Annotated in this window: 99 protein-coding genes (2 of these 99 only partly in view); 47 read left to right on the top strand and 52 right to left on the bottom strand. The window is 66.0% G+C overall.

All coding sequences use genetic code 11. The annotated features are described in order from the left end of the window. On the bottom strand, window positions 1–97 hold the start of the coding sequence (locus ACQR0Z_RS19280) for a hypothetical protein (RefSeq protein ID WP_434919670.1). The gene continues 362 nt to the left of window position 1, outside the view; only the first 97 of its 459 coding nucleotides appear in the window; the start codon lies at window positions 95–97; the stop codon falls past the left edge of the window. A gap of 181 nt (window positions 98–278) precedes the next feature. Here ACQR0Z_RS19280 and ACQR0Z_RS19275 point away from each other — a divergent pair, with 181 nt between their 5' ends. The 6 genes from ACQR0Z_RS19275 (at window position 279) to ACQR0Z_RS19250 (ending at window position 5443) form a co-directional block, all read left to right on the top strand. Beyond that, window positions 279–1130 (top strand): 3-hydroxybutyryl-CoA dehydrogenase, encoded by an 852-nt coding sequence (locus ACQR0Z_RS19275; protein WP_434875860.1) that lies wholly within the window; start codon window positions 279–281, stop codon window positions 1128–1130. A gap of 833 nt (window positions 1131–1963) precedes the next feature. Continuing rightward, window positions 1964–2263: a copper-binding protein gene (locus ACQR0Z_RS19270; protein WP_434861340.1), complete on the top strand. Its 300-nt coding sequence runs from the start codon at window positions 1964–1966 to the stop codon at window positions 2261–2263. A 16-nt stretch (window positions 2264–2279) separates the two neighbouring features. Continuing rightward, window positions 2280–3107 (top strand): DUF2066 domain-containing protein, encoded by an 828-nt coding sequence (locus ACQR0Z_RS19265; protein WP_434919811.1) that lies wholly within the window; start codon window positions 2280–2282, stop codon window positions 3105–3107. A 60-nt stretch (window positions 3108–3167) separates the two neighbouring features. Continuing rightward, entirely contained in the window at window positions 3168–4049 is an 882-nt protein-coding gene (locus tag ACQR0Z_RS19260; RefSeq protein ID WP_434919669.1) for an SH3 domain-containing protein, read from the top strand. Between the two features lie 142 nt (window positions 4050–4191). Next, entirely contained in the window at window positions 4192–4914 is a 723-nt protein-coding gene (locus ACQR0Z_RS19255; protein ID WP_434861356.1) for a DUF3750 domain-containing protein, read from the top strand. 97 nt (window positions 4915–5011) lie between these two features. Continuing rightward, a complete protein-coding gene (locus tag ACQR0Z_RS19250; RefSeq protein ID WP_434919668.1) occupies window positions 5012–5443 on the top strand; it encodes a Rieske (2Fe-2S) protein in 432 nt (143 codons plus the stop codon). 24 nt (window positions 5444–5467) lie between these two features. Here the strand turns inward: ACQR0Z_RS19250 and ACQR0Z_RS19245 are convergent, their stop codons facing one another. Together ACQR0Z_RS19245 and ACQR0Z_RS19240 are read right to left on the bottom strand one after the other, a co-directional pair. Beyond that, on the bottom strand, window positions 5468–5698 hold the full coding sequence (locus ACQR0Z_RS19245; RefSeq protein ID WP_434861343.1) for an FmdB family zinc ribbon protein: 231 nt from the start codon (window positions 5696–5698) through the stop codon (window positions 5468–5470). Between the two features lie 283 nt (window positions 5699–5981). Then, a complete protein-coding gene (locus ACQR0Z_RS19240) occupies window positions 5982–6197 on the bottom strand; it encodes a hypothetical protein (RefSeq protein WP_434861344.1) in 216 nt (71 codons plus the stop codon). Between the two features lie 480 nt (window positions 6198–6677). Between ACQR0Z_RS19240 and ACQR0Z_RS19235 the strand changes: the two genes are divergently transcribed. Continuing rightward, entirely contained in the window at window positions 6678–7646 is a 969-nt protein-coding gene (locus ACQR0Z_RS19235; RefSeq protein WP_434919810.1) for a VOC family protein, read from the top strand. 5 nt (window positions 7647–7651) lie between these two features. On the opposite strand, the gene ACQR0Z_RS19230 is transcribed toward ACQR0Z_RS19235, so the two are convergent. The 4 genes from ACQR0Z_RS19230 to ACQR0Z_RS19215 form a co-directional block, all read right to left on the bottom strand. Continuing rightward, window positions 7652–7843 carry a hypothetical protein gene (locus ACQR0Z_RS19230; protein ID WP_434861346.1) on the bottom strand — a complete coding sequence of 64 codons (192 nt, stop codon included), beginning with the start codon at window positions 7841–7843 and terminating at the stop codon, window positions 7652–7654. Between the two features lie 59 nt (window positions 7844–7902). Beyond that, a complete protein-coding gene (locus ACQR0Z_RS19225) occupies window positions 7903–8247 on the bottom strand; it encodes a zinc ribbon domain-containing protein YjdM (protein WP_434861347.1) in 345 nt (114 codons plus the stop codon). Between the two features lie 130 nt (window positions 8248–8377). Then, window positions 8378–8659, bottom strand: a complete 282-nt coding sequence (locus ACQR0Z_RS19220; protein WP_434861348.1) for a DUF2312 domain-containing protein — start codon at window positions 8657–8659, stop codon at window positions 8378–8380. 140 nt (window positions 8660–8799) lie between these two features. After that, window positions 8800–9531 carry a transglycosylase SLT domain-containing protein gene (locus ACQR0Z_RS19215; RefSeq protein WP_434919667.1) on the bottom strand — a complete coding sequence of 244 codons (732 nt, stop codon included), beginning with the start codon at window positions 9529–9531 and terminating at the stop codon, window positions 8800–8802. Window positions 9532–9741: 210 nt separating this feature from the next. Here ACQR0Z_RS19215 and ACQR0Z_RS19210 point away from each other — a divergent pair, with 210 nt between their 5' ends. Together ACQR0Z_RS19210 and ACQR0Z_RS19205 are read left to right on the top strand one after the other, a co-directional pair. Beyond that, window positions 9742–11811 (top strand): methyl-accepting chemotaxis protein, encoded by a 2070-nt coding sequence (locus tag ACQR0Z_RS19210; RefSeq protein WP_434919666.1) that lies wholly within the window; start codon window positions 9742–9744, stop codon window positions 11809–11811. Window positions 11812–12573: 762 nt separating this feature from the next. Continuing rightward, window positions 12574–12807 carry a DUF2171 domain-containing protein gene (locus ACQR0Z_RS19205; protein WP_434862409.1) on the top strand — a complete coding sequence of 78 codons (234 nt, stop codon included), beginning with the start codon at window positions 12574–12576 and terminating at the stop codon, window positions 12805–12807. 267 nt (window positions 12808–13074) lie between these two features. Here ACQR0Z_RS19205 and ACQR0Z_RS19200 read toward each other — a convergent pair whose 3' ends face one another. Continuing rightward, complete coding sequence (locus ACQR0Z_RS19200) at window positions 13075–13386, bottom strand: ArsR/SmtB family transcription factor (protein ID WP_434862410.1); 312 nt, start codon at window positions 13384–13386, stop codon at window positions 13075–13077. A gap of 92 nt (window positions 13387–13478) precedes the next feature. On the opposite strand from ACQR0Z_RS19200, the gene ACQR0Z_RS19195 reads away from it, so the two are divergent. Then, window positions 13479–14228, top strand: a complete 750-nt coding sequence (locus tag ACQR0Z_RS19195; RefSeq protein WP_434919665.1) for an SDR family NAD(P)-dependent oxidoreductase — start codon at window positions 13479–13481, stop codon at window positions 14226–14228. A gap of 281 nt (window positions 14229–14509) precedes the next feature. Here the strand turns inward: ACQR0Z_RS19195 and ACQR0Z_RS19190 are convergent, their stop codons facing one another. Further along, window positions 14510–15667 (bottom strand): cytochrome P450, encoded by a 1158-nt coding sequence (locus tag ACQR0Z_RS19190; protein WP_434919664.1) that lies wholly within the window; start codon window positions 15665–15667, stop codon window positions 14510–14512. Window positions 15668–16137: 470 nt separating this feature from the next. Between ACQR0Z_RS19190 and ACQR0Z_RS19185 the strand changes: the two genes are divergently transcribed. Next, entirely contained in the window at window positions 16138–17685 is a 1548-nt protein-coding gene (locus ACQR0Z_RS19185) for a hypothetical protein (protein ID WP_434919663.1), read from the top strand. Window positions 17686–18255: 570 nt separating this feature from the next. Here ACQR0Z_RS19185 and ACQR0Z_RS19180 read toward each other — a convergent pair. Together ACQR0Z_RS19180 and ACQR0Z_RS19175 are read right to left on the bottom strand one after the other, a co-directional pair. Continuing rightward, window positions 18256–18603 (bottom strand): hypothetical protein, encoded by a 348-nt coding sequence (locus ACQR0Z_RS19180; protein WP_434919662.1) that lies wholly within the window; start codon window positions 18601–18603, stop codon window positions 18256–18258. Window positions 18604–18965: 362 nt separating this feature from the next. Then, the gene (locus ACQR0Z_RS19175; protein ID WP_434919661.1) at window positions 18966–19733 is read right to left on the bottom strand and encodes a metallophosphoesterase; all 768 of its coding nucleotides are present in this window, start codon (window positions 19731–19733) and stop codon (window positions 18966–18968) included. Window positions 19734–20158: 425 nt separating this feature from the next. Between ACQR0Z_RS19175 and ACQR0Z_RS19170 the strand changes: the two genes are divergently transcribed. Beyond that, window positions 20159–20401 carry a hypothetical protein gene (locus ACQR0Z_RS19170; protein WP_434919660.1) on the top strand — a complete coding sequence of 81 codons (243 nt, stop codon included), beginning with the start codon at window positions 20159–20161 and terminating at the stop codon, window positions 20399–20401. A gap of 15 nt (window positions 20402–20416) precedes the next feature. On the opposite strand, the gene ACQR0Z_RS19165 is transcribed toward ACQR0Z_RS19170, so the two are convergent. The 3 genes from ACQR0Z_RS19165 to ACQR0Z_RS19155 form a co-directional block, all read right to left on the bottom strand. Continuing rightward, complete coding sequence (locus tag ACQR0Z_RS19165) at window positions 20417–20740, bottom strand: hypothetical protein (protein WP_434919659.1); 324 nt, start codon at window positions 20738–20740, stop codon at window positions 20417–20419. A gap of 431 nt (window positions 20741–21171) precedes the next feature. After that, the gene (locus tag ACQR0Z_RS19160) at window positions 21172–21378 is read right to left on the bottom strand and encodes a DUF2188 domain-containing protein (RefSeq protein ID WP_434919658.1); all 207 of its coding nucleotides are present in this window, start codon (window positions 21376–21378) and stop codon (window positions 21172–21174) included. A 76-nt stretch (window positions 21379–21454) separates the two neighbouring features. Further along, a complete protein-coding gene (locus ACQR0Z_RS19155) occupies window positions 21455–25231 on the bottom strand; it encodes a vitamin B12-dependent ribonucleotide reductase (RefSeq protein ID WP_434919657.1) in 3777 nt (1258 codons plus the stop codon). A gap of 714 nt (window positions 25232–25945) precedes the next feature. Here ACQR0Z_RS19155 and ACQR0Z_RS19150 point away from each other — a divergent pair. Further along, a complete protein-coding gene (locus tag ACQR0Z_RS19150) occupies window positions 25946–26839 on the top strand; it encodes a DMT family transporter (RefSeq protein WP_434919656.1) in 894 nt (297 codons plus the stop codon). Here ACQR0Z_RS19150 and ACQR0Z_RS19145 read toward each other — a convergent pair. From ACQR0Z_RS19145 to ACQR0Z_RS19135, 3 genes are all read right to left on the bottom strand, one after another. After that, on the bottom strand, window positions 26802–29087 hold the full coding sequence (locus ACQR0Z_RS19145) for a CHASE3 domain-containing protein (protein ID WP_434875874.1): 2286 nt from the start codon (window positions 29085–29087) through the stop codon (window positions 26802–26804). The genes ACQR0Z_RS19150 and ACQR0Z_RS19145 overlap by 38 nt on opposite strands. Before the next feature lie 218 nt (window positions 29088–29305). Further along, window positions 29306–31585, bottom strand: coding sequence for a CHASE3 domain-containing protein (locus ACQR0Z_RS19140; RefSeq protein ID WP_434876026.1), 2280 nt, complete (start codon window positions 31583–31585; stop codon window positions 29306–29308). 448 nt (window positions 31586–32033) lie between these two features. Then, the gene (locus ACQR0Z_RS19135; protein ID WP_434875875.1) at window positions 32034–32729 is read right to left on the bottom strand and encodes a BA14K family protein; all 696 of its coding nucleotides are present in this window, start codon (window positions 32727–32729) and stop codon (window positions 32034–32036) included. A gap of 156 nt (window positions 32730–32885) precedes the next feature. On the opposite strand from ACQR0Z_RS19135, the gene ACQR0Z_RS19130 reads away from it, so the two are divergent. Further along, a complete protein-coding gene (locus ACQR0Z_RS19130; protein ID WP_434862426.1) occupies window positions 32886–33296 on the top strand; it encodes an NADH:ubiquinone oxidoreductase subunit NDUFA12 in 411 nt (136 codons plus the stop codon). A gap of 383 nt (window positions 33297–33679) precedes the next feature. Here the strand turns inward: ACQR0Z_RS19130 and ACQR0Z_RS19125 are convergent, their stop codons facing one another. Next, entirely contained in the window at window positions 33680–34411 is a 732-nt protein-coding gene (locus ACQR0Z_RS19125) for a DJ-1/PfpI family protein (protein ID WP_434919655.1), read from the bottom strand. A 126-nt stretch (window positions 34412–34537) separates the two neighbouring features. On the opposite strand from ACQR0Z_RS19125, the gene ACQR0Z_RS19120 reads away from it, so the two are divergent. From ACQR0Z_RS19120 to ACQR0Z_RS19100, 5 genes are all read left to right on the top strand, one after another. Further along, window positions 34538–35476: a GlxA family transcriptional regulator gene (locus ACQR0Z_RS19120; RefSeq protein WP_434862304.1), complete on the top strand. Its 939-nt coding sequence runs from the start codon at window positions 34538–34540 to the stop codon at window positions 35474–35476. A gap of 40 nt (window positions 35477–35516) precedes the next feature. Beyond that, window positions 35517–35789, top strand: coding sequence for a hypothetical protein (locus ACQR0Z_RS19115; RefSeq protein ID WP_434919654.1), 273 nt, complete (start codon window positions 35517–35519; stop codon window positions 35787–35789). Window positions 35790–35948: 159 nt separating this feature from the next. Beyond that, the gene (locus ACQR0Z_RS19110; protein WP_434919653.1) at window positions 35949–36707 is read left to right on the top strand and encodes an SDR family NAD(P)-dependent oxidoreductase; all 759 of its coding nucleotides are present in this window, start codon (window positions 35949–35951) and stop codon (window positions 36705–36707) included. Between the two features lie 15 nt (window positions 36708–36722). Next, a complete protein-coding gene (locus ACQR0Z_RS19105) occupies window positions 36723–37973 on the top strand; it encodes an NAD(P)/FAD-dependent oxidoreductase (RefSeq protein ID WP_434919809.1) in 1251 nt (416 codons plus the stop codon). Between the two features lie 31 nt (window positions 37974–38004). Next, window positions 38005–38673, top strand: a complete 669-nt coding sequence (locus tag ACQR0Z_RS19100) for an amino acid ABC transporter permease (RefSeq protein ID WP_434919652.1) — start codon at window positions 38005–38007, stop codon at window positions 38671–38673. A 123-nt stretch (window positions 38674–38796) separates the two neighbouring features. Here ACQR0Z_RS19100 and ACQR0Z_RS19095 read toward each other — a convergent pair whose 3' ends face one another. The 8 genes from ACQR0Z_RS19095 to ACQR0Z_RS19060 form a co-directional block, all read right to left on the bottom strand. Further along, on the bottom strand, window positions 38797–39678 hold the full coding sequence (locus tag ACQR0Z_RS19095; RefSeq protein ID WP_434862299.1) for a transporter substrate-binding domain-containing protein: 882 nt from the start codon (window positions 39676–39678) through the stop codon (window positions 38797–38799). Between the two features lie 116 nt (window positions 39679–39794). Then, window positions 39795–40808 (bottom strand): Na+-dependent transporter, encoded by a 1014-nt coding sequence (locus tag ACQR0Z_RS19090; protein ID WP_434919651.1) that lies wholly within the window; start codon window positions 40806–40808, stop codon window positions 39795–39797. Window positions 40809–40909: 101 nt separating this feature from the next. Then, complete coding sequence (locus tag ACQR0Z_RS19085; protein WP_434919650.1) at window positions 40910–41974, bottom strand: ketopantoate reductase family protein; 1065 nt, start codon at window positions 41972–41974, stop codon at window positions 40910–40912. Between the two features lie 196 nt (window positions 41975–42170). Continuing rightward, window positions 42171–42794 carry a YitT family protein gene (locus tag ACQR0Z_RS19080; RefSeq protein ID WP_434862296.1) on the bottom strand — a complete coding sequence of 208 codons (624 nt, stop codon included), beginning with the start codon at window positions 42792–42794 and terminating at the stop codon, window positions 42171–42173. Window positions 42795–42811: 17 nt separating this feature from the next. Beyond that, window positions 42812–43978: an amino acid aminotransferase gene (locus ACQR0Z_RS19075; protein WP_434919649.1), complete on the bottom strand. Its 1167-nt coding sequence runs from the start codon at window positions 43976–43978 to the stop codon at window positions 42812–42814. Between the two features lie 162 nt (window positions 43979–44140). Continuing rightward, window positions 44141–44497: a cupin domain-containing protein gene (locus tag ACQR0Z_RS19070; RefSeq protein WP_434862294.1), complete on the bottom strand. Its 357-nt coding sequence runs from the start codon at window positions 44495–44497 to the stop codon at window positions 44141–44143. 177 nt (window positions 44498–44674) lie between these two features. Further along, the gene (locus tag ACQR0Z_RS19065) at window positions 44675–45637 is read right to left on the bottom strand and encodes an alpha/beta hydrolase (protein WP_434919648.1); all 963 of its coding nucleotides are present in this window, start codon (window positions 45635–45637) and stop codon (window positions 44675–44677) included. A 40-nt stretch (window positions 45638–45677) separates the two neighbouring features. Beyond that, window positions 45678–46451: an SDR family NAD(P)-dependent oxidoreductase gene (locus ACQR0Z_RS19060; RefSeq protein WP_434919647.1), complete on the bottom strand. Its 774-nt coding sequence runs from the start codon at window positions 46449–46451 to the stop codon at window positions 45678–45680. Window positions 46452–46695: 244 nt separating this feature from the next. On the opposite strand from ACQR0Z_RS19060, the gene ACQR0Z_RS19055 reads away from it, so the two are divergent. Further along, entirely contained in the window at window positions 46696–47679 is a 984-nt protein-coding gene (locus tag ACQR0Z_RS19055; RefSeq protein WP_434862291.1) for a DUF2155 domain-containing protein, read from the top strand. A gap of 6 nt (window positions 47680–47685) precedes the next feature. Here the strand turns inward: ACQR0Z_RS19055 and aat are convergent, their stop codons facing one another. The 10 genes from aat to tcuA form a co-directional block, all read right to left on the bottom strand. Continuing rightward, window positions 47686–48366, bottom strand: coding sequence for a leucyl/phenylalanyl-tRNA--protein transferase (gene aat, locus ACQR0Z_RS19050; protein WP_434875886.1), 681 nt, complete (start codon window positions 48364–48366; stop codon window positions 47686–47688). 49 nt (window positions 48367–48415) lie between these two features. Further along, the gene (locus ACQR0Z_RS19045; RefSeq protein ID WP_434862289.1) at window positions 48416–49504 is read right to left on the bottom strand and encodes a sensor histidine kinase; all 1089 of its coding nucleotides are present in this window, start codon (window positions 49502–49504) and stop codon (window positions 48416–48418) included. Continuing rightward, entirely contained in the window at window positions 49501–49938 is a 438-nt protein-coding gene (locus ACQR0Z_RS19040; RefSeq protein ID WP_434862288.1) for a response regulator, read from the bottom strand. The genes ACQR0Z_RS19045 and ACQR0Z_RS19040 overlap by 4 nt, the downstream gene beginning before the upstream one ends. Beyond that, window positions 49935–51455, bottom strand: a complete 1521-nt coding sequence (locus tag ACQR0Z_RS19035; RefSeq protein WP_434862287.1) for a sensor histidine kinase — start codon at window positions 51453–51455, stop codon at window positions 49935–49937. Before ACQR0Z_RS19035 ends, ACQR0Z_RS19040 begins: the two co-directional genes overlap by 4 nt. 115 nt (window positions 51456–51570) lie before the next feature. Next, the gene (gene accC, locus ACQR0Z_RS19030; RefSeq protein WP_434862286.1) at window positions 51571–52920 is read right to left on the bottom strand and encodes an acetyl-CoA carboxylase biotin carboxylase subunit; all 1350 of its coding nucleotides are present in this window, start codon (window positions 52918–52920) and stop codon (window positions 51571–51573) included. Window positions 52921–52995: 75 nt separating this feature from the next. Next, window positions 52996–53481 carry an acetyl-CoA carboxylase biotin carboxyl carrier protein gene (gene accB / locus ACQR0Z_RS19025; protein WP_172109440.1) on the bottom strand — a complete coding sequence of 162 codons (486 nt, stop codon included), beginning with the start codon at window positions 53479–53481 and terminating at the stop codon, window positions 52996–52998. 51 nt (window positions 53482–53532) lie between these two features. Beyond that, window positions 53533–54024 carry a type II 3-dehydroquinate dehydratase gene (locus ACQR0Z_RS19020; protein ID WP_434919808.1) on the bottom strand — a complete coding sequence of 164 codons (492 nt, stop codon included), beginning with the start codon at window positions 54022–54024 and terminating at the stop codon, window positions 53533–53535. Between the two features lie 263 nt (window positions 54025–54287). Then, window positions 54288–55040 (bottom strand): DUF1236 domain-containing protein, encoded by a 753-nt coding sequence (locus ACQR0Z_RS19015; RefSeq protein ID WP_434862284.1) that lies wholly within the window; start codon window positions 55038–55040, stop codon window positions 54288–54290. 186 nt (window positions 55041–55226) lie between these two features. Beyond that, window positions 55227–56345: a tricarballylate utilization 4Fe-4S protein TcuB gene (gene tcuB / locus ACQR0Z_RS19010; RefSeq protein WP_434919646.1), complete on the bottom strand. Its 1119-nt coding sequence runs from the start codon at window positions 56343–56345 to the stop codon at window positions 55227–55229. Continuing rightward, the gene (tcuA, locus tag ACQR0Z_RS19005; RefSeq protein WP_434919645.1) at window positions 56332–57747 is read right to left on the bottom strand and encodes an FAD-dependent tricarballylate dehydrogenase TcuA; all 1416 of its coding nucleotides are present in this window, start codon (window positions 57745–57747) and stop codon (window positions 56332–56334) included. The genes tcuB and tcuA overlap by 14 nt, the downstream gene beginning before the upstream one ends. Before the next feature lie 133 nt (window positions 57748–57880). Between tcuA and ACQR0Z_RS19000 the strand changes: the two genes are divergently transcribed. Continuing rightward, window positions 57881–58552 (top strand): GntR family transcriptional regulator, encoded by a 672-nt coding sequence (locus tag ACQR0Z_RS19000; RefSeq protein WP_434862281.1) that lies wholly within the window; start codon window positions 57881–57883, stop codon window positions 58550–58552. A gap of 108 nt (window positions 58553–58660) precedes the next feature. Here ACQR0Z_RS19000 and ACQR0Z_RS18995 read toward each other — a convergent pair whose 3' ends face one another. Continuing rightward, entirely contained in the window at window positions 58661–59425 is a 765-nt protein-coding gene (locus ACQR0Z_RS18995) for a DsbA family protein (protein WP_434862280.1), read from the bottom strand. 129 nt (window positions 59426–59554) lie between these two features. Beyond that, the gene (locus ACQR0Z_RS18990; RefSeq protein WP_434862279.1) at window positions 59555–60949 is read right to left on the bottom strand and encodes a M48 family metalloprotease; all 1395 of its coding nucleotides are present in this window, start codon (window positions 60947–60949) and stop codon (window positions 59555–59557) included. Between the two features lie 153 nt (window positions 60950–61102). Here ACQR0Z_RS18990 and ACQR0Z_RS18985 point away from each other — a divergent pair, with 153 nt between their 5' ends. Together ACQR0Z_RS18985 and dctA are read left to right on the top strand one after the other, a co-directional pair. Next, window positions 61103–62302, top strand: a complete 1200-nt coding sequence (locus ACQR0Z_RS18985; protein WP_434862278.1) for a pyridoxal phosphate-dependent aminotransferase — start codon at window positions 61103–61105, stop codon at window positions 62300–62302. A gap of 129 nt (window positions 62303–62431) precedes the next feature. Continuing rightward, window positions 62432–63769 carry a C4-dicarboxylate transporter DctA gene (gene dctA / locus ACQR0Z_RS18980; protein ID WP_434919644.1) on the top strand — a complete coding sequence of 446 codons (1338 nt, stop codon included), beginning with the start codon at window positions 62432–62434 and terminating at the stop codon, window positions 63767–63769. Window positions 63770–63862: 93 nt separating this feature from the next. Here dctA and ACQR0Z_RS18975 read toward each other — a convergent pair whose 3' ends face one another. Next, window positions 63863–67075 carry an Rne/Rng family ribonuclease gene (locus tag ACQR0Z_RS18975; protein ID WP_434919643.1) on the bottom strand — a complete coding sequence of 1071 codons (3213 nt, stop codon included), beginning with the start codon at window positions 67073–67075 and terminating at the stop codon, window positions 63863–63865. An 802-nt stretch (window positions 67076–67877) separates the two neighbouring features. Here ACQR0Z_RS18975 and ACQR0Z_RS18970 point away from each other — a divergent pair. The 5 genes from ACQR0Z_RS18970 to ACQR0Z_RS18950 all read left to right on the top strand — a co-directional run bounded on the left by ACQR0Z_RS18970 (window position 67878) and on the right by ACQR0Z_RS18950 (window position 75091). Then, window positions 67878–69212, top strand: coding sequence for an N-acetylmuramoyl-L-alanine amidase (locus ACQR0Z_RS18970; protein ID WP_434919642.1), 1335 nt, complete (start codon window positions 67878–67880; stop codon window positions 69210–69212). Window positions 69213–69442: 230 nt separating this feature from the next. After that, complete coding sequence (locus ACQR0Z_RS18965) at window positions 69443–71950, top strand: penicillin-binding protein 1A (RefSeq protein WP_434862274.1); 2508 nt, start codon at window positions 69443–69445, stop codon at window positions 71948–71950. Window positions 71951–72069: 119 nt separating this feature from the next. Then, window positions 72070–73204 (top strand): peptide chain release factor 2 gene (gene prfB / locus ACQR0Z_RS18960; RefSeq protein WP_434862273.1). Its coding sequence is split into 2 segments (ribosomal slippage): window positions 72070–72138 and window positions 72140–73204, totalling 1134 coding nucleotides; the frame shifts between segments, so codons are not numbered across the junction. A 3-nt stretch (window positions 73205–73207) separates the two neighbouring features. Continuing rightward, the gene (locus ACQR0Z_RS18955) at window positions 73208–74083 is read left to right on the top strand and encodes an NAD(P)-dependent oxidoreductase (protein WP_434875898.1); all 876 of its coding nucleotides are present in this window, start codon (window positions 73208–73210) and stop codon (window positions 74081–74083) included. Window positions 74084–74179: 96 nt separating this feature from the next. Next, window positions 74180–75091, top strand: a complete 912-nt coding sequence (locus ACQR0Z_RS18950; RefSeq protein WP_434875899.1) for a DMT family transporter — start codon at window positions 74180–74182, stop codon at window positions 75089–75091. 46 nt (window positions 75092–75137) lie between these two features. Here the strand turns inward: ACQR0Z_RS18950 and upp are convergent, their stop codons facing one another. Beyond that, window positions 75138–75773, bottom strand: a complete 636-nt coding sequence (gene upp / locus ACQR0Z_RS18945) for a uracil phosphoribosyltransferase (protein ID WP_434862270.1) — start codon at window positions 75771–75773, stop codon at window positions 75138–75140. Between the two features lie 59 nt (window positions 75774–75832). Then, on the bottom strand, window positions 75833–77563 hold the full coding sequence (locus tag ACQR0Z_RS18940) for a cation:proton antiporter (RefSeq protein ID WP_434919641.1): 1731 nt from the start codon (window positions 77561–77563) through the stop codon (window positions 75833–75835). A 25-nt stretch (window positions 77564–77588) separates the two neighbouring features. Between ACQR0Z_RS18940 and ACQR0Z_RS18935 the strand changes: the two genes are divergently transcribed. Next, window positions 77589–78149: a DUF3124 domain-containing protein gene (locus tag ACQR0Z_RS18935; RefSeq protein ID WP_434919640.1), complete on the top strand. Its 561-nt coding sequence runs from the start codon at window positions 77589–77591 to the stop codon at window positions 78147–78149. Window positions 78150–78776: 627 nt separating this feature from the next. On the opposite strand, the gene ACQR0Z_RS18930 is transcribed toward ACQR0Z_RS18935, so the two are convergent. Both ACQR0Z_RS18930 and ACQR0Z_RS18925 read right to left on the bottom strand, forming a co-directional pair. After that, complete coding sequence (locus ACQR0Z_RS18930; protein WP_434919807.1) at window positions 78777–79661, bottom strand: PLP-dependent aminotransferase family protein; 885 nt, start codon at window positions 79659–79661, stop codon at window positions 78777–78779. 162 nt (window positions 79662–79823) lie between these two features. Next, a complete protein-coding gene (locus ACQR0Z_RS18925; RefSeq protein WP_434919639.1) occupies window positions 79824–80210 on the bottom strand; it encodes a GntR family transcriptional regulator in 387 nt (128 codons plus the stop codon). Window positions 80211–80321: 111 nt separating this feature from the next. Between ACQR0Z_RS18925 and ACQR0Z_RS18920 the strand changes: the two genes are divergently transcribed. From ACQR0Z_RS18920 to ACQR0Z_RS18905, 4 genes are all read left to right on the top strand, one after another. Then, the gene (locus ACQR0Z_RS18920; protein WP_434919638.1) at window positions 80322–81470 is read left to right on the top strand and encodes a pyridoxal phosphate-dependent aminotransferase; all 1149 of its coding nucleotides are present in this window, start codon (window positions 80322–80324) and stop codon (window positions 81468–81470) included. Between the two features lie 271 nt (window positions 81471–81741). Beyond that, window positions 81742–83406 (top strand): methyl-accepting chemotaxis protein, encoded by a 1665-nt coding sequence (locus ACQR0Z_RS18915; protein ID WP_434919637.1) that lies wholly within the window; start codon window positions 81742–81744, stop codon window positions 83404–83406. A 142-nt stretch (window positions 83407–83548) separates the two neighbouring features. After that, window positions 83549–84730 carry a cystathionine beta-lyase gene (gene metC, locus ACQR0Z_RS18910; RefSeq protein ID WP_434919636.1) on the top strand — a complete coding sequence of 394 codons (1182 nt, stop codon included), beginning with the start codon at window positions 83549–83551 and terminating at the stop codon, window positions 84728–84730. A gap of 149 nt (window positions 84731–84879) precedes the next feature. Further along, entirely contained in the window at window positions 84880–86127 is a 1248-nt protein-coding gene (locus ACQR0Z_RS18905) for a LysM peptidoglycan-binding domain-containing protein (protein WP_434919635.1), read from the top strand. A 42-nt stretch (window positions 86128–86169) separates the two neighbouring features. On the opposite strand, the gene ACQR0Z_RS18900 is transcribed toward ACQR0Z_RS18905, so the two are convergent. From ACQR0Z_RS18900 to ACQR0Z_RS18885, 4 genes are all read right to left on the bottom strand, one after another. Next, window positions 86170–88446: a TonB-dependent receptor gene (locus ACQR0Z_RS18900; protein WP_434919634.1), complete on the bottom strand. Its 2277-nt coding sequence runs from the start codon at window positions 88444–88446 to the stop codon at window positions 86170–86172. A 175-nt stretch (window positions 88447–88621) separates the two neighbouring features. Continuing rightward, the gene (locus ACQR0Z_RS18895) at window positions 88622–89020 is read right to left on the bottom strand and encodes a hypothetical protein (protein ID WP_434919633.1); all 399 of its coding nucleotides are present in this window, start codon (window positions 89018–89020) and stop codon (window positions 88622–88624) included. 108 nt (window positions 89021–89128) lie between these two features. Then, entirely contained in the window at window positions 89129–90490 is a 1362-nt protein-coding gene (locus tag ACQR0Z_RS18890) for a peptidoglycan DD-metalloendopeptidase family protein (protein ID WP_434919632.1), read from the bottom strand. Window positions 90491–90595: 105 nt separating this feature from the next. After that, window positions 90596–91327, bottom strand: a complete 732-nt coding sequence (locus tag ACQR0Z_RS18885) for a peroxiredoxin (protein ID WP_434919631.1) — start codon at window positions 91325–91327, stop codon at window positions 90596–90598. Window positions 91328–91861: 534 nt separating this feature from the next. Here ACQR0Z_RS18885 and ACQR0Z_RS18880 point away from each other — a divergent pair. Both ACQR0Z_RS18880 and ACQR0Z_RS18875 read left to right on the top strand, forming a co-directional pair. Beyond that, window positions 91862–95587, top strand: coding sequence for a YhdP family protein (locus tag ACQR0Z_RS18880; RefSeq protein ID WP_434919630.1), 3726 nt, complete (start codon window positions 91862–91864; stop codon window positions 95585–95587). Window positions 95588–96081: 494 nt separating this feature from the next. Then, a complete protein-coding gene (locus ACQR0Z_RS18875; RefSeq protein ID WP_434919629.1) occupies window positions 96082–96564 on the top strand; it encodes an SH3 domain-containing protein in 483 nt (160 codons plus the stop codon). Between the two features lie 102 nt (window positions 96565–96666). Here the strand turns inward: ACQR0Z_RS18875 and ACQR0Z_RS18870 are convergent, their stop codons facing one another. Beyond that, window positions 96667–97929 (bottom strand): MFS transporter, encoded by a 1263-nt coding sequence (locus tag ACQR0Z_RS18870; RefSeq protein ID WP_434919628.1) that lies wholly within the window; start codon window positions 97927–97929, stop codon window positions 96667–96669. A gap of 56 nt (window positions 97930–97985) precedes the next feature. Further along, a complete protein-coding gene (tyrS, locus tag ACQR0Z_RS18865) occupies window positions 97986–99239 on the bottom strand; it encodes a tyrosine--tRNA ligase (protein ID WP_434860898.1) in 1254 nt (417 codons plus the stop codon). A 197-nt stretch (window positions 99240–99436) separates the two neighbouring features. Between tyrS and ACQR0Z_RS18860 the strand changes: the two genes are divergently transcribed. The 3 genes from ACQR0Z_RS18860 (at window position 99437) to ACQR0Z_RS18850 (ending at window position 101628) form a co-directional block, all read left to right on the top strand. Continuing rightward, a complete protein-coding gene (locus ACQR0Z_RS18860; RefSeq protein ID WP_434919627.1) occupies window positions 99437–100540 on the top strand; it encodes an anhydro-N-acetylmuramic acid kinase in 1104 nt (367 codons plus the stop codon). Between the two features lie 81 nt (window positions 100541–100621). Further along, window positions 100622–101299: a glutathione S-transferase family protein gene (locus tag ACQR0Z_RS18855; RefSeq protein WP_434919626.1), complete on the top strand. Its 678-nt coding sequence runs from the start codon at window positions 100622–100624 to the stop codon at window positions 101297–101299. After that, entirely contained in the window at window positions 101299–101628 is a 330-nt protein-coding gene (locus ACQR0Z_RS18850; RefSeq protein ID WP_434860895.1) for a DMT family transporter, read from the top strand. Before ACQR0Z_RS18855 ends, ACQR0Z_RS18850 begins: the two co-directional genes overlap by 1 nt. 43 nt (window positions 101629–101671) lie before the next feature. Here the strand turns inward: ACQR0Z_RS18850 and ACQR0Z_RS18845 are convergent, their stop codons facing one another. Together ACQR0Z_RS18845 and ACQR0Z_RS18840 are read right to left on the bottom strand one after the other, a co-directional pair. Continuing rightward, window positions 101672–102319 (bottom strand): alpha/beta hydrolase, encoded by a 648-nt coding sequence (locus ACQR0Z_RS18845; protein WP_006614822.1) that lies wholly within the window; start codon window positions 102317–102319, stop codon window positions 101672–101674. Between the two features lie 280 nt (window positions 102320–102599). Next, window positions 102600–103478 (bottom strand): LytTR family DNA-binding domain-containing protein, encoded by an 879-nt coding sequence (locus ACQR0Z_RS18840; RefSeq protein ID WP_434919625.1) that lies wholly within the window; start codon window positions 103476–103478, stop codon window positions 102600–102602. Between the two features lie 133 nt (window positions 103479–103611). On the opposite strand from ACQR0Z_RS18840, the gene ACQR0Z_RS18835 reads away from it, so the two are divergent. The 9 genes from ACQR0Z_RS18835 (at window position 103612) to ACQR0Z_RS18795 (ending at window position 111423) form a co-directional block, all read left to right on the top strand. Further along, window positions 103612–104775 carry a cysteine desulfurase family protein gene (locus ACQR0Z_RS18835; RefSeq protein ID WP_434919624.1) on the top strand — a complete coding sequence of 388 codons (1164 nt, stop codon included), beginning with the start codon at window positions 103612–103614 and terminating at the stop codon, window positions 104773–104775. Between the two features lie 83 nt (window positions 104776–104858). After that, the gene (gene sufB, locus ACQR0Z_RS18830) at window positions 104859–106355 is read left to right on the top strand and encodes a Fe-S cluster assembly protein SufB (protein WP_434919623.1); all 1497 of its coding nucleotides are present in this window, start codon (window positions 104859–104861) and stop codon (window positions 106353–106355) included. After that, window positions 106355–106585 (top strand): hypothetical protein, encoded by a 231-nt coding sequence (locus tag ACQR0Z_RS18825; protein ID WP_434875921.1) that lies wholly within the window; start codon window positions 106355–106357, stop codon window positions 106583–106585. The genes sufB and ACQR0Z_RS18825 overlap by 1 nt, the downstream gene beginning before the upstream one ends. A gap of 3 nt (window positions 106586–106588) precedes the next feature. Beyond that, window positions 106589–107341, top strand: a complete 753-nt coding sequence (gene sufC / locus ACQR0Z_RS18820) for a Fe-S cluster assembly ATPase SufC (protein WP_434860891.1) — start codon at window positions 106589–106591, stop codon at window positions 107339–107341. A gap of 19 nt (window positions 107342–107360) precedes the next feature. Further along, a complete protein-coding gene (gene sufD, locus ACQR0Z_RS18815) occupies window positions 107361–108683 on the top strand; it encodes a Fe-S cluster assembly protein SufD (protein ID WP_434919622.1) in 1323 nt (440 codons plus the stop codon). After that, window positions 108680–109927 (top strand): cysteine desulfurase, encoded by a 1248-nt coding sequence (locus tag ACQR0Z_RS18810; protein ID WP_434919621.1) that lies wholly within the window; start codon window positions 108680–108682, stop codon window positions 109925–109927. The genes sufD and ACQR0Z_RS18810 overlap by 4 nt, the downstream gene beginning before the upstream one ends. Continuing rightward, a complete protein-coding gene (locus ACQR0Z_RS18805) occupies window positions 109924–110295 on the top strand; it encodes an SUF system Fe-S cluster assembly protein (protein ID WP_434875924.1) in 372 nt (123 codons plus the stop codon). The genes ACQR0Z_RS18810 and ACQR0Z_RS18805 overlap by 4 nt, the downstream gene beginning before the upstream one ends. A 61-nt stretch (window positions 110296–110356) precedes the next feature. Continuing rightward, window positions 110357–110746: a HesB/IscA family protein gene (locus tag ACQR0Z_RS18800; protein ID WP_434860915.1), complete on the top strand. Its 390-nt coding sequence runs from the start codon at window positions 110357–110359 to the stop codon at window positions 110744–110746. 116 nt (window positions 110747–110862) lie between these two features. Continuing rightward, window positions 110863–111423 carry a TfoX/Sxy family protein gene (locus ACQR0Z_RS18795; protein ID WP_434919620.1) on the top strand — a complete coding sequence of 187 codons (561 nt, stop codon included), beginning with the start codon at window positions 110863–110865 and terminating at the stop codon, window positions 111421–111423. An 11-nt stretch (window positions 111424–111434) separates the two neighbouring features. Here ACQR0Z_RS18795 and ACQR0Z_RS18790 read toward each other — a convergent pair whose 3' ends face one another. Next, window positions 111435–112276, bottom strand: partial view of a GGDEF domain-containing protein gene (locus ACQR0Z_RS18790; RefSeq protein ID WP_434919619.1) — the 3' portion only. The gene runs 220 nt beyond the window's last position; only the last 842 of its 1062 coding nucleotides appear in the window; the start codon falls outside the window, past its right edge; it ends in the stop codon at window positions 111435–111437.

The following is a 112276-nucleotide window of genomic DNA, read 5'->3' as shown; positions in this document are numbered from 1 at the left end:
GCAGGCGCCCCGACCGTGTCGCCGCATAAGCGAGGATCAGGCCGAGGATGACGATGCCGATTCCCCAGCCCCAGAATGTCGCTGCTCCGCCGTCCATGTCCGCCTCCGCGCTGCTGCGCCCGGCGCGTCCATTGGGCCGAGCCAACGACCAACGGAAGCTGCTCGCATCCGTTCCTGTGCCGCCGGCCTGGGGTCTACCCGGCCGCGCGATAGCCTGTTAAGCACGGGCGCAGAGCGGGGCAGGGTCCCCTCGGACAAGCGACGGAGAGGCAGCAGCAATGATTCAGACGGTCGGCATCATCGGGGCAGGCACCATGGGCAACGGTATCGCGCAGGTCTGCGCGGCGGCCGGCGTACCGGTCGTCATGGTCGACATCTCCGAGCAGGCGGTGGCGCGTGGGCTGGCGACGGTGGGCTCCAGTCTCGATCGCCTGGTCAAGAAGGACAAGATGGCCGCCGCCGACAAGGACAAGGCGCTTTCGCTCATCACGGGAACGACCGACAAGGGCAAGCTGTCGAGCTGCGATCTCGTGATCGAAGCTGCGACTGAGAACGAGGAGTTGAAGCTCAAGATCCTGAAGGATCTCTGTGCGGCCCTGAAGCCCGAAGCGCTGATCGCGACCAACACCTCGTCGATCTCCATCACCAAGCTCGCCACGGCCACCGACCGGCCCGACCGCTTCATCGGCATGCACTTCTTCAATCCGGTGCCGATGATGGCGCTGCTCGAACTGATCCGCGGCCTGCAGACCTCGGATGCCACGCATGCGGCGGCCGCCGATTTCGCCAAGCGCATCGGCAAGGTCGCGATCACCGCCAAGAACAGCCCGGGCTTTGCTGTGAACCGCATCCTGTGCCCGATGATCAACGAGGCAATCTTCGCGTATTCGGAAGGCATCGCGACGGCCGCCGATATCGACGAAGGCATGAAGCTCGGCTGCAATCATCCGATCGGGCCGCTCGCGCTGGCCGATCTCATCGGTCTAGACACGATGCTGTCGGTGATGGAGGTGTTCTACAACGGCTTCAACGATCCGAAGTATCGTCCGGCGCCGCTGCTGAAGGAGATGGTGGCCGCGGGCCAACTTGGACGGAAGACGGGCAAGGGCTTCTACGACTACAGCAAGTAACAATGACGCATGGGTCGTGCGCGATGGCTGCGGCCATCGCGCCACTCCGTTCTGGCAAAGAGCGTTGACGCCCGGATGCACGAAGGGGGCCGGACATCCGGCGCGCCAGATTTCGGCTCGCGACGATCGTTGAAACGATCGCCTGGGCTGGATAGCTGGATAATGGACAGCTAACGCGATTGGGCTGACGAGGGGTGACTGACGAGAGGTGACTGCCGAGAGTTGACTGCCGAGAGTTGACGCCGCGCGTCGAAGGACGGACGGCACAGCGCCGGGTGGGCAAGGGGCCATGCCTCGCTGATGTAGCCCGCTAAGCCGGGCCCGGCGTGCCGTTCGCGATGGGCGCTCTGCGATGGTCCGAAACGATAACCGTCGCGATCAGCGCGCTTGGTACTGAGGTGGAGTCATCGAGCCTCCTTGTCATCGGTTCGTTTTGTCATCGGTTCGTCCGTTGCACTTCGGACATCGCTCCCGCCATCATCGACGGCAGCGAACCAACCGACGCGCACAGCACGGTCCTCCTGCCGGCGGAGCATGTCAAGCTGCATCGTGACACGATGATGAATTCGGCGTTACATCCGCGTCGTTGCTGCCGTGCAACGCTTCCGGAAAATCCCGGATTTCACCCGATGACATCTGACCTGAGACGATTACATGCTGTCGACCGCGAGCCTGCGTGGATCGTTGCTGGCGAGGATGAGCGTCTTCGCTCGAACGGATGATGATCACTGGCGCGGCAAAGGGCCGCGTTGAGCTTCATGTGAAGTTCAGGTTCCGGGAACCAAAGAATTCGTGGTGTTTTGTTTGCCGCGAAGCGAAGCAGGAGAACAGCGATGAAGGCAGTTGGGATCACTCTGGCGACGATGTCGATTCTCGCGTCCGGTCTGCCCGCGCTTGCCGCAGAGCAGGGTACGGCGGGGATGGTGACCAGCATCAATCGTCTGAACGGCACCATTGCGATCAAACGCGTTCAGAATGGAACCGTCGGCGCGAATGCGGCTGGCGCGGCTGAAGAGTTCAAGGTCAAGGAGAGCGCGATGATTGAGAACATCCATGCCGGCGACCGCGTGACGTTCACGACCTCCGACAGCGGAGCGACGAAGACGATCACCAAGCTCGACCGGCAGAAGTAGTTCGCGATTGACGGCGATGACCCGGCTCGGCGTTCCGCGCTGGTGGATGTCGTGGTGTCTCGGGCTCTGGCTTGCGGTCGGAGCCTTCAGCATCGCGGACGCGGAGACCGACAGTCTCTATCAGGCGCAGACCGTCGTGACCGGGCAGGGCGCGGACAATCGCCAGGTCGGTTTCGCAGCATGCCTGGAAGACGTGCTGATCAAGGTCTCCGGCGCCTTTCAGCTGAGCGGCGATCCGCGGCTTGCTCCGCTGAAGGCGCGCGCGGCTGAGTTCGTGACGCGCTTCGACTATCACGATCAGATGTCGGGCAAGCCGAAGCGCGATGAGCAGGGCACGCGCGACCGGCCATACGATCTCACGGTGATGTTCGACCGCCCGAAGATCGACGATCTGCTAGTTGGCCTCCACGTCAAGCCGTGGCTGGCACGGCGTCCGACGATGGCGGCGATGATCGTGATGACGCCGGGCGGTCGTAGCTATGCCGTCGTCTCGGATGGCCGCCAATCCGATCTGCAGCGCGACGCGCTCTATGCCGCAGCCGGCAAGCGTGGTCTCGACGTCGTTCTGCCGAACTCTAGCGCGGTGGCGAATGTGGGCTTCGACGGCATCGATCTCATTCAGGCCACGCCGGCGGCCCTCACGGCTCACATGCCCGCGGCCGACGTTCAATTGTTCGGCCATCTTACGTGGGACGATGCCGAGCTGGCCTGGTCCACTCAATGGCGCCTCGAAAACGCCGGCAAGTCGCACCGGTGGCAATTTCGCGGCGTAACGTTCGACGAGGCGTTCCGCCGCGCGCTCGGCGGCGCCGCGCAGATTCTATCGGACAACGGATCGCCGTGAGGTTGCCGCGATAGGCTGTAACCATCCCTCCCGCCGCATGCTCGAGCTCGCACAGCCACGATGACGTCCATCGTGGCTGTGGTGGCTCCGGACAACCATCAGGAGGATGCCGTGGTGAAGCTCAGGACATATCTCGTTGCAGCGCTGCTGATCGCGGCGCCGGCCTCCACCGCTCTGGCCGCCGCTCCAGGGCTGCTCCGCACCGCCGCCACGATGCGCGCCGGTCCGGGCCCCGGCTTTCCGGCCGTCGAACGCATTCCGGCCGGCGCGCGCGTCACGGTTCATGGCTGCATCGACGGCGGCGCGTGGTGCGATGTCAGCTCTGCCCGCGAGCGCGGCTGGGTGGCGGCGAGGACGCTGGCCTATCTCTATGGCGAACGCTACGTCTATGTGCCCGACTACGTCGAGGTGGTGCCCGTCGTCCCGTTCACGCTGACGACCTACTGGAGCAGTTTCTACATCGGACGTCCCTGGTTCCACCGGCACGCGTTCTGGCACCGCTACTGGCAGCGGCATCCGCCGGTCGTTGCGCATCATTCACCGCGGCCCGGTATGATTGGCGGAGCGCCCGGCGGCGTTGCTCACGGTGTTGGCGGCGGCGGGATGGCAGGTGGCCCGGTAATGCCCCCGCGCATGGCGACTGGGGCAACACCGGCGCCGGTGGCGGGGCCCGCCGGGCCTCGCATGCCGACAACACCAGCCCCCGTGGCCGCAGCTCCTGCCCGGGCTCCTGCGCAAGTCATGCCTGCGCGGACCGTTGGGCTGGTCGGGGTGCCGCAGAGCGCTCGCGCCCAGATGGGCGGAATGCGGGTGACCGCCGGAAGCTCGGCGCCGCTCGGGATGGCCCATTTCGGCGGCGGTCCCGCGATGGGGGGATCGCGCATGGCCGTCGGCTCTCCGCGCGGCGGAGGTGGTCGCGTCGGCGGTTTCCGGCGGCACTGACGCCGGCGCCGCGCGCGGTGTCCGGATTGTGAATGTCGCGCACCGGTAGGGTCGATCGCTAGCGCTGGCGGCAGCGGCCGTGATGACTACATGGGTCGTATTGCCGTTCGATCCATTGTCATCACCCGCCGTGAAGAAACTCGTGCTCGTCTTCCTGCTGCTCATCATCGCCCCCATCTCGATCTCGGCCGCCGCGTATCTGCGCGGCGACCACCGCGGCAGCTGGCAGACCGCGGACCGGTCCAGCGCCGGGCTGTTGCCGCCGCCTTCGCAGCATGCGGATGCGGTCATCCGCGTGTTCGCTGCGCGCACCGTGCGCTGGCGCGGCATCTTCGCGGTCCATAGCTGGATCGTGGTCAAGGAGAAGGGTGCTCAGCGCTACACCCGCTACGACTACACGGCCTGGGGCGAGCCGATCCGCGTGGACGGTTTTGCTCCCGACGGCCGCTGGTTCGGGGCCTTGCCCGAGACCGTGCTGGCCGTCGATGGCGAAGCGGCCGAGCGCGTCATTCCAAAGATCCGCGGCGTGATCGAGAGCTATCGTTTCCGGGCCTATGGCGACTACAATGCCTGGCCGGGACCGAACTCGAATACCTTTGTGCAGGCGGCGCTGAATGCGGTCCCCGAGCTGAACGCAGTGCTGCCGCCGACGGCGATCGGCAAGGACTTTCCTTACGATGGCTGGTGGGGCCGGACGGCCTCCCGAACGGGCGTGTTCGTGTCGCTCGGCGGCTATCTCGGCCTCACCATCGGCTGGATCGAAGGGGTCGAGCTGAACTTCTTCGGCGGGGTGCTCGGGATCGACATGAGGCGGCCGGCGCTGAAGTTTCCGGGGATCGGCCGCGTCGGGATGTCCTTGGTCTGAGCGGAGTGTTTGACTCCAGGCTGGCATGCGGCTTGCTGCACGCGACCTTCAGGCGATCATTGTCGCGAATGCGCCAGAAGCGCCGGAGGAGCAGGTGATGAGTACGCTGTTTGCGATCTGCGCGACCTACGAGGTGGACGACGGCACGGCGCGGGGCTTCATTCTTCAGCGCCGCGAGCCGGACGGCAGCGCCAAGCCCTGGCCCATCCTGGTCACGCGCAAAGGCAACAATTTCTACGGTTTCGAGAATGCCTGTCCGCATCAGGGGGCCCGGCTCGACAAGAGCCCGGGTGAATTCATGGACGAGGAGGGCAATTTCCTCGTCTGCGGCCAGCATGGCGCTCAGTTCGATCTGGATACCGGCCAGTGCTTCATCGGCCCATGCCAGGGCAAGGCCCTCACCGCTATCGAGCTGATCATCGATGACGGCGACATTTGCCTGTCAGGCATCGATCTCGACGAGGAGGACGGGCTCGACATCGACGATCCCGAGGACAACGTGCCCGAGGTGCAGATCACCTCGGATTAGCACCGGCGAATCGCCGTCCGGAGGTCAGCGTTTCTTCCGTTCGGCTCGGCTGAAATTGCTGAGATGCCCCTCGCGGGCCGCCTGGGCGCGCGCTGCTCGGATCAGGCCGGGGCTGCGCGCCGGCGGCGCCGGGAGCGAGGGCAGTCGCGTGAGCTTGCGGCCGCCACAACTCGGACAGACCGGCTTCTCGGACATTCCGATCAGCAGCTCGATGTCTTCCGCACAGGTGGCGCAATGAAAACTGTAGAACGGCATGGCGCAATCCCTCCTTGGCCGAGGGAGCATTGCACGAAGCGGGCCAGCGCCGCGAGGGCCGGAGTCGCCAAGAAAACTGCGTCGGATGCAGCTCGTTTGCATGCGAACGGCTTGTCCGCAGGACTAACCGTGTTCTGAACGCGACGCGGCTCGCGTCGAACATGGGACATCCCTGGAGCCTTGCGCGGGGGCCGGATCCGGACACCCGGAACCGGCCCGCCGCGACGGGCCGTCAGACGCTGGTTCAGCCGTTGGTCTCAGGCGTTGGTCTCACACGTTGGTCTCACACGTTGGTCTTGGGGACGTACTTGCCGGCGACGCACTTGTAACTCTGCAGATGCCACTCGTGATAGGGACCCTTGGACATCCAGTCGGCGATGCCGATCTGCGCATTGACGGCACAGGACGCCATCGTGATGCCGGACATCTCGCTGTTGGTGACGACCTTCTCCATGCAGAGCTGGCCGTTGCAAAGTAGTGCGACGAGAGTGACGAGCACGTTGAAGCTGCCTCCGATGAGTGTGACCCGGTGAGGATCGGGAAAGCAGAGTTCATGCCAAGTTATGAATCCAGGCCGTGCTGCTACGGAAGGGAGTGGTACGGGTGTTACTTCGCAGCGACAGAAGCGTGACGAGTTGGTTGCCGAGATCACGCAAGATTCAGCATCTTCAGATCGTGCGCTGCTGATGAAGAGGTTGGATCATCGTGGCTGCAGCGTTCGGTCATGTCACTCCGCCGAGGCCTCGTCGTACGACATCAAACAACAGGCAAAACAACAGGCAGCTTCTGTGCAGTCCCGCGGCGCCTGAACGAGATGTTCCATGCTCCAATACCTTTCGTCGTGAGTGAACTCCGAATGTGCGCGGCGTGAACGTCAACTCCACCGAGTGTCACGGGCTCGTGACGGCGCAGGCCCGCGCCGGTCTTGCGCGAGCGGCAGGCAGTTCCGTAGGAAGACGGGGCATTTCTGGGGGATATGATGACAATCGACGTCACGCGCCGCATGTTGCTCGAGCTCGCCGGCGCTTCATCGCTGATGATGGCAGCTATCGGCGCCGCTCGCGCCGAAGGTGGCGAGGGCGCAGCGGCCGGCCCGACCTTCGCGAGCCGTACGCCGATCCGGATCGGCATGGTCACGCTTCGCGTCAACGATCCCGACAAGGTGGCGGCGTTTTACCGCGACGTGATCGGTCTCACCGTCCTCCAACGCAGCGAGGCTGCGGTCCGTCTCGGGGCTGGCGGAGTGGCCCTGATCGAGCTCGAGCCAAAGTCCGAGGCCGCGCGCGAGTCGCCGCGGTCGGCCGGCCTGTTTCACACCGCCTTCCTGATGCCGACGCGCAAGGATCTCGCGCGGTGGCTGGTGCATGTCGCGCGCAATCGCACGCCGTTGACCGGCTTTGCCGACCACAATGTCAGCGAGGCCGTGTATCTCGACGATCCCGAGGGCAACGGCGTCGAGGTCTATGCCGACCGTGCGCCGGAGCTCTGGCAATGGCGCGATGGCTCCGTTCGAATGGGCACCGAGCAGCTCGACGTCGACGATCTCGTCAGTTTAACCGATACCCGCACCAGCAACTACGCCGCGGCCCCGGACGGCTTGCGCATCGGTCATGTGCATCTGAAAGTCGGGGATCTCAGTCAGGCGAGCGAGTTCTACACCGGGTTGATCGGCCTCAATCCCACCCGCAGCATCGATCGCGCCGCCTTCCTCTCGTCGGGGCGCTATCATCACCACATCGGCGCCAATACCTGGCGCAGCGCGGGTGCCGGCCGTCGCGATGACCGGACGACGGGCTTGTCGTGGTTCTCGTTCGAGGTGCGCGGCGAAGCGTTGCTGGCGGCGCAGGAAGAACGGTTGCGCAAGGCGGGGGCTGCCCTCACGACGTCATCCGATGGACTCGAGACGGCTGATCCCTGGGGCACCAGGGTCAAGCTGATTCGGATCTAGGCAGCTCAGGATTCGTTGAGGCCGGCACCGCGATCGGTCAAGACCTTCTGGCCTTTCGACGTCAGCTCGAAGACGTCACCATCCTTGGTGACGTATCCTTCGCGAATCAGGCCGTCGAGTTCGTCCTGTCGATCAGGTGAGAAGGCGATCGCCTGGCCGATATCTGAGAGCGTCGCGATCTGGTCGTCCGTCAACATGGCCATTCTCCCGTTGTCCATGCGAACGCCGCGGCGGTTCGAATGTTCCGGGACTTGGCCTAGGCCTTGCGGACGAACTCCGACTTCAGATTCATCTGGCCGATGCCGTCGATCTTGCACGCGATGTTGTGGCCGTCGGTCGCGTCCTGCAGGCGGATGTTGCGCACCTTGGTGCCGCCTTTCACGACCGAGGACGAGCCTTTGACCTTGAGGTCCTTGATGACGATGACGCTGTCGCCGTCGGCCAGAACGTTGCCATTGGCGTCGCGGATGCTCGTATCGTCCGCCGCGGCAGTGGCCGCTTCGCCGCTCCATTCGTGACCGCACTCCGGACACACCCACAGCGCACCGTCCTGATAGGCGTGCTCGGAACGGCATTGCGGGCAGGTCATCGCGTCGGTCATCTCGTCCTCGGGACTGCTGGAATTGGGTGCAGCGTTAGAGGCTCGGATGGAACCCGGCAAGGGAAATCCGGGAGGCGGGGCGCGCGCAGCGAAGCAGGCCGCGCGCAACCATTGTCGATCAGGGCGGACTTTACGCCGCCTTCTTCTCTGGCACCTTGGTCTGCTCGGTCTCGGCCGCCTCGATGGCGCGCAGATAGGTGTCGAGCAGCGTCTCGTGCTCGTCGCGCTCGTCCTGGTCCTGCTTCCTGAGCTTGATGATCTCCTTCAGGATCTTGACGTCGAAGCCCTCACCCTTGGCCTCGGCGAACACTTCCTTCTTCTGCTCGTTCAGCTCCGCCAATTCGGTATCGAGGTGCTCGATCCGCTCGATGAAGGACCGCAGCCGCGCGCCGGGAACGCCGATCTCTGACATGGTGACTCCTGTACTAATGGGAGCCTGAAAATGCGCGGCACTTCGTTGCCAATGTGTTAACGCGCGCGCTTTGCCCACACCTGCACAGCCGACGTGCTTAACGCCGATACGACCGGGCTGCCGATGTTGCCGGGCGCGTGTCATCCTCGCTCCGCAGCGCGCTTCTGGAACTGCTTCTTCATCGCATTGACCTTGCTGAGATAGAGCGCAACGGAATGATCGCCGCAGCGCTCGCCATCCTCCGGCTTGAAGCCGCGGCGCACGAAGCCGGCCGCGGGCCCGGCGCCGCAGAGATGGATCAAGGCTGCGAGATCCTGCTTCTGCTGCGCGCTTGCCTTGGCGGCAGGCTGCCGCGCCAGCACGGCCGCGACCTGGCGGTCGAGCGAGATCACGGTCAGCGCCACCGCGTGCGCCGGCCAGGCGCGGACGTAGAGGCTCGGCGAGCCGCAGCCGTCGCCGACCACCTCGTGATCCCGGATGCAGAACCGCGCCGCGTCGGCGAAGTTGCCGTCGGTCATTTGGAACAGGCCGACGGCGCTGGAAGCCGGTTGGTACAGCGCGAACGGATTCCAGGCGAAGCGCCAGCGCCAATAGGTGCGCGCGACCGGATTGCCCGAGCTCTCGGTCTGCGCCAGCGCCGCGAGCAGCTCCGGCGTGATCGTGCGCGTCGCGTGGTCGCGGAACAGCGCGCCATATTGCCGCCAGGTCTCGTCCGGCGCCTTGTCGAGCGAATGCCCGGTCACGGCGAACAGCTCGGTCGGCTTGCGCACGACGTGATAGGCCAGATTGACGAGTGCGAAGGCTCCGAGGGCCGCCGCCACGCCGGCCGCGACCTTCAGCCATCGCGGCGCCGCGCCCGCCAGCCGCAGCATCCACCGCCCGCCGCGCTGCGCGATTTGTCTGGCATTGCGCCGCCACGCGCGCCAGCGAGACGTACGGCGCGGCTTACGCACTTTCTGTTGCGGTGGAGGAGGGCTGTTCGGCAACTGATTACCTCGGGGCTCCCGTGTGGCGGGTCATGGTTAAGGAAGAATTTGTGCAATTGCTCCATTCTGCCACTTTGTGGTGTGGGGAATTGCGTGATGAAGAAGTCGGTCAGTACGCTTTTGATGGTGCTGTTGTCGGTGCTCGCGGCGGGCATCCTGGTGTCGACGGCGATCCTGATGAGCGGCGCGGCCGGCCGCTATCGCGAGAGTGTCGCGACGGAGCAGCTGACCGCGGCCGACAAGGCGATCTTCCAGAACGTCCTCGTCATGCGCGCCCATCGCGGCGACATCCAGAGTGTCCTGCTGAGCGAGGAGGATCCGCGCGCCAAGCTTACCGAATACCAGGGCATCGAGGCCAAGGGCTATGACGGCATCGTCACAGCGCTCGCCGGCGTCGACATGCCCGAGCGCGACGACCTCACGGCCCGGCTGAAATCGAGCTGGGAGGCCACGGTGCCGCAGTTCAAGCTGCTGTTCGACGAGGCGGCCAAGCCGAAGGCCGAGCGCGTGCTGGCGCGCACGCAAGCCTGGTACGACGCGATGACCAAGACGCTGGATGCCGCCAACGCCGCCTCGCTTGCCGTGTCCAACCGCGCCTGGATGACCGATCCGGCGATCGCCAAGATGGTGCAGGCGCGGCGGCTGGCCTGGCAGGTGCGCGACCGCTATGGCCTGCAATGTTCGGCCTTGCGGCCCAACATCAACGCCTCCAAGCCGCTCGAGGAGGCGCAGAAGGCCTCGGTCGCGCAGTGGCGCGGCACCATCGGCGCCGGCTGGTCTGGGCTCGACGACCTGCTGGCCGGCGCCGGCAGCGCCGAGCTTGCCTCCGTCGTGAAAACCTCGCGCGGCGAGGTCGAGGCGGCGCATCAGCGCATGGACCAGCTCGTCAAGGGCTTTGACGGCAGCGGCAAGCCGGCGATGCCCGCGCCGGAGTGGAACGCATTCTGCCAGGGCCCGTTCGCCGGCATCATCGCCGTCGGCATCAAGGCGCTCGACGCCTCGATCGCGCGCGCCGAGGCGATCAGGACGGCGGCGCTGACCAGCCTCATGCTGCAGTCGATCGCCTTCGTCACCGCGCTCCTCGTCGCGGGCGCCGCGCTGCGTGCCGTCCGCGTGCGCCTGGTGCGCCCGGTGGCGGCGCTGATGCAGGCCATCCACCGCATCGGCCAGCGCGACTACCAGACGCCAGTGCCGCAATTCGCCCATGCCGACGAGTTCGGCGCCATGGCCGCCGCCCTCGAGGGCCTGCGCGAGAGCGCCGCCACCGCCGACCAGCTGTCGCGCGAGCGCGAGCTCGACCAGGACAAGCGGCTGGAGCGCTCGCAGGCGATCGACAGCGCCTGCCGCAGCTTCGACGACACCGTGCAGGCGGTCATCGTCAGCATGAGCAACTCCACCGGCCAGCTCGATCACAGCGCCTCCGACGTGCGCAAGCTCGTCGACGACTCCACCGAGCAGACCGCGGCGGTGGCCAGCGCCGCGGAGACCGCGACCACCAATCTCGAGACCATCGCCGCCGCCACCGAGGAGCTGACTGCCTCCGTCTCGGAGATCGCGGCCCAGGTGCAGGCCTCCGCGGCGGAAGCGCGCCAGGCCGTCGAGCGCGCGGCGCAGACCAACGCCACCGTCGAGATGCTCGACCGCGCCGCCAACCGCATCGGCGAGGTGGTCAAGATGATCACCGCGATCGCCAGCCAGACCAACCTGCTGGCGCTCAACGCCACCATCGAGGCGGCGCGCGCCGGCGAGGCCGGCCGCGGCTTCGCGGTGGTCGCCGGCGAGGTCAAGAACCTCGCGTCGCAGACGGCGAGCGCCACCGACGACATTACCCGCCAGATCGCCGAGATCCAGGCCGCCACCGGCGAGTCGGTCGAGGCGATCCGCGCCATCAGCCACAACATCTCGGGGATCGACGAGAAGATGACGGCGATCGCGGCCGCGGTCGAGGAGCAGCGCGCCGCCACCACCGAGATCTCGCGCAACTTCCAGCAGGCCGCCCAGGGCACCCGCGCCGTCACCGACACGATCGGCGCGGTCGCGGCGCTCAACCGCCAGACCGGCAATGCCGGCGCCGCGATGGTCGAGTCCGTGCGCAAGATGTCGGGCGATGCCGATCGCTTCCGCGTCGCGGTGGAAGGCTTCCTCGGCACGGTACGCCGCGCGTAGACCGCAGCGCCGCGCAACAGACGCATCATCACGTTGTCAAACAGCGACGTGGTCGGCCGAGCGCGCAAGGGTGCGCGAACACGTTCCCGCGGCGCGATGCGCCCGAGTGCTGCCGGTCGTTCGCCCTCGATCAATTGAGAGGGCGCGGGGAATGCCGGGCGCTGGCCGCACCCATGGCCCGCCTGCAACAAGGAAAGCAGGCGGCAGTCACCACAGGTTCAGCCGAGTCATCCCGGCATTCCCCGCGCGATGGTTTTCACGCTTATGTCGCGATCTCCCCGGGGACCGGCTTGTTGACCCCGTCGCCAGCGGATCATCACCACCGGCTTGGCCTCGGCACCGGGAGGCCAGAACCACGCGTCTTCACGTCCGCAAACGGCTGTTCGTCGGCAGGCATCACACCCGCTGCAGCACGCCCACGGCCACCGCATCACCGGCCCCACGTCTCGTGACGATCGCGAAGCGCCCCTCTCGTGGACCGGGATGGCGAGAGATAATCACGAATTCCGAAAAATCGCAAGACAATTATTGTTGTCGGAAGACTTGCCGAAAAGCCGGCCAATGATGCGCAGGGACTGTGCCCCGCGTCATTGCGAGCGCAGCGAAGCAATCCAGGGTCCCGCCCACCATCCTGGATTGCTTCGCTGCACTCGCAATGACGGCAGGCAGAGTCAGCGGCTCGTCCTCGAAGGCCCGTGTCAGTCGGAACCCTTGTCCCGACCGTCGGTTTAAACAGCCTCACACCAGCCACGGAGTAGCTTCATGCAGGACATCAAGGAACACATGGAAGTCATCGGCGCCGACGGCGTGCATGTCGGCACCGTCGATCGCGTCGAGGGCAATCGCATCAAGCTGACCAAGAAGGACAGCGGCGAGGGCAGCCACAAGGGCCATCATCACTTCATCGACAAGGGCCTCGTCGCCGATGTCGAAGGCGACAAGGTGCGTCTGTCGGCGGTCGGCTCCGTCGCGGTGACGATGGAGGAGGAGAAGTAGTCACGGCTCTCCGTCATTGCGAGCCACCCGGTCCGCGCGTAGCGCGGCCGGATGACAGGCTCCGCGAAGCAATCCAGGGCCCAGCAAGGATTCTGGATTGCTTCGCTGCGCTCGCAATGACGCGCCGTGAATCGTAGGGTGGGCAAAGCGGCGCCGTCAGCGGCGCGTGCCCACCATCGGTGGTGGTTTGGACGGTGGGCACGGCGCGCGCAAGAGCGCGGCTCACAATCACGTCAGCGGCGCGCCTTTGCCCACCCTACATCCGCGCTATTCCGCTGACGCCAGGATCGTCTTCAACAGCTTCGGGAACCGGGCGTTCAGATCGGCCTCGCGCACGACGTTGCGATGCTCGACGCCCTTTTTCGTGGTCTGGATCAGGCCGGCCTCGCGCAGGATGCGAAAATGGTTCGACAGGGTCGATTTGGGAATGTCGGGGCAGGGCGCGGCGGCGGTGCAGGACATGCAGTCGTTCTGCTCCATCAGGCCCTTGACGATGCGCAGCCGCATCGGGTCGGCGAGGGCTGAAAGCACGCCGGCCAGGGTAATGTCGTCCCGTGACGGGTGAAACAACTGCGCCATGAAAAAAGATATAGCGATGGCCTTGCGCCGGTTCAATAGTTCACTAGTTCTGAACTATTGAAGCAGGCGCCGCTGGCGCAGGGGAGATCGAGATGAGCAGACTGGCAGGCAAGGTGGCGCTGGTGACCGGCGCCTCGAAGGGGATCGGCGCTGCGATCGCGGCGCGGCTGGCGGCGGAGGGGGCGGCGGTCGCGGTCAATTACAGCGCCAGCAAAGAGGGGGCCGAGCGCGTCGTCGCCGCGATCACCGCCAAGGGCGGCAAGGCGGTCGCGGTCGGCGGCAATCTGACCGACCCGGCGCAGGTGACATCCGCCGTCGCCGACACCGTCAAGGCGCTTGGCCCGATCGACATCCTCGTCAACAATGCCGGCGTCTACGAATTCGCGCCGCTCGACGCGATCACGCCGGAGCACTTCCACAAGCAGTTCGATCTCAACGTGCTCGGCCTGCTGCTGGTGTCGCAGGAGGCGGCGCGGCACTTCAATCCGGCCGGCGGCAGCATCGTCAACATCTCCTCGGGCGTGTCGACGATCGCGCCGCCGAACGGCGCCGTCTACACCGCCACCAAGGCCGCCGTCGATGCCATCTCCTCGGTGCTGTCCAAGGAACTCGCGCCGCGCAAGATCCGGGTCAATACGATCAATCCCGGCATGGTCGTGACCGAAGGCGTCGTCGCCGCAGGCTTCCACGAGGGCGACATGCGCCAATGGATCGAGTCCGTCACGCCGCTGGCCCGCGTCGGCAAGGCCGAGGAGATCGCCGCGGCTGTGGCGTTCTTCGCCTCGGACGATGCGTCCTATGTCACCGGCGAGACGCTGCATGTGACGGGCGGGTTGCGGTGAGGGATGACGACCGCTGGTCTTAGTGTGCCGTGAATCTTAGGGTGGGCACGGCGCGCGAGCGAGCCCGGATCCCATCAAGGCCGGTGGCGCGCCTTTGCCCACCCTACGCATTCAGCGATTGCCCTCGCTCTATCAGCGTCATTGCGAGCCACCCGGTCCGCGCGTAGCGCGGCCGGATGACAGGCTCCGCGAAGCAATCCAGAGTCGTTAGCTCGGTCCTGGATTGCTTCGCTGCGCTCGCAATGACGGTCGTGAGTCGAGAGGGCGAGGGCAATCGCACCTCACTCCACCACGATCACCGCGTCCCGCAACTCATAGCCGCTGCTCACCGGGTTGATCGTCTTGGTCGGCCGCCGCTCCAGCCTCACGCCTGGCACGCGCATGAGTTCGGCCAGGAAGATCGCGGCCTCGTGCAGCGCGACCGAAGCGCCGGGGCAGCGGTGCGGGCCGTCGCCGAAGCTCATCAGGCTGGCGCTGCCCTTGGCCGGGCGGGCGCGGTCGGGATCGAGTTGATGCGGGCAGGCGCCGGCGGCGGCTTCGTCGCGGTTGGCGGCGCCGATATCGATCTCCACCAGGCTGTGGTCCGGGATCGTCATCGTGCCCGCATCGCTTTCGATCGTCACCGCGCAGGCGGTGCGCCGCTTCAGCGTCGACACCACGGGCTCGAGCCGCAGCACCTCTTCCAAAATGGTCATGCGCTCCGGCTCGCCGGCGGCGAGGAAGCGTGCGCGCAGCGCGTCGTCCTCGAACAGACGCAGGGCGGCCATCACGATGAATTCGCGCGTCGTCGCCATGCCCGCGGCGCCATAGGTCAGGCATTCGGTCAGGATCTCGCGGTTGGAATAGCCCTCGGCGATCAGATGCGAGATGACGTCCTCGCGCGGCCGAGCGCGGCGGGCGCGAATGGCCGGGCGCACGTCGCACCAATGGAAGGCGAGGGTGCGGAGCTGGCCGAACACGGCGTTGCGCAATGTCGCGAGCGAGCCATGGCCCGTCGGCGCGGTGAAGAAGCGGTTCAGCCGCGCCGCCATCGCATCGCGCGGACTGTTGGTCAGCCCGATGATGTCGGCGGCCACGGCGACGGCGAGCGTCAGGCTCAGATCATCCAGCCGGGCCCGCCGCGCGGCGCGGAACTGCGCCACCAGCTCGCGGCTGGTCGCCTCCATCAGCGTGCAATAGCGCGTCGCGACGACGCGCGGCGTGAAGAACCGCGCGGTGGCGCTGCGCTGCTTCTGATGCGGCTCGCCGTCCTGGTACAGCACCGGCGCATGGCGCGGGCCGATGAAGCGATGCACCAACTCGGCGTTGAAGCCGGCCTGCCGCATGGCGTCCGAGCGCAGCACCGCGCGCGCGGCGGCGAAGCTGTCGATGCGGATGGCGGGCGATGGTTCGCTTCGCTGCGCGTCGGTCGATCCGCCGGATGAGGCTGGTGCGGTCATGCTGAAGCTCACGTCGGTTTGGAACTCGTGATCGCCCTTAAGCGTGGCGGCTCGTGACCTGAGTTAGGGCGGTCGTGCGCCGGATCAATTGCTGCTCGCGGGATGATGATTGGCCTGCGAAAGATGGAACGAAATGGGCGGCGCGTGTTGAAGGTCGCGCGCGCGGGATGGCGTTTGCGATCACCCGTCGCACTCTCCACGTCATTGCGAGCGCAGCGAAGCAATCCAGAGTCCCGCCCACCACCCTGGATTGCTTCGCTGCGCTCGCAATGACGGGAGCAAGTTCAAGGTGCAGAGGTAAAACAACTTTAGGTTGATTAATCGTTGGAGATCGGTTCAAATCCGTCCTGCCGAGTCCACTCTGCCATCACGCGTTTACGAAGACGTTTCGACCTTTCATGTCGCGGACAGGGCCGTTGTCCATGCGCCAGTTCGCTTCGATCTGATTTCACATCACCAAGGAGTTTTTCATGCGCACCGGCTTTGCCGTCTCGACCCTCTCCATCGTCATCGGATCAGCCGTTCTCGGCTTGACTCTCACCACGCCGCGCCCGGCGCAGGCGTTCCTGGAGGACATCTGCATCCCGCGCGTCAGGGACGGGCTGAAGAACTGCATCGCGCCGGCCAGCGCCTGCAAGGATCCGGCGGAGGCGCTCAACCGGAGCTGCCTGCTCGAGGCGGCGCAGTTCGCGGCGATCCCGCCCGGCCGCAGCATGATCCACGCGGATTCCACCTATTTCATCGCCCAGGCGCTCGGCTATCGTGCCGACGTGGCCTATTGGATCGCGGCGTACAATGAGAACTCGGACTACGGGCAGTATCTGCCGATCGATCAGTGCGGCGGGCAGGCGACGTCGACCAATTCCGGCGCCAGCTACATCACGGCTGCGTTCAACGGATTCAAGCGCACCAACAACACCACCGACGGGCCGCTGTATCATTACCTCCTGAACTTCTCGCCGAACGGGCAAGGCACCGACGTGCACGGCGCCAGCGGCGTCCAGGCGGTGTATCCGTTCCACTACCCGCCGCCGGGCTATCCCATCACCATCGACAGCGTCTACCAGGGCACGCTGTATGATCTCCGGCAATGGGCGATGAAGGGCGACGAGGCGCCGGGCCTGTTGTGCACGGCCGGCTACACGGTGCCGAACGGCTCCTCGAATTTCAGCGGTCCCAAATGTCTGGCGAACGTGCCGCTGAGCGGCAATGTGCCGCTGCTCGAGAACTACGCGATCGGGCCGGCGATCAACGTGATGTCGGGGCCGAAGATTCTCGACAACAGCGACACCAGCAATGTCGTCGACTACACCAGGCTGAAATCCTGGCTCGACGACAAGAGCCGGACCACCGGCGTGCTGTTCGACGACCCCAAAAAGCCGCCGGTGCCGGTGCAGATCGCCCGCATCGGGCTCTATCTGCACAGCCTGCAGGATGCCTCCTCGCACGGCACCTTCTGCGGCGACGACGCGCCGTCGCCGCCGGGCGGCTCGGACGTCGGCAGCTACATGTTCATGAGCTCGGGCAGCATCAAGCTGGTGTTCGGCACCTATTGCGCGACGGGACCGCATCTGGCGAGCCACGTCCAGGAGACCGGCACCGGCGACACCAGCCTGCCGCTGCGCGACTACGTCGCGCTGAACAACACGGTCGACGAGCTGATCCTGTTCGGCAACACTATCGCCAAGCCGCGCGGCTGGATCGTCAATCCCAGCCTGCTGCCGCCGAACGTGGTCGGTGGCAAGAGCGCCGCCGGCGACAGCGCCGCCGACCTGAAATCCCGCCTCGTCGGCCGCATCGTGCAGGGCGTGCAATGGTCGCGTGCGGAGGTGTATGCATCAGGCGTCATCACCGCGCCGCTCCAGCGCACCGACGCCCAGGACCGCCTGAACACGATGAACGCCGCGCTGGGGGCCTATTCGAAGCGGCTGACGAATGCCAACCCCAAGCTGACACCGCTGCGGCCGATGCCGGGCAATTCGTTCGACTCAAATGATAAGTCGGTGTGTTTCAAGTAGCGCCGCGGCCCGAGTCGGCAGAAGGGTTCGCGCTCTCTCCCCACGTCATTCCGGGGCGCGCGCAGCGCGAGCCCGGAATCCATAACCACGATCGGGTATGAGTTGCGAGATGCAGGCCGCGATCATGCGCGTCCACCATAGCAGCCGGTGAGTATGGATTCCGGGCTCGCGCTTTCGCGCGCCCCGGAATGACGGAGGAGAGAGCCTGCCCAGCCACGTGCGGGGTGCAGCGATGCGTCGCGTGCACCTCTTTGCCGACCGACGTCACGGCAGACCACACTCAACGCGTTAACCCTCTGGAGTCCAGGGTTGTGCCGCTCCGGTCAAGCGGCGGATTACGCTCCGCTAATCCGCCCTACGCGTGCTGTCCGCATCGCTCGGGATGAGCGCAGCGACAGCCGGGATCGTCGCTCTGCTCGGGATGAACCCGGATGTCGCTGCGCTCATGCGGGCTACACGACATCACCCGACAGCCTTCAAGCCAGCGGAGCGGGAGAGCGGGTCCGAGCCTCGTGGGTCAGAATGGAAGCGCGGGCATGATGACACGCCACCGCCCCGGCAGATCGAACATCACTCGCTGCGGCCGAACTCGCATCCCGCATGCGCGTAGGACGCGCGGCGAATGCCGTACTCGTCGTGCCGATACACCGGCTTGCAATAAGCCTCCCACTTCGCCGCCTCGGCATCCCTGGCTTCTTCTTCCTGGCGCGCGGCCGGCGAGGGGGTGAAGGACACGTCGCGAGCGGCGGGCGGCAGCTCGGTGTGCGTATAGGTGCAGCGGGAGTAGCCGTAGAACCGGGACCCCTGGCAGACGCTCCTGTCGACCCATGACCTCGCCTGCACTGGCGAGACGGACAGCGCGAGCAGCGCGGGAATGAGGATGTTCTTGACGGCCATTGTCCTGAACGCGTGTGCCATTTGCAATCTTGTGTCCCGTATTGGGACGATCTTACACCGGAATCCGGCGATGTAAGGCATGATTTGCAAGGCACGGACCGGACGGGATCGTGGCCGTTTCGGCGCCGCAGTGGAGCTGGACGCGTGGTCGAGCGGCCGAAGCAAGGGTCACGGGTGACGTCCCAACTCTCTCCACTCGTCATTCCGGGGCGCGCGAAAGCGCGAGCCCGGAATCCATACTCACAGGCGGTCGTGGTGGAGACACATCGTCGCGGCCAGCATCTTGCGACCTCATGACCGATCGTGGCTATGGATTCCGGGCTCGCGCTTCGCGCGCCCCGGAATGACGGCGGAGAGAGACGTCCCAGCGACGCCGAGGGGGACTACGCGACCTCCACCACCAGCGTCGGATCGAAATCCGGGTTCTCGCGGCCATAGCCGTGCGGGTTGCAGATCACGCGGGTGGCGCCGAGCAAATAGTCCGATTGCGTGTGGATGTGGCCGTGGATCCAGAGCGAAGGCCTCGTCGCCAGGATCAGCGCCGAAAGGTCCGAGGCGTAGGCGGCGGTGACGCGGTCGTTCTGATACTTCTCGGCGACCGAGCCCCAGCCGGGGGCGTGGTGGGTGACGACGATGGTCGGGCCGTCGAACGGCGTCTCCAGGAGGCCCGTGAGCCAGGTGCGCGATGTCCGGTGCAGGCCGAGCGCCTCCTGCGGCCGGAAGCGCAGCCAGGGCTGTTTGCGCCAGGTGATGCGGCGATGGTCGTTCATGCGGTCGCGGCAGACCGCCATGGTGTGGACCTCGGAGCCGGGGCCGAAGATCGCATAGTCGGTCCACAGCGTGCAGCCGGCAAAGCGCACGCCCGCGAGCACGACCGCCTCGTTCTCCAGGAGATGCACCCCGAACCGCGCCGCCTCGGCGCGCGCCTGCTTCAGCTCCTCGGGAAAAGTGCGGTGATAGAATTCATGATTGCCCATCACCATGACGATCGGCACGTCCTCAGCCACGATCTCGCGCAGCCGCGCAAACCCGTTCACCGCCCCCTCGCACACATCGCCGGCGACCACGACGACATCGACCCCAGGCAGGGCGTCGATCGGCTTGATGTCAGCCATGTCGGCGTGGAGATCGGAGAAGATGTGGAGGTGCATCGATATCTAAAGATGCCCGATTACCGCGAGCTACGTCTCTTGAAGCTGGTCAGCGAGAATAAGCCAGCCGGATCAATGATGTCTAAGGATCACAATCCTGTCAGCGGTGTTCCATAATGAGGCAAAAAACTTACGCCGTGCAAAGTCAGTAGGGTGTCTTCGTCCGTTTTTATCCATCAATTCAATGGGGTGCTCTCAAACTCGCTTGGGGAGCAAGTCCGCGCTAAACTATTGTTTGTCCATACGCCAGCATTCTGTGAAAGAATCGAATATAAATCTTGGCTGTGGATCACTTCGGGGACATCTCTGTTGAACGCTGGAGTGACGGTCCTACCAATCCCTACAGTTGCAGCCAAAGCTCGGCAAAAAAGCTAACCAGAGAACAGCTGATCTTGGGGGCAAGATATCTGAATGGGAATACAATTATGACGGTCAAATCGGAACATATGCTGCACATCTTAGAGCAGACCGTCGACGATCCGGTGGCGGGTTTTACGTTCAAGTTTTTACTGGCGGAAGGTGCAGAAAATCCATCTCGGCTGCTCTTTAAAAAGAGCGCAGATACAGTGTGGCGAGAATATTCCTTCGACACAGACGGCGAGTTCGCGGGCGCGACGAGTCGGATCAGCGCAGCTAATCAGCCCTCATCGCTTCGTCTGGTGAAGTAGCCGCGACAGATTAACTCACCCCATTCGTCTCCGAGGAATGCGGCCATGCGCCCTAGTGTATTGCCGAACGAGTTCAGCCTCTCGGGTTAGGGGAGCATTGTTAATCTCCCACCCAATGAAGGTGGCACCGCAAGTTACGCCTCCTTCATAGCCCATCCAGTGGCTACGAAAGATCTTACGCAGGGACTTTGTTGCCGAGCCAAGAAGTAGTAGCTCGCCATCATCGGCGAAAAACGCATAAACGCCCGCAGCTTCTGGCGTGAGCTCAATTGCGTCCGGCGTGAAACGCCAGACAATCTGCATGTTCAGGTCATTGGTCGAAGCGCTCTTGATTTTCATCCGAGATATTACCCTCTCTTTTGGTTGGCGATTGTCTGTCCGTCTGATTTGTCTTGTTCATACTACTTCCCCCTTTGATGTAGAGATTTGGCGCACATTGGAGTGGTCCCGTTATGTTCTCTCAGCATCAGCCGCTGAAAAAACTAACGCAATAACCTTGTCTGCGACCAGCTAGGTTGCGTTGGACCTAACTGTCCGGATCGCAAATCACTCTGCCCTCAAGATATTCCTCTTCCCGAACAACAGCACAACAAGCAGCTTTTTTCCACAGGAACTTAGCTCGGTAGGGCGGTGCGACTTGCTATTCAGATTGGTGCCGAACATTGGTAATAATTGCCAGCTACTAAGCGACTACGAAAATTTCCGTTATTTAAGGCCGTCGCATCCTGGTTTAGTTGTTAGTGGAAGCGGTGTTTGGCTCCCGCAATCCTTCAGGGTCTCCGCCATTTGTCGGGTGACCCACGTGACGTGTTTCTAACTCGCTCGACGTGAGGTTGGGCGTCAGGATTTAGCTCCTTGGCACGTTGAATTGCCTCCCGCTGAGTGGGCAAAACGTCGCTTGCTCGCTCCGAACCGGGCCGTCGAACAGCGTAGTCGCCTTCGGGACGGCGTTCGACGTAGATACGCTTATCTTTCATCTGCGCTCTCCAGAGACTGAGCCCTCTCGGAAAGGAATGCCTGAGTATGTTACGCAGGCATTCCTAATTCTTCTCGTTACGAACACCCCGTCGTGCTTCCGCACGTATCACACTTCATACAAGTCCCGTTCCGGACCAGCGTGAAGTTGCCGCACTCCGAGCACATCTCGCCTTCGTAGCCCTTGGCCTTGGCTTCGGCGCGGCGTTCGGCCTTGGAGGCGACCTGGGTCGCGGCCGTGCCGGCCTTGCTCCATTGCAGGGCCTCGAGCTTCTCGGTGGGCGAGAGGTCGTGCTGCGCCTCCTGCTTCAGGGCGACGGCGCCTTCGATGGCGTCGCCGGCGCGAGCAGAGGAGAGGGCGGAAAGAGTCACCCCACCCCGATCGGAAGCGGTGCTTCCGATCGACCCTCCCCCTCCAGGGGAGGGTGACGACGAGCCGCCGCGCATCACGACGAGGTTGTCGGTGCGGGAGCGGGTCAGGCCGCGGGAGACGTATTTCGCGGCCTGCTGGCTGGGGCCGTCCTCCGACGGCTTGCCTTCGTCGACGCCGCGGCCGAGCGCATCGAAATTGCTCTCGGACGGGTCGACATGGGCGAGGTCGAAGCGCGACATGTAGCTGACGGCGAGCTCGCGGAACACGTAGTCGAGGATCGACGTCGCATATTTGATCGAGTCGTTGCCCTGCACCGGGCCGGCCGGCTCGAAGCGGGTGAAGGTGAAGGCGTCGACATACTCCTCCAGCGGCACGCCGTACTGCAGACCCAGCGACACCGCGATGGCGAAGTTGTTGATGAAGGAGCGCAGCGCCGCGCCCTCCTTGTGCATGTCGATGAAGATCTCGCCGAGGCGGCCGTCATCATACTCGCCGGTGCGCAAATACACCTTGTGGCCGCCGACGACTGCCTTCTGGGTGTAGCCCTTGCGGCGATCCGGCATCTTCTCGCGCTCGCGCATCACCACGATGCGCTCGACCAGCTTCTCGACGATCTTCTCCGAGACCTGGGTGGCACGCGCGGCCATCGGCTTCTCGTAGAAGGACTCGACCGCATCGTCCTCGTCCTCATCGTCCGAGATGAGCTGCGAGTTGAGCGGCTGCGACAGCTTCGAGCCGTCGCGGTAGAGCGCGTTGGCCTTCAGCGCGAGCTTCCAGGACAGCAGATACGCCGCCTTGCAGTCCTCGACCGTGGCGTCGTTCGGCATGTTGATGGTCTTCGAGATCGCGCCCGAGATGAACGGCTGCGCCGCCGCCATCATGCGGATGTGGCTCTCGACCGAGAGATAGCGTTTGCCGATCTTGCCGCAGGGATTGGCGCAATCGAACACCGCGTAATGCTCGGCCTTCAGGTGCGGGGCACCCTCGACCGTCATCGCGCCGCAGATGTGCACGTTGGCGGCCTCGATCTCGCGCTTGGTGAAGCCGATGGCGGCGAGCAGCTCGAAGGTCGGGGAGGCCAGCGCGTCCGCCGAGACGCCGAGCTGCTTGGTGATGAAGTCCTCGCCGAGCGTCCACTTGTTGAACACGAACTTGATGTCGAACGCGGTCGGCAGCGCCTTCTCGACCTTGGCGATGGCTTCGTCCGTAAAACCCTTGGCCTTCAGGGTCGAGGCGTTGATGCCGGGCGCGTTGGACAGCGAGCCGTGACCGACGGCATAGGCCTCGATCTCGGCAATCTCGCTCTCGCGATAGCCGAGCGCGCGCAGCGCCTCCGGGACGGCGCGGTTGATGATCTTGAAGTAGCCGCCGCCGGCCAGCTTCTTGAATTTCACCAGCGCGAAGTCGGGCTCGATGCCGGTGGTGTCGCAATCCATCACGAGACCGATGGTGCCGGTGGGGGCGACCACGGTGACCTGGGCATTGCGATAGCCGTTGGTCTCGCCGAGCGCGAGCGCGTCGTCCCAGGCCTGGATGGCGTGGCTGACGAGCGAGACCTGCGGGCAGTGGGCGTGGTCGAGCGGCACCGGGTTGACCGACAGCGCCTCATAGCCGGTGGCTTCGCCCTTCGCGGCGCGGCGATGGTTCTTGATGACGCGCAGCATGTGCGCGGCGTTCTTCTTGTAGCCGGGGAACGGGCCGAGCTCGCCGGCCATCTCGGCCGAGGTCTTGTAGGCGATGCCGGTCATGATCGCCGACAGCGCACCGCACAGCGCGCGGCCTTCCTTGCTGTCGTAGGACAGGCCCATGGTCATCAAGAGGCCGCCGATATTGGCATAGCCCAGGCCGAGCGTGCGGAACTCGTAGGACAGCTCGGCGATCGCCTTGGACGGGAACTGCGCCATCAGCACGGAGATTTCGAGCACGATGGTCCAGAGCCGGCAGAGATGCTCGTAGGCGCCGACGTCGAAGTGCTTGGTCTGCGTATTGTAGAATGTCAGCAGGTTGGCCGAGGCCAGGTTGCAGGCGGTGTCGTCCAGGAACATGTATTCCGAGCACGGATTGGACGCGCGGATGTCGCCGGACGCCTTGCAGGTGTGCCAGTCGTTCATCGTGGTGTTGAAGTGCAGGCCGGGATCGGCCGAGGCCCAGGCGGCGTGGCCGATCTTTTCCCAGAGGTCGCGCGCCTTCAGCGTCTTCACGACCTTCTTGTTGGTGCGGCCGACGAGATTCCAATCGCTGTCGGTCTCGACCGCGCGCAGGAAGTCGTCCTTCAGCGACACCGAATTGTTGGAGTTCTGGCCGGAGACGGTGAGATAGGCCTCCGAATCCCAATCCGTGTCGTAGATCGGGAAGTCGATGTCCTTGTAGCCCTGCTTGGCGAACTGGATGACCCGCTTGATGTAGTTGTCGGGCACCAGCGCGCGGCGCGCGAGCTTGATCTCGCGGCGCAGCGCCGGGTTCTTCTCGGGATCGAAGCAGTCGTCGCCGGAGCCCTCGCAATTGACGCAGGCCTTCATCACGGCCTTCAAATGCTTCTGGTTGATCTTGGAGCCGGTGACGAGAGCTGCGACCTTCTGCTCCTCCTTCACCTTCCAGTCGATATAGGCCTCGATATCCGGATGGTCGGCGTCGACCACGACCATCTTGGCGGCGCGGCGGGTGGTGCCGCCCGACTTGATCGCGCCCGCGGCGCGGTCGCCGATCTTGAGGAAGCTCATCAGGCCGGACGAGCGGCCGCCGCCCGACAGCTTCTCGCCTTCGCCGCGCAGCCGCGAGAAGTTGGAGCCGGTGCCGGAGCCGTATTTGAACAGGCGCGCCTCGCGCACCCACAGGTCCATGATGCCGCCGTCATTGACGAGGTCGTCCTCGACGCCCTGGATGAAGCAGGCGTGCGGCTGCGGGTGCTCGTAGGACGATTTCGACTTGGTCAGCTTGCCGGTCTTGTAGTCGACGTAATAATGGCCCTGGCCGGGGCCGTCGATGCCATAGGCCCAGTGCAGACCGGTGTTGAACCATTGCGGCGAGTTCGGCGCGACCATCTGCTTGGCGAGCATGAAGCGCAGCTCGTCGTAGAACGCGACGGCGTCTTCCTCGGAGGAGAAATAGTTGCCCTTCCAGCCCCAATAGGTCCAGCAGCCGGCCAGGCGGTCGAACACCTGCTTGGCGGAGCGCTCGCTGCCGTAGCGCTCGGATTCGGGCAGGGCGGCCAGCGCGTCGGTGTCGGGCACCGAGCGCCACAGCCAGGACGGCACGCTCTCTTCCTCGACCTTCTTCAGGCGCGCGGCGACGCCAGCTTTCCGGAAATACTTCTGCGCCAGCACGTCGGAGGCGACCTGCGACCAGAACTCGGGCACTTCGACATTCTCGAGCCGGAACACCACCGAGCCGTCCGGATTCCTGATCTCGGACGTGGTCAGGCGGAAGTCGATCCCTTGATAGGCCGACTGCCCTTCGGTGGTGTTGCGCCGTTCAATCCGCATCGCGAGCCCCAATTGTTCTTGCCGGACCGCGTTTGGCGGCCGGGATCATTGCATCCAAAGGCGGTGGCGAGCGAGTCCCATCCCCGAGATCTCGTGTGCCGCCGCAGTTCAACCGGTCGCCCGGTCCCGTCTCTCTTCAACGCCTCACGCGTGCCGTCCGGCTCCATCGCCGCTGCAAGACAGCCCCCACATCTAGTGGGGGCCACTGCTGCCCCGTCATCGCGACCACCCCGCCGCGGGACAGACGACGAGCCGCACGCCGGGCCTGTTGGCCTTCTGGCGCGGTCATCCTCAAAACCCTTCTGGGAGCGGCCGGCGAAACGAGACACACGATGAAGCGCCGAACCGGGCCGGAAGCTAGGACGACTCCGCTTCCCCCGTCAAGGACTAGTGGGGGTTCCCTAACCAAACACTAAATATGGGGGAAAGTGCGGGATAACCAGGGCGCGTGCCGGTATCGTGATGGCCGTAACTATCGACGAGTCCACACGGATTCGAAACCAAAAAAATTTGCTTCGGGTGCTGTCCACAGGGCTTCGTCCCGCTGTTCACAGGGACAAATTTATTCGCGGCACGCGGGTGTGTTTTGCTTGCATCGGCGGGACTCACGGCGGCTTACGGGCAGGGCGCGGGGCAGGCATGCCCCACAATCCCTGGTGTGGTCAGGAAAACGCCGGCAAGCTGATGGTCCCACAGACGGCGCCGGTTGATTCCATGACAGACAAGCCAACGGCCAGCGGGCGGATCACGCCCGCCGGGCTGATGTTCCTCGCCATCACCTCGCTCGGCTGGGGCTTCAACTGGCCGGTGACCAAGCACCTCGTCGGCGTGCTGCCGCCGCTGACCTTGCGCGGCACCACCGGCGTGGTCGGCGCGCTGCTGCTGGCGCTGCTCGCGGTCATCCGAAGCCAGAGCCTTGCCGTGCCGCGCGAAATCTGGCCGCGGCTGATCCTGGCGGGGATGCTCAACGTCACCGCCTGGATGGTGCTGATGGGGCTGGCGCTGTTGTGGCTGCCGGCCAGCGAGGCGGCGCTGATCGCCTACACAATGCCGGTGTGGGCCTCGTTGCTGGCCTGGCCGATCCTCGGCGAGCGGCCGACTGCGTTGCGCGTGCTGGCGCTGGTGCTGGCCTTTGCCGGGCTCGCTTCGATCATGGGCGCCAACGGGCTGAACGCCAGCCGCGACAAGCTGCCGGGCATCCTGATGGTGCTGGGCGGCGCGTTCGGCTTCGCGCTCGGCACGGTCATGGCCAAGAAGCTGCCGATCAAGCTGCCGCCTTTGTCGGCCGCGGCCTGGCAGATCGGCATCGGCTGCGTGCCGATCGTGATCGCAGGCTTCGCGCTCGAGCATTCCGACTGGACGAAGCTCGACCAGCTCGACTGGGCGCTGATGTTCTACTCCACCGTGATCCAGTTCTGCGTCGCCTATGTCGCCTGGTTCGCGGCGCTGTCGCGGCTGCCGGCCTCGGTGGCGGCGATCGGCACCATGGCGGTGCCTGTGATCGGCGTCGTGGCGTCGGCGATCGCGCTGCGCGAACCGCTCGGGGCCGGGCAGATCGCCGCGCTCGCCTTCACGCTGGGGGCGGTGGCGCTGGCGACGCGGGGCTAGCGCCAGCGGCCGGTGCCTCGTCGAGGGCGCGGCGGACCATCTGGGCGAGTTCGGCGCGGCGGTAAGGCTTGGTCAGCAGCAGCGCATCGGGCACGAGCAGCCGGTTCTCGATGATCGCATTGTCGGTGTAGCCGGAGGTGTAGAGCACGCGCAGCCCGGGCCGCGTCGCCCGGATGGTCTCCGCGAGCTGCTGCCCGCTGATGCCGCCGGGCATGATGACGTCGGTGAACAGCAGGTCGAATGGCTCGGCCTCGGCGATGCTCAGGGCCTCCGCGGCGTGCGCGGCGGCGAGGAGGGTGTAGCCCAATCCGCGCAACTGCCCGAGCACGAAGTCGCGCACCAGCGGATCGTCCTCGACCACGAGAATGGTCTCGTGGCCATTCGGCAGCGTGTGTTCGAGCTCCGGCTCCGACGGCTGCTGGACCCTGGATGCCGGCAGATACAGCCGGATGGTGGTGCCGCTGCGCTCCTCGCTGTACAGGCTGATATGGCCGCCCGACTGCTTGACGAAGCCATAGACCATGCTGAGCCCGAGGCCCGAGCCCTTGCCGGCCTCCTTGGTGGTGAAGAACGGCTCGAAGGCGCGGTTCTTGACCTCGGGCGGCATGCCGGCGCCGGTGTCGCTGACCGCGACCAGGACATAGCGGCCGGGCGCGACGCCCGGATTGGCCGCGGCATAGGCCTCGTCGAGCGAGGTGCTCATCGTCTCCAGCAGCAGCTTGCCGCCGTCCGGCATCGCATCGCGCGCGTTGATCGCCATGTTCACGATGGCATTTGCCAACTGCGCGGAATCGACGTGAGCCACGAGCTCCTCGTCGGCGAGACTGGTCCTGATCTCGACCTGCTCGCCAAGCGTCGGCCGCAGCAGCTTGGCGATGTCCTGCACGGTGGCATTGACGTCGATGTCGCGCGGCCGCAGCGGCTGCTTGCGCGCAAACGCCAGCAGATGACGGATCAGCTCGGTGCAGCGATCGGTAGCTCTGCTGATCAGTGCGGCGAGCTCGGCCGCCGCCGGCCGGTCGCGGACGATGTCGATCAGCATCTCGATCGAGCCGGTGATGATCGTCAGCATGTTGTTGAAGTCGTGCGCGACGCCGCCGGTGAGCTTGCCGATCGCGTCGAGCTTCTGCGCCTGCTGCAGCAGTCGCTCGATCTCGCGGACATCGGTCACGTCGTGATACACGAGCGCAGCGCCGTTGATCGCGCCGTCGGAGCCGCGCAATGGCCGGCCGCTCACCATCAGGCGGAAGTGCGGCCGGCCATCGGTGGGCTTGACCACGACCTCGCGGCGATCGAAGGACAGCCCAAGCAGAGCGCGCGCGATCGGCAGCTCGTCATTCGGGATCTGCGTGACGCCGTCGCTCTCGTAGAACAGATTTTCGACGACCATCTCGGCGAAAGTCTTGCCGACGTCGGTTCCGAGAAATTGTCCCACAGCCTGGTTGGACAGGAGGATCGTGCCCCCGGGATCGATCACCAGCACGCCCTCCGCCATGCTGTTGAAGGTGCTCTCGAGAATGGCCGAGGAGCGGCGCAGCTCATCATAGGCGGCGGCGAGATCGCCGCGCTGCTGCAGGGCCTGAGCCTCCAGCGAGGTCGCGACAGCTTGGGACCGGGAGAGGGATGAGCGTAGCGCCCGGTCGGACAGATAGGCACGGCGCACGAGATAGGCTGCGATCAGGAGCAGAAGGCCGATACCGGCGAGGTCGATCGTCAGCAGCCACGCTCCCGTTCGGCGCGAGATCGCGGCCCGTTCCGCAAGCAGCCGGCGCTCCTCCTCGGTGAACGCGTTGAGCGTCTGGTTGATCGTCGTCATCGCTGTGAGTCCGGCCGAACTCGCAGCCAACGCCTGCAATCCGTCGCGATCATGTGCGGCATGACGGCGAATGAGTTCACCGGCCAGCGCGATCCGCCGCTGCACGACATCGGCGACCTGTCCGAGCCGTTCGGCTTGGCCGGGATTGTCGCGCACCAGTTGCCGGAGATCTGTCCAGGCGGACGGAAGCAGGTCTCTCGTCGCCTGAAACTCGGAAATGAAGTGCTCGTCGCTCGTCAACGCAAACCCGCGCGAGGCGGCCTCGGCCTGCCGGAGCAGGACGCGCAATTCGGAGGCTTTCTCAAGGACCTCCATCGTGTGCTCGACCCAGGCGTTTTCCTTGCGGGCCTTGATGTCAAGCGCGGTTGACGCGGCTCCGATCGCCAGCAGCGTACCAAGGCCGAGCCCGATCGCCACGCGCCGGCGAATCATCGGCAAGCTCCAAGGGCGCGCAATGCGCTCGCTGCGTCGAGCATCATCGTGATGATGAGGTACCTATCGTGAATGGCGAATGTTTCGGTTGGCAAATGTCATGAGTTGTAATCAACGGCAGGCGTCCTGCCAAACTCATTTTTGAGTTCCAACTAATTCCATCGCTCTGGCTTCATGCAGCGACGGATGCCCTTCGTAGTTCCAATTCCGCGACGCGGTCAGGCGGAGTGTGCCTGCTGCTGGGTTGGCGAGACGTCCGCAGAACCGTTCAGCGCAAGGCGGACCATTTGAGCGAGCTCCGACTTGCGATAGGGCTTGGTGAGAAGCAAAGCGGTCTGATCGATACGGCCGTGCTCGATCATGGCATTGTCAGTATAGCCCGACGTATACAGAACCTTGGTGCCGGGCCGCTGCCGGAGCGCTTCCTCGGCGAGTTCCTTGCCATTGACCCCGCCGGGCATGATGACGTCGGTGAACAGCAGATCGAACGACTGGCCGGCTTCGATCTTGGCCAGCGCCTCGACGCCCGTCGACGCCGTGACGGTCTTGTAGCCGAGACTCTGAAGCTGCGACACGACGAAGTCCTGCACCAGAAGATCGTCTTCCACGATGAAGATCGTCTCCTCGCCACGCGGCGGCGGCAGCTCGGGTGCAGCCGGCGTCACGACCTGCTCGGGAGGAGCGGGGATGTAGAGGCGGATGGTGGTGCCCCGGCCTTCCTCGCTATAGATCTTGATATGACCGCCGGACTGCTTGACGAAGCCGTAGACCATGCTGAGGCCGAGCCCCGAGCCTTTGCCGGCCCCCTTGGTCGTAAAGAACGGCTCGAAGGCGCGGTCGCGCACTTCGGGCGACATGCCGGTGCCGGTGTCGCTCACGGCCACCATGATGTAGGAGCCCGGCGCCACCCCGGCATTGGCGGCGGCATAGGCCTCGTCGAGCACGACACGGCGGGATTCCAGCAACAGCTTGCCGCCATTGGGCATCGCATCGCGCGCGTTGATCGCCATGTTGACCAGCGAATTGGCGAGCTGCGCGGAGTCGATATGGGCGATCAGCGTCTCCTCTTCGAGGATCGAGTTGATCTCGATCTGCTCGCCGAGTGTCGGGCGCAGCAGCTTGGAGATATCGAGGATCGTGCTGTTGACGTCGCTGTTGCGCGGATGCAGCGGCTGCTTGCGGGCGAACGCGAGCAGATGCCGGATCAACTCGGTGCAGCGGTCGGCCGCCTGGCCGATGAGCGCCGCGGTGGCGGCGGCGGCCGGCCTGTCCCTGACCTCGTCGGCCAGCGTCTCGATCGTGCCGGTGATGATCGTCAGCATGTTGTTGAAGTCGTGCGCGACGCCGCCGGTCAGCTTGCCGATGGCGTCGAGCTTCTGCGCCTGATGCAACAGCCGCTCGGTCTCATGAGCCGTGGTGATGTCGTGATAGACCATGGCCGCGCCGGTGATGTTGCCGGCCGTATCGCGCAGCGGACGGCCGCTGATCATGAGCCGCAGCGTCTCGTCGCGCTCGGGCAGATGGACGATCAGCTCGCGGCGGTCGAACGACTCGCCCCGCAGCGCGCGCGGGGTCGGCAGGTCCTGGGGCGCAATCGGCGTCATGCCGTCGCTCTCGTAGACGCGGAGCTTGGACCGGACCTCCGTGAGATTGCTGCCGGGGTGGTAGCCGAGCAGGCGCTCGACGGCGGGGTTGGAGAACACGACGGTGTCGGCGGCATCGATCACGAGCACGCCTTCGGCCATGCTGTTGAAGGTGCTCTGCAGGATTTCCGCGGAATGACGCAGCTTCTCATGCGCCTCGACGAGGTCGAGGTGCTGCTGCTCCGCCTTCTCGGCCAGCGACATGGCTTCTGCCTCGGACCGCACCAATGATGCGCGAAGCGCCCGGTCGTGGAGATAGGCCCGGCGAATGAGATAGCCGGCGAGCAGCAGCAGCAGGGCGAGGCCGGAGAGATCGATTCCGAGCAGCAGCGAACCGGTGGTTCTCGATGTCGCCGATCGCTCCGCCAGCAGTTTTCTCTGGTCGGTGACAAAGCGGTCGAGATTGGCGGTGATCGCGCTCATGGTGGCCGGACCCTCGCCGCTGCGCCGGAGCGCCGCAAGGCCCTCACTGTCCGACGCCGCGCGCAAGCGAACAAGTTCGGCGGCGAGCTCCACCCTGCGCGCGATGAGGGCCTGGGTTTCGGAGAGAAGCTTTTGCGGATTGGGATTGTCGCCGACCTCGCGCTGCAGATCGGCGACCGCGACCGGTATCTTGCTGACGACCTCGGCGAACTCGGTCTTGAATTGATCCTCCCCGACGAGCGCATAGCCACGCGACGTGGCCTCGGCCTCGCGCAGCAGCAGACGGAGATCGGAGGTCTTCTGCAGGATGTTCAGCGACGAGTTCACCCAGGCCGAGTCGTGGCGCGACTTGATGTCGAGCGCTGTCGACGCGGCGCCGATCGCGAGCAGCGTTCCAAGACCAAGACCCAAGACCGGGCGCTGACGGATCATCCGCATGTTGCCTTCGTCGACCTGAACCGGCTGCGCTCGGGCGCGCGACGGGCCGACCGGTGAAAGGCTCGGGGCCCGGAGCGTCGGAGGTCATGAAGATATGTCTGCAAGGCGCGCCTCCTTGTTCGAAGTTCCCGGCGCGTTCGAGGGCAACAGTCCAGCCCGCGGGGAAGCGGTACTGCGCTGCGCGGATCTCGCGGAACTCAAGTGGTCTCTACGGAAAGCAAAAACTCAGGTGACATCGCCCACGAACAGAATCACGAGCTCAATGATATTGGACCGGAACGCCGTGTTCCTCTGCACGTCGGGTAGCACAAATTCGAAATTTCGGCAAAAATCCGGTGGTAACGTGGCGTGACGGACACACGACGAACAAGCATCGGACACAAAATGAAAGCGGCGAGGGGAGGCCTCGCCGCTTTCGCTGTTTCAAACGTCGATGTCGGCGTTACGGGCAGGGATGGCGGTTGCCGTCATAGCCCAGATAGGTCCCCGACGCCGGATCGTAGGAGCGGTAGCGGCGTGCGCAGTAGCTCGCATCGCGACCCTCGGTGCCGACGACTGCGACGGGCTCGGAGTCATCGTAGTACGAGTAGTCGGAGTAATAGCTCGGGCCGTAATAATACGGATCATTGTAGTAGGCGTAGCTGCTGCCAAGACCGATGCCGACGCCGACACCGACACCCGGCCAGAAGCCGCCGCCACGATGATGCCAGCCGTGGCCACCGCGCCAGCCGCCGCCTTGCCAGTTGCCTCCGCCGCCATGCCAGTTGCCGCCGCGGTTCCAGCCGCCGCCGCCGACATTGGCGGCAACGCTGCCCGCGCCCGGTCCGCCGCCGCCACGACCTGCGAATGCCCCTCCGCTGATTCCCGGACTACGGCCGGCAAAGCCGCCGCCCATGCTTGGGCTTGGTGCCGCCGACAGTCCGCCACGTCCGCCACCGCCCATGGCTGCGCCGCCACCGCCGCCGACGGCTGCACCTCCGCCACCCATCGCTGCGCCGCCACCGCCACCGATGGCCGCGCCACCGCCGCCGCGCGCACCGCCAGGGCCGCCACCTTGTGCAAAGCTCGTCGTCGCCGTCGCGAGCGGCAGCATCAGCGCCATCGCCGCCACGGCGCTCAATGTCTTAAGCTTGGTCATCGATCTGACTCCATCAGGGAAAGTGATCCAACCGCCGGCGGGGGATGTCGTTCCCCGGGCAAAGCGGTGCAGGACCGCGGCCAATCGCCCGCAACACTGGACAAGTCGCAAGCGGGGTGGCATCAGAGCCCATCCTCACAGAACCGGCCTCGGCGCATGAAACAGTTCTTTCTCAAGCTCTTCACGTGGTGGAACGGCCAGACTTTCGGCACCCAGCTGTGGACCTGGCGTTTCGGCGAGCTCGTGGGGCAGGATGCGCAGGGCAACCGCTATTATCGGACCGCCGGCGGCAAGATCGATCCGGTGCTGCATTTCGAGCGCCGCTGGGTGATCTACAACGGCTTGGCCGAGGCCAGCCGCATTCCGCCGGAATGGCACGCCTGGATGCATCATACGGTCGACGTGCCGCCGACTCAGGACGGCTACAAGCCGCGCGAGTGGGAGAAGCCGCATCAGCCCAACCTGACGGGCACCGCGCTGGCCTATCGTCCGGCCGGCTCGACCTTGGCCAGCGGCCGCCGTCCCAAGGCGACCGGCGATTATCAGCCCTGGACTCCCGGCAGCTGATTCGAAATTGCTGTGGATGATCGGCAACAGGCCGTCCGGCTCGCGGGCGGCCTTTTTGTTGCGCCGCGACCATTCCGACGAAGCGCTCCCGTTGCTGTGAGTGAATAGCCAGCGGCCGACGGTCACGATGGCAACGCGCCGCGTCTCGGTCTCACCCTCCCCTGGAGGGGGAGGGTCGATCGCGCGCGGAGCGGGCGATCGGGGTGGGGTGAAGCCATGGAAATCGGTGCGAGTGGAAAGATCACCCCACCCCGGCTCACACGCGCTTCGCGCCTATGAGCCGACCCTCCCCCTCCAGGGGAGGGTGGCAGCGGGGCTGACCTCGAAGCTGCACGCTGCGGAAGCGTTCGCGAGGCGGGCAGACGCGATTCCCTGGAAACACATCATGTTGAGGGGACGGCTGCCTTCAAGGATGTTGAGGGGACGGCGGTGTTCAAGGCGGCCGCGGCGCGCTCCGCCGCTTCGACACGCCGCGTCCGGAAGGGCGCGATCCGCTCCAGCATGCGTGACAGCACCTCAGGTGGCGCCGTGTCCGGCGAGCCCGCGGTGAAGGGCGGCTCGGGGTTGTATTCGAGCCTGAGCTGAATCGCTTCGGCCGTCGGCCGGTCGACGAGCTGCGCCACGACGGTCAGCGCGAAATCGATGCCCGCGGTGACGCCGCCGCCCGTGATGCGGTTGCGGTCGATGCAGACCCGCTCCTTGCTCACGGTTGCGCCGAACAGCGGCAGGCACTCGCGCGCGCTCCAATGCGTCGCGGCGCGATAACCGTCGAGCAGACCGGCCGCGCCGAGCGCCAGCGAGCCCGTGCATACCGAGGTGATGTATTTGGCTCCCTCGGCCTGGCAGCGGATGAAGCCGATCACCTCGGCATCCCCGAGGATGGCGTCGACACCGAACCCGCCGGGAATGCAGATCACATCGGCTTGCGGGCAATCGGCGAAGGTCGTCGTCGGCATCAAGGTGAGCACGGAGTCCGTCGGAATCGGCTCGATTCGCTTCCAGACGAGATGCAGCGTGGCCCCGGGCACGCTCGAGAACACCTGGACCGGGCCGGTGAGGTCGAGCTGGGTCAGGTTGGGAAACAGGACGAGGGCGATGGACAGCGGTTCGGCCATGACGGCGCTCCCTGACGTTACGGGTTGACGGGAAACACCCTGCATGATCCGCTGCTTGTCTTATATGGCGAAGTTCCCTCGATTTCAGCCAAGCCATTCAGTCAGTCCCTTGGTGGAGCGACCCGCATGATCGGCGTGCTCATCTTTCCCGACTTCCAGCTGCTCGATGCCGCCGGGCCCATCTCGGTGTTCGAGATCGCGGCCCGCTACACGGGCGCCGCGCCTGCGATCAGGGTGGTCGCCGCGACGCCGGGGCCGGTGCGGTCGTCATCGGGCGCCGAGATGCTGGCGCGCAAGTTTGGTCGGGTGTCGGGACTGAAGACCCTGCTGATCGCCGGCGGCGAGGGCGTGGAGGCGGCTAGCCGCAATGCCTGCACGCTCAATTTCGTGCGCAAGGTCGCCCAGCGCGGCACCCGCATCGCCAGCATCTGCTCCGGCGCCTTCGTGCTGGCCGAAGCCGGCCTGCTCGACGGACGGCGGGCAACGACGCATTGGCAGCGCACCCGTCAATTCCTGCGCATGTATCCGAACGTCAAACTGGAGCCGGACAGCATCTATGTCCGTGACGGCCAGGTGTGGAGCTCGGCGGGCATCACCGCGGGCATCGATCTCGCGCTCGCCATGGTGGCGGACGACCACGGCGAGGAGATCGCGCAGAAGACGGCGCGACAGCTCGTGCTGTATCACCGGCGCAGCGGCGGCCAGTCGCAATTCTCCTCGCTGCTCGAGTTGAAGGCGCCGAGCGGGCGTTTCGCCGAGCTCTTGACCTGGGCGCGCGAGCATCTCGACGAACCGCTGACGGTTGATGATCTCGCGGATCGCGCCGGCATGAGCACGCGCCACTTCACCCGTGCTTTCGTCGCCGAGACCGGCACCACGCCGTCGAAGGCGATCGAGCGGCTCAGGCTCGAGGTCGCGCGCGATCACGTCCAGGCCTCGCATCAGCCGATCGAGCTGGTGGCGGAGACGACCGGTTTTCGCGATCCCGAGCGGATGCGCCGCGCCTTCATCCGCGCCTTCGGCCAGCCGCCTCAGGCCTTGCGGCGTGCGGCGCGGGCCGGATAGGCTCAGCCCGAGGTCCGTAAGAGATCGCGGAGGTCGCGCGATGGCCGGCACTTCGATGGGCTTGGGGATCATCGTCCCGTCGCCCTATGTGATCGAATTCTCCAAGCTGCGGCAGCAGCTGGAGGAGGCGCATCTCGCCTGGGCGCTCGAATGGAAGCGGCAGCAGCAGGACTTCGTGATCGAGAACATCCGCTTCGCGCATGACCCGCACTGGAAGCAGCGCGTGTTCAGCGTGCAGGCGGCGCGCGACGGTAACAATTGGGTCTGGCGCGCGACGCGCGTCATTCTCACGTGCAGCGGATTGTCGGTCTGAGCGGAGCGGCGTGGTCTCACCAGATGAAACTCGCAGCCGCAGAAGGTCCGCTGCAGGGCCGGCGTGCTTTGTAGATGTTCAGGCATGTCGGCGCGTGGTTTGCATCCGGCGATGCCGGACCTATAGTCCGCGGCTTGAAGATATCAGCAGATCGGGGTCATGCGCGTTTCCATCATCACCGGTAGCGGAGCCGGCATCGGCGCTGCCGTCGCGCGCCGTCTCGCAGGGCCGGGGCAGGGCCTGATGCTTCACGGCCAGGGCGCTGATGAAGCTGGGCTTGCGAGGTTGCATAAGGTCGCCGAGAGCTGCCGTGAGGCCGGGGCCGAGGTGGCCATGCATCGCGGCGATCTCGCTACTGCGGGCGCTGCATCTGATCTCGTCGGGGCTGCGCGTACCAAGTTCGGCCGTATCGATGCGCTGGTCCATGCGGCGGGCTTCGCCGATCGCCGCGGCTTTCGCGACCTGCCGCGCGAGGGGCTGGAGCGCTCGCTCCAGGTGATGCCGGCGGCCTTCCATGAGCTTGCGAGCGCGGCGCTGCCGGAGCTGTTGCAGAGCGCGCAGGCGCGGGTGGTCGCGATCTCCAGCTTCGTGGCGCATCGCTTCGTGCCCGGCGGCACGTTTCCGGCCTCCGCGGCCGCCAAGGCGGCTCTGGAGGCGCTGGTGAAATGCCTCGCGGTCGAATTGGCCGCGACCGGCGGCTCCGCGAACGTCGTGATGCCCGGCTATACGCGCAAGGACGAGGGCCGGCTCGGCTCGCTCGATCCGGCGGCGTGGCAGAAGGCGGCGGCGGCAAACCCGCAAGCTCGCCTGGCTGAGCCCGACGATATCGCGGCCGCCGTGACCTTCCTGCTGTCGCCCGACGCCGGCCACATCACCGGCGCGGTGCTGCCGGTCGATGGCGGCCTGACCCTGATGTAGATGGATCGATTGATGATGCAGAATGGACTTGAGACCGCCGACATGGTCGTGCTCGGCGCCGGAATCGTCGGCGTCTCCACCGCTTTCGCCAACCGCGAGCGCGGGCTGTCGGTGGTGCTGGTGGACCGTAAGCTGCCGGGCGAGGAGACCTCCTACGGCAATGCCGGCATTCTGTCCTCGGGCTCGATCCTGCCGCTCAACAAGCCCTCGCTGTTCAAGGCGCTGCCGTCCTATCTCGGCAATCAGAACGCGGCGCTGCGCTGGAATCCGTCCTGGACGTTGCGCAACCTCGACTGGGTGCTGCGGTTTCTTGCGAATGCGGTGGAGTCCCGCGTCAAGCCGCGCGCGATTGCGCTGCACGGGCTGATCGGCGCCTCGCTCAAGCTGCATCGCGACTGGATCGTCCGCGCCGGCGAACCGCAGCGCATCCGCGAGACCGGCTGGCTCAAGGCGTGGCGCAGCGATGCGCTGGCTGCCGCCAAGGCCGAGCAGGCGTTCCTGGCCGAATACGGCATCAAGAGCGAGGTGCTCGATCGGCAGGGCATCTCGGCGCTCGAGCCTAACATCGTGCCGGTCTACAAGGTCGGACTGCAGCACAGCCAGACGGCGTCGGTGGACTCGCCCGGCAATGTGACGAAAGCCTATGCGCGGATGTTCGAAGGGGCGGGCGGTGTGTTGCGCCAGTCCGAGATCCGGGCGCTGCTGCCCGACGGCGACGGCTGGCGCGTGCTGCTCGGCGACGGCGAGATCCGCGCGCGCAACGTCGTCGTCGCGCTCGGGCCGTGGTCGCCGGATCTTTTGCGGCCGCTCGGCTACAAGGTGCCGATGGCGTTCGAGCGCGGCTATCACCAGGAGTTCACGCCGAACCCGAACCGCACGCTGTTGCGGCCGATCAACGATGCCGAGGGCAGCTTCCTGATGACGCCGATGGAGAACGGCGTGCGCGTCACCTCCGGCGTCGATCTGACCGATCGCGACGCGCCGTCGAACTTCTCCCAGCTCGAACAGGTGGTGCCGCAGGCGCGCGGCGTGATCGAGTTCGGCGACGCGGTGGCGCAGCCCTGGCGCGGCGCTCGGCCGACCTTGCCGGACTCGCTGCCCATGATCGGGCGGGCGCCGCGGCATTCCGGCCTGTGGCTTGCATTCGGCAACCAGCACATCGGCTTCACCACGGGGCCGGCCACCGGTGCTGCGATCGCCGCGATGATCGCGGGCGAGGCGCCGTCCTTTGACGCCTCCGCCTTCGCGCCAAGCCGGTATCTCTGATGAGCCGCGACCGCGTCATGCCGGAGCTGCGATGAACTACACCTGGGACTTTGCCATCCTCACCAAGTACAGCCATCTGTTCTGGGTGGGGCTGGGCTGGACCATGGCCTATACGCTCGGCACGATCCTGCTCGGCAGCATCATCGGGCTGCTGGTCGGCATCGTCAGGCTGCGCCGGCTCGTCGTGATCGACTGGCTCCTGATCGGCTATATCGAGCTGTTCCGCTGCACGCCGCTGCTGGTGCAGATCATCTGGTTCTACTACGCATTCCCGGTGGTGATCGGCGTCAACATCCCGGCGCATGTCGCGGCCGTCACGGTGCTGTCGCTGTATGCCGGGGCATTCTATGCCGAGATCGTGCGCGGCAGCATCGAGAGCGTGCCGCGCGGGCAATGGGACGCGGCCCGGGCGCTGGGATTGCGTCCCTGGCGGATGATGCGGCTGGTGATCCTGCCGCAGGCGCTGAAGCCGATGCTCGCGCCTTACGTCAACCAGTCGGTGACGCAGCTGAAGAACACCTCGCTGGTGTCGGTGATCGCGGTGCCGGATCTCGTCTACAACGCGACCCTGATCAATGCTGATACCTACCGACCGCTCGAGGTCTACACCATCATCGCGATCATCTATTTCGCGATCCTGTTCCCGGCGACGTTGTTGAGCCGCCGGTTCGAACGGGGGATGAGCTACGACAAGGCGTGAGTTCGTTGCATTGGCCCCGCCGTCATTGCGAGGAGCGAAGCGACGAAGCAATCCAGAGTCGCGCGCGCGGTCCTGGATTGCTTCGCTTCGCTCGCAATGACGGCGGAGAGAGCGCAGCTTCCGTCAGATATTCACTTCCACAGGCACGTCCTCGGCCTTGACGCCGGCGAGGCCGAGGCCCTTGACGAACCATTCGCGCATCTGGCCGATGCCGCGGTTATAGTCGACCCACACCGCGAGGAAGTCGCGCCAGCGCTTGTCCTGTTCGCGGCGGACGCCCATGCTGGAGGGGATCGCGACCGACGGCGATTGCAGGATCTTGTAGGTGCCGAGATTGGGGTTCTTGGCGATCGCCGTCAGCCCCAGGATCAGCGCGTTGACGACGACGTCGACGCGGCCCGAGGCCATCTCCAGCATCACCTCGTCGCGCGACTTCAGCGACTTGATCGTGGCGTTCGGCGCGAACCGCCGTGCCACGGCCTCGTTGGCGGAGCCGACGTCGACGGCGATCTTGACCTCGGGCTTGTTGATGTCGGCCCAGGTCTTCGCTTCCATGCCCTTCTTCAGCATGGCGCCGAACGGATGCGGGAACACCGTGCCGCAGAAGTCGATGACGAGCGCGCGCTGCGGCGTCGGGTTGAGCGCGAAGCCGAGATCGATCTTGCCGGCCTGCAGGTCGAGCACCGAATTGCCGTAGGTCGATTCGACATATTCGAGCTTCACGTCGAGCAGCTTGGCGATATCGTTGGCCATCTCGATCGAGAAGCCCGACCAGGTGCCGGACGCGAGGTCCTTGTTGAAATAGGGCAGCTCGCCCGGCAGCACGGCGATGCGTAGCACCTTGTTGGCGCGGACGCGGTCCAGCGTGTTGTCTCCGGCCGCCTGCGCCGAGGCGGGCGTCGTCGTCATCGCCGACGCGAGCGCCGCGCCGGAGCCGATCGCGAGCGCGTAACGCAGCGCCTCGCGGCGGTCCTCGGAAATCTTCTGATCGTCTGATGTGGTCACATCAACCTCCTGCACCAATGGCGCGGAGCGTAGCGTCGGCGCCGCACGCCAGCAACAAGCATCTCGGTGCTGATAGCTGTCCTACGCACGACACGCAGCCGTGATGCTGCGCTGCCTCATTCGCGTGCAGGGCTGATCGCACCGTGATCAGTCCCGCCGGATGGAAGTGATGAGGATCGCAAGCGGTCGACGACAGGTCGCAACAATTGCGGCGCGAGGTGAATGGGAAACTGGCTCATCGCAAAGTAGAGCCACGTCATGCCGGGAATTGCGCCGTCGGTCGCCGCGAGCATCAGCCCCATGTTGCGAAGCGACACCATCACGCCCAGCGCCATCGCCCGCTCGCGGCCAAAGCGGCGAAACAGCAGCATCGTGATACCCAGAAGCAGGAAGAACACCGCGAAGGCGAGCACGGCCAGTCCCAGCATGCGGAACGGGCTCGCGACCAGGTCGATCAGGAAATGCGCCATGATGGCGGAGGCGAACACGAACAGGATGAGGATATTGAAGCCGTCGATCGGCGCGCGGTAGCGGCGGATACGGTCGCTGCCGAAGGCGAGGCGGATCACGGCGGCGACCGCCAGCGCGGCTGCGAGGATGCCGGCGAGCTTCAGCCCCAGCGCGGCCGGCGACAGCGCCAGTGTCTCTCCGAGAAAGACATAGGCGAACAGCGGCGCCGTGAAGGGCACCAGCGCGGTCGATGTCACCAGCGTGATCAGCACGAGCGTCGCATCCAGCCCCATCAGCGCCGCGAGCGCGGGCGATGCCATCATCGGCGAGGCCGAGGCCTGCAGCATCAGCGCGAGATAGAGATCCGGCGCGGCGGCATCGGCGCCCGTGATGTGCCCGATGCTACCGACCAGGGCAGGGACCGCGATCGTGGTCCAGGCGGTCGCCAGGAGCACCAGCCGCGGCCGGCGCAGATGCGCCGACAGCATCGCGATGTCGACGCGCATGAAGGAGATGCAGAGCAGCAGGAAGATCGCGTGCGTGACGTAGGGGCGCGTCAGCTCGCCGACCGGCGGCACGGCGATCGCGACCAGCAGCACCGCCGCGACGGCGCGGGTGCCCTGGTTGCCGAGCCAGCTCAGGGCCCGCAGCGGAACAGCGAGTGGCCCGGAGAACGGCATCGGAATTCCAGTCGATGTGAATCAATGAACGCGCGAACCATGGGCTGGCCGCGCGTTCATGCAAAGTCACATCTCGTTACGGACGATGTCGGCGCCTGATCTCACTGCGCGCTGGAGCCGCCGACCACGATCTTCTCGTTGAGTTTGAAGTCGACGGTCTGCACGGTCTGGTCGATCTCGGGATTGGGCATGCCGATCTGCTGCGCGATCAGCTTCACCAGCAGGTCGACACGCTCGATGAAAGGCGCGCCGGCGGCGACCGCGCGCGCCGCCGACGACGGCTTGAGCAGGCTCTCGGCCGCCTTGGCGTATTTCTCGAACGGCACCTGGTCGCTGGGATCGGCGCCGAGCTTGCGCGCGATGGCATCGACATGCTCGTAGATCGCCTTGGACTGCGCGAGATTGCCGTGCACGGCGTCGCGGATCGGCTGCGGCTCGCCGCGCGTGATGCAGCGGTAGTTGCCGGTCAAGAGCATCGACCATTTCGCCAGCGGCACGAACAGCGAGTCGAACACCTTCAGCTTGACCGGCACGTCCTGGCCGTCGAGCGTGACGGCATCGATGTCGCGCTCCAGCTCGCGCAGCAGCGCGTTGTGCTTGGCGTCCTCGAAGGCCGCGGCCTTGAAGTTCGTCGGCAGGCCGACATGCAGCACGTTGGCGCCTTCCTCCGGCGGACGAAACGCCTGCGGATCGGGCGAGCACAGCGTGACGAGGCCGGGCGTGAAGCGCTCCCACACCGAGGCATTGGTGTAGGCCTCCTCGAGGTCGACGTTGGCCAGGGCCGGAATGCGCTTCAGATAGGGCAGCGGCGGCATGTTCATGATCGACAGGCACGGCAGCTTCGCCTCGGCGATCTTGACCATCAGCACACGGATCGTGTGATTGGTGTATTGCGGCTCCTGCATCGCCAGGCCGACGAGATCGTAGCGGGAGAGATCGACGGCTTCGGGCGAGACGGCGTCGAGCTTGCCGGGCAGGTCGCGCGAGAAGATAGAGCGATGCGCGGGCTCGTCGCGCAGCTTGATGCGGACCTCCGTGCCCTCGCGATTGATCAGCTCGGCGGTCTTCTTGCGGCACACCAACGTCACGTTGTGGCCGGCCATCAGCAGCTTGGTGCCGAGCAGGGAGCCGTAGGAGGCTCCGAGAATCAGGATATTGCGTGCCATTCCTTGGTTTCCCCAGTGATTGGTTTGCGTTCGCGCTTTTTTATTGGCGATCATGTCGCTCAGACGCCGCCGGACGCCACGGGCCCGGCGAAGCGGTATCCCCGGTTTCGATGTCCGTGGCATACCACGGCTTTCATCCCATGGAATGGGCGATCTGGCAAGTGCAGCGCACCAAAACCGCGGGCCGGCGCAGCCTTCAGCTCAGCGCCATATAGCGCCCTGGCTTGTGGTTGATCGCGATGATGATGTTGACGATCACGATGCCGAGCACCGACAGGGCCAGCCGGTCGACCGGGATGACGAAGAACGCCGCGAGCATGATGAGCCCGTCGACGGCGAGCTGGAAGTAGCCGGCGCGGATCTTCCAGTTCTCCTGCAGATAAAGCGCCAGGATGTTGATGCCGCCGAGGCCGGTGCGGTGGCGGAACAGCATCAGCAGTCCGGTGCCGGTCAGGCCGGCGCCGATCACCGTCGCGTAGAGCGGGTCGATATGGCTGATGTCGACCCACAAGGCCGTCAGCCGCGAGAACAGCGCGACGAGCCCAACCGCGACGAAGGTGCGGATCGTGAACGGCCAGCCCATGCGCCGGACGGCCAGCGCATAGAACGGCAGGTTGATCAGGAAGAAGCTGACGCCGAAGCCGTAGCCGCTGACATAGCTCAGCAGCAGCGACAGGCCGGCGGTGCTGCCGACCAGCAGCAATGTCTTGCTGTAGATGAGCATGCCGAGCGACACGAACAGCGTGCCGAGCGTCAGCGCCATCGCGTCCTCGTAGAGCTTGTGACGCTCCTGCACCGCGGCCTCGGTCACGCCGGTCATCTCGACGCTCGCTGCCCTCAGAGCGACTTGAACAGGCCGGCGACGCGCGCGACGTCGGCGAGCTTCAGGCCGGCGATGTTGATGCGGCCGGAGGTCGGCATGTACACGCCGTGCTTCTCGCGCAAGGTCATGACCTCCGCCGGCGTCACCGGCAGCAGCGAGAACATGCCCTCCTGGACGCCGATCGCCACGGTGTTGGACCAGCGGCCGCCGAGCGCCTCTGCGAAGGCGCCGCGTAGCGCCGCCAGGCGCTGGCGCATCGTCTCGAGCTCGCTGCTCCAGTCGGCGTACAGCTCCGGCGTGCCGAGGATCGTCTTCACGATCGCCGAGCCATGGTCGGGCGGCATCGAATAGCTGGTGCGGGCGAGCGCGACGAGATTGGAGCGCGCGGTCTCGGCCGTGGCCTGCGCCGCGGCGACGGCGTACAGCGCGCCGGTCCGCTCGCGATACAGGCCGAAGGATTTCGAGCAGGACACCGCGAGCAGCGCCTCGGGGACGGCCGCGATCATTGCCCGCAGGCCGGCGGCGTCGCCGTCGAGGCCGGCGCCGAAACCCTGATAGGCCGAGTCGATCAGCGGCACGAGCCCTCGCGATGCGATCACGTCGGTGATGCGGGCCCAGTCCTGCGCGGCCAGCGGGGCCCCGGTGGGGTTGTGGCAGGAGGCGTGGATGAGGACGGCATCGCCCGGCGCGGCGCGCCGCAGCGCCTCCAGCATGCGATCGAGCTGAAGCGTCTGCGAGGTGACATCGAAATAGGGATAGGTCTCGATCGCGAGGCCCGCGGCTTCGAAGATCCCGGCGTGATTGGGCCAGCTCGGCAGGCCCAGCCAGATCTTACCGGTGCCGGCCTGGCGGATCAGGTCGGCGGCGAGCCGGAGCGCGCCGGAGCCGCCGGGGGTCTGCACGCCCGCGGCATGGACGGAAGAGGCCTTGCCGCCGACCATCGACCACAGCAGGTCGAGGAAGGCCTGGTCGCCTTCCGGTGCCACATAGGCCTTGCTGCTCTGGCTCTCCCAGATCAGGCGCTCGGCTGCCTTCACGGCGCGAAAGATCGGCGAATTGCCGGCCTCGTCGCGATAGACGCCGACGCCGAGATCGACCTTGTCGGCCCGCGTGTCGGCCTTGAAGATGCCGATCAAAGCGAGCAGGGGATCATCGGGCTGGCGGGTCAGTCGTTCGAACATCGGGGCAATCCTGTCGGCTGGCAGCCCTGCGGGCGGCCATTGCCGTCCTCGCGGGCGCGCGGACATTATCCGGGTTGCAGCGCAAAAACAGCCGGATTTTCCGCAACGCTCGGCCGCACCCCGCGAATGCGCAATCGGCAAACCATCATCCGCCCAGCGGGGTCAGATTCGCGGCTTCGGCGCGGGCACGCGGTCGGCGTCGCCGGAGTTCGGTTCGCCCTTGGGTTCGATGAGGAGCACCTTGACCTCCTTTGCCGCGCGCGGGCGGTGAACGACGCCTTTGGGGACGACGAACAACTCGCCGGCCTTCACCGTCCGCGACGGCTGCCCCTGGATGTCCATTTCCATTTCGCCTTCGAGCACGAGGAAGAAGTCGTCCGTCGTGTCATGCTTGTGGAAGGGAAATTCGCCGATGAATTTCACGACCATCACGTCATTGTCGTTGTAGTCGGCGACGACGTGCGGGTCCCAATGGCTCGTGAATTGGCTCAGCTTGTCGGCGAGGTTCACGGTCTTCATGGGGAAGTCTCCTGCTGCGAACAAGACGAATGTGAGCGGCGCCATTGGCTTGCCCGGCATGTCGTTGCTGTTCAGGCGCGAGCAAGCCGCTCTCGCCCGAGCAGAATTCATCACATCCAAGAACGCACCCCGCGAAATCGCCGGGCGTGTGCCATCTCGAGCGCAGCGTGGGGATGCTCAGATGCCGCTTGGACGATCCAGCTGCTTCAGCCATGCGCCGATGTCTCGCGCGGCTACATTGGCCTGGTCGAGCAGCTTGCCCATGGTGAAGAAGCCGTGGAATTGGCCGGGATGGGTGCGATGCGTGACCGGCACGCCGGCCTCGCGCAGGCGGCGCGCGTAGTCGTCACCTTCGTCGCGCAGCGGGTCGGCGCCGGCGGTGAGCACGTAGGCGGGCGGCAGGCCGGCGAGCGTCTCGGCCTTGGCGGGAGAAGCGCGCCAGTCATGAATATCGGCGGCGCTGTTGAGATAGTGATCGCGAAACCAGCGGATGACCGAATGCGTCAGCAACACGCTGGTCTCGGGCTCGCTGTGCGAAGGATGGCTCATCGCAAAGTCGGTGGCCGGATAGATCAGCACCTGGCCGGATAATTTCGGTCCCTCGCCGTCGCGCGCCGAGAGCGCGACCACGGCGGCGAGATTACCGCCGGCGGAGTCGCCGCCGACACTGAGGCGGGAGGCATCGATGCCGAGGGAGGCGGCATGTGTGGCGACCCAGCGCGTGGCCGCGACGGCGTCGTCGACCGCCGCGGGGAACTTGTGCTCGGGCGCGAGGCGGTAGTCGACCGACACGACGATCAGTTCGCCCTCATGCGCGAGCGCGCGGCAGACGACGTCATGCGAATCCAGATTGCCGATCACCCAGCCGCCGCCGTGGAGGAACACCAGTCCCGGCGCGAGGCCGTCGGCGTGCCGCACGGATTTCGGCCGATAGAGCCGAGCGGGGATCGCGCCATGCGGCGCGGGGATGGAGAGCTCCTTGACGTCAGCAAGTTCGGGCGGCTCCGGATTGCTCACGACTCGTCCGGCGAGATAGTAGTCCCGCGCCTCCTGTGGCGTCAGCGTTTCGTAGGCAGGGCGGCCGGCCTCCTGGAACGCCTTGTAGACGGCGGCGGCATCGGCATCGAGTTGTACGGGCATTGGGAAGCGACCTGGTGTGTTGATTGATGATTGCGAGTGATCAGGCGGCGGTGCGGCCGCCGTCGACGGTGTAGGCGGCGCCCGAGACGTAGCTCGCATCGTCCGAGGCGAGGAAGGCGACGATTGCCGCCACCTCCGCGCCCTGTCCGAGCCGGCGTGCCGGCACGCGGTCCACGACCTTCTCGATCGGAACGGCAGGTCCGCTGCGCCCCTCGATAATCGCGCTGAGCATGCGGCTGTCGATCAGGCCGGGGCAGATGCAATTCACGCGCACGTTCGTGCCGGTGCATTCCCATGACGCGCTCTTGGTCAGGCCGATCACCGCGTGCTTGCTGGCGCTGTAGACGGCGATCTGCGGCGAGCCGATCAGGCCGGCGATCGAGGCGGTGTTGATGATCGAGCCGCGGTTCTGCTTCAGCATCACCGGCAGCACGTGCTTCAGGCCGAGGAAGACGCCGACGACGTTGACGTCGAGCACGCGACGGAAGGCGTCGAGCGGATAGTCGGTGATCGACTTGATCTCGCCCTCGACGCCGGCATTGTTGAAGAACACATCGATGGTACCGAAGCGATCGCAGGCCTGGCGGACATAGGATGCGACCTGCGCCTCTTCGGTGACATCCGCCGTGATGGCGAGTGTCTCGGCGCCGGCGGGCAGGGCGCGCGTCGCTTCGTTGAGGTCCTGCTCCCGCCGGTCGACGGCGACAATGCGGGCGCCGCGCGCGGCGAGGAGCTGCATGGTCGCGGCCCCGATCACCCCGGCCGCGCCGGTGACGACGGCGACCCTGCCGTCGAGACGGATCGAATCAGGCATTTGTTTCCTTCCCGTGCGCCGCGGCTCGGGGCCGCGGTCTTGTCGCGTGTTGGTTTCACGCTATCTCTTGATCATGCAACTATCTCATTGGATGAACCAGATGGCCACCTCGCGGTGCGCTGGTAAGTCGCCCTTTCCCCGCCGTATTCGGCGTGTTAACGGGAGGGCTGATCGAGAGCGGCGGATGGGTCATGACGCGATTTGATTGTCCCGAACCCCGATTCGCCTGATAAAGCCGCGCGAGATGCACCGAACAATCGCCCTGACCGGTATCGCGGCATTGCTGGCCGCCACATCCCTCACGCTGGCTGCGCCTGCGCACGCGCAGATCGGTACCATTTTCTCCGATCCCGTTCCCCGGCCGCCCGGCAACATTCCGCGTCGCGGAGAACCGATGCCGCCGCCCGACGAGGAGGAAGAGGTTCCCGAGCTGCCGCAGGGGCGTGTGCTGCCGGCGCCGACGCGGCCGCCGCCAGGGCAGGGCGCCGCCTTGCCGGGACCGGTGCAGTCGCAGCCCTTGGCGCCGCCTCCGGGAACGACGATCCTGCCGCAGAACAATCCGCCGGTTGCGGCCGCGCCGCCGGGCGGCCAGCCCGGCGCTGCGCCCGGTCAGCGGCCGGCCCCCCGTGGCGCGCCCCAGAACGCGGCCATTCCGCCGAACGGTGCCGTGCCGCAGACGCCGGCGACCATTCAGCCGGGCGACGAGGTGGTCACCGAGCTGCCGACGCAGAAGATCGTGAACAAGAAGGCGAGCTTCTCGGGGCTCGACAAGATCACCGGACGGATCATCAATTTCGACGAGGATATCGGCGAGACCGTGCAGTTCGGCGCGCTCCGCGTGAAGACCGACGCCTGCTACACGCGGCCGGCCACGGAAGCCGCCAACACCGACGCTTTCGTGCAGGTCGACGAGATCACCTTGCAGGGCGAGGTGAAGCGGATCTTCTCCGGCTGGATGTTCGCGGCCAGCCCCGGCCTGCACGGCGTGGAGCACCCGATCTACGATATCTGGCTGGTCGACTGCAAAGAGCCGCAGAACACGGTTGCGAGCGCCGCGCCCGATCAGAAGCCTGCGGCAGCCCCGCAGCCGGCGCAGAAGCGCCCGCCGCAGCAGAAGCAGGCCGCGCCTCGGCCGCCAGGACCGCCTCCGCAGTACCAGACGCAACAGGTGCCACCGCCGCCCCCGCCGCCGCAGTCGGGCGGACCGTTCGGCGGCGTGTTCCGATAGACGGCCTCAGCCGCGCGCGGCGATGATCGCGAGCGCGTCGGCTCCGGGCAGGGGCCGATCCACCGGCAGTCTCGCGAAGTTCGCCGCCGGTCCAGTGAGCGCCTTTTCCAGCAGGACCGTGTAGCGACGGCGCGGAATCTCGACCGCGCCGAAGGTCTTGAGGTGCTCGGTGACATATTGCGTGTCGAGCAGCTCGAAGCCGCCGGCGATCAGCCGGGCGACCAGATGCACGAGCGCGACCTTCGACGCGTCGCGGGCGCGGTGGAACATGCTCTCGCCGAAGAAGGCCCGGCCGAGGCTGACGCCGTAGAGGCCGCCGACCAGCTCGCCGTCCTGCCAGCACTCGACGCTGTGACAATGGCCCATGGCGTAGAGGCCGCTGTAGAGCTCGCGGATGCGCCGGTTGATCCAGGTGTCCTCGCGGCCGGGCTGCGGCTCGGCGCAGCCATCCATCACCGCCTTGAACGCCTGGTTCACGGTCACCGTGAAGGCATCGGAGCGCACGGTGCGGGCGAGCCGGGAGGCGACGCGGAAGCCGTCCAATGGAATGAGGCCGCGCAGCTCCGGCTCGACCCAGAACAGCGAGGGGTCGTCGGCGCTTTCGGCCATCGGGAAGATGCCGCAGGCATAGGCACGCAGCAGGACCTCGGGCGTGATCTCGGACGCTGCGGAGTCGCGCGAATTCATGGTGTGAGCATAGCAGGCGGCGACGCGTCGCGCGACGGTCGCGTGGCGGCTAGCCGACGGCGGCGGCGGCCGGTTTCGGCGCATCCTTCACGAGGCGGAAGCGGACCACGATCTTGGTGCCGGAATGGCTCGGATCCGGACCGAACGTCGCATCGAGCTTGGTCGCCATGGCGCTGACGATGCGCTGGCCCATGCCGGTTGAGCGCGGGTCGCTGGTGGCGTTGAGGCCGACGCCGTTGTCGGCGATCGACAGCACGATGTCGTCACCGATGAGCTTCAGCTCGACGTGGATCGGACCGGGTCCATCGGGATAGGCGTACTTCACCGCGTTCATGACCAGCTCGTTGACGACGATGCCGATCGCCACCGCGCGGTCCGGATCGATCTCGACGGGCTCCGCCTTCAGGGTCAGCCGCGACATCCGGTTACCCTCTGCCGAGCGGCGAAGGTCGTCGAGCAGGGAGTCGAGATACTGGTTCAGCATCACGCTCTTGAGATCCTGCGACGTGTAGAGCCGGCGGTGCACCTGGGCCACTGCGGCCACCCGGCCCATGGCGTTGGTGAGCGCGGCCTTGACGTCGTCCTGGGTGCTCGAATTGGCCTGCAGATGCAGCAGCGAGGCGATGATCTGCAGCGAGTTGCCGACGCGGTGGTTGACCTCGCGCAGCAGCACCTCGCGCTCGGCGGCGAGCGCGGCAAAGCGGTCGCGAGAGGCGCGCACCTCGGCCTCGGCCTCGTCACGCGCCTTCTGCAGCCGGGCCTGGCGCACCGCGCCTTCGGCCGCGACCTGCAGCAGCGGGACGAATTCGCCCTGCACGTCCTTGACGAGATAATCCGCGGCGCCCGCCTTCAGTGCGGTGACCGCGATCTTGGAATCCTGCGAGGCGGTGACGAACACCACCGGCGGCGCCTCGGGCAGCGCCATGATGCGTTCCAGCGTCTCCAGCCCGTCGAGACCCGGCATGTACTGATCGAGCGCGACGACATCGATGCCGCCGCTCTTGAGCCGATCGAGGCCCTTGCTGCCGTCGAGGGCGTGCTCCACGGTGAAGCCCAGGCGCTTGAGCCCGCGCTCCACCAGCCGTGCCAGCGCCGCGTCGTCGTCGATGTAGAGCAGCGTGGGGCCGGCGGTTGTCATGCTGCGGGCGGAACCTGGATGACGGAGAAGAACAGGCCGAGCTGGCGGATGGCGTTGGCGAAGCTCTCGTAGTTGACCGGCTTGGTGATGTAGACGTTGCAGCCGAGCTCGTAGCAGCGCTTGATTTCCTGGGAGTCGTCGGTGGTCGTCAGGATGACCACCGGCGCGCTCTTCAGGTAGCTGTTCTGCTTGACCATCTTCAGGATGTCGATGCCGGTCATGTCCGGCAGATTGAGGTCGAGCAGAATCAGGAGGGCATTGCCTTTGTGATCGAGGCCCGTGCCGTCAGCGCCCATCAGATACTTCACCGCATCTGTACCGTTCGTGAACGGCTTGATCTCGTTGTTGACGCCGGAACGGCGGATGTTCCGCTCGATCAAGCGGGCGTGGCCTTCGTCGTCCTCGATCATGATGATCGTCACGGGCATGGTCATCTATCTGAGTTCCGGTTAGAGGCGTTCCAGTTGATCGGGAGCGTGATGGTGAACGTGCTGCCCTGGTCGAGCTCCGACGCGACCGACATGGTTCCACCGAGCCGGCGCACGAGAGCGCGCACATGGGCCAATCCGATCCCCTGACCCGGACGGTCCTGGGTCCCGGCGCGGCGGAACAGATCAAAGATACGCTGGTGGTCACGGGGATCAATCCCCCGGCCGTTATCCGTGATCTCGAAGATCGCAAAACCGAGCTTGGTGCGGGCGCGGATGGCGATGTCGCCGGGAACCCCCGGCTTGAGATATTTGATCGCGTTGTCGATCAGATTCGAGAAGATCTGCTCCAGCGCCAGACGGTCGCTGACGATGGCCGGCAGGGGTTCAACGCGGATCGTGGTGTCGGTTTCCGCCGCCTGATGCGCCATCGTCGAGACGATGCCTTCGATCAGCTCGCGGGTGTCGATGCGGATAGGCACGAATTCGCGGCGGCCTTCGCGCGTCAGATTGAGGATCGCGTTGATCAGCCGGTCCATCTTGCCGATCGAGGATTTGATGAAGCCGAGGGCTTCGGAGAAATCCTCCGACAGCTGCTTGTCGGCGCCCTCGAGTTCCGGCTCGCTGCCCTCGGCCGGCGGCGGCGCGTCGGACACGGCCCGCGCCAGGGTGGCGATGCGGCGGAAGATGTCGTTGCGCAGCTCGTCGAGCTCGCTGGTGAAGCCCATGATGTTGACCAGCGGCGAGCGCAGGTCGTGGCTCACAATGTAGGCGAAGCGCTGGATTTCCTCATTGGCCTCGCGAAGATCGGCGGTGCGCTCGTCGACGGTCGATTCGAGGTTCAGGTTGCTCTCGCGCAGCTTGGCCTCGGCCTCGTCGCGCGCCTGCGTCGAGCGCCGCACCAGGAGCACCGAGATGATGGCGAGCAGGACCACCAGCGCAGAACCGGTGACGGTGACGATGGTCGCGAGCTGCTGGCTGTGATCCGCCGCGGTGGTGCGCGTGGCGAGCAGGCGCTCCTCTTCGATGCGCATCGCTTCCGCCGCGGTCCGCATCGTGGTGCTGCTGTCGGTCGAGGCGGCGTCGCGTACCAGGGCGATTGCGGCCGGGAGATCACCGGAGGCAACGAGGGCCTTCTCGCGGTCGAACTGCGACAGCCGCATCTCGATCACGCTGCGCAGCCTGGCGAGGTTGTCGACCTGTACCTGGTTGTCGGCGACGAGCGTTGCGAGCTTGTCGAGCAGCGGCCGGATCGCGCTCACGGCGTTCTCGTGATCCCGCAGGAAGTCAGGGCTCTGCGTCAGCAGGTAGGCGCGCGCGCCGCTCTCGGCGCGGCGCACCTCCAGCAGCACGGCGTTGATCTGGTTCTCGGCCTCGACGGTATGGACGACCCATGCGCTGTCGCTGCGGGCCTTGTTGACCAGCAGGACCGAAGCGGTGCTGACGATGACCAGCACGAGAAATCCCGCCGACAACAGCAGGATTTGTCCCAGCGTGCGCCGATGTCTGACCTCAGGCGCCACCGCTTACTCGCATGTCGATGATAATTCTTGCCCCCTCAGCGGAACCGCCGACACAGCCAAACGCGTGGCCGGTTGAAGAGTTCCCGGTCGGGGACGCGAATTTTGCGCTTCCAGCTCAGTCGGTCTTCTGGCCGGCCAGATACTGCTCCAGCCAGTGGATGTGGTAGTCGCCGTCGATGATGGCGGGCTCGCGCACCAGTGCCCGGAACAGCGGCAGGGTGGTCTCGATGCCGTCGACCACCATCTCGTCCAGCGCCCGGCGCAGCCGCATCAGGCATTCGACCCGGCTCTTGCCGTGGACGATCAGCTTGCCGACCAGCGAGTCGTAATAGGGCGGGATCACGTAGCCCTGGTACACGGCGGAGTCGATGCGGACGCCGAGGCCGCCGGGCGGGTGGTATTGCTGGATCTTGCCGGGCGAGGGGCGGAAGCTGACCGGGTTCTCGGCGTTGACGCGGCACTCGATCGAGTGGCCGTTGATGACGACCTGGTCCTGGGTCATCGGCAAATCGCCGCCGGCGGCGATGCGGATCTGCTCCAGCACGAGATCGATGCCGGTGATCATCTCGGTGACGGGATGCTCGACCTGGATGCGGGTGTTCATTTCGATGAAATAGAACTCGCCGTCCTCGTAGAGGAATTCGATGGTGCCGACGCCGATATATTTCAGCTCCTGCATCGCCTTGGCGACGGTGTTGCCGATTTTCGCACGCGCGGCTGCGTCCAGCACGGGCGAGGGGCCTTCCTCCCAGACCTTCTGGTGGCGGCGCTGCAGCGAGCAGTCGCGCTCGCCAAGATGGATGGCGCCGCCGCGGCCGTCGCCGAGCACCTGGATCTCGATGTGGCGCGGCTTCTGCAGATACTTCTCGAGATAGACCGAGGCGTCGCCGAACGCCGACTTGGCCTCGTTGGCCGCGGTGGTCAGCGCCAGCTGCAGGTCGGCCTCGGTGTGCGCGACCTTCATGCCGCGGCCGCCGCCGCCGGCGGCCGCCTTGACCAGCACCGGAAAGCCGATCGCCTTGGCGATGGCCATCGCGTCCTGATCGGGCGTCACCGCGCCGTCGGAGCCCGGCACAACGGGAATCCCGAGCCGCTTGGCGGTCTTCTTGGCCTCGATCTTGTCGCCCATCAGGCGGATGTGCTCGGCCTTCGGGCCGATGAAATGCAGATTGTGGTCACCGAGGATCTCGGCGAAGCGCGCGTTCTCGGACAGGAAGCCGTAGCCCGGATGCACGGCGTCGGCGCCGGTGATCTCGCAGGCGGCGAGCAGGGCGGGGATGTTGAGGTAGCTGTCCTTCGACGGCGGCGGGCCGATGCAGACGCTCTCGTCGGCGAGGCGAACATGCATCGCATCCGCGTCGGCGGTGGAATGCACCGCCACGGTGGAGATGCCGAGCTCCTTGCAGGCCCTGAGGATGCGAAGAGCGATTTCGCCGCGGTTGGCGATGAGGATCTTGTCGAACATGGTGCCTCGGGCGCGAGTAGCGAACAGTGATGCGCGTGCGGGAAATGGAGATTAGTCGCCGCGCGCGATCCGCGCTTATTCGATGATGACGAGCGGCTCGCCGAACTCGACCGGCTGGCCGTCCTCGACCAGGATCTGCGTCACCGTGCCGGCGCGCGGCGACGGGATCTGGTTCATCGTCTTCATCGCCTCGATGATCATCAGGGTCTGGCCGACCGACACCTTCGAGCCGACCTCGACGAACGGCTTGGCGCCGGGCTCCGGCGCCCAATAGGCGGTGCCGACCATCGGCGAGGGCACGACGCCGGGATGCTTGGAGAGGTCGGCACCGGCGGCAGCCGCCGTGGCGGCGGCCATCACGGGGACGCCCGAGGCCGCGGCCGGGACCGCCGACGGCACGGCCGCTGCGATGGTCACGTTACGCGCGACGCGGATGCGCAGGCCGGCCCGCTCCAGCTCGATCTCGGTCAGGCTGGTCTCGTCCAGAAGCGCGGCGAGCTCGCGGATGAGCCGGCTGTCTTCGGACTTCGCGGTGGTGGTGTCGTCGGTCTGGGGCGCCATGATCTGATCCGAAACGTTGGGTGGCGTGAAAGCGAGGACGTCAGGCTTGCGCTAGATGTCGGTGGTCGTGGTGGCCGAGGGAGCGGCTTTGGCACCGATCTTGGCGGCAAGGCCGGTGATCGCGAGTCGGTAGCCGTCGATTCCAAAGCCGCAAATCGACGCAAACGCTGCCTTCGCGGTGAAAGAATGGTGCCGGACGCCCGCGCGGGCGTGGATGTTGCCGAAATACACCTCGACCGTGGGGATTTTGACTCCCGTCAGGGCGTCATGCAGGGCGATCGAGGTATGCGAGTAGGTGCCGGCATTCAGGACGATCCCGGGCACGCCGCGGCTGCGAGCCTCATGGATGCAATCCACAAGCGCGCCCTCGTGGCTGGACTGCCGGCAGTCCGTCACCAGTCCGAAACGGGCCGCCGTCTCGACGCAGAGCCGTTCGACGTCGGCCAAGGTGGCACGGCCATGCGTCTCCGGCTCGCGGGTCTCCAACAGATCGAGGTTGGGTCCGTTGAGGACGAGAATCGTCTTTTCCGCGTCGTCGGCCATTCCTATCCCGGCGGTGTGGCTGCAGTGGGCGGCGTTATAGGTAACAAACCCGCCAAGGGGAAGCCTTTCGGCGCCCGGCAGGGCTCGGTCCATGCTGCTCCGCCACGCGAAAAAATCCAGCCAAGCCTCGGAAATCGCTGGTTAACCAGACCGGCGGACAGATCTGCACGTCTGGCGTGTGGCGGCGCGCCGCCGCTCTTTGCACAACAAAGGGGCGGGCATCGCTGCCCGCCCCTTTTTCTCGTCACCCGCCTGGTCGGGGATCAGGTGTCGAGGACTGCAACGATCTCGTGGGTTCGCGGATCGAGCACGATGATCTGCTCACGAACCAGGATGTAGTCATATCCGCGCCATTCCGGATAGATCGTGACCACTTCGGTCGGGAGTGGGTAGAAGCGGACGTCGCGCGGCACCCGGGTGCCGACAGAGATGTTGAAGTTCACGTTGGTCACCGGCTCGACGCGCTGGCTGCGGATCACGCTGGTGATCTTGGTGCGCTGCTCGGTCGTCAGCTTGGCGCTGGCGCCAGCCTGTCCGGTGGTGGTCTGCGAGCGGTCGCCGCCGGTCTTGGTCTCGGCATTGGTGCTGGTGCCGGTCTTGCTGTCGCGGCCCTCGGCCTTCATGTTGTTGTCGCGGCCTTCGCGACCCTCGGCCTTCATGTTCTTGCCGCCGCTCTTGTCCATCTCGGAGCTGGCGCCCTTGGTGGCCGGTCCCTTCATGTTGTCCTCGGCGTGCTGACCCTTGGTCGCGCCGGACTTCTGCTCAGACTGGCTCGAGCGCATCTCGGACGAGCCGCCGGCCGACGGCGAGGCGCTGTCGCGATTCATGGCGCCGCCGCCGCTCATGCCACCGCTCGTTGCGCCGCCGGAAGCGCCACCTGCCGCGCCGCCCTGCATCGCCGCGCCGCCGGACTGACCGCCTGCGCCGCCTGCACCACCAGCGCCCTGCGCGTGAGCGAAGCTTGCGCCGGCCAGGAGCGCGATCGCGGCAACGGATACCATCAACCGATTAGTCATCCTCTATCCTCCTCTGTATTGGCACTGCCCGCGCCGACAACTGCAGGACATTGGAGTCGTTCCGCACTCAGCTGATGGTTCCTCAGATTTGTCGCGGCTCGCGACTTTATGAATGGATGCTCATCGTCATGAACGCAACATGACGAGGCGCAGTCGGTGAGCTATTCGCGCACAGCCGAGTGGATCTCACGCGGCGTGTGCGCCGCGCTCGTCGTGGTGACGTTCCCGCGCGTAGCGCACCAGCGCCATGAAGCGATACAGTCCGTGCACGAACTTGCCGTAAGGCAGCGTGACGAACAATGCGAAGACAGCGCCGAGATGCAGGGCGAGCAACACGCCCATCGCGCTGGTTTCCCGCAGCAGCAGCAGGGCGAGACCGGTTGCGCCGGTCAGGGTCAGCATCGCGAGAAACGCGACGTCCATGCCGCGGCTGCCGCCGTCGAGCAGCGCCGGATCGCGCTTCCACTTGGCGGCGTAAAGTCCGAGCGGACCGATCACGATGCCGATGCCGCCCAGCGTCCCGAGGACGACCGGCAGATCCCAGAGCGGGTAGGGCGCCTCGCGTTGCAGCAGGTAGTGATAGATCGTCGCGACGGTGGTTGAGGCGAAGCAGAGCAGGAAGCCGTAGAACGTCAGGTGATGATAGAATCGCCTGGTGTCGTCGGGCTTTTCATCCTCGTTGTAGCAGCCGACACCGCCGCCATCGAGATAGCGCAAGGTCGTGGCGTCCTGTATCGCGCGGAGCAGCGGTCGTGGCCGGACGAGCGTCGCGCCCGGCTCGCCGATGTCCTTCCAGAAGCCGCTGATGCCGATGATGAGGGCGACGATGGCCCACAGGAAGGCCGCGCCGAACAGCAGCGCCATCGCGTGATGCGGCATCAGCGCGTAGAACGATCCCGGACCATGGCGGACGGCGAACAACGCCGTGGAATCGTTGACGGCGACGAAGCCGAGAATGAACGCGGCGATGCTGACTGCGGCGATCAGCGCCACCGCCAGCCCGTTGCGCTGGAACAGGGGCGCGAGCGCACGCGGCCAGGCATAGTCGGCATAGCTTTCATGCCGCACGCGGGCGAGCACCGCGGGCACGCGGACGTCGAATTCGTGCGGCGGTGAGAACTGGCAGTCGACGTAGCAGGCGCCGCAGGAATGGCAGAGATTGGCGAGATAGTTGAGGTCGCCTGACGTGAAGGCGCGCCGCATCTCCATCGCAGGAAACACCGCGCAAAGTCCCTCGCAATAGCGGCAGGAGTTGCAGATCGTCATCAGCCGATCTGCCTCGGTCAGGGCCTCACTGCGCTGCATGTGTCGCTGCTCCCACGCCGGCGATGCGTCCGAACACGCTGCCGATGGTCATGCCGATGCCGGCGGCGTAGCCGCGACCAAGCACGTTGCCGGCCATGATCTCGCCGGCGGCATACATGTTGGCGGCGGGACCGCCGGATTTCATCATCATTCTGGCGGCGTGATCGACGCGCACGCCGAGATAGGTGAAGGTGATGCCGGGCCGCACAGGATAGGCGTAGTACGGGCCGGTCTCGATGCGCCGCGCCCAATGCGATTTCGGCGGCGTCAGGTTCTCGGTGTGACAGTCGTCGAGGATGTCGGGATTGAAATGCCCTTCGCGCACCGCCGCGTTGAACTCGGCAACCGTCGCCGACAACTGATCGGGATCGAGCTCGAGCTTGCCGGCAAGCTCGGTGATGCTGGCCGCCTGAATCGCCGGGTAGAGCGAGGGCATGAACAGCGTCGACGACTTCGCATCGAAGATGATGTAGGCGATCTGGTCCGGCTGCGCTGCCACAAGCCGCCCCCAGATCGCATAGCGCTTCGGCCAGACGTCCTCGCCCTCGTCGTAGAAGCGCTTGGCGTGCTTGTTGACGACGATGCCGAACACGACGCAGTCGAGCCGGGTGATGATGCCGCCGTCATATTTCGGCGCGCGCGCGTCGATCGCCACCGCGTGACACTGGGTGGGATCGCCGATGCTGTCGACGCCGGCGCCGAGCAGCATGTCGAGCACGGTGCCGCGGTTGTTGGGCGTGCCGCGGATCAGGAAGTTGCGGGCGATCTCGCCCCAGCCCTCGACCAGCTTGTCGATGTTGGATTCGAAGCCGCCGGCTGCGGCGACCAGCGCCTTGCCGCGGACACGCATTCTGCCGTCCTGTCGCTGGATGATCGCCGCGCGGAAGCGATCCTCGTCGACGTCCAGCGCGACGACCTCGGCCTCGTAGAGCACGTCCACGCCCAGCCGCTCCGCGGTCAGATAGAGCGCGTTGAGCATGGCGCGTCCGCCGCCGAGAAAGAAAGAATTGGTGCGTCCAAGGCTCAGCGTGCCGCCGAGCGAGGGCTGGAAGCGCACGCCCTGTTCGACGATCCACTCGAGCATCTGCTTGGACTCGCGGATCATCAGCCGCGCCAATTGTTCGTTGGTCTGGCCTTCCGTGACGCGCAGGAGATCGTCCCAGAACTCCTCCTCGGTGTAGGGGCCGCTCAAGGTCGCGGTGGCCGCGTCATGGGCACAGCGCATGTTGCGGGTGTGGCGCGTGTTGCCGCCACGGTAGAATTTGGCGGCGGCCTCCAGCACGATGACCGAGGCGCCCGCCCGGCGCGCCGCAATGGCGGCGCAGAGCGCGGCGTTGCCGCCGCCGACAACCACGACGTCGTAAGTGGCGGGATAGTCGATGCAGTGGTCTTCCGAAGTCATCCGATCTGCCCAGCAGCCAAAACACGACGCGCCAGCCGCTTCCACCGTGCTGCAATGGATTTTGCATACTATTGTATACGAAGATATGCAAGAGACGCTGTTGTTTCGTCCGCGCATGTGAGACATTCGCCGCATGTCCTCAGAAGGCCCGCAACTCACCCTGGATCGCGACAACGTCTCGCTCGGCGAAGCGGTGTTTCGCGCCCTGTGCTCGGCGCTGGAGACAGGCCTCTATCGGTCGGGCGACCGACTGCGCGAGGACGAGGTGGCGCAGAAGCTGAACGTCAGCCGGACGCCGGTCCGCGAGGCCTTCGGCAAGCTCGTGGCCAAAGGCTGGGTCCAGCCGGGCGGCGGCCGTGGGCTGATCGTGAGGAGCCTCGACCCGAACGAGATCCTCGAGCTCTATGCAATGCGCGAGATCCTGGAGGGCGCCGCCGCCCGGCTCGCCGCGCAATATGCCGTGCCGGCCGAGATCGCCGCGCTGCGCGACATCCATGAGCGCTTCTGCCGGGGAGAGGCCGATGCGGCCGAATTGGCGCGGCTCAACCGGATGATGCACAGCGCGATCCAGCGCGCCGCGCGCAACCGCTATCTCGACGCCGCGCTCGCCGACATGCATGTCGCGATCGCGCTCCTGGGCGCCACGACCTTCGCGGCAGAGGGACGTCCGGCGACGGCGGCGGCCGAGCACGGCGAGCTGATCGAGGCGATCGCGGCGCGCGATCCCGACCGCGCCGAGGCGATCGCACGCAGCCATATCCGCGAGGCGCTCCGCACCCGGTTGGGCATGCGGCTGACGGGGTAGGGCGCGGTCACGGTCCGCCAAGGCGTTGCCGCGAGCAACCTTCATCAACGCAAAAGGCCGGCTGATCCAGCCGGCCTTTCATGGATGTTCGTGCGGGGAAGCGTGGCGTCAGCAGCTCGCCTTGCCGCAACGCGCCGTGCTGATCTTCTCGCGGAGACCTTCGACTCCGACGGCGCCGATCACGACCTGCTTGCCGATCACGTAGCTGGGCGTGCCGTTCATGCCCATTTCCTCGGCGAGCTTGAAGTTCTCCTCGATCGTCGCCTTGGCCTCGGGGCTCGCCATGTCCTTCTCGACGCGAGCCATGTCGAGCCCGAGCTCCTTGGCGACGGCGAGCGCGTGGGCCTTGTCGGCCTGGCCGCGGCCGCCGAGCAGCTTCTGGTGGAAGTCGAGATATTTCTGCGGCGCCTGCATGCGCACGGCGACGGCGACCTGCGCGGCCTCGACCGAGCCCTGGCTCAGCACCGGAAACTCCTTGAGCACGACCTTCAGCTTCGGGTCGCTCTTCATAAGCTCCATCATGTCGAGCATCGCGCGCTTGCAGTAGCCGCAATTGTAGTCGAAGAACTCGACGAAGGTGACGTCGCCGTCCTTGTTCCCCAGCACGACGCCGCGCGGCGAGTTGAAGATGGTCTCGGCGTTCTTGGCCACGCCCGCCGCCTGCTTGGCCGCCTCGGCCGCCGTCTGGCGCTTCTGCAACTCGGCCATCGCTTCCTCGAGCACCTCGGGATGCGCGATCAGGTAGTTTCGGACGATCGTCTCGATCTCGCTCCGCTGGCTGTCGGAAAAGCTCTCAGCCGATGCCACCTGCGGCACGCCGCAGAGCGAGAGCGCGAGCAGCGCTCCGGAGATGAGCGTGCGGAATGACGGCATGAAGGAGGTCCTTTGGGTCAAAATGATCGGGTCCTTGTCGATGGCGTGAAAGGTATTTCGATAGTCTGGTTCGTGATCATAGCAAGGTATCCGGCGGCGCGCCCTGCGCCAAACGCCGCTCTCCGACACCTATTGGTTCGAAAGCGGCTTTGACGTGACGATGTCGTCGGCCTTGACCCATCCCGGCGAGCCCACGGCGAACCGCGTCTTCGCGCGGGAGGCGAGTTCGCGCGCCGTCTTGTTGTCGCCGCGCAGGAACGCCGCCTGGGCCGAGGCCAGATCGGCCTCCGCATAGTCGCCCTTGCGGCCATAGGCCATCGCGAGCTGGGAGTAGCCGAGAGGCGCCTCGGATTCGCGCGCAACGGCCGCGCGCAGGATCGTGATCGCTTCCTCAGTGTAGGCCTTGTTCTCGGACGCCACCAAGGCTTGGCCAAGTAACATGTTGATGAGCGGCGCGTTATTGGAGAGCTGGGCGGCTTTGCGCAAGGGCGCGATCGCCTCCGCCGGCCGGCCGCCCTCGAGCAGGGCCTGGCCGCGAACCTCGTAGAAATAGGGGTTGTTGGGCTGCGCCTGGATCAGGCCGTCGATCTGGGTGAGGGCGCTGCGCAGGTCGCCGTGCAGATAGGTCGAGATCGCCCGGGCATAGCGTGCCGGCATGCTGCCATCGGATAGCGGATAGCGCCGGGCGACCGTGTCAGGCCGCTCCATGAAGGCCGAAATCTTGGCACGCACCATGTCGTGGCGCAGTTGCAGCGCGGCGTCATCCTTCTTGTCCCAATAGGGGCTCTGCCGCGCCAGGCCTTCCAGCGCCTCGACGCGGTCGGCCGGCATCGGATGCGACTGGAGGTACGGGTCGGCGCCGCGCGCGGCGAACAGGCTCTCATTGGTGAAGCGCTTGAAGGTCTCGTACATGCCCTTCGGCGACTGTGCCGTGGCGGTGAGGAATTTGACGCCGGCGCGGTCCGCGTTCTCCTCCTGCTGGCGCTGATAGGACAACAGCGAGCGGCGGATGACTTCGCCGGGTGCCGACAGCGTTGCGGCACCTGCATTGGCGAGGCCGCTGCCGCCCCCGCGCGCACCCATGGCCAGGGCGCCGGCGCCGAGGATGGTGGCGATGATCATCTGGGTCTGCGCGGTCGCGAGCTGTTGGCGCAGCTTGGCGAGATGACCGCCGGCGAGGTGCCCCGTCTCGTGCGCGAGCACGCCGATCAGCTGGTTCGGATTTTCAGATTGCAGGATCGCGCCGTAGTTGACGAAGATGCGGCGGCCGTCGGCCACGAACGCGTTGAAGCTCGCATCGTTGATGATGACCATCTGGATGTTCTGCTTCTCGAGCCCGGCGACGCGCAGGATCGGCCGGGTGTACTCGCGCAGCAGCACTTCCGTCTCGGTGTCGCGCAGAATCGGCGGCCCCTTGCCCTGCTGCGCAAAGGCGGGCGCAACCGGCGACAGCGTCATGGCGGCTGCGACGATCGCGGCAAGCCCGCCGGAGAATTTCTTGCGAAGCACGATACGGAGCAACATCAGGCGATCTTTGCAATTGGCGCGAGGCTGAAGACGGGCTATTGCCCACCAAACGGCGGAATGCGGCTCATCTGCGGCGAATGAGGCCCAAGTGCGGCCCATCGATCGGCTCAGAGAGCGGGTCCGAACAGCCGGGGTCAATAGCAGAATTCGATGGTGGATGCGACAGTGATACCGACGTTGGAACAGCGGATCGCCAGCCTGACCGCGCCGTCCGCGCGCAGCAATGTTCCGCCGTTCATGGTGATGGACGTCATGGCGGCGGCCGAGCGGATCGAGGCGGGGGGAGGGCACGTCATCCACATGGAGGTGGGGCAGCCGGCGGCGCCGGCGCCGCGCGCCGCGATCGTTGCGGCCCATGCCGCGCTCGATCAGGCGCGCATCGACTACACCTCCGCGCTCGGCCTCTCGTCGCTGCGGCAACGCATCGCGCGGCACTATCGTGAAACCCACGGCTGCGAGATCGATCCTGCCCGGATCGTGATCACCACGGGATCCTCGGCCGGATTCATTCTGGCCTTCCTGGCCATGTTCGAGCCGGGCGATCGGGTCGCCGTCACGGTGCCCGGCTATCCGCCCTATCGCCACATCCTGACGGCGCTCGGCTGCGAGCCGGTGCTGATCGAGACCACGGCCGAGAACCGCCACGCGCTGACCGGCGAGGCGCTGCTCGCTGCCCATCGCAAGGCGCCGCTCAAGGGCGTGCTGGTCGCAAGTCCCGCAAATCCCACCGGGACGATGATGTCGCGCGAGGCGCTCGGCAGCGTCATCGCGGCCGCGCGCGACGCCGGCATCCGCTTCATCTCGGACGAGATCTATCACGGTCTCGACTATGCCTTCCCTGCGGTCACCGCGGCCGAGCTGTCGGCGGAGGCGCTGATCATCAACTCCTTCTCGAAGTACTTCTGCATGACCGGCTGGCGCATCGGCTGGATGGTGGTGCCGGAGGCGCTGGTGCGGCCGGTCGAGCGTCTCCAGCAGAACCTGGCGATCTCCGTTCCCACGCTGTCGCAGATCGCGGCGGAAGCGGCGTTCGAGGGACGGGCGGAAATGGAGGCCATCAAGCACGGCTATCAGGAGAACCGCCGCATCCTGATCGAGGGTTTTCCGAAGGCCGGCCTGACCCGGTTCCTGCCGGCGGACGGCGCATTTTACCTTTACACCGACGTTTCCGACTTTACCTCCGACAGCTACGCGTTCGCCAAGCGGATGCTGGAGGAAACCCATGTCGCCGCAACACCGGGCGTCGACTTCGATCCGATCCATGGCCGCAGCTATGTGCGCTTTTCCTATGCACGTTCGGCTGAGGATATGCGCGAAGCCGTTGCACGGATCGCACGCTGGCTGGGTTAAGGGGTCGGATTAGCCGGAAACAGCCAATCCTCCCATCGCCAGCATTGACTCCGCGGCGGATTTGCCCGAGTTGGCCGCGGCAGGGCTGGGACATCGGCCCGTTGGTCTAAGGTGGATGAGGAAGGGCCCATGGTGGCAGCGACTGAAGTCGGGACGGGAAGCGTTCCGCCGCAAACGGGCAAGAAGGCCTGGTACAGCATTCTCTATGTCCAGGTCCTGATCGCCATCGTGATCGGCGTCCTGGTGGGGTGGTTGTTTCCCAACTTCGCCACCAACGACTGGATCAAGGCGCTCGGTGACGGCTTCATCAAGCTGATCAAGATGGTGATCGCGCCGATCATCTTCTGTACCGTCGTATCCGGCATCGCGCATATCGAAAGCGCCAGCAAGGTCGGTCGGGTCGGCATCAAGGCGCTGATCTATTTCGAGATCGTCTCGACCTTCGCCCTGGTGATCGGTCTCATCGTCGGCAATCTGGCCCCGATCGGGCACAATCTCGCCGAGAAGCAGGATGCCGCGGCGGTCGCCGGCTTCGTGAAACAGGCGCAGGCGCAGAAGTCGGTCGACTTCGTCCTCAACATCATTCCCGACAGCGTGGTCGGCGCGCTTGCGCGCGGCGACATCCTGCAGGTGCTGCTGTTCGCGATCCTGTTCGGCTTCGCGCTGATGGCGCTCGGCGAGCGTGGGCATCGGCTGCGCGACGTGATCGACGATACCGCGCACGCGGTGTTCGGAGTGATTGCCATCGTCATGAAGGCGGCGCCGGTCGGTGCGTTCGGCGCCATGGCCTTTACGATCGGCAAGTACGGTCCGTCGGCGCTCGGCGACCTGATCGGGCTGATTGCGGTGTTCTACATCACCGCGGCTCTGTTCGTCGTGATCGTGCTCGGGCTGATCGCGCGCTTCGTCGGCTTCAGCATCTTCAAGTTCATCGCCTACATCAAGGACGAGCTGCTCATCGTGCTCGGCACCAGCTCCTCCGAGAGCGCGCTGCCGCAGCTGATGGAGAAGCTGGAGCGGCTCGGCTGCTCCAAGCCGGTGGTCGGCCTGGTCGTACCGACCGGGTACTCGTTCAACCTCGACGGCACCAACATCTACATGACCTTGGCGACGCTGTTCATCGCCCATGCGCTCGGCGTCGAACTCACCTGGGGGCAGCAGTTCACCATCCTCGTGGTTGCGATGCTGACCTCGAAGGGCGCGAGCGGCGTCACCGGTGCGGGCTTCATCACGCTGGCTGCGACCCTGACCGTCGTGAACCCGGCGCTGGTGCCGGGCATGGCGATCGTGTTCTCGATCGACAAGTTCATGAGCGAGGTGCGTGCGCTGACCAACATCACCGGCAACGGCATCGCCGCCGTGTTCGTGTCATGGTGGGAGGGCGAGCTCGATCACGATCTGCTGCAGAAGCGGCTCAATCAGGAGATCGATCCTTCCGACGTCGAGACGGCGATCACCACCGGCTGAACTGCATCGCAGCCGCGAACCCGACACCAAATGAAAACGCCCGGCCGCAAGGCCGGGCGTTTTGCGTTGAAGCATCGGTCGAGCGCGCGGGCCTTACTGCCCGCCGCCGAAGCGACGGGACCACCAGCCGGCGCGCCGCGGCGCCGTCGGCGTCGCGGTTTCCGGAGTCGCCGGCTCGGTGGTCGCCGGTTCGGATGCCACCTCATCGGTCACCGGCGCGGGCGCGTTGCTCTCGGCCACGTTCACGGCCGAGACGGCGCTGTCCGGCTTCGGCTCGGTGACGAAGCTCACCTTCTCGCGAACGGTGGACCGCCGCGGAGCCTTCTCGGAGTCGGATTTCGGCACCTCAGCTTCCTGAGCCGCCAATTGCGGCGCAGCCTGAGGCGCGGGCGCCGCGGCGACAGGTTCGTCGCTCTCGGCGACGACCGGTGCTGCTTCCGCTGCCGTCGTGGGCTCCGCCGGCTCGTCATCATGATGCGGACCGCCATTGCCGTCGAAATCGGCCACAGCCGCTTCCGCTTCCGATGCCGAAGCGGGCGCGAGCTCGTCACCGATCGAGGCGGCGAGCCCTTCTTCCGCTCCACCGCGCCGGCGGCGGCCGCCGCGACGTCCGCGGCGGCGGGGACGCCGTTCGCCGTTCGGCTGGTCCGCCTGTTCGCCCTGCGCAAAGGCGGGCTGTTCCTCGGCTTCGTCGTCCTCGACGTCTGAATCCTCGGTCGGCTGCTCGGAAGCGAGACCCGGTTCCGATGGCTGCAGTCCGGCGGTGCCCTCGGGCAGCGCCCCTTCGCGAGTCTCGCCGCCGCGGCCACGCCGGCGCCGCCGCCGCTTGCGGCGGGAGCCTTCGCGCTCGCCGTCGCCTCCGCCGTTCTCGGCGGCTTCCTCGGCGAGACCTTCGGTTTCCTCGGTCTCGACCTCGGACTCCGTCTCGACGTCGAACGGCTCCTCGTCGTCAAAGATCTCCTCGGCCACCAGCGGCGGCGCCGAGGCCTGGGCCACGAGCAGCGCCTTGGCCGCCTCGAGCGTGTGCACCTGCTCGCCGCGGTCGATGATGAAGGATTGCTGGCCGCTCACATTCGGATCGGCGATGACGGCGAGCGAGACCTTGAAGCTGTTCTCGAGGTCGCGCAGATGACCACGCTTGTGGTTGAGCACGTAGAGCGCCACCTCGGTGCGGGTCCGGACCACGAGGTTGTGAGTCGCGCCCTTCATCAGCGTCTCTTCGAGGCTGCGCAACAGCTGCAGCGCGACCGACGACACCGAGCGGACGTGGCCGGTGCCGCCGCAATGCGCGCACGGCTCGGTCGAGCTTTCCAGCACGCTGGCGCGGATGCGCTGGCGCGACATCTCCAGCAGGCCGAAATGCGAGATGCGGCCGACCTGGATGCGCGCGCGGTCCTGCCGCAGGCAGTCCGACAGCTTGCGCTCGACGGAGCGGTTGTTCCGCTTCTCGTCCATGTCGATGAAGTCGATGACGATGAGACCCGCGAGGTCGCGCAGCCGGAGCTGCCGCGCAACTTCCTCGGCGGCCTCCATGTTGGTCTTGAGCGCGGTGTCCTCGATGTGATGCTCGCGCGTGGCGCGGCCGGAGTTGACGTCGATCGAGACCAGCGCCTCGGTCTGATTGAGCACGATGTAGCCGCCCGAGCGCAGCTGCACGGTCGGCGAGAACATCGCGTCGAGCTGGCTTTCGACGCCCATGCGTGAGAACAGCGGCTGGCCGTCACGATACTGCTTCACCGCCCGGACGTTGGTCGGCATCAGCATCTTCATGAAGTCGTGCGCCTCGCGGTAGCCGGCTTCGCCGGCCACCAGGATCTCGTCGATCTCCTTGTTGTAGAGGTCGCGCAGCGAGCGCTTGATCAGCGAGCCTTCCTCGTAGACCAGGGTCGGGGCCTGCGACTTCAAGGTCATGTCGCGGACCGTTTCCCACAGCCGCAGCAGATATTCGAAGTCGCGCTTGATCTCGGGCTTGGTGCGGTTGGCGCCGGCGGTGCGCAGGATGACGCCCATGCCCTCGGGCACGTCGAGATCCTGCACCACTTCCTTCAGGCGCGAGCGGTCCTGCGCCGAGGTGATCTTGCGGCTGATGCCGCCGCCACGCGCGGTGTTGGGCATCAAGACGGCGTAGCGGCCGGCGAGCGACAGGTAGGTCGTCAGCGCCGCGCCCTTGTTGCCGCGCTCTTCCTTGACGACCTGCACCAGCATCACCTGGCGACGCTTGATGACTTCCTGGATCTTGTACTGGCGGCGCGGACGGAAGGTGCGCTCCGGCACCTCCTCGAGCACATCGTCGCCGCCGACGGATTCGACGACCTCTTCCTCGATTTCCTCGCCGTCCTCGTCGTCGTCCTCATGGTCGACGGCCGCCGGCTCGGCGCCATGCTCGTCCGCGGGCACGAGGCCGACGTCGCCGCCGTCATGCTCGGCGACCGGCGCGAGGTCCTCGTCGTGTTCGTGGTGATCGTGCTCGTCATGGTCGTGATCATGGTGGTCATGATCGTGATGATCATGGTCGTGCTCGCCATGATCATGGGTCTCATGGTCGTCCGCCTCAGCCGCCGGGGCGGATTCGCCCGTCTCCGCGACGGGAATTCCCGCGGCCTGAGCGGGCTCCTGATCTGCAACGTCGCCGACGGGCTGTTCGGCAGCCGCGGCGTGTTGCACGTGGTCGTCGTCAGCGCCGACAGCCGGGGGCTGGTCGACGTGATCGTGCGATTCGGCGGCCGGGTGCGCAGCCTCGGCTGCGTCGTCACCCGCGGCCTCAGCGAAGCCATGCGCCTCCGAATGCTCGGCGGCTTCGGCATGCGGCTGATCGGAATGGTCGTCGTGGACGTACCCCTCGTGATCGTGCGGCTCGTGATCGGCCTCATGGCCTTCCGCGTGCGCGGCGAGGCCGGTCTCCGCGGCCTCGACGATCTCGCTCTGCACCCGCTCGCCGCTGCCACGGCGGCGCGAGCTGCGATGACGGTTGCGCCGACGGTTGGAGCGGTTCTCGCTCTCTTCCTCGGCTTCGCGATGGGCGCGTTCCTCGGCTTCGATCAGCGCCTGCCGATCGGCGACGGGGATCTGATAGTAGTCGGGATGGATTTCGCTGAAAGCCAGGAAGCCATGGCGATTACCGCCGTACTCGACGAAGGCGGCCTGCAGCGAAGGCTCAACGCGGGTGACCTTCGCCAGGTAGATGTTGCCCCGGAGTTGCTTGCGCTGGGCAGTTTCGAAATCAAATTCCTCGACGCGGTTGCCGCGGACGACAACCACCCGGGTCTCTTCCGGGTGGGTAGCATCGATCAACATCTTGTTGGGCATATTGGAACTCTTGGAGGCGACGGACGCGGTTGGCCGCGAGCGCGTGGCGCGCTGTCGGATGACGCGACGGTCCACCTGATTCGGGGGTGAGGGGAAGGCCTAAACGCAGCTGGTCGCGCCGTACCCACCTTGCCGGCGGGGCGATTGGCCGGGCGGGGGTCTGGCCCCGCATCGGCGCGGATCGTCCGCTGGTCTTGGTTGGCATTTCAGTCTGGCGCATCAAGCGTCGGCCCGTCTGGAATATGTGGGCGGCAGCGGGTGCCACCTGTCTCTTGCCGAAGGCCAGATCGCGCCGAGACGCTTGCCCTGGGATCAAATACCCATCCCGGCAGGGATGCGGTATTAGGCTACGCCGTGTCTGACCTTGGCCAAATCTGACCTCGTGCCCGGGCGGTCGTTGCGAGCAGAGCCCTTGGCAGGGACCACTCGTCGGACCGGCTCTCCGCCGTGGCCGCGCGGGAGCGCGCAGGCTTGGTGGAGCGTCGGAAAGTCGCTGGAATCTTCGCTTGAGATCAAAGACCCGATCACGAAGCTTCCGGCGTTTCACCGGGAGGTTGAACGCGACACAACCGGCAGTAAGGAATAGCCTTCAGCCATTCGTACATACGTGGATTGGTCAGGCCGTGCAAGGGAAGCGTCGCGGAACCGCAACAATCGGTGGCCTTTAACGAAAATGACAAAATTAGGCGATTAACCCCTGGGATTGGTTGCGGTAAGACGATCCCGCGGAGGCATTGATTTGGCATCTGGCCGGTCAGACTACCTATCTTTGCTGGGATGCGCGTCGCTCTGCGTCACGCAAATGTTATATGCCGTGCCTTCGCCTGCGCTGGCCCAGAGTGCCGTCGTCGGGCAGGGGGTGCCGGCCATGGCCGGTCCGGGGTTCCCGATCGCGTCAGATGCGAGGGTGGCAGGTGATTCCCGCCAGACCCGCTTCGTGCTCGACCTGGACCGTACGGTTCCCTTCCGGGCGTTTCTGCTCAGCGAGCCCTATCGTGTCGTCGTCGACCTCCCACAGGTCAGCTTTCATCTGCCCACCGGGGCGGGCACGGCGGGACGCGGGCTGGTGAAGGCCTTCCGCTATGGGCTGGTGATGCCCGGCGGGTCGCGAATCGTGTTCGACCTGACAGGGCCTGCCCGAATCGCGAATTCCACGGTCCTGGACGCCGCCAACGGTCAGCCGCCGCGACTTGTCCTGGAACTCGAGGAAGTCGATGAGGCGACCTTTGCCCGGGCGATCGGGGTCGACAGCCGGATGGCCGCGAAGCCTGCCGAATCGAACACAGCGACCGTGCCTTCGGTCGCCGGCAGCGGCGGCGCTGTGCCGCCCGCGATCCGGCCGCCGGCAACCGCTGTTGGCGCTGCGACGGCGCCTCCGGGCGGACCGCCGGATCCGCGGCCGGTCGTCGTGATCGATCCTGGCCATGGCGGCGTCGACTACGGCACCCAGGGCGGCGAAGTTCCCGAGAAGAATATCGTGCTCGCCTTCGGTCAGGCGTTGCGCGACCGACTGGAACGGACCGGCAAGTATCGCGTGGTCATGACCCGCGACGACGATACGTTCATTCCGCTGGGCGACCGGGTGCGGATCGCGCAGAAGCAGTCGGCGGCTTTGTTCGTTTCGATCCATGCCGATGCGCTGCCGCGCGGCGAGGGCAATGCCCAGGGCGCCACCATCTACACGCTCTCGGACAAGGCCTCCGACGTCGAGGCGGAACGGCTGGCGGAAAGCGAGAACCGCGCCGACCAGATCGGGGGCGTCAACCTGACCGAGGAACCGGCCGACGTGGCCGATATCCTGATCGATCTGGCCAGGCGGGAAACACGCACGTTTTCCAACAGGTTCGCCCGCCTGCTCATGAACGACATGAAGACCGCGGTGCACATGCACAAGCGGCCGCTGAAATCGGCCGGCTTCCGCGTGCTCAAGGCGCCGGACGTCCCTTCGGTGCTGGTCGAACTGGGCTATGTCTCCAACAAGGGCGACATGGGGAACCTGGTCTCGGACACGTGGCGGTCGCGCACTGCGGAGGCGATGGCGCGGGCGATCGACGCCTTCCTGGCCAAGCGGGTGGCCACCGTGGGTGGCGAGCGGGCCGACAAGCCAGCGGCGGCGGCGCCGCGCGCAAAGCCCTAGTTTGGCCACAGCAACCGCCGTATAAACGCGCTGCGAGGCACCAGGAATCAGGTGAGGATTCCTTCTCTGCAGACTTGTGATAGGCTTGACCGCTGATGGGCTTGACCGTGCGGTTCTCTGGCATGGATCACGCGGCATTATGGCCGAACCGGGTTGATTTGGCGGCGGCGCCCGGGGGCGCGCCGCATCCGAGCCGAGAGACGAACAAGAGTTAGGACGGATATTTGCCGATGCGCTTTCTGGTGCGATTTCTCGGATTCCTGTTTGCGGCGGGTACCGTTGTTTTCCTGGTGGGTGTGGCGGCGGCAGCCGGCCTGATCTGGCATTTCTCCAAGGATCTGCCCGACTATTCGCAGCTGCAGGATTACGAGCCGCCGGTCATGACCCGCGTGCACGCGGCGGATGGCTCGCTGGTCGGTGAATACGCCAGGGAACGCAGGCTGTATCTGCCGATCCAGGCGGTTCCCAAGCTCGTCATCAATGCCTTCCTGGCCGCCGAAGACAAGAATTTCTACGAGCACGGCGGCATTGATTTCACCGGCATGGCCCGCGCCGCTGTGGTCTACGCCCAGAACTTCGGCTCGAACCGCCGTCCGCAGGGCGCGTCCACGATCACCCAGCAGGTCGCCAAGAACTTTCTCCTGACCAACGAAGTGTCGTTCGCGCGCAAGATCAAGGAAGCGCTGCTGGCGATGCGCATCGAGCGCACCTATTCCAAGGACAAGATCCTCGAACTGTATCTGAACGAGATCTATCTCGGCTCCGGCGCCTATGGCATCGCCGCGGCATCGCTGGTCTATTTCGACAAGTCGGTCAACGAGCTCACGGTGGCCGAGGCGTCCTATCTCGCCGCGCTGCCGAAGATGCCGGGCAGCCTGCATCCGATCCGGAACCGCGACCGCGCCATCGAGCGCCGCAACTACGTCGTCGACCGCCTGCTGGAGAACGGCTGGATCAAGCAGGCCGACGCCGAGAAGGCGCGCAAGGATCCGCTGACGATCGCGACCCGCAACACTGGCGCACACGTCTTCGCCGGTGAATATTTCGCCGAGGAAGTGCGGCGTGACATCTTCGAGCGCTACGGCGAGAAGAAGCTCTACGAAGGTGGCCTCTCGGTCCGCACCACGCTCGATCCCAAGGTCCAGGTGATGGCGCGCAAGGCCATGGTCGCCGGCCTCGTGCGGTATGACCAGGAACAGGGCTATCGCGGTCCCGTGTCCAAGCTCGACATTTCCGGCGACTGGGGGCTCAAGCTCGCCGAAATCAAGTCGCTCTCCGATATTTCGCCATGGCGGATGGCCGTGGTGCTCGAGACCAGCGACCAGTCCGCCCGCATCGGTTTCCAGCCGCCGCGCGAGCTCGGCGGCGCCGTCAGCAAGGAACGCCAGACCGGCCTGATCACGCTCGACGGCGTGAAGTGGGCGCGCGCGGCGACCGGCAACGGTCGCGGCAAGGTGCCGACGTCGGTCGCGCAGGTTCTGCAGCCCGGCGACGTCATCTACGCCGATCCGCTGTTCAAGGAAGGCAATCCGGTTGAAGGCCAGTATCGCCTCGAGCAGCTGCCGGAAGTCTCCGGCGCGATGGTCGCCATGGATCCGAACACCGGTCGCGTGCTCGCGATGGTCGGCGGCTTCTCGTTCGACCAGAGCCAGTTCAACCGCGCGACGCAGGCCTACCGGCAACCCGGATCGTCGTTCAAGCCGATCGTCTATTCGTCGGCGCTCGACAACGGCTACACGCCGTCGACGCAGGTCGTCGATGCTCCGATCGAGATCGACCAGGGGCAGGGCGGCCAGGTCTGGCGCCCGGACAACTTCTCCAACGGCAAGTATCTGGGACCGACGACTCTGCGCAACGCGCTGAGGCTGTCGCTGAACACGGTGACGGTGCGGCTGGCGCAGGACGTCGGCATGCCCCTGATCTCGGAATACGCACGCCGGTTCGGCGTCTACGATGAGCTGCCGAACTATCTCTCCTACGCCCTCGGCGCGGGTGAGACCACGGCGATGCGCATGGTCACGGCCTATTCGATGATCGCCAATGGCGGCCGCCGGGTGAAGCCGACCTTGATCGACCGCATCCAGGACCGCTACGGCCACACCATCTTCAAGCATGACGCCCGCGAGTGCCGCGGCTGCGACGCCCCGGACGGCTGGAAGAACCAGAGCGAGCCGCAACTGGTCGACCGCCGCGAGCAGGTGCTGGACACGATGACGGCCTACCAGATCACCTCGATGCTCGAGGGCGTGGTCCAGGCCGGTACGGCCACCGTGCTCAAGGAGGTCGGCAAGCCGATCGCCGGCAAGACCGGCACCACCAACGAGGCCAAGGACGCCTGGTTCGTCGGCTTCTCGCCGGACCTCGCGGTCGCGATCTACATGGGCTACGACAAGCCGCGTCCGCTCGGCAAAGGCAACGCTGCGACCGGCGGCCATCTCGCAGCCCCGATCGCCAAGGACTTCATGAAGCTCGCGCTGGCCGACAAGCCGGCCACCCCGTTCAAGATCCCGGCCGGCATCAAGCTGGTCCGTGTCGATGCCAAGACTGGCATGCGCGCGAGCCCCGGCGATGGCGGCCGGACGATCATGGAGGCGTTCAAGCCGGGCACGGCGCCGCCGGACAACTATTCGGTCATCGGCGTCGCCGATGCCGACGGTCGCGTGATGCCGTCGCAGAGCGGCGGGCAGCCGGACGCCGGCAGCTTCATCATTCGTCCGGGGACGGGCAGCCTGTATTAGGCGTCCTGAAACTGTTGCCGAGGCGGTGCAGAGCGATTGCGCTTTGCACCGCGCGCCGCTACATCCCCCACCAGACGTGACCGCCGCGGCCGTTTCGGCCGGGGCCCGAAGAGAGCGATATGCGCGCCGAAATCGAAAAAATCGTAGAAGAGATAAAGCAGTCGGTCGGGCTGCTGAGGAGGCATCTTTGACGTCGAAACATCGACGGCAAGGCTGGCCGAGCTGAACAAGCTCGCCGAAGATCCCAATCTCTGGAACGACCCCCAAAAGGCTCAGCGGCTGATGCAAGAGCGGACCTCTCTGGAGGATTCGCTGACCGGCATCGGCAAGGTCGAGCGTGAGCTCAGCGACAACATCGAGATGATCGAGCTCGGCGAAGCCGAGAACGATTCCGGGGTGGTCACTGAGGCCGAGAACGCGCTCAAGGAGCTGAAGAAGGAGGTCGCGCGCCGCGAGCTCGAGGCGCTGCTGTCCGGCGAGGCCGACAAGTTCGACACCTATCTTGAAGTGCATGCCGGCGCCGGTGGCACCGAGAGCCAGGACTGGGCTCAAATGCTGCTGCGCATGTATGTGCGCTGGGCTGAGACCCACGGCTTCAAGGTCGAGTATCTCGAAGAGTCCTTGGGTGAAGAGGCCGGCATCAAGTCGGCGACTATCCAGATCTCCGGTCACAACGCCTATGGCTGGCTGAAGACGGAAGCGGGCGTGCATCGCCTCGTCCGGATCTCCCCGTTCGATTCGAATGCGCGCCGGCACACCTCGTTCTCGTCGGTGCAGATCTTCCCGGTCATCGACGACTCGATCAAGATCGACATCAAGGAGTCCGACGTCCGCGTTGACACGATGCGGTCCGGCGGCGCCGGCGGTCAGCACGTCAACAAGACCGAATCGGCGGTGCGTCTGACGCACATTCCGACCGGCGTTGCGGTGGTCTGCCAGGCCGGCCGATCGCAGCACAAGAACCGCGCCCAGGCCTGGGACATGCTGCGTGCGCGCCTGTACGAAATCGAGCTGAAGAAGCGCGAGGAGAAGGCGGCGGCGGACCAGGCGGCCAAGACCGAGATCGGCTGGGGTCACCAGATCCGCTCCTACGTGCTGCAGCCGTATCAGATGGTGAAGGATTTGCGCACGGGCGTGCAGACCTCCGACACGTCCGGCGTGCTCAACGGCGACCTCGACGAGTTCATGGCCGCGACCCTGGCGCAGCGTGCCTTCGGCACGTCGCCGGGCGCCGTCATCGACGACGTGGATTAGCCGGTGGCGCGCGTCGCGTTCATCGGGCTGGGGCGGATGGGCCATGGCATGGCCGGCCGTTATCTCGATGCCGGCTATTCGGTGGCGGTGTGGAATCGCAGCAGGTCTAAGGCCGAGGACCTGATCGCGCGCGGCGCGCGCTGGTCGACCTCGCCGGCCGATGCCGCGATCGATGCCGACGCGGTCGTCACGATGGTCGCCGATGACGAGGCTTCGCGCACGGTATGGCTCGGGCCCGATGGTGCCGCGGCCACGATGCGGGTCGGCACCATCGCGATCGAATGCTCGACCGTCTCGCGCGACCATGCGCTGCGGCTGTCGCGCGAGCTGAATGCCCGCGGTGTCACCTATCTCGATTGTCCAGTGACGGGTCTTCCCGACGCCGCCGCGAGCGGCAAGCTCACGCTGCTGGTCGGCGCCGACTCTGCCGATCTCGACCGTGCTCGTCCGTATCTGACGCCGATCGGTTCGACCATCCGCCATTTCGGTCCCGTCGGTGCCGGCACCGTCTACAAGCTGATCAACAACCTGCTCGGCGCGATGCAGATCGCGGGTCTCGCCGAGGGGATTGCGATCGCCGAGCAGGCCGGGCTCGACATGAACCTTGTCCTCGAGGCGATCCAGAGCGGCGTGGCAGCGAGCCCGCAGGTACTGCGTCATGCGCCGCGGATGATCGCGCGCGACTTCGCCAATGCCAGCTTCACGGCGGCGCTCCGCCACAAGGATGCGGCCTATGCGCTGCGGCTCGCCGAGGAGCTGCTCGGCACGCGGCCGGTGATGGCGCAGGCGGCGGTCGAAGCGTATGCGCAGGCAAAGGCCGCGATGCCCGACGAGGACGAGGGCCGCATGATCGAGCTGGTCTCGCGGCCAAAGGGCTGATTTGGGCTGCGAGCCGTCGCATCGACGGAAAGCGGGTGGACAGTTTTCGGCGGCCGCTGCAACGATCAGGCAATATTCTAACAGCGGCGGGCGGTGATGGCAGTTCCCAACGACAGGATGGACCCGCGCGACTGGTCGCTGCTCGGCCTGCTGTCGCTGCTGTGGAGCGGCTCGTTCATCTTCAATGGCCTCGCCCTGAAGGAGCTGCCGCCGCTGACGCTCGTGCTGCTGCGCATCGCGCTGGCGGCCGCGATCCTGCTGCCGGTCTCGCGGCTGAGCGGGATCCGCATGCCCAGGGGGATCGGCGGCTGGCGGCCTTATTTTGCTGTCGCGCTGTTCAACAATGTTGTGCCGTTCTGTTTGATCGTGATCGGCCAGACCTACATCACGTCGGGTCTTGCCGCGGTTCTCAACGCCACCACGCCGCTGTTCACGATCGCGGTGATGGCTGCGGCGGGAGAGGAAAGCCTCTCGGCGCGCCGTGTCGCCGGTTTGATCGTGGGCCTCGCCGGCGTCGTGATCCTGCGGGGCGGGTCGGACATGGATGCCGGCTATGGCATTCTGTTCGGTCTCGGCGCATCGCTCAGCTACGGCATCGCCGCCCTGCTGGTGCGGCGTCACCTCGCCAACTCGCCGCCGCTTGCGACCGCGACCTTCCAACTGTCCGCGTCGAGCGTGATGATGCTCGTGATCGCGGGGATCGTCGACCAGCCCTGGCAGCTGCCGATGCCCGGATTGCAGACCTGGCTTTCGATCTGCGCCCTCGCGGCGCTGTCGACGGCGTTTGCCTACATCGTCTTCTTCCAGGTCCTGCGCCGTTCTGGTGCGACCAATGTGACCCTGGTGACGCTCATGATCCCGCTGACCACCATCCTCCTCGGATATCTCGTGCTCGCGGAGTCCATTGCCTTGCGGGAGATCCTCGGCGCGCTGGTGATCGGGAGCGCGCTGCTGGTGATCGACGGACGCATCTTCAATGTTCTGCGCGTCGCGCCGCGCGCGTCCTGACACTTCCTTGTGCAAGTCGTCACGCGGTCGCATCGATCGCGGCGTCCTACTTCGTGCCGAACATCCGGTCTCCCGCGTCGCCGAGGCCCGGCACGATATAGGCGTGGTCGTTGAGCTTCTCGTCGATCGCCGCGGTCCAGATCGGGATGTCCGGGTGCTCCTTTTCGAACTGCGCGATGCCCTCCGGCGCGGCGAGCAGGCAGACGAAGCGGATGTCGCGGGCGCCGCGCGCCTTCAAAAGCTCGGCCGCGGCGCAGGCGGAGTTGCCGGTGGCGAGCATCGGGTCCATCAGGATCACGGTGCGGTCGGTCAGGTCCTGCGGCGCCTTGAAGTAGTACTCCACGGCCTGCAGCGTGTTGGGATCGCGGTAGAGCCCAATATGCGCGATGCGCGCCGATGGCATCAAGGCCAGCATGCCGTCGAGGAAGCCGACGCCGGCGCGCAGGATCGGTGCGAGCGTCAGCTTCTTGCCGGCGATCTTCGGCGCCTTCATCGCCGCGATCGGGGTCTCGATGTCGACGAGCTCGAGCGGCAGATCGCGCGTGACCTCGTAGGCCAGCAGCATGCCGATCTCGTTCAACAGCTCGCGAAACCCCTTGGTCGAGCGGTCGCGCTCGCGCATCAGCGAGAGCTTGTGCTGTACCAGCGGGTGATCGACGACGTGAACGTTGGAATTGGCCATGATGTGGGTCTAACGGGCTCGGAGGTGGGGGAGGTGGGGAGCGAAGCTGTCAGCGCGTCTCACGGCAGCACCTCGCGACGGTCGGCCAGCATCGCTTCGGCCTGGCTTCGACGCTCGGACAACAGGCCCGCGCTGGAATCCTGGATCAGATTGAGCAGCACCTGCGCATCGCTGAGCCGCGGCACGGTCACGTAGTCGGCGCCGGCATTGTAGAGGTCATTGACGTCGGCGAGCAGGTCCGCGGTCGCCACGATCTTGGCCTTGGCATTGATGCTGCGGACGTGCCGCACCAGCTTCTCGTTGTTGGCGCCCTTGAGCAGAGAATCCGGGATGCTCAGAATGATCAGCTCGGCCTGACCGACGCCGGCATGGACCAGCGTGTCGACATTGCTGATGTCGCCATAGGTGACCTGGATGCCGCGGTCGGACAGGGTGCGGAACACCACGGGATTGAAATCGACCACGCCGATCTGCTCCAAGAGCGCCGGCTGGTTGCGCTCGATCTCGCTGAGCAGGGCGCTTGCCGTGCGGAAGAAGCCGAGCAGCACGATCGGACGGCCCGCGCCGTGCCCGCCGCCTTCATGGCCTGCCTCACCCTCCTTGCTGTCGTCGAGATCGTTCAATCCGACCCGCTTCAACAGCGGGATGGTCCGCCGCGCGATCGGGTCGGAGCGGACGATGACGAAGGTCGAGAGCACCGCCAGGAGCACGAAGGCGAAGGAGGCCGCGCTCGATGTGCCCGGCTTGAGATGGCCGGCGAGGGCGCCGGTCTGGATGATGACTAGCGAGAACTCGCTGATCTGGGCGAGGTTGAGCGCGGGCAGCAGGCTCGCGCGCAGGCCCTGCCGCATCATGTAGAGCGGCGTGAAGGTGGTCAGCAGCCGGCTGGCCACGGTGAACCCCGCGATGACAAGCGCCAGCCCGACCACCGACATCGTCGGGATCGGGATGGTCATGCCGAGCGCGACGAAGAACAGCGTGATGAAGAAATCCCGCAGGGTGGTGATCTTGGCGGTGACGTCGAGCGCGTAGGGAAAGGTCGACAGCGAGACGCCCGCGATCAGCGAGCCCATCTCGCGCGACAAGTGCAGCCGCTCGGCGATCTCGCCGATCAGGAAGCACCAGGCGAGCGCCCCCAGCATGATCAGCTCCGGCGTCCGCGCAATGCGGTGGAACAGCGGCGGCAGCACGTAGCGGCTGAGCAGCAGCGCGATCGCGACCAGCGCCCCGGCGCGGGCAAAGGACAACAGGATCACGCTGACATGCAGATCGTCGAGGCTCGGCTGCACCGCCAGGAACAGGATCGCGAACACGTCCTGCAGCACCAGCACGCCGAGCGTGATGCGGCCGGGCAGGGTGTCGAGCTCGCGCTTCTCGTACAGCACCTTGACGATGATCACGGTCGAGGACAGCGCGCAGGCGACGCACAGATACAGCGCGTCGTAGCTCTCGGCGCCCATCCGCATGCCGATGGCGACGAAGAACAGGATGCCGAGCGCGGCGCCGCCGAGCAGCTGGACGCCGCCGGCGATCAGGATCACCGGGCCGGCGCGGATGATCTTCTTCAGGTCGATCTCCAGCCCGATCATGAACAGCATGAAGATCAGGCCGAGCTCCGAGATCACCGAGATCGATTCCTGGGACTTGACCCAGCCGGTGCCGAAGGGGCCAATGGCGAAGCCCGCGACCAGATATGCGAGAATCGAGGGCTGACGCCAGTAATGCGCCGCCAGTCCAAGCACCCACGCAAACAGGATGCAGAGCGTGATGTCGCCGATCAGTTCATGCATGAAGCAACCCCCAAGGTGGCAACTTATGTCGCACCGCCGCGCAAGGAAACCCGCAATCTGTCACATCTTGACTGCGGTCCTCGCGCTGGGGCTCGCCGGCACCGCCGTGATGGGCGCGGCCCGGGCCGCCGACGCCATCACCACGACCTTCGCGGCCTCGCTGACCGCGGTTCCAGCGGATGCGGCGACCGTCGGCGGCGCGGTCTATGTTCCCGTCTATTCCAGCGTCGCGATGACCCCCGGCAAGATCCAGGCGGATTTCTCGGTCACCCTGAGCGTCCACAACGCCTCCGAGCAGCGGCCGCTGATTCTCCGGCGCATCAACTACTATGACACGGCCGGCAAACTGGTTCAGGCGCATCTGACCGAGCCGGTGGCGCTGAAGCCGTTCGCGACCATCGAGGTATTCGTGCCGACCAAGGACACCCGCGGCGGCACCGGCGCCAATTTCGTCATCGACTGGGCGGCGACCGGCGAGATCGCCGAGCCGGTGGTCGAGGCGCTGATGGTCGGCGGCATCGGCGCGGGCCACTACGCCTTCATCAGCCAGGGCCGCCCGATCCGGCTGAGCGGCGGGCCGCGATAGACGCGAGGCGGCCGGATTGCTGACACGCCCGCTGACAACGTCGGTGAGAGCCTGCAGAGCCATCCGTGGACCATCGACGGGCCGCCGTGGGCGGGCGCACCTCTTCATTGCCGCGGCACCAGCGTGCCCGGGATCTGCGGGAGGCTCGGGCCCTCGACAACGAGGGCGCGGGGAATGCCGGGTGAAGGCCTCACCCATGTCTTTTAAGAAATTGGCCCGCCTGCAGAAGAATAAGCAGGCGGCAGTCACCACAGGTTCAGCCGGTTCGACCCGGCATTCCCCGCGCGATGGTTTTACGGCTTATACGCGATCTCCCCGGGGACCGGGCTTTCTTGCCCCCGTCGTCGATGCCTTGCGTCTGCCGGCACCGGCTTGACCTCAGCGTCGGGAGGTCAGGACCACGCGACTTCGCCGTCCGCGCCACGATGCCCGTCATGCACTGCAGCCGCGTCCACCGCATCCCGCCCCAACGTCCGTGACGACGCGTACGCCCCTCGCAACGAGGCGAGATGGCGCGCATCATACATGATTTCTGGAAAAGAGAAAGTAAAATCTTCGGACCCGGCCTTGTCAGGTCCACCCGAACCTATCCGTCCGCGACCGAGACAGTCCGGCGTCGTCAGGGGATCAAGCGAGCATCTCTGACGCCAGTTCGCCAAGACGCTCCACGCTGCGCTCGACGCGGGCGTCCCAGTCGTGGCTGCAGCTCAGCCGCAGGCAGTTGCGATAGCCGCCGCTCGCGGTGAACAGCCCGCCGGGCACGAAGCAGATGCGCTCGCGCATGGCGCGGGTATAGAGCGCATCGGTGTCGAACCCCTTCGGCAGCTCCAACCAGAGAACGAAGCCGCCTTTCGGGTCGGTCATCCGCGTCGCTTTCGGAAAGCTGCGATCGACCACGCGGCGCATCCGGTCGACATTGCCGGCGAACACCTTGCGGATGCGCCTGAGGTGTGCGTCGTAGCCGCCCGAGCCGAGGAAGTCGGCCATTGCCTTCTGCGGCAGCGCCGCGCCGCTGAGCAACAGCGCGAACTTGGCGGCCAGGATCTGATCGTGACGGCGGTTGGCGGCGAGCCAGCCGATGCGATAGCCGGGCGCGATCGTCTTGGAGAACGAGCTGCAGAGGATGATGTCGGCCTTCGGACTGATCGCGGCGAAGGGGCGCGGCCGGTCCTCGCCGAAGCTGATGTCGCCGTAGATGTCGTCCTCGATCAAGGGCACGCCGTGACGCGTGAGTACCTTGGTGATGTCGGCCTTGCGTGTATCGGCGGTCCGATATCCCAGTGGATTGTTGAAGCTCGACGCGAGCAGGCAGGCCGACACGCGCCGTGCGCCGAGAGCCTTGTCCAGCGCGGCAACGTCGATGCCGCTCGCCGGATCGGTCGGCAGCTCCAGCGCGCGCAATCCGCGCGCCTCGAGCACCTGCAGCAGGCCGAAATAGGTCGGGGACTCGATCGCGACGGTGTCGACGGCCTGGTGGTCACGCTCAGAGCGATGTTCAACGCCTCGGTGCAGCCGTTGGTGATCAGCACGCCGTCGGGGGCCACCGCGTGCCCCTGTCGCAAGGCGCGGTCGGAGATCTGGGCGCGCAGCTCGGCATCGCCGTGCGGGTCGGCGTACACATTGTAGCGGCGGCCATGGACCCGCGCACAGCGGGCAAGATGGCGGTCGAGCCGTTCAGCCGCGAGCAGGCCGGCGCTGGGAATGGCACAGCCGAGCGGCGCATAGGATGGATCGCCAGCATAGGACAGCACGCTGAACACGGGATTGCTGACCGAGACCTGCGTGGCGCGCGAGCGGCTGCGAGACTGTCGGCAGCGCGCGCTGCTGGTGCGGCCTGACCATAACGTAGAAGCCGGATTTAGGCCGTGCTTCGAGCACGCCGCGATCCTCCAGCAGGCGATAGGCCTGCAGCGCCGTCGTCAGGCTGACCCCATGCTGGGCTGCGAAGCTGCGGACCGACGGCGCGCGCATTCCTGCACGCAGCACGCCGTCATCGACCAGCGCCGCAATGCGGTTGGCGAGCGCTTCGTACAGGGGCAGAGCAAGTGTGCGATCGTCCATACAGACGATCCAAGCGCAAATCTGTTCTGGTTACAATCGCCGCGGTCTGTATCTGTCATCCAGGCTCGTCGCGGCGGTAGCGTCCCTTGCAGGTTTTCCTGGAGGTCTCCGATGACTTATGTGCCGCGCCGCTTTCCGCATAACGACATCATGTCCCTGACCTCACAGCCGGTCCGTTTCGATCTCGCCGAGAGCCTCGGTCCGGATCTCCGGCTCGGCGATGTGTTTGCAGATCGCCGAGGTGACGAACTGCAGGATCTTGCGCTCGCCTATGGGCCGACAGAGGGCCGGGCGGAATTGCGTGAGCTGATCGCGGCGCGCCATGGAGTCACGGCGGACGACGTCGTTACGACCGCCGGCTGCATGCAGGCGCTGTTCCTGATCGCCTTCGTTTTGAGCGAACCGGGAGCCGAGGCGGTGATCGGGCAGCCGGCCTTTCCCAACGCGCGCACTGTGCTTCAATCCGCCGGCATGAGCGTTGCCGACCTGCCGGTCAGGTTCGACGACGGGTATCGTCTCGACCTCGATCGGCTGAGAGCGCTGCTGACGCCACGGACGCGGCTGGTCAGCCTGGCGTCGCCGCAGAACCCCTCGGGCGTCGCCCTGACGGATCGCGAATTGCGCGATCTGCTCGCAACCCTGGACGCGATCTGCCCTGGCGCTTTCCTGCTGCTGGACGAAACCTACCGCGAGGCGGTGTATGGCGAGGCGGAGGTCCGGCCGAGCCTCGTCGGGCGCGACCGCCGCCTTATCAGCTGTGCATCGCTTTCCAAGTCCCACGGCGCGCCTGGCATCCGCATGGGATGGCTGATCACGCAGCACCCGGGGCTTCGGACGCAGCTCATCCTGGGCAAGTTCAACACGACAATCTCCAACTCCGTGGTCGACGAAGCGCTCGCGTTCCGGATTATGCAGCGAGGAGAGACGATCATGGAGGGCCGGAGGCGGCATCTTGCGTCAGGACTGGCGCGGACCGCGGCGTTCGTCATCGCTCATGCGGACCTGATCGAATGGGTCAGGCCGGATGCCGGCGCGCTTTGCTGCGTCAGGCTCAAGCGCAGCGTGTTCGGCGACAGAGACGTCCCGCGCTTCCATGACGAACTCGCGGTTCGCGAGACCCGCGTCGCTCCGGGATCGTGGTTCGCGGATGAGCCCCACGTGGTCCGCCTCGGATTTGGCCTGCTGGGATTGCCGGATCTCGATGAGGCGCTGGGGCGGGTGTCGGAGGCGCTGATGACCGTCGCAGCGTCGAAGCAGTGACCTAGGATTGATCCGGCACCGTGCGCGTTGCTGAGGAGCCGCGGCGATCGAGCGGGCCGGCTCTGAATCGCAGTCATCAGAAGGAATGCCGGAGGCCACGCCGGTCCATGTTCCACGCGGGAACAATCAACTGAACGAGGGAACTCACTCTTTTTGCAGTTAGTTGCGATGTTCGCGTTGTGCTCGTTTACAGTTACTCAACGAGGTTGTGCAAATTGTTTGCAGTCGTAGATGGCCACTACGGCTATCGGCAATGTGGGGGATGCCGGACGTGTTCACTCTCTATGGCAAGGCGGTGAAGCACGCGCTGGCGGAGGTCAAGGCGATCGACCGCTCCCAGGCCGTCATCGAGTTCGACCTCGACGGCAATATTCTCGACGCGAACGAGAATCTCCTGAAGATGAGCGGCTACACGCTCGCGGAGATCAAGGGCAAGCATCACAGCATCTTCGTTAGCCCGGCGGAGCGCGATAGCGCGCGGTATCGCGATTTCTGGGCGAGCCTCCGGCGCGGCGAGTTCCGGACCACACAGTACAAGCGGTTCGGCAAGGGTGGCAGGGAGATCTGGGTTCACGCGTCCTACGCGCCGCTGCTCGACGACGATGGCAACGTGGTCAGCTTCATCAAGTTCGCCACCGATATCACCGCCGACAAGATCAAGGACATGGAGGACGCCGGCAAGATCGCGGCGATCAACCGCGCCCAGGCCGTGATCGAGTTCAACATGGACGGCACCATCATCACGGCGAACGACAACTTCCTGTCCGTGATGGGCTACACGCTGGACGAGATCAAGGGCAAGCACCACGGCATGTTCGTGACGCCCGAGGACCGCGCGAGCCCGGCCTATCCGGCGTTCTGGGCCAAGCTCAATCGCGGTGAATTCGAGGCGGCCGAGTACAAGCGGATCGGCAAGGGCGGCAAGGAGGTCTGGATTCTCGCGACCTACAATCCGATCCTCGACGAAACGGGCAAGCCATTCAAGGTCGTGAAGTTCGCAACCGATGTCACGGCGCAGAAGATGCGAGCCGCGGATAGCGGAGGTCAGCTCGCGGCAATCCAGAAGTCGCAGGCGGTGATCGAGTTCAACATGGACGGCACCATCCGCACCGCCAACGAGAACTTCCAGCAGGCCATGGGATACACGCTGGCCGACATCGTCGGCCAGCATCATTCGATGTTCGTCGAACCGGCCGAGCGCCACTCGGCGGCCTATCAGGAGTTCTGGGACGCGCTCAGGCGCGGCGAATACCGCGCGGCTGAGTACAAGCGAATCGCCAAGGGCGGCCGCGAGATCTGGATCCAGGCCTCCTACAATCCGATCTTCGACCTGAACGGAAAGCCCTACAAGGTCGTGAAATACGCCACCGACATCACCGCGCAGGCGATCGGCCGCAAGAAGGCCGACAACGCCCGGGAGCTGATCGATGCCGTCGCCGCCGGCAGCGAGGAAATGAGCGCGTCGATCCGCGAAATCTCCGAGACCATGGCGAAGTCGCGCGAGAATTCCAAGGTCGCGACCAGCCGTGTCGAGGCCGCGGACGGCCAGGCCCAGCGGCTGAATGCGGCATCGCAGGCAATGAGCGGCATCGTGGAGATGATCGCGGGCATCACCGGGCAGATCAATCTGCTCGCCCTCAACGCTACGATCGAATCGGCCCGTGCCGGCGAGGCCGGACGCGGCTTCGCCGTGGTCGCCTCGGAGGTGAAGAGCCTCGCGAGCCAGGCCAAGCATGCGACCGACACGATTTCCTCGGAGATCGCAGCGCTGAACACGATCGCGGGCGACGTCACGGGCTCGCTGACCATGATCAAGGCAGCCATCACCAGCGTCAACGAGTTCATCGCCTCGACCGCTGCGGCGGTCGAGGAACAGAGCACGGTGACGGCGGATATGGCCGCCAACATGCAGCGCGCATCGGCGGAATTGGCCTAGCCTGTTCGCCGGCCCGGGGGGGAATGACCGCGCATTTCAATCTGCGCTCGGCGCGCCGGGCTCGCCACGTCAAAATTGCGGGCGCAACGCACACGGCCCGCGCGATTGTGGTAGCACGGCTTCCTGTCCTTGCGAGGTTCCCATGCACGATCTCACCCGCTGCGTTCAGCATCCCGCCGTGTCCCAGGACGGCTTCAAGTCGCTCTCGGTCGCCACCTATCGCGCCTCGACCATTGTCTACGACGACCCGCAGGCCTTCGCGCGGCGGGTGGAGCGCGGGCTCGACGGCTACACCTATGGCCTGCATGGTACGCCGACCACGCGGACGCTCGAGGCGCAGCTGACGGCGCTGCATGGCGGCGAGCGTACCGTGCTCGTGCCCTCCGGCCAGGCTGCGGTGGCACTGACGATGCTCGCCGTGCTCAAGCCCGGCGACAAGGTGCTGATCCCGGACCACGTCTATCCGCCGGTGAAGGGGCTGTGCGCCGGCTATCTCGCGGACCGCGGCATCGCCCACCAGATCTATGATCCCCTGATCGGCGGCGGCATCGCCGAGCTCATCGATTCCGCCACGCGGCTGATCTGGATGGAGTCGCCGGGGTCCGGCACGATGGAGGTGCAGGACGTTCCGGCGATCGTGGCGGCGGCAAGAGCGCGCGGCGTGCTCACGGGATGCGACAACACCTGGGCCAGCCCGCTGCTGTTCAAGCCGCTGGCCCATGGCGTCGACTTCGCGGTGGAGGCGCTGACCAAATATGTCGGCGGCCATTCCGACCTGTTGCTCGGATCGATCACGGTCAAGGATCTGAGCTTGCGCAAGGCGCTGAAGGATGTGCTCGGCGTGCTCGGCATCGGCGTGTCGCCGGACGAGGCGGCGCTGGCGTTGCGCGGCATCGAGACCATGGGCGTGCGCATGGCGCATTCCAGCCGCGTCGCGCTGGATTTTGCCAAGCGCCTGCAGGAGGCGCCCGCGGTGGCGCGCGTGCTGCATCCGGCGCTGCCGTCCTGCCCGGGGCACGAGGTGTTCGCGCGCGACTTCGCCGGCGCCAGCACCGTGTTCAGCATCGTCATCAAGCCGGAGCGCACGCCACGCATCGATCAGGCGCTTGGCAAGCTGCGGCTGTTTGCGATCGGCGCGTCATGGGGCGGCACGCACAGCCTGATCGCGCCGATGGACGTCGTGGCCGGCCGCACCATCAGGCCATGGGATGAGCGCGAGGGATTGGTGCGGCTGAGCATCGGCCTGGAGGAGCCGGGCGAACTGTGGGAGGACCTGTCGCGCTTTCTCGAAGCCCTCGGCGTGTCGACGTCCGCGAGCGCATAGCGTTGTGGCCGGTCTGCATCAGATGCTGACGTGGTGCAGCAGTCCGGAATGCTACGGTCTCGCCGCCGGGCTGCCGTAATGGTGTTTGTCGAACACGAATGATATGGGCGATTCGCGCGCCATCGACATGATGAGGGACGGACCGACGCATGATCTTGAACGGCAAGCCGATGGTCGGGGTCATCCTCGGCGTGGCGGCGCTTGCGGCCTCCGCCGCAGCTTTCGTGTTCGTGCTCGGTCCGATCTCCAGTCGTGATCCCGCGATCAGGGCGCAGGACACGACAGCCACGCGGGAGCCGGCAAATGCGGTCGCCGGAGCGCTGCGCGACGCCGGGCCCAACCAGACCGCGGCGCAGGGGCTACGCGGCCAGGAGCAGGGGGCAAGTGAGCAGGCTGCAAGCCCGCTCGCCAGGGTGCAGAAGCAGGCCAGCGGCCTGGCCGACGTGCTGGGTTCGCTGGCTCCGCAAGCGGCCGTTCAGACCGATCTGCCGGCCTTCGACGTCGTCAATGTCGATCCCTCCGGGGACGCGGTCGTTGCCGGGCGCGCGGCGCCGGGCACGACGGTCGAGCTGCTGCGCAATGGCGAGGTGCATGACCGGGCCGTCGCCGATCGGGCCGGTCAGTTCGCCATGGTGCCTTCACGGCTTCCGGCTGGCAGCTACGCGCTGACGCTGCGGTCGAAATTGGCCGACGGCCGCGAGGTGATCTCGAAGCAGAGCGTGGCCGTGAATGTCGAGGTGAGCCGGCAGCCGGCGACGGTGGCGCTGTTGGCGCCGGATGAGCCCACCCGCGTGCTGTCCAAACCGAGTGCCGCGATCCCGCAGGCGCTGGCGGTCGACGCGGTCGATCATGAATCGGACGGCGTGCTCCGCATCAATGGTCACGCGCGTCCCGGGGCAACGGTGCGCTTGTATCTCAACGACCGGCTGATCTCCTCGACGGTCGCGGGCGCCGATGGACGTCTCGGCATCACCGTCGGCAAGGGCGTCAGCCGGGCCGGCGACGACCGCGTCAGGCTCGACGAGGTCGATGCCGCCTCGGGCTCCGTCCAGGCGCGCGCCGAAGTGCCGCTGAGCCTGCCCGACGACACGTTGACGACCGCATCGGTGGCTTCGGCCGCGGCTCCGACCACGACCGACACGGCGCGCCCGGCCGCGCAGCCGACGCTGCTCGCGGCCGCGGGTGATCCGGTCGAGGCCATCGCGCCTGCAGCGAAGACCGAGTCAAAGGTCTCGACGGTGACGGTCGCGCGCGGCGACAGCCTGTGGCACATCAGCCGGCGCGTGCTCGGCGGCGGCATGCGCTACGCCGTGATCTACAAGGCGAACCGCGAGCAGATCCGCAGTCCGGATCTGATCTATCCCGGCCAGGTCTTCACGATCCCGGCGAAGCCATAGAGGGTGCGGCCCGCAAGCGTATCGCTGCGGGCCGGCGCCTCCTCAGAAGCTCACGCTCAGCCGTGCATTCAGCGATCGCCCCGGCCCCTTGACGGAATAGCCATAGGCGGGCGACGAGCCCATCATCGACACCGTTTTGTAGTCGACCAGATCGGCGCCGCCGAGCGGCAGCGTGTAGGTCCGGTTGAACAGATTATCGACGCCGAGGTCGACCCGCACGTGCTGCCATTCATAGCCCGTGCGTAGGTTCACCAGCGCGTAGGACGGCGTGGTCAGCTCGTTGCGGACCTGGTTCACGACATCCTTGGCTCCGACGAGCTGCAGCTCGATGGAGTTGGTCCAGCCGCGGAGATGATGGTCGAGCGCCAGCTTCGCGTTGATCGGCATCATGTGATAGAGATCGACGCCGTCGGTGCGGCGGCCCCGGACATAGCCGATCAGGCCGCGGATCTGGCCGTGGCCGTAGCTCAGGTCGTCCCACACCGTCACGCGGCCCTCGACGTTGACGCCGACGAGCGTTGCGTCGTGATTGGCGAACTGCAGGAAGACGAAGCCGGTATTCGTCGTCAGGTTGGCCGGGTTGCTGGCGAGGCAGGTCGCGGTGCCGCAGCGGTCGACGTCGATGTAGTCCTGCACGTAGCTCGCATAGGGCGTGACCTTGATGTCCCAGAGCTTTTGCGCCGGATCGTGCCAGCCCGCGGTGAAGCTGACGGTGTGCGCCTTCTCCGGCTTGAGATCGAGATTGCCGACATAGCCATTGCCGTCGCCGAACCAGCCGATCATCTGCATCGCCATCGCATTGGTCGACCAGGCGTAGCGCTCATAGAGATTGGGTGAGCGCGTCTTGCGGGCGAAGCCGAGCTCGAACTGGCTGAGCGCGTCGGGCTCGTAGCGGACCAATGCCGAGCCGTCGAGATGCACGTCGGTCCGCGCGCGGTCGGCGGCGTTGAAGGCTGTGGCATCGGCGCCGTACATCATCGCGTTGTAGCCCGCGACGTTGCCGGTGTTCATCCACACCACATCGTTGCGCAGGCCGATGATCGACGTCCATTGCCGGTCCCAGCGCCGCTCCCATTCGACGAACGTGCCGACGCGGTTGCGCTGCCCGCCATTGATGTTGATGAAGCTGTTCGGGCCCATCATCATCGACCCGGCCACCGGATTCCACCAATCGTCGAGCCGGTTCATCGCGAGCTCGTTGCCGACGCGCAGCAGGTCGGCGCTCGCCACCGGGATCGTCGCCTTGATCGCGTAGCCGCCGTCGAGGCCCTTGGTGTCCATCGGCATGTCCGAGACCTTGTCCGGCGCGATGAAGCCCATGGTGTGCCGGATCTGGTGCACGAAGGCCGAGGCCTCGAGAGTGCCCCAGTCGAACGCGCCTTCGTAGCGGCCGTTGGCGAACAGGCCGCGGTTGTAGACCATGTCCATGTACTGGTTCACATAGCCCTGGTAGGGGATGAACTGGCCGCCGACCTGGAACGTGAACAGATTTCCGAAGCTCTGCTTGGAGATGCTGATGGCGTGGTTCTGCGTCTCGTACAGCGTCGACTTCACGGTCGAGCCGTCGCCGGCCTTATAGTTGCCGGAGCGGACCCAGCCGCCGGTGTAGGTCACGCTGGTGTCGCGATTGGCGACCGTGGCGGTGGCATCGACGCCATAGCCATTGCCGTTGCTGCGGAAGAAGCTCGACAGCCGCGTGCTCGAGACCCAGCCGTCGGTCGCCGCGAAGGCCGGCGGCGCGGTCGTGACGTCGATGCGACCGCCGATGTAGTCGCCGCCGACCGAGACCGGCCCGATGCCGAGATAGGCGCGCATCTTCGCGACCATCGCCGGATTGACGAAAGACAGCGGCGGATTCATCTCGTTGGGACAGGCCGGCGAGATCAGCATCGAGTTGATCGCGACCTGCAGCCGGTCGGCGCCCATGCCGTTGATCGCGGGCAGGCTGGAGACGCCGCCGGCGCCCCACGCCGCGCCGCCCGGCAGATCCCCGACCAGAGCCGCCGAATCGCTCGCGGACAACGCGCGATCGAAAGCGGTCCGGGCCGGCAGAGTCCTGCTCGCGGCGGCCGGCGCCGTGTCTTGGCGTGCGGCCGGTTCGGCCGGGCGGGCGGCCGGCGCACGGGTCTCGTGCGCCGGATGGTTCGCCGTAGGCCGCGGCTTGGCGGCGCGCGGACGCGCCGGATCGACGGTCACGGTCGGCAGCGACTCCGCGGGGCGGGCGAGGGCGGAGGTGGCGGTCGAGCAGAGGAGTGCGGTTGCTGCGAGCAACGCTGCAGAGGATGTAGGCCGCTGCGGACCCGATATGGCGTTCGACATGAGAAGCTCGAGAGAATGCTGCGCAGACATCTGCGCATGAGGTCAGGAGCTGGGCGCGCGCAGGCGGCGCCCGGCCGGTGATGCCGAGGGGGGGGGCGCGCCACCACGCTGCGGCTCCGTGGACACGGAGGCGGCATGGGACGCATCTGTTATGGGAAGGTGCGGCGAGCGCCGTTCAGGCGGCCTCGGGCGGCGCGCGCGCCCGATGGGCGGCGTCGATCTCGGTGATCGCGACGTGCAGCGTCGCAATCGGTTCAAACGCAATGCCGAGCACCCGCCGCAGCGTGACGGCAGGCGCATCGGGCGGCGGCAGCAGCGCAAAGGCGGGTGTGACGCAGAGCGGACAATGCGCCGCCGAGACGGTGGCGGGCGCCTCCGTCGTGTCGGTGCGGTCCGCCAGCCGCGGATCGCCGTCGATCCGCTCGTGGCAGATCTCACCGAAGGCGAAGGCAAAGCTCGGCGGCAACCAGGCGTTCAGGCTCACGGCAAGCGTGACCTGCAGCGCCAGCACATAGGCCATCGCACAGGCGACGACGCCTGTCAGTTGGCTGCGATGTGATGCGATGCGATGCACGGCCTATTCCCCGCGGCATGATTAGCATAGCTGCGGAGGAGGACCAGTTGCGATCGCGCAACGCCGACGCGCGTCAGTCGCGCGCCGCGCTGGTGTCGAGATGATGGTCTAGCCGGCGCTCAGCCGCACACCGGCGCGCAGGAATTTCTGCGGGTCGACGGCTTCGCCGTCGATGCGGGTTTCGTAGTGCAGGTGGGGACCGGTGGAGCGGCCGGTCGAGCCGACCTCGCCGATGATGTCGCCGATCTTCACCTGCTGGCCGATCTTGACGTTGATCTCCGAGAGATGGCCGTAGCGGGTCGAGAGGCCGTTGCCGTGGTCGACCTCGACCATGCGGCCATAGCCGCCGGCCCAGCCGGCGTTGACGACCTTGCCGTTGGCCGTGACGCGGACCGGATCGCCGGTCGCGGCGCGGAAGTCGAGACCGGTGTGCATGGCGGGGCGGCCGAGGAACGGATCGGTGCGCACGCCGAAGCCCGAGGTGAACTCGACCTCGCCGATCACAGGCTTGCGATAGGGCACCAGCGACAGCGTGCGGTTCATCTTCTCGACCTGCGCGCGGGTGATGCTGATGCGATAGAGCTGGCGCTCGAACGGGCCGGACTCGGCGCCGAGCTTGACCGGCACGAACGGGCCGCCCATGCCGCCCTTCGGCGTCGCCGCTTCGAGCTGGCCCATGTCGAGGCCGAGATCGGTGATCACGCCGCGCATCCGGCGCAGCTTCGATTCCAGCGTTTCCTCGGCCGAGGCCAGCATCGCGATCTGCCGCGCCTCGACCTGGTCGAGCGAGCGGGTCAGCCGCGTCAGCACGTTGTCGACGCCGGCGAGCTTGATGGATGGATTCGGCTGCGGATTGGCGAGCACGGGGCTGCGCGATTCGAGGCGTGCTTCGCGGTCCGGCGGCGCGGTGAAGATGACGGTGTCGCTGATCGGCGAGGGCTTCGGCGTCGCCGGCGCGGCCGACGGCTCGATCGCCGGCGCACGCGCCGGCGGGCGGATCGAGCCGGTGATGTCGGGCATGCTGCCGAGCGCGGTGGCGCGTCCTTCGAGCGCGGTCTGGCGCTTCAGGATCTGGTCGAGCTTCTGGTCGAACTGCTCCTGGTCGAGCAGTTGCCGGCTGGTGGCGCGGTCGACCTTGGCGCGCAGCTCGGCGATGCGGTCCTCATAGGCATATTGCATCTCGGCCTGGCGGGCGATCAGCCGCGTCAGCACGTCGTCGCGAAACGCGAAATAGGTCGCGGTCGCCGCCGACCAGATGCCGAGCAGGCTGACGGTGCCGACCACGATCCAGAACACGACCGGTCCGATGCGCACCTGCTTGCCGGCATGCACCAGCGTGTAGTCGCTCTGCGACGCCGCCAGTGCCGGGGCAGGGTGAGTGACCGGCGTCCGCCGCTGCTGCACAGCGCGTCCGCGATCATGAGGATGGTGCTGGGGATATTCGGCGTACTGGCCGGAACGATGCGACATCGACACTCCCGCGCCGGCCGGAGATCGTCGGTCCAGCGGCGTCATTTACGGGAGCGATTTGACCCCTGCATGGTTAATTTTTCCCCAACACCCAATCCCGCAGTCCTACAGCTGCTTGGCCGCCGCCAGCACCGCATCCGCATGGCCATCGACCTTGACGTTGCGCCACACCTTGGCGACGCGGCCGTCCGCGCCGATCAGCACCGTGCTCCGGATGATGCCGAGAAACTTGCGGCCATAGAGCGATTTCTCGCCCCAGGCGCCGTAGGCCTCCAGCATCTCATGGGTCTCGTCGGAGATCAGGGGAACGGCGAGGTCGTGCTTGTCGCGGAAATTGTCCTGCGCCTTGACCGAATCGGCCGAGACTCCGAGCACCGCGGTGCCGGCCGCGGCGTACTCCTTCGACAGGCGGGTGAAGTCGATCGCCTCCTTGGTGCAGCCGGGCGTGTTGGCCTTGGGATAGAAGAACAGCACGAGCTTCTTGCCGGCGTAGTCGGCGAGCGAGGCGGTACCGCCGCCGTCGCGCGGCAGCTTGAAGGCGGGCGCCTTGGCGCCTTCGGCGAGCCCGGACGTGGTCGCCGCGGCAGCGGCGGGCTTCGCCGTCGGGGCCTTAAGTGTCTTGGCCGCCTTGGGGGCCGCCGATTTTGCAGCGACAGGCTTGGCGCTCGTCTTGGCGCTGGCCTTGCTCTTCGGCGCCTTCGCCGAGGCACTCTTCTTGGCCGCTGCCGGCTTGGCGGTCTTGGTTACGGCCTTCTTGGCGGCGGTGGCGAGCCGGTTCCTGCCGGCTTTCCCGTATGACGCCGGATTGGAGGATTTCTTTTGTGATTCCTTTGACATACGCCTTCCTTTCGTCGCTTTCGGCGGCTCAAAACTGAAACTGTCCCGGTTCTTGTCCGGTGTCCCGGGATCGCTCTGGCATTCGTGCTTTGCCGCGCGCAGAGGAGAGCCTCTTGCGACGAGGGGAACATCACGGCTACGAGCACGGACCAGCGCAATTGAGCACAAGTGCAATGACGATTCTCGTACTGTCTCCGGATCAGACGTCGCCGTCACAAATTTCGCGGGATGGTCGCGGCGCGGGCCGCTGGCGCGGGCGGGTGGGCAAACCCGACAGCGGCGGAGTATAGTGAAAGGGATTTGCGGCCGTCGGTCGTCGTGACGAGACAGGCGGCCGGGTCGACAGCGTGCGTGGTTGACAGCGTGCGTGGTTGACAGCCCCCGTCGAAGCGTGACGGGATCATTGGGGATCGGGCAACGCCGGCCAGTCGGCCTGCGCGCCCGTTGAACGCGCGGGGCCACACCGGCGACCAACCTGGCCAAGGCCGGATTGGCACGAATGTTTCGGACACGAGGGGCCGGCACCGAGAGGCAATGGCAAGACAGACATCACCCCACCGGCCCCATCTGCAAGCGGACACCCAGGGCCAACAGTGGGATGACGCGGACTGGGACGTGGCTGACCAGTACGAAGACGCGCCCCATGAGCACGATGAGGCGTATGATCCGGCGGCGGGACAGCGTACCCGCCGGCTGCTGTCGCATGCCGATTCGCACGACGGAACGAGCCGCGGCAGTGGCCTGCGGTCGCGCGCGCCGGGTGGACGTCTGATCAAGCGCGTCGTCCTGACGCTCACCGTTCTGATTCTGGTTCTGTCGGTCGGGTTCGCGGGCCTGTGGTGGCGGCTCGGTGCCGGACCCATCAATCTCGATCTGGCGACGCCGTGGCTTGCGGCGGCGATCGAGGACAATATCGGACACGGCAACACGGTCGAAGTCGGCGGCACCCAGATCGAGCGCGCCGGCCGGATCCGGATCGCGGTGCGCATCCGCGACATCATCGTGCGTGATCAGGATCACGCCATCGTCGCAAGCGCGCCCAAGGCCGAGGTGCGGCTGTCCGGCGCGGCGCTGCTGATGGGTCAGCTGCGGGCCGAGAGCCTCAAGCTGGTCGATGCCGAGCTTGCGATTCGCATCACTCCGGACGGCACCGTCACCGTCTCGACCGGCGAGACCAACAAGCCCCTGGCGACCGGTGTCGCCTCCAAGCGTGACGCCGGCCTGCCGCCGACCTTCCCGCGGCCGGGGCAGCCCATCACCGTGCCGAATGCTGCGGCTCCGCCCAGCAGCGCGCCTGTTGCGCAGTCGGCAGGGACATCCCCGGCAGGGACGCCGCCGGCGCCCCCCGCGCAGAACGGCCTGCTGGCGGGCCTCGACTGGCTCGACAGCCTGAGCCTGACCGGGCTCGACGGCCAGAACCTCAACGAGATCGGTCTGAAAAACGGCGTGCTGATCGTTGACGATCAGCAGCGCGGCAACAAATGGACCTTCGAGAACATCAGCCTCAGCCTGCGCCGGCCCTCCGCCGGCGGCGTCGCGCTCAGCCTCGGCGAGGAGGGCGTCAAGCCCTGGCAGCTGCGCGTGCTGGTGGGACCGCAGACGAACGGCGTGCGGTCGATCGACATCAAGGCCGACAAGGTGTCGACCAGCAACATCCTGCTGGCGATGCGGCTCAAGGATCTCACCTACATGGCGGACCTGCCGATGACGGGTGAGATCAAGGGCGAGCTCGCGCGCGACGGGCTGCCGACCTATCTGCGCGGCAAGATCAACATCGGCGCCGGCAAGATCATCGATACCGACACGCCCGATTACCCGATGGCGATCGACTCCGCCGAGATCAGCATGGACTGGGACGCCGGCCGCCGCGTGCTGGTGGCGCCTTTCAGGGTGATCTCAGGCGCCAACCGCATCACCTTGAACGCCAATCTCGAACCGCCGAATGACGCGGTGAACGACTGGCGGCTCGGGCTGAACAGCGGCACCATCGTGCTCGGCGCGATCGCCGACGACGCGCCGCTGATCTTCAACCGCATCTCGATCAACTTCCGCTTCGACACCGAGGGCAAGCGCGTGCTGCTGACCCAGGCCGAGGTGTCCAACGGCGAGATCGGCGTCGCCGGCACCGGCAGCGTCGACTATGCCGGCGAGCCGCGGCTGAAGCTCGGATTCGCAGCCACGCCGATGCCGGCGCTGGCGATGAAGCGCATCTGGCCGGCGCTGATCGTACCGGAGGTGCGAGCCTGGATGATCGAGCGCATCGAGCGCGGCAACGTGCAGCGGATCGACATCGCGGTGAATTCGCCGACCCGCAACCTGCCGCGCAAGGGCCCGCCGATTCCCGACGACGGTCTCGACGTCAACGTCGTCGCGACCAATGTGACGGTGCGTCCGGTCGACGGCCTGCCCGCGGTGCGCGATGCCGACATGAAGGCGCACGTCACGGGGCGCACTGCGACGGTGACCGTCGGGCAGGGCGTTGCGGATACGCCCGCGGGTCGCAAGCTGAACTTCTCCGACCTCGTGTTCGAAGTGCCGGACATGGCGCCCAAGCCGTCGCCGTCGCGCGTGCGCATGCGTGTCGATGGTCCGGTCGCAGCCGCGGCCGAAATCCTGTCCTCGGACCGGCTCAACGATCTCTCGTCCTTTCCGATCGATCCCAACCAGACCAAGGGTGAATTCAAGGCGAGCATCAATCTGGCGATGCCGGTCAAGGGCGAGTTGACCAAGGCCGACACCAACTACACGGTCACTGCCGATCTCAGCGGATTTTCCGCTGACAAGCTGGTGATGAACCAGAAGCTCGAGGCCAACACGCTCAAGATCGTCGCCAACACGCAGGGCTACCAGGTCAAGGGCGACGTCAAGATCAACGGCCAGCCGGCGTCGCTCGACTATCGCAAGCCGAACGAGGGCGATGCCGACATCAAGATGCAGGCGATCCTCGACGATGCCAGCCGGGCGCGTCTCGGCGTGGATCTGGGCACCGCGATCTCCGGCAACGTGCCGCTCAAGCTGAACGGCAAGATCGCCGGCTCGCCCGATCGCGACAGCCGGCTCGGCGTCGAGGCCGATCTGACCCAGCTCAAGCTCGACAACCTCCTGCCGGGCTGGGTCAAGAACCCCGGCAAATCGAGCAAGGCGACGTTCAACGTGGTCGCCAAGCCGCAATCGACCCGCTTCGAGGATATCAACATCGAAGGCGGCGGCGTCTCGATCAAGGGCTCGCTCGAGATCGACCAGAACGGCGACCTGATGAACGCCAACTTCCCGACCTACTCGCCGTCGGAAGGCGACAAGACGCAGCTCAAGGCCGAGCGCGGCCAGGACGGCGTGCTGAAGCTGTCGATGCGCGGCGACGTGTTCGACGGCCGCGGCTTCCTGAAGTCGGCGATCTCCGGCAGCAACAAGGACGCCGACAAGAACAAGGCGCGCTCCAATCTCGACTTCGATGCCGAGGTCAAGCTCGGCGCCGTCGCCGGCTACAATGGCGAGGCGCTGCGCAGCGTCGACGTCAAGCTGTCGCGACGCGGCGGCGCGTTCAAGAGCTTCAACCTGAGCGGCAAGGTCGGCCGCGACACGCCCGTCACCGCCGACATCCGAGTCGGCCGCGAGGCGCCGAGCTCCGATCCGCGCGCGCGACGGCAGGGCCGCGAGGTGATCTATCTCGTCACCAACGACGCCGGCGCGCTGCTGCGTTTCGCCGACACCTATTCGAAGATGGCCGGCGGCGAGCTGGAGCTCGCAATGGAGCCGCCGACGGCGGATTCCAGCCCCAAGGAAGGTCTCGCGATCGTCCGCAACTTCACGGTGCGTGGCGAGCAGGCGCTCGATCGCGCCGCCTCGGGCGCCACGCAGCCGGCGTCGCAGGGCATTGCGTTCACGATGCTGCGTGCGGAGTTCACGCGGCAGAACGGCCTGCTCTCGATCCGCGACGGCGTGGTCAAGGGGCCGACGCTCGGCCTCACGATCGAAGGCAGCATCGACTACAACGTCAACCAGGTCCGCGCCTCCGGCACGATCGTGCCGCTGTACGGGCTGAACAACATGTTCAACCAGATTCCGATCGTCGGCCTGTTCCTCGGCGGCAGCAATGAGGGCCTGTTCGGCGTCACCTATGAGGTCGTCGGCACGCCGAGCCAGCCGGTGGTGCGCATCAATCCGATCTCGGCCATGCTGCCGGGCGTGACGCGTAAGATCATGGATTTCAACACCGGCAAGCAGCAATACCCGCCGGGCGAGCTGCCGCCGAACAACTGAGGCGGAATGCCGCGTCGGCATTCCGCAGCACTGTCAGCAGCAACGAAGCTCGTTCAAACCCGATATCGTCTAAGCGCGTCGGCGCTTCGGCAGGTTCTTCGAAGACGCGGGTGCGTGATCGTGCGGACCAAGGTGCGCTGTTGGCCCGATCCCGAGATGCATTTGCTCACGACGCGGCCCATGCGGCACCTGCCGTCATGGTGTGCCGAGTCGATCGCGCACTTGCCTCCATCGTGGCGACCGCTGTCGCATCCTGGGGCACGCAGAGCGCGTAAGACCGCAGGCGGCGCGGCAAGTCCACATGTCAGTCTGCCGTAACGATCAGACAGTTAATGGCCCACATCTCATCGGACGTGATCCGGTGAAATATCCAAGAGGGTCGCGCTGACCCGATCGGATGCCGCGTGATCGAACCGGCGGCATCCTGGATGAAGCCTGCGTCATCCGTTCACCCGAGCGAAGCATCGGACGGATGATCTACATGGAGTCCTCATATGAAGAACACACAGCTTCTCCCTGTCGCCGCAGTCTTGCTCGTCGTCGGCCTGAGCGAACAGGCGACGGCCGCGAGCTTCGAGGGCTATGCGGGTGTCAATCTCAACGTCCGCGCTGGACCGAATGTGCGCTTCCCCGCGGTCGGCGTCCTCGGCGCCGGCTCGTCGCTGACCATTCACGGCTGCCTGCGCGGCTACACCTGGTGTGACGTCAGTGCGTCCGGACTTCGCGGCTGGGCGTCGGGGGCCCTCATTCAGTTCAGCTACGAGACAAGGCGCGTCTATGTTCCGGCCTATGCGCCGCGCGTCGAACTGCCGATCGTGACCTTTCACATCGACACGTATTGGCGTGACAATTACCACGAACTGCCGCTGTACGGCGATCTGCCGCGATGGGTCGATTACCATTGGGAAGAGGATGCGCGGCCGCCTGGGTGGCGAGATAATTGGGAGGACGACTACGAGGGTCATGAGTACGAGTAGCAATACGAGTAGCGTGGCGGATCCACTCGTGCTCGACACCGGTCCACTCGGCGCCTCCAGGCGTCGAGCGTGCTGTTTCGCCGGCACGGGCAGCCGGCAGCGCTACGATCGAAGCGCGGGAACGACAAGGAATGGGATCATGCCGATGACGACGCTGACCAGCGCCAGCACGATGACCGCGTCATAGCCGTGCGTGAGGTCGTGGATCACGCCGCCGCTCCATGAGCCCAGCGCCGAGCCGAGACCGCTGCCGATCGTGATGGTGCCGTAGATTGTGCCGAGCCGCCTGCCGCGGAAGATCTTCATCGCGGTGGCCGACAACAGCGGGCCGCGCGAGCCGATCATGCTGCCGAAGCAGACGACGAATCCGGTGAGCAGGACAATGTTGGGCCAGAATTGAAGCGCCCATAGCATCAGGATGCCCGCGATAGAGACCGCATAGGAGAACAGCACCGATGGCCTGCGCCCGATGAGTCCATCGAGCGCGGAGACGCCGAGCATGCCGAACAGCAGCACGACGCCGGAGAAACCCCAGGCGGTCGCGGCCTGCAGCGGTGCAAAGCCGGCATCGATCAAATAGGCAACGACCTGCGGGGCAATCGCATACATGCCGATCGCGGTGAAGAAGAAGGTCGCAAACAGCGCCCAGAAGGCGTGGTGGCGCAGCGCGCGGGACAACGTCCAGACGTCTTCGGCGAACTCGTCGGCGATCGGCTTGGTGATATGAGGCGCGCCGGCGGCAAACAGCCGCCAGGGCAGCAGCGCCAGCGGCACCAGCAGGATGAAGGTCGCGGCGCCGAACGATTGGTAGGCGCTGCGCCAGCCGATGGCATCGATCAACAGCTGCGAGCCCGGCAGCAGCAGCAGCACGCCCGCGCCGGTCGCCGAATAGATCACGGCCATGGCCGTCGAAAGCTTCGTTCCGAACCAGCGCCCAAGCAGGATCGAGTTCGGCACGTTGCCGATCAGCGCGATGCCGATGCCGACGCACAGGCCGATGCTGAGCTGGAACTGCCACAGCGCCTGCGCCTGCGCGGCCGCGGTGAAGGCCGAGCCCAGCAGCAGAAGTCCGAGGGCGTAGACCGCGCGTGGTCCGGAATGATCGAACAGCCGGCCAATGAGCGGCGCGGCGAGGCCGCCGGCCAAAGCGGTCATCGAATAGATCGAGACCACCTCGGCGCGATCCCAGCCAAAGCTTTCGGAGATCGGTTTGAGGAAGACGGTGAAGCTCTCGCCGAGGCCTCGGCCGAGCACCGACAATGCGAAGCACAGGCCCAGCACCACGAACGCCGTCCGCCCCGCCCTGGTCGGCGGGATCGGCGTCTCCTCGACTTGCGCAGGCTCTGGCGGCGCGCTGATCGTCATGGCCGCCAGGGAGCGCCTTCAGGCGCGCCCTGACAAGCCGGCAAAAGCGAATGCCCCTATGCAGGCTTGACCAGCACGTGCCGCTTCTTGCCCAGCGAGAGCTTGATCACGCCCTCGCTGGTCAGCTCCTTGGCGGTCAGCGCCATCTTCTCGTCGGTCACGGCGACGTCGTTGACGCGCAGCCCGCCGCCCTTGATCTGGCGCCGTGCCTCGCCATTCGAGGCGACGAGGCCGGCCTTGACGAAGGCGTTGAGCACGCCGAGGCCGGCGTCGAGCTCGGCCTTGGCAACCTCCACGGTCGGCAGGTTCTCGGCGATGGCGCCTTCCTCGAAGGTGCGTCGCGCGGTCTCGGCTGCCGTGCGCGCGGCTTCTTCGCCGTGCAGCAGAGTCGTTGCGGCATCGGCCAGCGCCTTCTTGGCCTCGTTGATCTCAGCGCCTTGCAGCGCGCCGAGCTTCTCGATCTCCGACAGCGGCAAGGTCGTGAACAGCTTGAGGAACTTGACGACGTCGGCGTCCTCGGTGTTGCGCCAGTACTGCCAGAAATCATACGGGCTGCACTGGTCGGCATTGAGCCAGATCGCGCCCTGCGCGGTCTTGCCCATCTTGGCGCCGGAGGCGGTCGTGAGCAGCGGCGTCGTCAGCGCGAACAGCTGCTCGGTGCCCATGCGGCGGCCGAGTTCGACGCCGTTGACGATGTTGCCCCACTGGTCGGAGCCGCCCATCTGCAGCCGGCAGCCGGTGCGGCGCGCCAGCTCGACGAAGTCGTAGGCCTGGCAGACCATGTAGTTGAACTCGATGAAGCTCATCTCCTGCTCGCGCTCGAGGCGCAGCCGCACGGAGTCCATGGTGAGCATGCGGTTGACCGAGAAGTGCCGGCCGATGTCGCGCAGCATCTCGATCCAGTTCAGCTTCGTCAGCCACTCGGCATTGTCGAGCATGATGGCGTCGGTGGCGCCGTTACCATAGCGCAGCACTTTTGCAAACACGCCGCGGATCGAGGCCTTGTTGCCCTCGATCTCCTCGACGGTGCGCATCGCGCGGGTCTCGTCCTTGCCGGAGGGATCTCCGACCATGGTGGTGCCGCCGCCCATCAGTGTGATCGGCTTGTTGCCGGTCTGCTGCAGCCAGTACAGCATCATCATGGTCAGGAAGTTGCCGATGTGCAGCGAGCGCGCGGTGCAGTCATAGCCGACATAGGCGGTCGCCTGGCCCTTGGCGGCGAGCGCATCGAGGCCCTCGAAATCCGAGCACTGATGAATGAACCCGCGGCTCTGCAGCACGTTCAGGAAATCAGACTTGAAGCCAGTCATGGTTGGGCTGCTCTGAGCTTTTGTTTACGGTATTGGCCTGATGGTCGCGGCCGGGTACGGGAGGGCGGCTGCCGCCGGTCCGGGCGTTGTGGCATTATAAGATGCGCCCGGCTTGTACAAGGTCATGTCCAGACGCCGGCGGGACCTCAAATCAGCCGCACTTTCAGGCGAGGCCAGGATTTTCGGGTTCGACTGCAATGATTCTGACCGCACTTGGCCTCATGAGTGGCACCTCGCTGGACGGGGTCGACGTGGCCTTGATCGAAACCGACGGGCGGCTCGTCAAGACGCTCGGTCCCTCCGGGTATCGGCCCTACAGTCCCGCCGAGCGCAGCCTGCTGCGGGAGGCGCTCGCCGATGCCGTGCAGATCGAGCGGCGCGAGGCGCGGCCGGGGCGGGTTCGCGACGCCGAGCAGGCCGTCACGGTGGCGCATGCCGAGGCGATCGCGGCGTTCCTCGCCCAGCACCGGCTGATGCCGGAGGATATCGACATCATCGGCTTCCACGGCCAGACCGTGCTGCATCGCCCCGAGCGCCGCCTGACGGTGCAGATCGGCGATGCCGGCGCGCTCGCCAAATCCGTCCATATCCCCGTGATGCACGATTTTCGCGCCGCCGACGTCGATTTCGGCGGGCAGGGCGCGCCCTTCGTGCCGGTCTATCACCGCGCGCTGGCGCAATCGCTGTCGCGGCAAGGGCCGATCGCCGTGGTGAACATCGGTGGCGTCTCCAACATCACCTATATCGACGGCGACGACGTCCTGATCGCCTGCGACACCGGGCCGGGCAATGCGCTGCTCGACGATTTCATGCACCGCACGACCGGGCAGGCGTTCGACCAGGACGGCCGCCTGGCGGAGCAGGGCGCGCCGAACGAGGCGTGGATCGCCGATGCGCTGGCGCGGCCGTTCTTCGCGCTGCCGCCGCCGAAGTCGCTCGACCGCAATGATTTTGCCGCGCTGAAGCTGGACGCCGCGAGCCCGGCGGATGGCGCGGCCACGCTGACGGCGTTCACCGCGGCCGCCATTGCCCGGATCGTGCCTTTGCTGCCGAAGCCGCCGGCGAGCTGGATCGTCTGCGGCGGCGGAGCCCGCAACCACACCATGATGCGGATGCTCAGGGAGCGCGTGGCGCCGGCGAGCGTCGAATCGGCGGACGCGCTCGGCTGGTCGGCCGACGCCATCGAGGCCCAGGCGTTCGGCTTCCTGGCCGTGCGCGGCATGAAGGGGCTGCCGCTGAGCTATCCGGCCACGACGGGGGTGCCGTTTCCGATGACCGGCGGGGTGATCGCGCGGCCCTGATCCATGCAGATGCATCGTCCTTGACAGGTTCATGCAAGTGCATCTAGTTTGATGCATCTGCATCAAACTGCCGAGGATGTCATGTCGCCCTCCCTGAAGCTGATCAGCCACAGGCTTTGCCCCTATGTGCAGCGCGCCGTCATCGCGCTTACCGAGAAGGGCATCGCTTTCGAGCGGATCGATATCGATCTCGCCAACAAGCCCGACTGGTTCTTGAAGCTCTCGCCGCTCGGCAAGGTGCCGGTGCTGGTGGTGCCCACGCCGCAGGGCGAGGTGGCGCTGTTCGAGAGCAACGTGATCTGCGAGTACATCGAGGAGACGCAAGGTGGCGCGAAGCTGCATCCGCAGGACGCGCTGGCGCGGGCGCAGCATCGCGCCTGGATGGAGTTCGGCTCGGCGATCCTCGGCGACCTCTGGGGCCTGGAGACGACGCAGGACGCTCAGGTGTTCGCGGCCAAGCGCGAGGCGCTGACGGCGAAGTTCGCGCGCGTCGAGGACGCCTTGGGCGAGGGGCCGTATTTCGCCGGCGCGCCGTTCAGCCTCGTCGACGCGGTGTTCGCGCCGGTCTTCCGCTATTTCGATGTGTTCGATGCCTATGGTGATCTCGGCATCTTCGCCGCCACGCCGAAGGTTAGCGCATGGCGCGCTCAACTCGCGCTGCGGCCGAGCGTGACGACGGCGGTCAGCGCCGACTATCCGCAGCTGCTCCGTGCCTTCCTCACGCGGCACGATGCTTATTTGTTGAAGCAGGCGGCGTGATGTCCCAGCCGCTCGCCTGGCTTGCGCTGATCATCGCTGGCGTGCTCGATGTCGGCTGGGCGATCTCGATGAAATATGCGGAAGGTTATACGCGGCCCGGCTGGAGCGTCGTGTCGCTGCTGCTGCTTGCCGCTTTCGTGTTCCTGCTCGGGCGCGCGCTGCAGGTACTGGAGGTCGGGATCGCCTACGCGGTCTGGACCGGCATCGGCGCCGCCGGCACGGTGCTCATGGGCGTGCTGCTGTTCGGCGAGGCGCTGAACCTGACAAAGCTTGTCGGCGTTGTGCTGGTGCTGGCCGGCATTGGAGCGTTGAAGCTCGCATCGACGTAAGAGCCGCGGGCAGCGATATTCGCGCCCGCGGATCAGGCCGGCGTCACCTCACATTGGCGAGGCGCATGTCCAGATAGGCCGTGATGGTCTCCATCAGCGGCTCGAGCTTGCCGTCGAAGAAGTGGTTGGCGCCGGGAATGACCTGCTGGTCGATCACGATGCCCTTCTGCGTCTTCAGCTTCTCGACCAGCGTGTTGACGTCCTTCGGCGGCACCACGGCATCCTTCTCACCGTGCACGATCAGGCCCGAGGACGGGCAGGGCGCCAGGAACGAGAAGTCGTAGAGGTTGGCAGGCGGGGCTATCGAGATGAAGCCCTCGACCTCGGGGCGGCGCATCAGCAGCTGCATGCCGATCCAGGCGCCGAACGAGAAGCCGGCGACCCAGCAGGCGCGCGCCTCGGGGTTGATGGTCTGCGCCCAGTCGAGCGCCGACGCCGCGTCCGACAGCTCGCCCGTGCCGTGGTCGAACGATCCCTGGCTGCGGCCGACGCCGCGGAAATTGAAGCGCAGCACCGAGAAGCCGCGATGCGCGAAGGCGTAGTAGCACTGGTACACGATCTGATGGTTCATCGTGCCATGGAACTGCGGATGCGGATGCAGGATCATCGCGATCGGCGCGTTCTTTTGCTTCGCCGGATGGTAACGGCCTTCGAGGCGGCCGGCCGGACCGTTGAAGATGACTTCAGGCATCAGAGAATCCTTGGCAGAGCATCGACCGACTTCGTCCGTGCTTCATCTGGCGCCTCGCCGAAGACATCAGCAGGGGACAAGCTGCAGGAAAAGTGGTGATCGAGCACCATCCGTTCGCTTGGACGGAGCGGGGCTGGCGTGACTGGAAGTTGGCCTTCTAGCATGGAGCGCGGGGCAAAAAGCAAGGATTTTCAACGCCTGGCAACGCCCACAGCACTGCACCGAGCAGGCCGCGGGGCCGACCCGGACACCGCGGCGGTTGCTTCGCATCTTCCTGCAGTCAATTGAAAACCTTGGAATTTTCCTCGTCGGCGGGAGCGCCCGCGCGTGGCGGTGTCGGGTGTGGAACGGCGCTGCGGAAGCGGCGGCTGCCCTGCACCTTGTGGCCGCTGTCGAATGTCAGGGTGAAATCGCCCGTCGGCAGCGATGACAACGCGGTCACGCGGGCCATGTTGACCAGCCGGCTGCGATGAATGCGGACGAGATTGAAGCGGGCCAACTCGGTCTCGGTGGCCGCGAGCGTGCCGCGGATTAGATGCTGGCGGCCGTCGGCCATGGTGTATTCGACATAATTTCCGGCGGAGGCGACCCACAGGATGTCGGACGGCGCGATCCGGATCCGGCTCGTGCCGTCACGCAGCCATAGAGCGGCGGGGACAGGGGGGTCAGTCGCGCTGGAGGACACTTCTTGTTTGGCTGCGTGAAAGCCGTCCCAGAGCCACAGCGTGGTGCCGATGAGCAGCGCGGTCATGGTGTCCTTGCGAAACTCGTACAGGACGGTCGGCCAGGAGAGATCGAAATCATAGCTGCCACCCTGTGACCACATCACGAGCTTGCGTAGCGCCACCATGCCCAGCATGTGCAGCGCCGAGAACGCAATCAGCGTCATCGCCGGGATCACGACGCGATGCAGGGCGCCGGATGATGATCGGATCGATCGGACCGTCGCGACCAGCAGCGGGGTGAGCAGAATGATGACCAGAATGCTGGTCATCTCCCACACCAGCGGCTTTGCGAGATCGTAGGTCGCACCGCGCCGGGCAGCGTCATGGGCCGACGAGAAGGCATTGATGATGCCGACCCCGGCCGCCAGCGCGGCGGTCGTCGCATAGAAGGTCCGGTCGTTCGGACGCAGGATCAGACCGGTCAGCTTGCTCATGGGACCGCACTCACCATCTCAATCTCGCATGCGACGATACCACCGTGCCGCCCTGGCGGCAGCAGGGCAGATCACAATCGGCCGGCGTTGATGCGTGGTGGTCGATCGCGAACCGAGTTGATATGAGCGGGACATGGCCGACAGGGTCTATTGCGACTGGAATGCGACGACGCCGCTGCGCCCCGAGGCGCGGGCGGCGATGCTTGCGGCCATGAATCTCGTCGGCAATCCGTCCTCGGTGCACGCCGAAGGCCGCAAGGCGCGCCGGCTGATGGAAGATGCCCGCGAGGTGATCGCGCGCGGGCTCGGCACCACCGCGCGGCGCGTCGTGTTCACTTCGGGCGGAACCGAGGCCAATGTGCTGGCGCTCAGCCCGGGGCTGAAGGCGCCCGGCGGTGCGGTCGAACGTCTCTTGGTCTCGGCGGTCGAGCATGCCTCGGTGCTGGCGGGCGGGCGGTTCCCGGCGGACCTCGTGCAGACTATTCCGGTGGGGCCGTCCGGCGTGGTGGATCTCGATCGTCTCGAAGCCCTGCTGGCGAGCGGCCCGCCGGCGCTGGTCTCCGTGATGGCCGCCAACAACGAGACCGGCGTGCTTCAACCGATCTCAGAAGTCGCTGAGCTCGTGCGCCAGGCGGGCGGCCTGCTGCACGTCGACGCGGTCCAGGCGTTTGGAAAAATCCCGCTTGATATCAAGTGGATGGGTGCTGGCCTTGTGACCGTTTCTGCGCACAAGATCGGCGGCCCGAAAGGCGTCGGCGCACTGGTGCTCGGCACAGGCCTCGACGACCTCGTTCCGCTGCTGCGTGGCGGCGGGCAGGAGCGCGGCCGCCGGGCCGGAACCGAGAACCTGACCGGGATCGCCGGCTTCGGGGCCGCCGCCGGCGCGGCCCTGGCGGCGCTGGAGGTGGATCTGCCTCGGGTCACGGCCCTGCGCGAGCGGCTGGAGGCGGGCTTGTGCCAGACGCGCGGCTTGACGGTGTTTTCGTCCGCGGCGGCCCGGCTGCCCAATACCACGCTGTTCACCGCGCCCGGGATGAAAGCCGAGACGGCGGTGATCGGCTTCGATCTCGCAGGTATTGCAATATCTTCCGGCTCGGCCTGCTCCTCCGGCAAGGTCCAGCCGTCCCATGTCCTGGAAGCGATGGGCGCGGGTTCCGCCGCCGCCCAGGGAGCGGTGCGCCTCAGTCTGGGCTGGTCCACCACGGAGGCGGAGGTCGATCGGGTCGTCGAGGCTTGGCGAAAGCTGTCATTGACCCTACTTAAAGGTGGCAACGAAACCGTGCTTGAGCGATTCTAAGGGCGTGATTTCGTCCGCGAAACGTCGTAAGACGGTTCCAGAGATGTCCACCGCGGTCCTTGAAACCGCGAGCGGAGGATGGAATGCCAGCCGTACAAGAGACGGTCGACCGCGTCAGGCGGATCGACGTTGACCAATATCGCTATGGATTCGAGACAGTCATCGAATCCGAGAAGGCCCCCAAGGGCCTGTCCGAAGACACGATCCGCTTCATCTCGGGCAAGAAGAACGAGCCCGCCTGGATGCTCGAATGGCGCCTGGAGGCCTATCGCCGCTGGCTGACCATGCAGGAGCCGACCTGGGCGCGCGTCGACTACCCGAAGATCGACTTCCAGGATCTGTATTACTACTCCGCGCCGAAGCCGAAGAAGCAGCTCTCCTCGATCGACGAGATCGATCCGGAGATCCTGAAGACCTATGAAAAGCTCGGCATCCCCCTGCGCGAGGTCGCAATCCTCGAAGGCGTGGAGCCGAAGCCCGGCGCCGGCACTCCGGAGACGCGCAAGATCGCGGTCGACGCCGTGTTCGATTCGGTGTCGGTGGCGACGACGTTCAAGGAGGAGCTGAAGAAGGCCGGCGTGATCTTCATGCCGATCTCGGAAGCGATCCGCGAGCATCCCGAGCTGGTGCAGAAATATCTCGGCAGCGTCGTGCCGACCTCGGACAATTTCTACGCCACCTTGAACTCGGCGGTGTTCTCCGACGGCTCGTTCGTCTACGTGCCGCCGGGCGTGCGCTGCCCGATGGAGCTGTCGACCTATTTCCGCATCAACGAGCGCAACACCGGCCAGTTCGAGCGCACGCTGATCATCGCCGACAAGGGCGCTTACGTCTCCTACTTGGAAGGCTGCACGGCGCCACAGCGCGACGAGAACCAGCTGCATGCTGCTGTCGTCGAGCTCGTCGCGATGGACGACGCCGAGATCAAGTACTCGACGGTGCAGAACTGGTATCCGGGCAATTCGGAGGGCAAGGGCGGCATCTACAATTTCGTCACCAAGCGTGGCGACTGCCGTGGCGCCAATTCCAAGATCTCCTGGACTCAGGTCGAGACCGGTTCGGCGATCACCTGGAAATATCCGAGCTGCATCCTGCGCGGCGACAATTCGCGCGGCGAGTTCTACTCGATCGCGATCTCGAACGGCTTCCAGCAGGTCGATAGCGGCACCAAGATGATCCATCTCGGCAAGAACACGTCGAGCCGCATCATCTCCAAGGGTATCGCGGCGGGTCGTTCGCAGAACACCTATCGCGGTCTGGTGACGGCGCATCGGAAAGCGACCGGCGCGCGCAACTTCACCGCCTGCGACTCGCTCTTGATCGGCGACAGATGCGGCGCGCACACCGTGCCCTACATCGAGGCGAAGAACTCTTCGGCGACCTTCGAGCATGAGGCGACGACGTCCAAGATCTCCGAGGACGTGCTGTTCTACTGCATCCAGCGCGGTCTTTCGCAAGAAGAGGCGGTCGGGCTCGTCGTCAACGGCTTCGTCAAGGACGTGCTGCAGCAGCTGCCGATGGAGTTCGCCGTCGAGGCGCAGAAGCTGATCTCGATCTCCTTGGAGGGGAGCGTGGGCTGATGGTCGAACCCGACAATCTTGTTCTCGAACATCTCCGGGCGATCCGCTCGGACATGAGCAAGATGGCGGATTGGATGCAGACCCTCAGCGTCGAAATGACGGCGATCCGCCAGCACCTCTCAGGTGTCGTGACCATCCAGGATCACGACCACCAGGATATCGCAGCAATCAAAGTTCGGCTCGATCGCATCGAAAAGCGTCTGGAGCTGATTGACCAGGATCAGGACTGACCCATGGCACTACTCGAAATCAAGAACCTGCAGGTCCGCGTCGAGGAGCGCGAGATTCTCCACGGGCTGACGCTTTCGATCGACGCCGGCAAGGTGCACGCGATCATGGGGCCGAACGGCTCCGGCAAGTCGACGCTGTCCCACGTCATCGCCGGCAAGCCGGGCTATGAGGTGACCGGCGGCGAGATCCTGTTCAAGGGCGAGGATCTGCTTGCCATGGATCCGGACGAGCGCGCCGCCAAGGGCGTGTTCCTGGCGTTCCAATATCCGGTCGAGATCCCCGGCGTCGCCACCATGACCTTCCTGCGCACCGCGCTCAACGCGCAGCGCAAGGCGCGGGGCGAGGAGGAGTATTCGACCCCGGACTTCCTGAAGAAGGTGCGCGAGATCTCCAAACAGCTCAGCATCCCGCAGGACATGCTGAAGCGCGGCGTCAATGTTGGCTTCTCCGGCGGCGAGAAGAAGCGCAACGAGGTGCTGCAGATGGCGCTGTTCCAGCCGTCGCTGTGCATCCTCGACGAGATGGATTCCGGCCTCGACATCGATGCGCTGCGCATTGCCGCAGATGGCGTCAACGCGCTGCGCTCGCCCGAGCGCTCGATGATCGTGATCACCCACTATCAGCGGCTGCTGAACTACATCGTGCCCGACGTCGTTCACGTGATGTCGAAGGGCCGCGTCGTGAAGAGCGGCGGCAAGGAGCTCGCGCTCGAGCTGGAGGCGTCCGGTTACGCCCAGTTCGAAGATGCGGCCTGAGCCCGTGAATGGATCTGTGATGAACGTAGCTCTGGTCAAGAACGACAGCGGTCCGGCGGCGAGCAGCCTGTTTGCTGCCGCCCAGGGCCGGCTGCCCGGCGCCGGCAAGGTGGCGGATGTCAGGCGCGAGGCTTTTGCCGCCTTCGAGCGCACAGGCCTGCCGCACCGGCGCATCGAGGAATGGAAGTACACGGACTTGCGCGCGCTTGTGCGCGAGGTGCTGCCCTTGGCCGGCGCGCCGGATGCGGCGGCGTTGGCGCGGGTGACGGCTGCGATCGCCTCTGTTGCGATCGAAGGGGCGGCGAAGCTGGTGCTGGTCGACGGCGTCGTTGCCGCCGAACTGTCGGATCTCTCCGCGCTGCCGGCGGGCCTCAGCGTGCGGACGCTGCGCGCGGTGCTGGACGACGCCTCGAACGAGGCCCGCGGCGACCTGCTGCTCACCAAGGCCAGCGACCCCATGCTGTCGCTGAACGCGGCGCTCGCGACCGACGGCGTCGTGGTGACGGTGGCCGATGGGACGCAGCCGTCCGCGCCGTTGCACCTGATCCACGTCGCCACCGCGTCGAAGGCCGCACGCTACAGCCGCTCGCATGTGAAGGTCGGGCAGGGCGCGCGCGCGACACTTGTCGAGACGTCGATCGCCGCTGATGGCGTTGCCACCTATCAGGCCAACGACGCCGCTGTCATCTGGGTCGGCGACGGCGCTCAGCTGTCGCATATCCGTCTGATGCGCGATGCCGCCGACGCGGTGAACGTATCGTCCGAGCTGTTCACGGTTGGCGCCAAGTCCAAGCTCAGCCTGTTCAACATGACCAGCGGCGGCGCGGTCAGCCGGCTGCAGGCGTTCTTCACGCTCGCGGGCGAGTCCAGCGAGCTGATCGTCAACGGCGTCAACCTGCTGCGCGACAAGCAGCATGGCGACATGACGCTGGTGGTCGACCACGCCGTGCCGGGGTGCACCAGCCGAGAGAACTTCCGCGCGGTGCTCGACGATCGCGCCCATTCGGTGTTTCAGGGCCGCATCATCGTCCGTCCCGACGCGCAGCAGACCGACGGCAAGATGATGACGCGGGCGCTGCTGCTGTCCGACGAGGCCGAGGCCGACGCGAAGCCGGAGCTCGAGATCTTCGCCGACGACGTCTCCTGCGGCCATGGCGCGACCGCCGGCGCGCTCGACGACAGCCTGCTGTTCTACCTGCGCGCCCGCGGCCTGCCCGAGAAGCAGGCCCAGGCGCTGCTGATCCAGGCCTTCGTCGGTGAGGCCATCGAGGCGATCGAGGACGATAGCCTGCGCGAGCGCGTGATTGCGACTGCGCAGGACTGGCTGGAGGCCCGCGCATGAGCACGCATCCCGCCGTTTCCAACGGGTCCTACGACGTCGCGCGCATCCGCGAGGATTTCCCGGCGCTGGCGCTGCAGGTCTACGGCAAGCCGCTCGTCTATCTCGACAACGCCGCCTCGGCGCAGAAGCCGCGCGCGGTGCTCGACCGCATGACGCAGGCCTACACCAGCGAATACGCCAACGTGCATCGCGGCCTGCATTATCTCGCCAACGCCGCGACGGAAGCCTATGAGGGCGGCCGCGAACGGGTGACACGCTTCCTCAATGCAAGGCGCAGCGAGGAGATCATCTTCACCCGCAATGCGACCGAGGCGATCAACCTCGTTGCGGCGTCCTGGGGCGGCGCGAACATCGGCGAGGGCGATGAGATCGTGCTCTCGATCATGGAGCACCATTCCAACATCGTGCCGTGGCACTTCTTGCGCGAGCGCCAGGGCGCCGTGATCAAGTGGGCCCCGGTCGACGACGACGGCAACTTCCTGATCGACGAGTTCGAGAAGCTGCTGACGCCGAAGACGAAGATCGTTGCGATCACGCAGATGTCGAACATGCTTGGTACGCTCGTCCCGGTGAAGGAGGTCGTGCGGCTGGCGCATGCGCGCGGCATCCCGGTGCTGATCGACGGCAGCCAGGCGGCGGTGCATCTCGCCATCGACGTCCAGGACATCGACTGCGACTTCTACGTCTTCACTGGCCACAAGCTGTACGGGCCGACCGGCATCGGCGTGCTCTACGGCAAATACGACACGCTTGCCGCGATGCGCCCCTTCAACGGCGGCGGCGAGATGATCCGCGAGGTCTCCCGCGATGTCGTCACCTATGGTGATCCGCCGCATCGCTTCGAGGCGGGCACGCCGATGATCGTCGAGGCCGTCGGCCTGGGCGCTGCGATCGACTACGTCAATTCGGTCGGCAAGGAGCGTATCGCCGCGCACGAGCACGACCTGCTCACTTACGCTCAGGAGCGGCTGCGCGAGATCAACTCGGTCAGATTGATCGGCACTGCCAAGGGCAAGGGGCCGGTGATCTCGTTCGAGATGAAGGGCGCGCATGCGCATGATGTCGCGACCGTGATCGACCGGCAGGGCGTCGCGGTGCGCGCGGGCACGCATTGCGTGATGCCGCTTTTGGAGAGATTCAACGTCACGGCGACCTGCCGGGCCTCGTTTGGCATGTACAATACGAGGGAAGAGATCGATCAGCTGGCACAGGCATTGATCAAGGCGCGGGATTTGTTTGCATGACCGACACGGCCGAAGTCAAAACTCAAACTGTCGAAACGCAGTCGGCGCTGCCGCCGGAGGAAACCGAACGGTTGTCCACCGAGATCATCGCGGCGTTGAAGACGGTGTTCGATCCGGAGATCCCGGCCGACATCTACGAGCTCGGCCTGATCTACAAGGTCGACATCAAGGACGACCGCAGCGTCGACGTGGTGATGACGCTGACGACGCCGAACTGCCCGGCCGCCGGCGAACTGCCGACGATGGTCGAGAACGCCATCGCCAGCGTCCCAGGGGTCGGCGTGGTGAACGTCAACATCGTCTGGGAGCCGCAATGGACCCCGGACCGGATGAGCGATGAGGCACGCCTCGTCCTCAACATGTGGTGAGGCACGAAGTTTGAATGACGGGCGGCATTGATCGACCGCCGGGATTGACCAGATGACCGATATGACCAACACGCCAGTCGCCACTAAGCCGAAGCCGCGGCCCCGTCCGCAGGTGATGCGGCTGACCGAAGCGGCCGCCGCGCGCATCCGCGAACTCACCGGGCGCGCGGAGTCGGAGATCATCGGCCTGCGAGTCGGTGTCAAGAACGGCGGCTGTGCCGGCCAGTCCTACACGGTCGAATATGCCCATGACATCCGTCCGACGGACGAGGTCGTCGAGGACAAGGGCGTGAAGATCCTGGTCGACCCCAAGGCCGTGCTGTTCCTGCTCGGCACCGAGATGGACTACCAGACCGACAAGATGCAGGCCCAGTTCGTGTTCAACAACCCGAACCAGATCAGCGCCTGCGGCTGCGGCGAGTCGGTGCAGCTGAAGCCCGCCGAGGTCTGATCGTCTCCTTTCCGCCAGGACGCATCCGGGACATTGTTGTGTTCCGGACATTGACACACGCCGCCGTCCCGACCGACAACTTCCACCACAAGCGAGGTTGGGCGGGAGGCATCGCGATGGACCGAGAATTTCTGGTGGATCTGTTCGCCGGATTCGGTCCGGTCACGATCCGGCGCATGTTCTCCGGCTTCGGCATCTCCGCCGACGGCATCAACTTCGCGCTTGCCCTGCGCAGCGGGCTCTACCTGCGGGCCGACGAGACGAGCTTCGACAAGTTCGAGGCTGCGGGATCGAAGCCGTTTTCCTACGAAACCCGTGCCCGCAGCATGACCGTGCGCTCGTATTGGCAGGTGCCGGCGCATCTGTTCGACGACACCGACGAATTCGCACTCTGGGCGAAAGAGGCATTCGCAGCGGCTCAGCGAGCCGCCCTTGCCAAGCAGACGAGGAAGAAGCGCGCCGTGCCGCGCAGCGCACAGGCCGTGAAGGAGGCGGGGCTACAGTCGAGCAAGGCCGAGTCGAGCAAGGCAAAGTCGAGCGGCATCAAGAAAGCCGTGAGCAAGGCCAAGGCAGCCAAGACTCGCAAAGTCGCCAAAAGTCCTACCAAGACGTCTGCAACAGGGCGCAAGGCCGCATCAGGTCGGACAACGCGCTCAGCGTCCTCCCGGACGCGCTGATTTCCGCGCTGTCAGGCGACCTGCGTGGCGGCTGCGCACTCCGGATCGTTCTCGCACACCACCCTGTTGCGGCCGTTGCGCTTGGCCGCGTAGAGGCAGGCGTCGGCGCGTTCGATCAGGGCGTCTGTATCGTCGCTGGCGCGCAGAACCGACACGCCGACCGAGATGGTGACGCGTCCAAGGATCTCTCCGGTCGACTTCTTCTTCAGCTCCTTCGCGGTCACGGCGCGGCGAATCTGGTCCGCCACCGTCAGCGCGTGCTGCAGCGACGTGTTCGGGAGCACGACGGCGAACTCCTCGCCACCATAGCGCGCGGCGATGTCCTGGCCCTTGATCGCGTGCTTCAAGGTCATCCCGACCAGGCGCAGCACCTGGTCTCCGGTGAGGTGCCCGTAGGAGTCGTTGAACGACTTGAAATGATCGATGTCGAACATCAGGAGCGACAGCGGCTGCTTGGTCACGAGCCCCGTCTGCACGGTCGTTTCGATCATCCGGTCGAAATACTTCCGGTTGCCGAGTCCGGTCAGCGGATCGGTCAGGCTTTCGGCGCGGATCACTTCGAGGCTGTGCTGCAGGCCGCTGATCTCGTCCTTGGACAGCGACAGCCGTTCCTCGAGAATCCGGTTGGTCTCGCGCATCTCCTTGGTGGAGTGCGCCAGCGCTTCGATGATGTCGACCAGTTGCTCGCGATTGGTCGCCGACGCCAGCATGCGATCGGCACCGGCGAGACTCGCGTCATAGCTCGCGGTTCGGCCCAGGGCATCGGTGATCATGCCCATGAGGTCGTCGATCTCGCCGACGACCCGTGCGCCGACCTTGTCGATGCGATCTGATGTCTTGAGATGCGCGAGGT

Source organism: Bradyrhizobium sp. HKCCYLS3077, assembly GCF_051167555.1.
In the GTDB taxonomy this organism is placed as follows: Bacteria; Pseudomonadota; Alphaproteobacteria; order Rhizobiales; family Xanthobacteraceae; genus Bradyrhizobium.
Note: the sequence above shows the minus strand (reverse complement) of the source record. Positions and strands in the feature narration are given on the sequence as shown.

Excerpts from the sequence above, each read along its gene's own strand:
- ACQR0Z_RS19250 (WP_434919668.1), top strand. The coding sequence starts at position 5,012 with ATGAGTACGCTGTTTGCGATCTGCGCGACCTACGAGGTGGACGACGGC.
- ACQR0Z_RS19230 (WP_434861346.1), bottom strand. The coding sequence starts at position 7,843 with ATGTTGACGGACGACCAGATCGCGACGCTCTCAGATATCGGCCAGGCG.
- ACQR0Z_RS19135 (WP_434875875.1), bottom strand. The coding sequence starts at position 32,729 with ATGACCAAGCTTAAGACATTGAGCGCCGTGGCGGCGATGGCGCTGATG.
- ACQR0Z_RS19100 (WP_434919652.1), top strand. The coding sequence starts at position 38,005 with ATGAACTACACCTGGGACTTTGCCATCCTCACCAAGTACAGCCATCTG.
- sufB (WP_434919623.1), top strand. The coding sequence starts at position 104,859 with ATGCCAGCCGTACAAGAGACGGTCGACCGCGTCAGGCGGATCGACGTT.
- ACQR0Z_RS19110 (WP_434919653.1), top strand. The coding sequence starts at position 35,949 with ATGCGCGTTTCCATCATCACCGGTAGCGGAGCCGGCATCGGCGCTGCC.
- ACQR0Z_RS19275 (WP_434875860.1), top strand. The coding sequence starts at position 279 with ATGATTCAGACGGTCGGCATCATCGGGGCAGGCACCATGGGCAACGGT.
- ACQR0Z_RS19070 (WP_434862294.1), bottom strand. The coding sequence starts at position 44,497 with ATGAAGACCGTGAACCTCGCCGACAAGCTGAGCCAATTCACGAGCCAT.
- aat (WP_434875886.1), bottom strand. The coding sequence starts at position 48,366 with ATGAATTCGCGCGACTCCGCAGCGTCCGAGATCACGCCCGAGGTCCTG.
- accC (WP_434862286.1), bottom strand. The coding sequence starts at position 52,920 with ATGTTCGACAAGATCCTCATCGCCAACCGCGGCGAAATCGCTCTTCGC.
- ACQR0Z_RS19215 (WP_434919667.1), bottom strand. The coding sequence starts at position 9,531 with ATGCTGCGGCTGGCGGGCGCGGCGCCGCGATGGCTGAAGGTCGCGGCC.
- ACQR0Z_RS19055 (WP_434862291.1), top strand. The coding sequence starts at position 46,696 with ATGCACCGAACAATCGCCCTGACCGGTATCGCGGCATTGCTGGCCGCC.
- ACQR0Z_RS19120 (WP_434862304.1), top strand. The coding sequence starts at position 34,538 with ATGATCGGCGTGCTCATCTTTCCCGACTTCCAGCTGCTCGATGCCGCC.
- ACQR0Z_RS19080 (WP_434862296.1), bottom strand. The coding sequence starts at position 42,794 with ATGACCGGCGTGACCGAGGCCGCGGTGCAGGAGCGTCACAAGCTCTAC.
- accB (WP_172109440.1), bottom strand. The coding sequence starts at position 53,481 with ATGGCGCCCCAGACCGACGACACCACCACCGCGAAGTCCGAAGACAGC.
- ACQR0Z_RS18950 (WP_434875899.1), top strand. The coding sequence starts at position 74,180 with ATGGCAGTTCCCAACGACAGGATGGACCCGCGCGACTGGTCGCTGCTC.
- ACQR0Z_RS19270 (WP_434861340.1), top strand. The coding sequence starts at position 1,964 with ATGAAGGCAGTTGGGATCACTCTGGCGACGATGTCGATTCTCGCGTCC.
- ACQR0Z_RS19075 (WP_434919649.1), bottom strand. The coding sequence starts at position 43,978 with ATGTTCGAACGACTGACCCGCCAGCCCGATGATCCCCTGCTCGCTTTG.
- ACQR0Z_RS18880 (WP_434919630.1), top strand. The coding sequence starts at position 91,862 with ATGGCAAGACAGACATCACCCCACCGGCCCCATCTGCAAGCGGACACC.
- ACQR0Z_RS18855 (WP_434919626.1), top strand. The coding sequence starts at position 100,622 with ATGTCGCCCTCCCTGAAGCTGATCAGCCACAGGCTTTGCCCCTATGTG.
- ACQR0Z_RS19190 (WP_434919664.1), bottom strand. The coding sequence starts at position 15,667 with ATGACCGCACCAGCCTCATCCGGCGGATCGACCGACGCGCAGCGAAGC.
- ACQR0Z_RS18885 (WP_434919631.1), bottom strand. The coding sequence starts at position 91,327 with ATGTCAAAGGAATCACAAAAGAAATCCTCCAATCCGGCGTCATACGGG.
- ACQR0Z_RS19085 (WP_434919650.1), bottom strand. The coding sequence starts at position 41,974 with ATGGCACGCAATATCCTGATTCTCGGAGCCTCCTACGGCTCCCTGCTC.
- ACQR0Z_RS19125 (WP_434919655.1), bottom strand. The coding sequence starts at position 34,411 with ATGGCCGAACCGCTGTCCATCGCCCTCGTCCTGTTTCCCAACCTGACC.
- ACQR0Z_RS18935 (WP_434919640.1), top strand. The coding sequence starts at position 77,589 with ATGTCGCACCGCCGCGCAAGGAAACCCGCAATCTGTCACATCTTGACT.
- metC (WP_434919636.1), top strand. The coding sequence starts at position 83,549 with ATGCACGATCTCACCCGCTGCGTTCAGCATCCCGCCGTGTCCCAGGAC.
- tyrS (WP_434860898.1), bottom strand. The coding sequence starts at position 99,239 with ATGACTGGCTTCAAGTCTGATTTCCTGAACGTGCTGCAGAGCCGCGGG.
- ACQR0Z_RS19045 (WP_434862289.1), bottom strand. The coding sequence starts at position 49,504 with ATGACAACCGCCGGCCCCACGCTGCTCTACATCGACGACGACGCGGCG.
- ACQR0Z_RS19210 (WP_434919666.1), top strand. The coding sequence starts at position 9,742 with ATGAAGAAGTCGGTCAGTACGCTTTTGATGGTGCTGTTGTCGGTGCTC.
- ACQR0Z_RS19175 (WP_434919661.1), bottom strand. The coding sequence starts at position 19,733 with ATGCACCTCCACATCTTCTCCGATCTCCACGCCGACATGGCTGACATC.
- ACQR0Z_RS18920 (WP_434919638.1), top strand. The coding sequence starts at position 80,322 with ATGACTTATGTGCCGCGCCGCTTTCCGCATAACGACATCATGTCCCTG.
- ACQR0Z_RS19000 (WP_434862281.1), top strand. The coding sequence starts at position 57,881 with ATGTCCTCAGAAGGCCCGCAACTCACCCTGGATCGCGACAACGTCTCG.
- ACQR0Z_RS19115 (WP_434919654.1), top strand. The coding sequence starts at position 35,517 with ATGGCCGGCACTTCGATGGGCTTGGGGATCATCGTCCCGTCGCCCTAT.
- ACQR0Z_RS19060 (WP_434919647.1), bottom strand. The coding sequence starts at position 46,451 with ATGCCTGATTCGATCCGTCTCGACGGCAGGGTCGCCGTCGTCACCGGC.
- ACQR0Z_RS18860 (WP_434919627.1), top strand. The coding sequence starts at position 99,437 with ATGATTCTGACCGCACTTGGCCTCATGAGTGGCACCTCGCTGGACGGG.
- ACQR0Z_RS19140 (WP_434876026.1), bottom strand. The coding sequence starts at position 31,585 with ATGATCCGTCAGCGCCCGGTCTTGGGTCTTGGTCTTGGAACGCTGCTC.
- ACQR0Z_RS18805 (WP_434875924.1), top strand. The coding sequence starts at position 109,924 with ATGACCGACACGGCCGAAGTCAAAACTCAAACTGTCGAAACGCAGTCG.
- ACQR0Z_RS19165 (WP_434919659.1), bottom strand. The coding sequence starts at position 20,740 with ATGAAAATCAAGAGCGCTTCGACCAATGACCTGAACATGCAGATTGTC.
- ACQR0Z_RS18965 (WP_434862274.1), top strand. The coding sequence starts at position 69,443 with ATGCGCTTTCTGGTGCGATTTCTCGGATTCCTGTTTGCGGCGGGTACC.
- ACQR0Z_RS18795 (WP_434919620.1), top strand. The coding sequence starts at position 110,863 with ATGGACCGAGAATTTCTGGTGGATCTGTTCGCCGGATTCGGTCCGGTC.
- ACQR0Z_RS19170 (WP_434919660.1), top strand. The coding sequence starts at position 20,159 with ATGACGGTCAAATCGGAACATATGCTGCACATCTTAGAGCAGACCGTC.
- ACQR0Z_RS19015 (WP_434862284.1), bottom strand. The coding sequence starts at position 55,040 with ATGACTAATCGGTTGATGGTATCCGTTGCCGCGATCGCGCTCCTGGCC.
- ACQR0Z_RS19145 (WP_434875874.1), bottom strand. The coding sequence starts at position 29,087 with ATGATTCGCCGGCGCGTGGCGATCGGGCTCGGCCTTGGTACGCTGCTG.
- ACQR0Z_RS18985 (WP_434862278.1), top strand. The coding sequence starts at position 61,103 with ATGGTGGATGCGACAGTGATACCGACGTTGGAACAGCGGATCGCCAGC.
- ACQR0Z_RS19155 (WP_434919657.1), bottom strand. The coding sequence starts at position 25,231 with ATGCGGATTGAACGGCGCAACACCACCGAAGGGCAGTCGGCCTATCAA.
- ACQR0Z_RS18900 (WP_434919634.1), bottom strand. The coding sequence starts at position 88,446 with ATGTCGAACGCCATATCGGGTCCGCAGCGGCCTACATCCTCTGCAGCG.
- ACQR0Z_RS18905 (WP_434919635.1), top strand. The coding sequence starts at position 84,880 with ATGATCTTGAACGGCAAGCCGATGGTCGGGGTCATCCTCGGCGTGGCG.
- ACQR0Z_RS19260 (WP_434919669.1), top strand. The coding sequence starts at position 3,168 with ATGACGTCCATCGTGGCTGTGGTGGCTCCGGACAACCATCAGGAGGAT.
- ACQR0Z_RS18925 (WP_434919639.1), bottom strand. The coding sequence starts at position 80,210 with ATGGACGATCGCACACTTGCTCTGCCCCTGTACGAAGCGCTCGCCAAC.
- ACQR0Z_RS18825 (WP_434875921.1), top strand. The coding sequence starts at position 106,355 with ATGGTCGAACCCGACAATCTTGTTCTCGAACATCTCCGGGCGATCCGC.
- ACQR0Z_RS19180 (WP_434919662.1), bottom strand. The coding sequence starts at position 18,603 with ATGGCACACGCGTTCAGGACAATGGCCGTCAAGAACATCCTCATTCCC.
- ACQR0Z_RS18975 (WP_434919643.1), bottom strand. The coding sequence starts at position 67,075 with ATGCCCAACAAGATGTTGATCGATGCTACCCACCCGGAAGAGACCCGG.
- ACQR0Z_RS19195 (WP_434919665.1), top strand. The coding sequence starts at position 13,479 with ATGAGCAGACTGGCAGGCAAGGTGGCGCTGGTGACCGGCGCCTCGAAG.
- ACQR0Z_RS18850 (WP_434860895.1), top strand. The coding sequence starts at position 101,299 with ATGTCCCAGCCGCTCGCCTGGCTTGCGCTGATCATCGCTGGCGTGCTC.
- ACQR0Z_RS18870 (WP_434919628.1), bottom strand. The coding sequence starts at position 97,929 with ATGACGATCAGCGCGCCGCCAGAGCCTGCGCAAGTCGAGGAGACGCCG.
- ACQR0Z_RS19205 (WP_434862409.1), top strand. The coding sequence starts at position 12,574 with ATGCAGGACATCAAGGAACACATGGAAGTCATCGGCGCCGACGGCGTG.
- sufC (WP_434860891.1), top strand. The coding sequence starts at position 106,589 with ATGGCACTACTCGAAATCAAGAACCTGCAGGTCCGCGTCGAGGAGCGC.
- ACQR0Z_RS19040 (WP_434862288.1), bottom strand. The coding sequence starts at position 49,938 with ATGACCATGCCCGTGACGATCATCATGATCGAGGACGACGAAGGCCAC.
- tcuB (WP_434919646.1), bottom strand. The coding sequence starts at position 56,345 with ATGCAGCGCAGTGAGGCCCTGACCGAGGCAGATCGGCTGATGACGATC.
- ACQR0Z_RS18845 (WP_006614822.1), bottom strand. The coding sequence starts at position 102,319 with ATGCCTGAAGTCATCTTCAACGGTCCGGCCGGCCGCCTCGAAGGCCGT.
- ACQR0Z_RS19185 (WP_434919663.1), top strand. The coding sequence starts at position 16,138 with ATGCGCACCGGCTTTGCCGTCTCGACCCTCTCCATCGTCATCGGATCA.
- ACQR0Z_RS18800 (WP_434860915.1), top strand. The coding sequence starts at position 110,357 with ATGACCAACACGCCAGTCGCCACTAAGCCGAAGCCGCGGCCCCGTCCG.
- ACQR0Z_RS19220 (WP_434861348.1), bottom strand. The coding sequence starts at position 8,659 with ATGTCAGAGATCGGCGTTCCCGGCGCGCGGCTGCGGTCCTTCATCGAG.
- ACQR0Z_RS19065 (WP_434919648.1), bottom strand. The coding sequence starts at position 45,637 with ATGCCCGTACAACTCGATGCCGATGCCGCCGCCGTCTACAAGGCGTTC.
- ACQR0Z_RS18840 (WP_434919625.1), bottom strand. The coding sequence starts at position 103,478 with ATGAGCAAGCTGACCGGTCTGATCCTGCGTCCGAACGACCGGACCTTC.
- ACQR0Z_RS19245 (WP_434861343.1), bottom strand. The coding sequence starts at position 5,698 with ATGCCGTTCTACAGTTTTCATTGCGCCACCTGTGCGGAAGACATCGAG.
- ACQR0Z_RS19105 (WP_434919809.1), top strand. The coding sequence starts at position 36,723 with ATGCAGAATGGACTTGAGACCGCCGACATGGTCGTGCTCGGCGCCGGA.
- ACQR0Z_RS18835 (WP_434919624.1), top strand. The coding sequence starts at position 103,612 with ATGGCCGACAGGGTCTATTGCGACTGGAATGCGACGACGCCGCTGCGC.
- ACQR0Z_RS19225 (WP_434861347.1), bottom strand. The coding sequence starts at position 8,247 with ATGACCGACGCGATGACCTGCCCGCAATGCCGTTCCGAGCACGCCTAT.
- sufD (WP_434919622.1), top strand. The coding sequence starts at position 107,361 with ATGAACGTAGCTCTGGTCAAGAACGACAGCGGTCCGGCGGCGAGCAGC.
- dctA (WP_434919644.1), top strand. The coding sequence starts at position 62,432 with ATGGTGGCAGCGACTGAAGTCGGGACGGGAAGCGTTCCGCCGCAAACG.
- ACQR0Z_RS18990 (WP_434862279.1), bottom strand. The coding sequence starts at position 60,949 with ATGTTGCTCCGTATCGTGCTTCGCAAGAAATTCTCCGGCGGGCTTGCC.
- ACQR0Z_RS18810 (WP_434919621.1), top strand. The coding sequence starts at position 108,680 with ATGAGCACGCATCCCGCCGTTTCCAACGGGTCCTACGACGTCGCGCGC.
- upp (WP_434862270.1), bottom strand. The coding sequence starts at position 75,773 with ATGGCCAATTCCAACGTTCACGTCGTCGATCACCCGCTGGTACAGCAC.
- ACQR0Z_RS19130 (WP_434862426.1), top strand. The coding sequence starts at position 32,886 with ATGAAACAGTTCTTTCTCAAGCTCTTCACGTGGTGGAACGGCCAGACT.
- ACQR0Z_RS18970 (WP_434919642.1), top strand. The coding sequence starts at position 67,878 with ATGTTATATGCCGTGCCTTCGCCTGCGCTGGCCCAGAGTGCCGTCGTC.
- ACQR0Z_RS19265 (WP_434919811.1), top strand. The coding sequence starts at position 2,280 with ATGACCCGGCTCGGCGTTCCGCGCTGGTGGATGTCGTGGTGTCTCGGG.
- tcuA (WP_434919645.1), bottom strand. The coding sequence starts at position 57,747 with ATGACTTCGGAAGACCACTGCATCGACTATCCCGCCACTTACGACGTC.
- ACQR0Z_RS18995 (WP_434862280.1), bottom strand. The coding sequence starts at position 59,425 with ATGCCGTCATTCCGCACGCTCATCTCCGGAGCGCTGCTCGCGCTCTCG.
- ACQR0Z_RS19235 (WP_434919810.1), top strand. The coding sequence starts at position 6,678 with ATGACAATCGACGTCACGCGCCGCATGTTGCTCGAGCTCGCCGGCGCT.
- ACQR0Z_RS18940 (WP_434919641.1), bottom strand. The coding sequence starts at position 77,563 with ATGCATGAACTGATCGGCGACATCACGCTCTGCATCCTGTTTGCGTGG.
- ACQR0Z_RS19200 (WP_434862410.1), bottom strand. The coding sequence starts at position 13,386 with ATGGCGCAGTTGTTTCACCCGTCACGGGACGACATTACCCTGGCCGGC.
- ACQR0Z_RS19150 (WP_434919656.1), top strand. The coding sequence starts at position 25,946 with ATGACAGACAAGCCAACGGCCAGCGGGCGGATCACGCCCGCCGGGCTG.
- ACQR0Z_RS18875 (WP_434919629.1), top strand. The coding sequence starts at position 96,082 with ATGAAGAACACACAGCTTCTCCCTGTCGCCGCAGTCTTGCTCGTCGTC.
- ACQR0Z_RS19020 (WP_434919808.1), bottom strand. The coding sequence starts at position 54,024 with ATGGCCGACGACGCGGAAAAGACGATTCTCGTCCTCAACGGACCCAAC.
- ACQR0Z_RS18890 (WP_434919632.1), bottom strand. The coding sequence starts at position 90,490 with ATGTCGCATCGTTCCGGCCAGTACGCCGAATATCCCCAGCACCATCCT.
- ACQR0Z_RS19160 (WP_434919658.1), bottom strand. The coding sequence starts at position 21,378 with ATGAAAGATAAGCGTATCTACGTCGAACGCCGTCCCGAAGGCGACTAC.
- ACQR0Z_RS19090 (WP_434919651.1), bottom strand. The coding sequence starts at position 40,808 with ATGCCGTTCTCCGGGCCACTCGCTGTTCCGCTGCGGGCCCTGAGCTGG.